Origin of the sequence: Methylocystis sp., from assembly GCF_051061285.1 — a bacterium.
In the GTDB taxonomy this organism is placed as follows: domain Bacteria; phylum Pseudomonadota; class Alphaproteobacteria; order Rhizobiales; family Beijerinckiaceae; genus Methylocystis.
The window spans coordinates 1-81,397 of the sequence record NZ_JBPFEA010000030.1 but is presented as its reverse complement, the minus strand read 5'-3'; the positions used below and the strand labels follow the sequence as shown (position 1 = coordinate 81,397).

Here is an 81,397-nt window from a genome sequence, read left to right as displayed (position 1 = left end):
CCAAATCCGCCCCCTTGAAAGGGCAGACCGCAGACCCAGCTCAGCGTGCCGCAACATTCCAATAACCCCCAATATTCACAATACCCGTTAGTATAGAGGAAAACAATCTATCGAATAGCTAATGCAACCCTAGTGGATGGTGTCATAACCACTCTTACGGGTTGGGTAGGACTACGAATGCGCCTGTGTTCGAATGAGTAATGTCGATTTATATCAGCTGCTTAAGCAGCGTGGCGCCATCAGCAGCATTTTTTTGGCATAACCGTGGCTGTTTGTGGCGGTCTCCTCGCCAGTTGGACAGACCCTCTTGCGGAAATCGACCGGAACTCATGGCGCGACCAGGGCATTGCGCAGATCCGTCGCCCTCGCATCGCGCTCGGAAAGCGGCGCAACGCCGAAGCGGAGCTCGATCGTGCGCAGCACGGAGAGGGTGTCGTAGACAGTCTTGTCGACGAAGCCCTTCTTGGCGAAGGGAGAGATGATGAGCGTCGGCACGCGGATGCCGGGACCGTAGTCGTCTCTTTTGGGCGGCGCGACGTGATCCCAAAACCCGCCGTTTTCATCCGCCGTGACGATGATCAGCATGTCGGCCCAATTGGGGCTCTTGCGCAGCCTTGCGACGACGTCCGCGACATGGGCGTCGCCGGCGGCGAGATCGGAATAGTCGGGGTGGCCGTTGAACACGCCGAGAGGCTTGTAAAAGCTCACCTGCGGCAGATCGCCTTCGTCAATCGCTTTGTAGAATTCGTCGGCGTCCTTGAGGTTGTTGCGGCCGTTCTGGCCCGGCGCGTAATTGGCGAAATAGGCGAACGGCTGATGGTGAGTCTGAAAAAAGTCGGGCTTGCCTTCGCCATAAGGCTTGAGGCGCCCCTCGACGACGTCGCGCCAGCCGCCCGCGTACCAGGCCCAAGTGACGCCTTTCTCGGTCATGCGATCGCCGATCGTCGGCAAATGCGACGGCGGAAGCCGCTCCTGCGCTTCCGTCCTGTCATGCTTCGACACCGGATTTCCTGGCTGAAGCGTTCCAATCGCCTCCAGTTTCTTGGTCAGCGGGGCGAGGTTCATATGGCGCGGCGGGCCGTCAAGCACGCTTCGCGGCGAGTCGGGCTGTCGAGCGCGAATGACGAGCGCCGCCCCCTTGGCGTCCTTGATGGCGTCGAGCTTCGGATCGAATTTCTTTTTCGTTGATTCGACCGGATTGTCGAAGGCCGGCGCGCAACCGCAGATCAGGAAGAAATGGTTGAGCATCGAGCCGCCGAAGGCCGCATGGAAGAAATGGTCGGCGAGTGTGAATTCCTTGGCCAGGGCCCATTGCTTGAGCTCTGAACCGTCGTAATAGCCCATGACCAGCGCGCCGGCGTTTGACGCCTCGACGAAGCGGTCCATTTTTCCGCCGTCGATCTGCTCCTGCTCGAGATAGAAGTCGTGCACCGGATCCATGGTGTGGCCGTCGATGCCGACATAAGGCTCGAGGCGAAACGGCGCGTTGGGCAAACGTCGCGGGAAGCGATCGTCCCATCGGGGACGCGGCAGCGCGGGCAGCGGGCTTCCGTCAAAATCGACTTGTGGCGGGTGCTGAGCCGAGTTGACGCCCTCGGCGCCCGGAAACAGCCCGAACACATGGTCGAAGCTGCGATTTTCAGTGAAAATGACAACGACGTGGCCAATTCGCGCGAAAGGATTTTCTAGGTCCTGCGCCGCGGCGCATGCGCAGGTCGCGGTCGCACAAAAGGCCAGCGAGATTATGAACCGTCCGACGGCTTTCATTGACAGATTTTCTCCGCGCGGCGCTGAGCCGCGCGGAGAATTTAATTGGCGACGCCGCACGATTTGTGACGGCGCCGTCTTCTTTATCATTTTAGCGGGCGTTTCGCTCAAGCCCGCTTACTGTGGGAGCGGCGTGTCCTTGGTGCGTGGCGGCAGCACCGGATAGACCGCCTTAGGCTGGTCGCCATTCAGAGTCCCGAGGAATGCGACGATCGCCTTGATGTCCGGATCGGAGAGATTTTCGCCGAGCTGGTCTTTGGCCATCAGGTCGACCGCCTCTTCCAGCGTCCAGACAGTGCCGGTGTGGAAGTAAGGCGCGCGCAACGCCACGTTGCGCAGCGGCGCAGAGCGGAAGACGAACTCGTCCGCTACGTCATTGGTGACCTTGGAGCGGCCCTTGTCGGCGACGGGCATGATCTCGACGCTCGGCTTCTGAGCGACGCCGAAGGGGAAATAGCCGTTGCCGCCGATGTTGACGCCGCCGTGACAAGCGGCGCAGCCCTTGTCGATGAAAAGACGCAGGCCCTTTTTTTCAACGTCATTGAGTGCGCTGACGTCGCCCTTCAGGAACTTGTCGAATGGCGCATTCGGCGTCGTCAGCGTCGCCTCAAAAGCCTCGATGGCCTTCGCCATATTGTCGAAGCTGACCGGTTTCGGGTCGGCCGGAAAGGCGGTCTTGAACTCCGCGACATAGGCCGGAATGCTATTCAGCATTTTTTCGACCTGCGCCGGCGTGTTGTTCATTTCGACGTCGGCCTGGACCGGGCCTTTCGCTTGCGCCTTAAGGTCGACGGCGCGCCCGTCCCAAAATTGCGCGACGTTGAACACGGCGTTGAGCACTGTCGGCGCGCGGCGCGGTCCTTTCGCCCAGCCGTGGCCGATCGACGTCGGGCCGGCGTCAACGCCGCCGGTTCCGAGATTGTGACAGCTGTTGCAGCTGATGATCTGACTCTTCGAAAGTCGCGGATCGAAAAAAAGCTTGCTGCCGAGGTCGATCTTGACGGGCGTGATCTCGTTATTCTTGACGACGCTCGCGACGCTCGCGGCGTCGATCGGCTTGAAGACCGCGTTGGCGTCGGCGCGCAAATCGCCCGCGACGGCCATGGCCGGCGCCAGCAGAGTCGCTGCGAGCGCGGCGAACCTGGTCAAATACATCCCTTACTCCTGCAGTTGATTTTGCGGAGGCGCTGTTTCGCGCCGCGAGGAAGGCCTCTCTGCGGACGTCAGCTACCACAGCCACGCCGGCGGCGGAAGGGCGCCTGGGGAGTGACCTCTTTAAAAACAGTCCAGTGTAGCATGAACACGACCTGAAGACCGTAGCCTCAGAGCGGAACGCCAAGCACAGGCCAAGCAGGAGATCGTGCGGTTTATTGCGTCACTCTAGTGCAATGCACAATCATTACTCGCCATGACGGAATATTCGCCCGGCGAGTTCTTTGACGGCTGCGCCGAGCGTCACAGGCATGACTTGCCCTGCCGCTAAAAGCAGAGCAAACTTAACGTGAAAACAAAAGCCGGCGAGAAGCCGAGCGGTCGCGGAGGGGCTCATGGCGCGCGTTCCTAGTGTTTGGAAATCCGTTGAGACGGCGCTTATTGCGCTTCCGCTTGCGGCGCTGCTCGCCGCCGGCGGCTGGGCGATGGCCGAGCCGCTCGGCCTGCCAAAAGTTCCGGTTCCGGCGGACAATCCGCAGTCGCCGGAAAAGGTCGCGCTGGGCGACAAGCTGTTCCATGACGCGCGCTTCTCGATCGACGGCACGGTGAGCTGCTCGACCTGTCACAATGACAAAAAAGCTTTCACCGACAGTCCGTTGCGGGTTTCCGAGGGTCACAACAAGCTGACCGGCACGCGCAACGCCCCGTCAGTCATCAACGCGGCCTATTACACCTCGCAGTTCTGGGACGGGCGCTCGATCTCGCTGGAGGATCAGTCGCAGCACCCGATGGTCAACCCCGTGGAAATGGGGCTGCCCGATCACGAGCCGGTGCTCAAGATCGTTCGCGAAGATCCCTCCTATGTCGAGGGCTTCAAGAAGGCGTTCGGCAAGAGCGGTCGCGATGTGACGATGGATGACGTCAAAAAGGCGATCGCGAGCTTCGAGCGCACGGTCATCTCGGGCGATTCGCCCTTCGACAAATGGTATTTCGGCGGCGACCGCAACGCCATCAGCGATCAGGCCAAGCGTGGCTTCGACCTTTATATCGGCCAGGGACGCTGCGTCTCCTGCCATGTCATCGAACAGACGCAGGCGCTCTTCACCGACAATCGGTTCCACAATATCGGCGTCGGCATCAACCGTATCCAAAACGACGTGCCGCGCCTCGCCGCCGAATTCCTCAAGGCGAAAGCCGCGGGCGCGTCCGTCGACAAGACGGTGCTCGCCGATCCGAAGGTCTCCGATCTCGGTCGATTTGCGGTGACGAACTCCTTCGATGAAATCGGGGCCTTCAAGACCACGACCCTGCGCAATATCGCAATGACCGCGCCTTATATGCATGACGGCTCGCTCAAGACGCTCAAAGACGTCGTCAAGCATTACAACGAGGGCGGGAAGAGCCCCGGCGATCCGGTGCCGGTCAACCCTTATCTCTCCGGCGGCATTCGGCCGTTGGATTTGAAGGATCAGCAGATCGACGACCTCGTCGCCTTCCTGGAGACGCTGACGAGTCCTGCCTATGTGACGGCGCAGACAAAATAACAGCGAGAAAAGCGCAGGAGAAAACAAGCGGCGTCGCCACGAAAGCGCGAAGCCGCCAGGGAGGATAGAAATGACCAGACTCATCACCCGACGCAGCGTGATCGCCGCCGGCGCCGCCACCGGAACGCTTACGACCCTGCCGATCTCCATGGTGCGCCTCGCCTTCGGCGGAACGCGCGAGGATTTCAGCTTCACTTATATTTCCGATTCGCACATTCAGCAGATCAAGGGCGCGAGCTTCGTGCGCAACTGGGACATGGGCCTGAAGCGCGCCGTCGCCGAAGCCAATCTCATCCTCCCTGAAGCAGATTTCGTCATGTTCGGCGGCGATCTCGCGCAGCTCGGCAAGAAGGAGGAGCTCGATCACGGCGGCGAGATGCTTTCGCATGTGAAGGGCAAGCTCCACTGCGTCATGGGCGAGCATGACTATTATCTCGACCTCGGCGAGTATTGGTCAAAGCTCTATGGTCCGCAGTGGTACAGCTTCGATCACAAGGGCGTCCATTTCGTCGTGTTGAATTCGATTCTCACGACGGATGAATGGACGTTTCATCGATGGCCGACGGCCGAGCAGCGCATGCTCGAGATGGCCGGCCTCGACAATCCCAACGGTTCGCCGTTCATGGTCGGCGAAAAGCAGCGCGCCTGGCTCAAGGATGATCTCAGCAAAGTGTCCAAGGACACGCCGCTCATTGTCTTCTCGCATTCGCCGCTTCAGAAGATCTACAAGGGCTGGAATTTCTGGACCGACGACGCCGAGCAGGTGCAGGAGCTGTTGCAGCCGTTCAAGACCGTCAATGTGATCTACGGCCATGTGCACCAGATCCAGTACAATCAGATCGGCAACATCGCCTTCAATGCGGTGATGGCGACGGCCTGGCCCTGGCCATATCCGGACACCTATGCGCAAGCCGGCGCGCATGTTCCTGTGCTGACGGTTCCGATGAACCGCGCTGACCCCTTCTTCGAACGCGACGCCACAGGTTGGCAGATGATCGACGTCAACTCCGGCCGCGTCACCGCGCGCTATCAGCTGTGGGACAATCAGGAGCGCGTCGTGGGCTACGATCCGAGGCTCGGGAAGCCCGTCGACAAGAGATATCAAGAGGCGATCGTCCGCAAGGCGCCGCAGCTGCATTACTAGGTCAAGGAGAATGACGATGCGCCGCTACACGATTGCGCTTGTTTTAAGCGCTGTGCTGCTTTCGCCGGCAACGCTCGCCGACGAATTTACGACGACGGACGTCGACCGCTGGCAGGGCGAATTTGATTCCGTCGCGAAGAAAGGCCGCGAGCTTTGGACCAGCGGAGCCGTCGGCACAAACGGCGTCGCCTGCGCGCAGTGCCATCCCAACGCCGCCAACACCCATCCGGAGACTTACCCGAAATTCCAAAAGCAGCTCGGCAAGGTCGCGCAACTTTTTGAAATGGTGAACTGGTGCATCAAAAATCCGCTGCAGGGGGCCGCGCTTCCGGCCGACGATCCGAAGATGACGGCCCTCGTCGCCTATATTCATAAGGAGCGCAAGGGAGTCGCGATCGACGCCGGCAAGCACTGACCCAAATTCGCGGCCGGCTGGAACCATCCGGCCGGCCGCACGTTTGCATACGGTTTATTTCAAAGCGCACGCGCCTTTAGCGCGACCGCCAACAAGAGATTTTGAAGATGGTTCAGGAACTCATCGATCGTATTTACGAATGCTCCTTCGCGCCGGACATGTGGCCCGACGTGCTCGACGAACTTTCACATCTTGCCGAGGCGCAGGGCGGCGTGCTCTTCGCGGCGCGCGAAAAAGTCTCCCGCTGGACGGCGTCTCCGGCGATCTGCGAACATGTCGAGAACTTTATGCGCGGCGACTGGCTGAGCAACTGCACGCGCGGCGGCAGGCTGTTCAGTCGCCGCCATCCGGGATTCCTCACCGACGACGACGTCTATACGGCGGAGGAGCTTGAGCGCGACACCAACTATAGCGACTTCCTGCGGCCACGCGGGCTGGGGTTCAGCGCCGCGACAGCGATATCGCTGCCCACCGGCGACACCGGCATCATCTGCCTCGAACGCTCGCATAACCGCGGACCGGTCGAGCCGTCGGTCATCCGCAAGCTCGATGAATTGCGGCCGCACCTTGCGCGCGCCGCCTTCCTCGCCACCCGTCTGCAACTCGAGCGCGCCCGCGTCGCCGGCGAAACCTTCGCGCTCATCGGCCTTCCGGCGCTCGTGCTTGACGAGGACGGACGCGTCATCTCCGCCAATGATCCGAGCAATGCGCTGAACAAATACGTCCGCTGGCGCGCCAATGACCGCGTGTCGCTCGTTGACGCCTCCGCCGACGGGCTGCTGCGTCAGGCGATGGACACGCTCGACGACGATCTCGTCGGCGCGCCGAAATCCTTCGCCGCCAGGGCTGGCGAAGACGAAAGCCCAATGATCGCCAATCTGGTGCCCATCCGCGGCGCGGCGCGCGACATCTTCGTGCGTTGCGCCGCGGTTCTGGTGATGACTCCGGTCGGCTCGCCGCAGGCGCCGGCGATCGAATTGGTTCAGTCGCTCTATGATCTCACGCCGGCCGAGGCGCGCGTCGCGCGCGGCCTCGTGGCGGGCAAAACGCTCGAGGAAATCGCCACCGAGCAGACCGTGTCGCGAAACACCGTGCGCACGCATCTGCGCGGCGTGATGGAGAAAACCGGATGCAACCGCCAGGCGGAAGTGGTCGCGCTTCTGGGTGGACTCGCCCCCCTCAACCCGCCAAGGGGCGAATAAACGTATACATTTAATTTCAAGCAATTGAGGGGCCGGCCTCATCCGTTTGGATGATGCCGGCCCCTTTCTTTCGTCTTAACGTTTTCTCGAACGTCGGGGGGGGCGGACGAAATTGCCGCGGACGCTTCAGTAACTCGGGGTTCGATACTATGCGCTCAATTTTCAGCCTGCCTTTTGAGCCCGACTCTTTCAGCGGCCCTTTTGAGCTTAAATTTGGAGGGTCTTCGCGAGGCCCTCTGTTCACCCACGTCAGCTTAAGGGCGCAGGTTCGGCGAATACTTGACCCACGCTTCAAAAAAAACGCCGTCATCATCAATTCGCATGACGCGGAAAAGCGACTTTGGTCGTAGTTTTTTTATGAACAGTGAGAGGCGCAAGGAGTTAGACGAGCGCAAATGCTCTCAATGTTCGCTTATCTAACGCTTACTTCTCAGTGATACTTTTACCTGGATGTTTCCTCCTCGACTTTTCTCCCATCTCTTAGGGGCCGTTGCGCGGCCCCATTTTTTTGCCCAGCCTCTCAGACGCCGGTCGGATAGTTCGGGCTCTCACGGGTGATCGCGACGTCATGCACATGGCTCTCGCGCAATCCGGCGTTGGTGATGCGCACGAACTGCGCGCGCTCCTGGAATTCCTTGATCGTCGGCGCGCCCACATAGCCCATCGCCGCGCGTAGGCCGCCCGCGAGCTGATAGAGGATCGGCGCGATCGGGCCACGATAGGGCACCTGTCCTTCGATGCCCTCTGGAACAAGTTTGAGCTGTTCCTTCACGTCGCCCTGGAAATAGCGCGTCGCCGAGCCTGCGGTCATCGCGCCCACTGAACCCATGCCGCGATAGGCCTTGAACGAGCGGCCCTGATACAAAAACACCTCGCCGGGCGACTCCTCGGTTCCCGCGAACAGCGAGCCGATCATGACGACGTCGGCGCCCGCCGCGATCGCCTTGGCGAGGTCGCCGGAATATTTGACGCCGCCGTCGCCGATCACCGGCACGTCGGCTTTGCGCGCTTCGTCCGCAGCCTCCATGATCGCGGTGAGCTGCGGCACGCCGACGCCCGCAACAATGCGCGTCGTGCAGATCGAGCCGGGGCCGATGCCGACTTTGATCGCGTCGGCGCCGGCGCCGATCAGCGCCTTGGCCGCTTCGGCGGTGGCGATGTTGCCGGCGATGATCGAGACCTTGTTCGACGCCTTCTTGACCCGCATCACTTGGTCGATCACCGACTGCGAATGACCATGCGCGGTGTCGATCACCACGCAGTCGACGCCGGCGTCGATGAGCTGAAGCGCGCGCTCGAAGCCGTGGTCACCGACGGTCGAGGCGGCGGCGACGCGCAGCCGACCCTCGTGATCCTTGCAGGCGTAGGGATGCAGCGTCGCCTTCTCGATGTCCTTGACGGTGACGAGGCCGACGCAGCGGTAATCCTCGTCGACGACGAGCAGTTTCTCGATGCGATGTTCGTGAAGCAGCCGCTGCGCCTCCTCCTGCCCCACGCCTTCTTGAACCGTGATGAGCTTTTTCGTCATCAGCTCGGCCACGGACTGGCTGCGGTCCTGGGCGAAGCGCACGTCGCGATTGGTGAGAATGCCCACGAGCTTGCCCCTGCCGCCGTCGCTGGCGCGCTCGACGACCGGAATTCCCGAAATGCCGTGGCCCGCCATCAGAGCGAGCGCGTCGGCGAGGGTTTCGTCGGGGAAAATGGTGATCGGATCGATCACCATGCCGCTTTCGTAGCGCTTGACCTTGCGCACTTCGGCGGCCTGCGCGGCGGGCGACAGGTTCTGGTGGATGACGCCGATGCCGCCCGCCTGCGCCATGGCGATCGCGAGACGCGCCTCGGTGACGGTATCCATCGCCGCCGATACGATCGGCAGATTGAGGGTGATCTCGCGCGTCAGCCGGGTCGTGACGTCGACGGCGGATGGCATTACCCGCGAATGGCCGGGCCGCAGCAACACGTCGTCGAAGGTCAATGCTTCGGTCAACGTGACGGGCGATATGGCCATTGGCGCCAACTCCTCTGAGCGGCGATGCAAACGCGTCAGCCGCAGGATGGAAATTTGACGGCCTGCGCCGTCTGGGGTTGGCGCGTGCTCATAGCATTATTCAGGACGAAGGCAAATGACGCGGCATCTCGCGTTGGGCGCGATCGAGCGCATCCATTCAAGCGAATAAGCCCCATCCGCGCTCAGGCGGCGGCGCCGGCGCGGTCCGTGTCGAACTGCAGTTTCGCCAGCCGCGCATAAAGGCCGCCGGCGGCGGTCAGGCTCGAGTGCGTGCCCTGCTCGACGATGCGGCCTTCATCGATCACGATGATTCGGTCTGCTTCCAACACCGTCGCCAGGCGATGGGCGATAACTAGGCTCGTGCGCCCCTGCATCACGTCATGCAGCGCCGCCTGCACCAAAGCCTCATTCTCGGCGTCGAGCGCCGAGGTGGCTTCGTCCAGGAGCAGCACCGGCGCGTCGGCGAGGATTGCGCGCGCGATGGCGAGGCGCTGGCGCTGCCCGCCAGAAAGCGTGATGCCGCGCTCGCCGAGCAGCGTGTCATAGCCCATCGGCAGCGCCATGATGAAGTCGTGCGCCTGGGCGCGCTTCGCCGCGGCGACGATCTTCCCGCTCGACGCGTCGTCACGGCCGTAGGCGATATTTTCGGCGACGGAGAGTCCGAAGATCACCGGATCCTGCGGAGCGAGCGCGATCGCCCTGCGCAGCGCCACAGGATCAAGATCGCGCAGGTCGACCCCGTCCAGAGTAATGGAGCCGGAGTCGACGTCGTAGAAGCGAAGGAGCAACGCAAAGGTTGTCGATTTGCCCGCGCCGGACGGCCCGACCAGCGCGACGCGCTCGCCGGGCGCGACGACGAGCGAGAAATCCTGCAGCGCCGGCTTCTCCGGCGCCGTCGCATAGGCGAAGCGCACATGATCGAAGGCGATGCGTCCCCGCCAGCGCGCGGGCGGCGGCGTCGGCCGCGCCGGGGCCACGATGCGCGGTTGAATGGCAAGAATTTCGGCAATGCGGCCCGCCGCGCCGGCGGCGGCGGAGAGCTCGCTCCAGGTCTGCGTGAGCTCGCCGAGCGAGCTTGCGCCAAGCACCGCATAGAGGACGAACTGGGACAGAACGCCCGACGTCATGTGTCCGGCGAGCACGTCCTGGGCTCCCAACCAGAGCACGCCGACCACGCTCGTGAAGACGACGAGAATGGCTCCGGCGGTCACGAAGGCGCGAAGCAGCGTCGCCGCCTGCGCCGCGTCATAGGCGGCCACCACCGCGCGCGTGAATCGCGCCGTCGTCGACGCCTGCGCGCCATTCGCCTGCATGGCGCGCACGGCCGAGAGATTTTCCCCGGCATAGGCGGAAGCCTGCGCCAGCGTGTCCTGAGCGGAGCGGGAGCGCCGGCGCACCGCCCGGCCTGAGGCGATGAGCGGCAGAACGATGATCGGGATGGCCGCGAGCGTCATACCGGCAAGCTTGGGGCTCGTCGCCACCATCATGATGATTGCGCCGAAGAACATGAAGAGATTGCGCAGCGCGACGGACGCCGACGAGCCAAAGGCGGATTTCAGTTGCGTCGTGTCGGCGGTCAGCCGGGAGAGAAGCTCGCCCGTTTTCGCGGTGTCGTAGAAGGCGGCGTCGAGAGCTGTGAGATGTTTGAAGAGATCGGCGCGCAGGTCGGCGACCACATGCTCGCCGAGCGTCATGACGAAATAGTAGCGGGTGCCGGACGCGATCGCGAGCGTCGCGGCGACCGCGATCATCGCGCCGAAATAGGCGTTCACCGCGCCGGCGCTGTCGGCCGAAAAGCCGTGGTCGATCATGCCGCGCACGGCGAGCGGCAAGGTGAGAGTCGCGCCCGCCGCCATGAGGAGCGCGACAAAGGCGAACGCGATCGTTCGCTTGTAGCGCAGCGCATAGGGCAGCAAGGGCCGAAGCGGAGAGAGAGTGGCTTTCAAACCGCGATCCGGTTTGCGCGCCACGGGATCGACGGAATCGACGTCAGCGTTCTTTTTTGTCATCGGCTGGGGGTATAGCGTCCGTGTTCGACGAAAACGAATTGAAGCGGGCGCTTCGCGACCGAAACCGACGCAGAAGCGCGTCGAAATCGAAATTTCTTTTTCCCTCTTGAGCGGCTATAATCGTATAAATAGCGAAGCATTATATCTATCATTTGGTTACATGCGCGACATCCTGTCGCACGCGCAATTGACTCAGCGCCAACTTGTGCTAACCTCCCGCCTGCGTCGAAATGACGCGCCCATGGGATGAGAATGCGCCGGCGGACAAGGCGCGACTCAGGGAACGAAAATAAGAGGAGTGAAGAACGATGGCTCAGAAAGAACTCGAAATCACCACGAACACCTACATCTTCGCTGGCATCGGCGCCGTGATCCTCGGCGGTCTCGCCTCTGTCGCGCTTGGCGGCATTCCGAACACGATCGCGGCGGCTGTCGTCGGCGCTCTGGCTGGCGGCTGCCTCGGACTCTTCTTCTAGATTCAAGCGACATAGCGGGGCGCGGAAAGTTTCGGCCTTCCGCCCCCGACGCGAAGCCGGCAGTCGTAAAGACTGCTGGCTTCTCTTTTTGGGCCGTTCCTTCGGCATCTTTTAAAGGGACGCCGTCGTCGCGCTCGCCGGCCAGATTTCTCGAGCGCGTTCGCGCAGAACATATTTGCGAATCTTCCCTGTCGAGGTCTTCGGCAACTCGCAAAAGACGACGTGGCGCGGGCATTTGAAATGGGCCAGATGCTGGCGCGTCCAATCGATCAGCTCCTCCGCGCTCGCCTGTTCGCCATCCTTCAACTCGACAAAGGCGCAAGGCGTTTCGCCCCATTTGTCGTCAGGGGCGGCGACCACTGCGGCGGCGCGCACCTTGGGATGGCGAAACAGCGCGTCTTCGACCTCGATCGAGGAAATATTTTCGCCGCCCGAAATGATGATGTCCTTCGAACGGTCTTTCAGCTGGATGTATCCGTCGGAATGGCGCACGCCCAGATCGCCTGAATGAAACCAGCCGCCGTGGAAGGCTTTCTCCGAGGCGCTCTTGTTCTTCAGGTAGCCCTTCATCACGACGTTGCCGCGGAACATGACCTCGCCCATCGTCGCGCCGTCGCGCGGCACTGGCTGCATGGTGTCCGGGTCGATCACGTCGAGATTTTCAAGAACCAGATAGCGCACGCCTTGACGCGCCTTCATCTGCGCCTGTGCGCCGCTGTCCAGCAAATCCCAGTCGTCGTGCCATTCATTGACGGCGGCAGGGCCGTAGGTTTCAGTCAGTCCATAAAGATGCGTGACTTCGAATCCGGCGGCTTTCATTCCGGCGAGCACCGCCTGCGGCGGCGGCGCGGCGGCGGTAAAGAATCGCGCGGCCCGCGTCAGCGGCTTCTTTTCCGATTCGCTCGCGTTGAGAAGCGTCGACATGACGATGGGCGCGCCGCACAGATGGGTGACGCCGTGCTCCGCCATCAGCTCATAGATATGGCCGGCGCGCACTTGCCTTAGACAGACATGGACGCCGGCGTTGACTGAAATCGACCAGGGGAAGCACCAGCCGTTGCAATGGAACATCGGCAGCGTCCACAGATAGACCGGGTGGCGGCCCATGTCGCCGGTGAGGACATTGCCAAGCGCGGTCAGATAGGCGCCGCGATGATGATAAACGACGCCTTTCGGATCGCCCGTCGTTCCGGACGTGTAATTGAGCGAGATCGCGTCCCATTCGTCCTCCGGCGGCGACCATTGATAATCGGCGTCGCCCGAGTTCAGGAACTCCTCATATTCGACGGAGCCCAACCGCTCCCCGGGCCCGTCATATTCCGGATCGCTGTAGTCGATGATCACGGGCTTCGCCTTCGCGAGCGAGAGCGCTTCGCGAATGACGTCTGAGAACTCCCGATCGACGATCAGCGCCTTCGTCTCGGCATGGTCGAGCGTGAAGGCGAGGATCGAAGCGTCAAGCCGCGTATTCAGCGTGTTGAGCACCGCGCCCATCATCGGAACGGCGTAGTGGCATTCAAGCATCGCCGGCGTGTTCGCGAGCATGACGGAGATTGTGTCGCCGCGACCAAGCCCCGCCTTCTCCAGCGCGCTCGCGAGCCGCAGGCTGCGGGCGTAAAAGTCGCGATAATTGCGCCGCAGCTGGCCGTGCGCGATCGCGATGCGTTCGGGAAAAACGGCTGCGGCGCGTTCCAGAAAGGTGATCGGAGTCAGCGGCTGGAAATTGGCGGGATTTCGTTCGAGGTCGCGATCATAAGGCGAGTTGGTCATCCGGAGAGTCCAAAGGTTCGCCAGCGAGAATGGGATCACGGCGAAAGCGACCTCGCCAGCGCGATATGCGTAACGTCCGCGCGGCTAAGCTCTGTGTGAAAGATACGCGCGAGCTACCGGTTGATCAATCGGCGCTCGCGCGAAGACCAGCGTCGTTACTCGCCGAAATCGACATCCTTGAGCCGTCCGAACACGCGATCGGCGTCGAAATTATCTTCATCGTCCGGCGGCGCCGCCGGCTTGGCCTTGCCGAAGACATCCTCGGTCGTGGACGGCTCGGGCCGCGGACTGGTGGTGACGCTTGCAGGAACCAGCGTCTGGCCATGATCCTCCACGGTCGCCGGCTTGTCCTTCGCCGCGCGATTGACCTCAAAGTCGAGGTCAATCTGCGAGCAAAGCCCGAGCGTCACCGGGTCCATCGGCGTCAGCGCCGCGGAATTCCAGTGGGTGCGCTCGCGGATCGCCTTCAGCGTCGTCTTTGTGGTGCCGACGAGACGCATGACCTGGGCGTCCTTCAGCTCCGGATGATTGCGCACGAGCCACAGAATCGCATTCGGACGGTCCTGACGGCGCGAGAGGGGCGTATAGCGCGGACCGCGCGCCTTCTTGACCTCCGGCACGACGACCTTTGAGACGGAGAGATGGAGGCGATAGGCCGAATTTTTCTCGGCCTTTTCGATCTCCTCGCGCGTGAGCTGCCCGGAGGTGATCGGATCATGGCCACGAATGCCAGCCGCGACCTCGCCGTCGGCGATGCCCTTCACCTCGAGCGGATGCAGTTTGCAGAAATCGGCGATCTGATCGAACGTCAGTGATGTATTTTCGACGAGCCAAACGGCCGTGGCCTTCGGCATCAGCGGGGCGTTGCCCATCTGCAAACTCCTTGATCAGGCATGGGGGCGACGTCTGGCGCCGCGCCGCCCGGCGCCAGCGACCCACAGAACGACCGTCCATGTTGGGATTTTGCCTATATAATCCGCCGCCGCCTAAAGCGCAATCAATCCGGAAACTCCCGCTAAAGCGCCGCCAACTCGGCAAGCGCTCATGCGGAGTCCTGCTCGCGGGCATGCGCCGGACGCAATCCGCGCAAATGCGCCGGCAACAATTCGCCGATCGTTTCGCCGATGGCGGCGCCGTAACGGTGAAACAAGAGGCCGAAGACGATGAGCAGAACGCCGATGCCCGACAGCGCAAAGGGGAAAAGGATCGAATCCTTGAAAACGCTGCTGGCGAGATAGCTCAGATAGGTCGTGACGCCGACGGCGCCGAATACCGCATAGACGCGGCGCATCAGGAACAGCGACAGAAAGATCAGTCCAACGTTGACGGCGCAGTAGACCGCCTTGCCCAATTCGTCGCCGCTGTGCTGGGCCGTCAGCCCACCCCAAAAGGCCAACAGCCCGAAGAGATGCAGCCAGAAGGCGAAATCGCCGTTCCGCCACCGCTTGAGATCGACGAGCCAGGCGACGGCGAGAACGGCGAGTCCAAAATACATGCTCACCGTCGCCCGCTGATCCCATGAAAATTCAGCGACGCCCATCAGCCAGGGCGTCAGATCCATCGACATGAACCAGAGCGCGAAGGCGACGATCATGACGAGGAACGGAAAGGGAAAGGCGAGCAGTGCGACAGACGCCGCGCCGATCGTTCCAAGCTCCATGGGCAGCCAGCTGGATTGGATCCAAACATAGAAGTCCCGGTAGGGGCGCGCCTCCCCCGCCGGACTGACGTCGAACATCGACTGCAGCGCGAAGATCGCGAGCGGCGCCATGCCGACCGCGCAAGCGATGAGCAGCCCGCCCGGCGTATGCAGGTCGCGCTTGCGCCACAGATAGGCGCCGGCGAAGGCGAACATGGCGGCGTAGACGATCGCGGTGACCAGCAGCGCCTTATCGCCCCAAAGGCCAAAGGCCGTCGTCGAAAACATGCCCATGGCGCCGAGCACGATCAGCGCGCCGGCGTACCAAAGCAGGTTGACGACGTCATAGCGCGGCGCTTGGGATGTCGCCTCCGCGGCGGCCGCGCGCCGCGACGCAAGAAACTGTGACAGCCGCTCGAAGGACGCGGCGTCAATCGCGCCGGCGTCGCGGGCGGCCGCGATATCGTCAATGGTGAACCGAATCTTCATGGCGCTGCTCCTTTGCGGCGACAGTCATATGCCGCGCTACGGAAAAAACTTTGTGCAAACGCACAAGAGCGTAGCCGTTCCGAGCGAATTTGACAGCCGCCGCCGCTTGCGCCCATCTAACGCCGGCGCCCACGACGCGAAGGATGAAATGCAACAGAGAAATTCGGGCCTTACCTACGCTGGCGCCGGCGTCGACATCGACGCAGGCAATCGCTTCGTCGACATGATCCGTCCCGCCGTGCGTTCGACGCGGCGCTCCGGCGCCGACGGCGAGATCGGCGGCTTCGGCGGCGTGTTCGATCTCAAGGCGGCCGGATTTTCCGATCCCGTCCTCGTCGCGGCAAACGACGGCGTCGGCACCAAGGTGAAGATCGCGATCGAATCCGGTCTGCATGACACGATCGGAATCGATCTCGTCGCCATGTGCGTCAACGACCTGATCGTTCAGGGCGCCGAACCGCTTTTCTTCCTGGATTATTACGCGGCGGCCAAACTCGACCCGAACGTCGCGACGTCGGTGGTGAAGGGCATCGCCGCCGGTTGCGTCGAGGCGGGGTGCGCCCTGCTTGGCGGCGAGACCGCCGAAATGCCCGGCCTCTATGCGCGCGGCGACTATGACCTCGCCGGATTCGCGGTCGGCGCCGGGGAGCGCGATCGCCTTCTACCCCGCGACGTCCATGTCGGCGACGTGCTTTTCGGACTCCCCTCCTCCGGCGTCCATTCCAATGGCTATTCGCTCGTACGCAGCGTTGTGAAGCGCGCCGGCCTTGCCTGGAGCGCCACCGCGCCTTTCGCGCGAGACCTCAATCTGGCCAAGGCGCTGTTGACGCCAACCCGCATCTACGTGAAGCCCCTGCTCGCCGCCTTGAAGGCGACGCCGCATATCGTCGCCCTCGCCCATATCACTGGCGGCGGCTTTCCCGACAATCTCCCGCGCGTGCTGCCAAGCGGCCTAGGCGTCGCGCTCGATCTATCGACGTTCGCGCCGCCGCCAGTTTTCCGTTGGCTCGCCGAGACAGGAGGGATCGCGGCAAGCGAGATGCTGCGCACCTTCAATTGCGGCATCGGCATGGTGGTGGTGGCCTCCGAGCCCGCCGCCGGCGAGGTGGAGTCGGCCTTGCGCGCCGTCGGCGAGAAGCCCGTGCGCATCGGCGAAGTCATCGAGACCGACGGCGAGCGGGTCGTTACGCACGGGACTCTGACGTTGTGACACGGCTGCGCACCGCGATTCTCATCTCGGGTCGCGGCTCAAACATGGACGCGCTGATCGCTGCGGCCACGGACCCCAGCTTTCCGGCTGAAATCGCCCTTGTGCTTTCCAATCGCCCCGATGCGCCGGGCCTCGCCAAGGCGAAGGCCGCCGGCGTCGCGACGGCCGCGGTCGACCACAAGATTTATGCGGGACGCGAGGAATTCGAGCGTTCGCTGCAATTGGTGCTGGAAACCTATCGCATCGAATTTATTTGCCTCGCAGGCTTTCTCCGCATGTTCACGCCCTGGTTCGTCGGCCTCTGGCGCGGGCGCATGCTCAACATTCACCCTGCCCTGCTGCCCTCCTATCGCGGGCTCGACACGCACGCGCGTGCACTGGCCGACGGCGTAAAGATTCACGGCGCCACCGTGCATTTCGTCGTGCCGGAAATGGACGAAGGTCCGATCGTCGCTCAGGCCGCCGTGCCCGTGCTTGACGACGACACGCCGCAGACGCTCGCCGCGCGCGTCCTCGCCCAGGAGCATGTCATCTATCCGATGGCGCTGCGGCTGGTCGCGTCGGGCGCCGTGCGGATCGAAGGCAATCGCGTGCTCGCAGCGCCGGCGCCCCGCGAGGCAGCCCTTATCGTTCCCGACGCCATCGCGCCGACCAAGGGATTTTCATGACGATCACGCTTTATTGCTTCCGCCCCGTCGCCGGACTGCCGGACGCATCGCCTTTCGTGACGAAAGCGATGGTGCTTTTGAAGATGGCGGGCCTCGACTATGTCGAAGACCGCAGCGGCTTTTCGAAAGCGCCGAAAGGCAAGCAGCCCTACATCAACGACGACGGCGAAATCGTCGCCGATTCAACCTTCATCCGTTTCCATGTCGAGAAGAAATACGGCGCGGACTTCGACGCGCATTTGAGCGCCGAGCAAAAGGCCGTCGGCTGGTGCGTCGAGAAGATGTGCGAAGAACATCTCTATTGGATCATCGTCCATACCCGTTGGATGGACGAGGCCAATTTCGAACGCGGTCCGGCGCGCTTTTTCGCGAGCGTGCCCGCCGTGGCGCGCCCGCTGGCGAAATGGTTCATTCGACGCAGAATCGCCAAATCGCTTTGGGCGCAGGGAATGGGCCGTCACGGCCCAGTGGAAGTCGACGCGCTCGGCGTGCGCGATATCGAGGCGCTCGCGACGCTGATCGGCGACAAGCCCTATCTCTTCGGCGATGCGCCTTGCGGCGCCGACGCTACGGTCTTCGCTTTCGTCGCGTCGGTCCTATCGCCGATGTCGGAGAGCGCCGTTCGAGACGCGGCGCTCTCGAACGCCAACCTTGTCGCCTATCGTGACAGGATGATGCAGGCGTATTTCCCTGAGACTGCAGCGGCCTAATTTCGGCGCCGCAGGCGCCGGGCTTGGCCCGGCCATCACGCCGTCACATCTCATGCTCGCGACAAGCGCGGGCATGACGCCTTGATTAGCCGACGATCTCGTTGCCGGAAAAGAACTGCGCGATTTCCACCGCCGCGGTTTCTGGCGCGTCTGAGCCGTGCACCGAATTCTCGCCGACGCTCAGCGCATGTTCCTTGCGAATTGTGCCCGGCGCGGCGTTCGCGGGATTGGTTGCGCCCATGACTTCGCGGTAGCGCGCAATGGCGTTCTCGCCTTCGAGCACCTGCACGACGACGGGCTCGGAAATCATGAAGTCGACAAGCTCGCCGAAAAAAGGCCGTTCCTTATGCACGGCGTAAAAAGCTTCCGCCTGTTCACGCGACATGCGGATGCGCTTCTGAGCGACGATGCGCAGGCCCGCATCTTCGATCAGCGCGTTGATCTTGCCTGTGAGATTGCGCTTCGTCGCGTCGGGCTTGAGAATGGAAAAAGTGCGTTCGATCGCCATAGGAGCGCGTCGCCTCGTCGTTGGAGCATGGTGTAGGCGTCGCGCTTATATCGGTCGCTTGGCGAGGCGGCAAGCCTACATCGCCTCGGCCTTTTCCGCTTCGCTGCTCGTTGGCGAGGGCCGGAACCTGGTCGCCGGATCGTTGCGATCGATGCGCCAATTGGGATGGTGGAAATGCAGGACGTGATCGCCGTTGTAGGAAACGACGGCGTTGTCGAACGTCAGCGCGCCGATCCGCCGCCAATTGCGAAACGTTCCTTTCTTGAATCCGGTGCGGCCGGTCACTTCGCCATCCTCGGTGACCTCGATGGTGAAAACGATCTCGCGCCTCGGCGTTGGATCGCCCTTGTCGAACATCATCGCCAGCAATTCGTCGCGTGAATCGAGATCATCTCCTTCAATTCGCGGATAACCCGGCGCAAGCTTTAAGCGCATGAAGCGCGGCGCTCGGGTAGGAATGTCGCGCGGCTTGCCGAGCTCGGCGACTTCGTGGAGCTGCCGCTCGGTCGGATCCTTATCGGTGATCGCGAACACGATTCCCGCCGTCATGACAATGGGCGACGTCGCCCAATCGTTTGAGAGCGTGACGTTCGGCGCATTGACGAAATCGACATCGTTGATGTAGCGCGTCGACGCGCCGACGATATCGTCGATCGTGAAGAAGTTCGCCGTCTGCAAAGGCTCTTTATGGTCTGGGTCAGTCGTCGGAAAAAGCTTGCCGGCGATGCCCTGCCCGCGCGGTTTGCCGCGCTTCACCGCCCCGCCGTTGGAATAGCGGGCGACGACAAGCGCCTTGCTGCCCTTTTGGAAATAGCCGGTGTAGCCGCTGTCCTCGGTGATTTCCCAGAACCCCGTCAGAACGACGCCCCACGGATGCACGATGCGCCTGAAGCCTTTCTTGTCAGGTCCCCATCTGAGGTCGCTGCGCGCGTCGACCGATCGCTGGGCGGCCTCAGTCAAAAAGTGCCTGCCCCTCCAGAGCGCGCGCAACATGTCGAAAAAGGTCGGCATCACGAAGGGAAGCGGCGGCTCGCCGGGCGCGCCCCAGACCTTTTGATAGGGATTGGCGAACACCGCGTCGCGCACTTCGCTGAATCGCGAGCCGGGATAGACGCGGTCTTCATCGACCAATTCGATGGCGCCGAAATCATTCTGGCTCATGACGCGCCCCTCTTTCAATCAATAGATGAAAACAAACCCTTCTGAACGGATGACTTTATTCGAGCCCATCCGATTGTCCAGCTTCGCCTGATCAGCGATAGGCGCTCGCGACGCCGATAAAATCCTTGGCCGTCAAACTTGCGCCGCCAACCAGCGCGCCGTCGACATTGGCGACATGCATCAATTCGCGGGCGTTCGACGGCTTGACCGAGCCGCCGTAGAGAATGCGCACATCGCCGCTCTTGCCGCCGCCGAGCCTGACTTCGATCCGCTCGCGCGCGAAGGCGTGCATTTCGGCGACGTCATCGACGGTCGGCGTCAAGCCTGTGCCGATCGCCCAGACCGGCTCATAGGCGACGACGATATGCGCAGGCGCATCGACGGGAAGCGAGCCCTCGATCTGCGCGCCGACGACGCTCAGCGCATCGCCTGCCTCTCGCTCGGCGCGCGTTTCGCCGACGCAAATGATCGGTGTGAGTCCGGCGCGCAGGGCGGCGGCGGCCTTCTTCCGCACGTCGGCGTCGGTCTCGCCATGGTCCGAACGACGTTCACTGTGGCCGACGATGACGTAGGACGCGCCGGCGTCCTTGAGCATCTCGGCGGAAATGTCGCCCGTGTGAGCTCCGCTGGCCGCGGCATGGCAATCCTGCCCGCCAAGGCCCAAGCCGCCCCGCGTCGCAATCTCGCGCGCGAGCGCGATCAGCGTGGCCGGCGGGCAGACGATCAGTTCGGCGCGCGCGCGCAGCGCAGCGTCATAGGCGGCGCCCATCGCCTCGATCTCGGCCAGCGAGGCGCGCAGCCCGTTCATTTTCCAATTTCCGGCGACGAGCGGACGACGGATCATGCGAAATGCTCCTGACAATACGCTTCGGTAACAGAGCTAAGGGCGCGCAACAATGCGGGCGCGCGCCCATAGGAATGTCATTGCGCCGTCATTTATTTCGATATATCTGGATTTATGGAAATAGAAGCGGCTCTCGCCTGTCTTTCCGCGCTTTCGCAGCCGACGCGGCTCGAGACCTTCCGTTTGCTCGTCCGGCACGAGCCCGAGGGTCTGCCGGCCGGCGACGTCGCGCGGGCGCTCAGCGTTCCGCAAAACACGCTTTCCGCCCATCTCAACGTCCTTTCGCAGGCGAAGCTCGTCATCAGCGCCCGCACTGGCCGCAGCATCGTCTATCGGGCGGATCTTTCGCGGCTGAATGCGCTGGCGCGCTTCCTCGCCGAAGATTGTTGCGGCGGCGCGCCATGCGCGTCCGCCGACGCTCTTGTACCCATCAAATGTGAGTCTCGCCAATGACAGACAGGATCTACAACGTGCTGTTCCTCTGCACCGGCAACAGTGCGCGTTCGATCATGGCCGAAGCGCTGCTGCGCGAGCGCGGCGCCGGCCGGTTCAACGTTTTTTCCGCCGGCAGCCATCCCAAGGGCGAGGTGAATCCTTACGCACTCAAAACGCTGGAGACGATGGGCCTTCCTTCCGAAGGCTTTCGTTCCAAAAGCTGGGACGAGTTCGCCCGCCCTGACGCGCCCCGCATGGATTTCGTCTTCACCGTCTGTGACAGCGCAGCGGGCGAAGCCTGTCCGGCCTGGTCCGGTCAGCCGATGACCGCGCATTGGGGCATCGAAGACCCTGCGGCGGTCGAAGGAAGCGACATAGAAAAGCAGCGGGCGTTCGCCACGGCGTTCCGCTATCTGCGCAACCGCGTCGATCAGTTCTGCGCCATTCCACTGCGCCGTCTCGATAAACTCGCCGTCAGCCAGCGCTTGCGCGAGATCGGCGAGATGGAAGGCGCAACATCGCCAAACGCGGTCGCGGAGTAAGCCATGACCATTTTCGAACGTTATCTTTCGCTCTGGGTGGCGCTCTGCATCGTCGCCGGCGTCGCGCTTGGGCATTTTCTGCCGGGCGTCTTTCATGCGATCGGCGCGATGGAGGTCGCAAAGGTCAATTTGCCCGTCGCGGCGCTCATCTGGCTGATGATCACGCCGATGCTGATGAAGATCGACTTCGCCGCGCTCGCCGAAGTCAGACGTCACTGGCGCGGGATCGGCGTTACGCTCGCCGTCAATTGGGCTGTGAAGCCCTTTTCAATGGCGCTGCTCGGTTGGGTTTTCATCGGCTATCTGTTTCGGCCTTATCTGCCGGCGGACCAGATCGACTCCTATATCGCCGGCCTCATCCTGCTCGCGGCCGCGCCCTGCACCGCCATGGTGTTCGTCTGGTCGACTCTGACCAAGGGCGAGCCGCATTTCACGCTGAGCCAGGTCGCGCTCAACGATGCGATCATGATCGTCGCCTTCGCGCCCATTGTCGGTTTGCTGCTCGGACTTTCCTCGATCGTCGTGCCGTGGGACACACTGTTTCTCTCGGTGGTCCTCTACATCGTCGTTCCGGTGATCATCGCCCAGCTCGCCCGCAAACGGCTGCTCGCGGCAAGCGGCGAAAAGGGTCTCGCCAGGACGCTCGCGCAGATCGGCCCGGCATCGCTCATCGCGCTGCTCGCGACGCTCGTTCTGCTCTTTGGTTTTCAGGGGGAACAGATCATCCGGCAACCAGCGATCATCGCCATGCTCGCGGCGCCGATACTGATCCAGGTCTATTTCAACGCCGGGCTCGCCTATCTGCTCAATCGCGCGGCGGGAGAAGCGCATTGCGTCGCCGGCCCTTCGGCGCTGATCGGGGCGAGCAATTTCTTCGAACTGGCGGTCGCGGCGGCCATCAGCCTGTTCGGCTTTGACTCTGGCGCTGCGCTCGCCACCGTCGTTGGCGTCCTGATCGAAGTTCCAGTGATGCTGAGCGTCGTCTGGATCGTCAATCGGAGCAAGGGCTGGTATGAGCGCGGAGCGCTTCGATCGGCTGATCGAATCTCCGCGCCCATCGATCTACCCTAATGATCAGCAGAGGCGATAGCCATACGCCGCGAGCTGGCGGCCGGTAATACGCAGCATGGGCGCCGGAGCTTGATTGCCGTGGCGTCGCACGTGAGCCATGAAGGCCTGGCGCAGCCGGGGCTTATAATGCGCGGCGAAGACCGCGGTCATGCGCGGATCGACGACGCCCCCCTCGGGCCCGCCAAACCAGGGCGCATGGAAGCCGAAAACCGCGCCCTCGGAAACGCAGGACTGGGGATGCGCCAGATAGAGCGTGCATGAGGAATCGCATTCAGTCGGGCCAATCCGGATTGGCTCGCCCCGAGCTCGCGCCCTCGCAAGCCTGGCTTCATATTGCTCCACGCGTCCGCCATAATCCGGGGACATGACATCGAAAGCATTCGCGGGCGCAGTCAAAAGTACAAGCGTCATCGTTCCTGCAAGACCAAGTGATCGCAGCATAGGATTTCCTTTTGGGGCGCTCGTAAGGGGGCGGCCGCGCCGCCCTCAGCTGTTAGGGCTCAGTCGACCGAGCGCATGTCTCGGGCCCCTCGGGAAGGGGAAGGGCAACAACTCGGGCCTCTTCCAGCTTCAGCGTTCCTTTTCTAAACAAGCGATATCTGCAGTGCAAGCAGGGCCTTAACTTTATGGTTAAATTTTTTTGTAGATGACGCTTGGCAAGATGGCAATGCGCCCTAGCGCCTTCAGCCCAACGATACGTCGAGATCCACGGCGCGCGGGAGGTTCGGCGCCTAACAGACACAGCGGATCCATCTCCAGAGCTGCTAAATTTATTTTCCTGCAATTGCAAAGGAGCGAAGGTTGAAACTCCTCCATTTCGCGTCGCGCTCGTCGTTCTTCTTGGACTCACTTTCGCGTGGCTGCAGTTTGCGGAGCCGGCCAGCCCGCCGCCCGCGCAGATCGACTGGCGGCAGGACGGCCAGCTGCATGTATTTTTCTCGCCCGACTGTCCGCATTGCCATGAAGCCATCGAGTTCCTCAAACAGCGGCGCAAAATCGCTTACGCGCTACACGACATTTCAAAGCCGTCGAGCGAGGCGTTCTTTCGTAGAGTCGTGAAGCACTACGGCATAGAAGACCCAGCCGTTCCCCTCTTCGTGCGCGGCTCGCGCTATGTCATGGGCTTTGACTCAGCGCAAACGACCGGGCGCGACATTCTCGCGCTGCTTTCCGGCCAGGAAACTGTCGCGCGACGCGCCGCCGAATCGAAAATTATCATTCCTCTCATCGGCGAGATCGATCCGACGCATCATTCCCTTCTCGCGCTGACAGCGCTCATGGGTATGTCGGACGGGTTCAATCCGTGCGCGATGTGGGTGCTGATCTACCTGATATCTCTCATCGTGAATATTCAGGATCGACGAAAATCTGGTGGCAGGTGGGCACGTTCGTACTCGCTTCAGGAGTCCTGTGCTTCCTGTTCATGACCGCGTGGCTCAACACTTTTCTTTTCATTGCTTATTTGTGCTGGACGATCTCATCATCTTTGGATTGGCCGCCTTCGCCGTGCAGAAAATTGTCAATACTCGCTACGCCGCCATCAGCCGCATGATCGGCGGAGTCGTTCTCATTGGCCTCGGCGGTTGGATGCTGGCGCGTTGAGCGAGGGGCCGCTGTCTCTCTCAATGATCATGTTCAACACGAGCAAATGACTCGAGGCGGGGGCCGTGGCGATAGCGGCAAAGACCCCGTGCAACCGCAATACAAGGATGAGGGCGCTCATACACCGGATCGACGCTCCGCACTGCGACGGAACGCCGGGAGGTGTCGCTGTTGCGAAGCCTGTTGAAGCCGCGTTAAGACGTCGCGAACTCTCGCGTCGCTGACTTGCGCCAAAAGACGCGCATACATCGCGGCGTTCTCGATCTCCGCCTCGACTCCCGCTTTGCACGCTTCGGCAAGACTCGAGGGCGCCGGGACCTGACCCGCCCATCTATCCTTTGGCGGCTCGATGCCGAAGCGTTCAAAAAGACCGAGAAGCGCGTTCGCGTGGCGCTCTTCGGCTTCAATGATATTCACAAAGGGTCTGACTGGCCCGAATCTGTCGATCACGCTTTGATAGGTCGCGCAAGCCTTGTATTCATCGTCGAGCGCCTCGCGCAGCGCTCCGATCGTCTTTTCGTCGACTGACATGCTGCCTTCTCCAACTTAGTGGTTTCAATTCAAATGGCGGCCATGCGTTTCAAATGGTGGCCATGAGTTCAAGACCAAGAAGGCGTGACAACAAGTAGCGACGACCGCACCAGCAGCGGGGCGTCGATTCGCCACGGCGGCGTTCGCCGCAATCGGCCAGCCGCGCGCTTGAAGTTTTGCGATCCGGGCCCTTATCCATCAGATACGGCGCGGTTTGCGCTCGCCGGACAGCCATTTTTCAAGGAGACGCGTTAATGACGATCGAAGAAGAACAGAGTCAGACGCGCGAGGTCGTTGGCGTGTTCAACGACGCTGGCGCGCTCCAAGAGGCCATCGACGATCTGATGTCGTCGGGCTTCGATCGCGCTGAGATCAGTCTGCTCGCAAGCGAGGAGGCCGTCGATGAAAAGCTCGGTCATAAATACAAGAAGGTCACCGAGCTTGAAGACGAAGAGGCCGCGCCGCGGACGCATTACGTCTCAATGGAATCGATCGGCGATGCGGAAGGCGGCGTGATCGGCGGGCTGGCGTATGTCGGCGCAGGCGCGGCGATCAGCGCCATATTCGCGTCGGGCGGCGCCCTGGCCACCGTGATCGCGGGCGCGCTGCTCGCGGGAGGAAGCGCCGGCGTGCTCGGCGCGGCGTTGGCTAGGCTGATCGGCGAACGTCACGCGAAACACCTCGAAGAACAGCTGCGCCACGGCGGCTTGCTCCTCTGGGTGCGGACATGGGACGCCGAGCGCGAACGTAAGGCGAAGGAGATTTTGGCGCGGCATTCCGGGCGCGATGTCCACGCCCATACTGTAAAGCCCTAGCGGGAACGCTTGCGCTTCTTCTCGACGTCCATCGCAAGCGACTTGCCCAGAATGTGCTCGTCGCGGCCGATGACGTGTGCGCTGGCGCCGACGATGAGCGGATCGGGCCCGTGTACGACGCTATGATCTCTATTCGGATAATCGAGGCTCGATAAAAAATGTTGCATGCAATTAAGGCGCGCGCGCTTTTTATCGTCCGATTTGATGACGATCCACGGCGCGTCGGCCGTGTCGGAGAAGAAGAACATCGCCTCCTTCGCCTCGGTGTAATCGTCCCATTTGTCCATCGACGCGCGATCGATCGGCGAGAGTTTCCACTGCTTTAAAGGATCATTCATGCGCGAGCGGAAGCGACGCTGCTGCTCCTCGCGCGTCACCGAGAACCAGTATTTGTAGAGGCGAACGCCGGAATTGACGAACATGCGTTCAAGATCAGGGCATTGGCGCATGAAGTCGAGATATTCGTTCGGGGTGCAGAAATTCATCACGCGCTCGACCCCGGCGCGATTGTACCAAGAGCGGTCGAAGAAAACGATCTCGCCGGCCGCCGGCAGGTGCTGGATGTAGCGCTGGAAATACCACTGGCTGCGCTCGCGCTCGGATGGCTTTTCCAGGGCGACGACTCGCGCGCCGCGCGGATTGAGATGTTCCATAAAGCGCTTGATGGTGCCGCCCTTGCCGGCGGCGTCGCGCCCCTCGAACAGCAAGACGATGCGTTGGCCGGTTTCCTTCGCCCAATTTTGCGCTTTGAGGAGCTCCACCTGCAGGAGCTCCATATGCCGCAGGTAGACCTTCTCGCTCAGGCGCGTCTTGTAAGGAAATTCTCCTGACTCAAACGCCTTGCGGACCGCCTCGGCATCAGCCCGTAGGCGACGCACGTCCTGATGTGGCGCGTGGGGATGCGCCGCGCGCTCGGCCGCTTGAACGTCCCCGGGCTCAGCCTCGACTTTGGGAGCTGGAGCCTCCACGCCGGTCTCAGCGGCGGCGTTGACGGTTTCATCCATTATCGGCTCCGGTTTTCGGCGCGCGCTCCGAATTGGAACTGCTCAGGCGCGGATTCTGGTCGGGGAAGACTGCAAGCATTCGAAACACAGGGCAATAGCGCGTTTTCGGCGCGTCAGCGGTTCTGTGCGGAGCGCATTGCCACGCGCCCGCCCCCTCCCTATAGTCCGCCGCCAAAACCGGGAAGCCGGATCCAACGCACCCAAGGAAGCAATACCCATGCTAGAAGGCCTGCGCGTCGCCTCGCAGAACTGGATCGGCCGCACCATCATGGCGCTTGTCATGGGCGTCATCGTCATCAGTTTTTCGATCTGGGGCGTCGGAGACGTGTTTCGCGGCATGACGGCCCAGCGGCTCGCCCGCGTCGGCAGCGGCGAAGTCACGGTCGAGACCTATCGCAGCGCCTATCAAAACGAACTTCGACGCATTCAGCAGCGGATGCGGCGCGCGATCACCAATGAGGAAGCCCATCAGTCAGGACTGGATCTGCAGATCCTGGAGCGCCTGATCACCGAGGTGGCGCTCGACCAAAAGACGCAGCAGCTCGGATTGGCTGCAAGCGATGAGACCACCCAGCGACTGCTCGCGTCGGAAAAGGTGTTTCAGGGCCCCGACGGCAAATTCGACGCCGCGCGGTTCAAGCAGATCGCGAATGACTCCGGCTTCACCGAGCGCGGCTTCGTCGCGGATCAGAAGAACGCTTACCTGCGCAAGATAATTACCGACATCGCCGTCGCCGGACTCGAGCCGCCGAAGTTGATGGTCGAGGCGATTTATCGCTTCCGCAATGAATCGCGAACGATCGACTACATCGTTCTGCCACCGTCGCTGGTCGGCGCCGCGGCCACGCCATCCGATGAAGAGCTGAAAAAATACTTCGACGAACGCGAGCAGACCTTCCGCGCCAAGGAGTACCGCAAGCTGACAACGCTGGTCGTCAGCCCTTCCACGGTCGGGAAGCCGGAAAGCGTGCCTGCCGAGCAGGCGCGCAAGTTTTACGACGAGGTCAAATCGAAGCGCTATGGAACGCCGGAAAAGCGTGACGTGCGGCAGATCGTGTTCAAGACCGACACGGAAGCTGAAGCCGCGCTCGCCAAGCTCAAAGCCGGCGCGGACATCGACGCGATGGCGGCCGAACTCAAACTCAATCCCAAAGACGTCAACCTCGGCCTCGTCGAGCAGCGCGACTTCGGCGACCCTAAGGTCGGAGCGGCCGTTTTTGCGCTTCCCGAGCCGGGGCTGACCGAGCCGGTTCATACCGCCTTCGGCGCCGTCGTGTCCCAGGTCAGGAGCATCGCCCCGGCGGTCTACAACAAGACTTTCGAGCAGGCCGAGCCGGAGCTGCGCGCGGAAATCGCCGCGCAGGGCGCCATGCCTGAAGTGCGCCGGCTCCATGAGGCCATCGAGGATCAGCGCGCCTCCGGCAAGACGCTCGCCGAATCCGCAAATGCGGTGGGGCTAGAGACGCAGGTCTATGACGGCGTCGACGATGCAGGCAATGACCGCGGCGGCAAGCCGATCGCTGGCCTTCCTGCCGGTCCAGACCTCGTGAAGGCCGCCTTCGCATCGGATATCGGCGTCGACAACGATACTGTCGCAACGCGTGACGGCGGCTATGTCTGGTACGAGATTAACGGCATCGAGCCCGCCCGGCAGAAGACATTCGAAGAGGTGAAGGAAGCCGTCGCCGACGCCATGCGCAGCGACGCGGCGCAAAAGGCGCTCGCCGCCAAGGCCGACGAAATCGTCGCCAAGCTGAACGCGGGCCGGCCGATCGAAGATCTCGCCAAGGAAGTGGGCGTTCAGACCCAACGCGCCAATGAGGTGAAGCGCGAGGCGCGTCCCGACTTCAACACCAACGTCATCGTTCGATTCTTCGATGCGGCGCCGCGCAACGCCGGCTCCGTCGTCGTCGACAATGGCCGGCTGGTGTTTTTCGTCCGCGACTCGACGACTCCCGTATTCGACCCGAACTCGATCGAAGCGAAAACGATCGCCGAGCAACTGAAGCCTGCATTTCACAACGACCTGCTGGAGCAATATGTCGGCGGCCTCGAGAAGGCGCTCGGCGTCGATATCAACCAGAAGGCCTTGGAAGCCGCGACCGGAGCGGAACCCGACAAGTGAGCGGCGCGCTGTTCGAGCCCGACGTCGACGCCTTCGGCGCCGAATACGACGCTGATCGGCCACAGCTGGTCGTGACCCGGTTGGTCGCCGATCTCGAAACGCCGGTCTCCGCCTATCTCAAGCTCACGCGCGATCGGCGCGGCGCTGCTTTTCTGCTCGAATCCGTCGAAGGCGGCGCCGCCCGCGGCCGCTACTCTATGATCGGCCTCGACCCCGACGTGATTTTTCGCGTCGTCGACGACAGAGCTGACATCAATCGCGCCGCGCTCGACGACGCGAGCGTCTTTACGCCTTGCGCGGCGGCGCCGCTCGTCGCCTTGCGTCAGCTCATCGCCGAATCCGCCGTGCCGCAGGCCGTGCGGCTGCCGCCGATGGCGGCGGGAGTCTTCGGCTATCTCGGCTATGACATGGTGCGCCAGATGGAGCGCCTCGCGCCGGCCAAGGAGGACAGGATCGGCGCGCCTGACGCGCTTTTCGTGCGTCCGACGGTCATGATCGTCTTTGACACGGTGCGCGACGAAATCTCCATTGTCACGCCCGCTCGGCCAAAGGCCGGCGTTGCGGCGAAGGCGGCCTATGAAGCGGCGCTCGCGCGCCTCGACAAGGTCGTCGCGACGCTGGAGGCGCCGCTGGAGCATCGCGACGGCGGCGCCGACGTGCAGCTCCTCGCTCAGGAGCCGGTTTCGAATACGCCGCAATCGCGTTTTCTCGAGATGGTCGAGCGCGCCAAGGAATACATTCGCGCCGGCGACATCTTTCAGGTCGTGCTGTCGCAGCGGTTCACCGCGCCTTTCGCTTTGCCCGCCTTTGCGCTCTATCGCGCGTTGCGCCGCGTGAACCCGGCGCCCTTTTTATGCTTTCTCGATTTCGGCGAATTCCAGATTGTCTGTTCGAGTCCCGAGATCCTCGTGCGCGTCGCCGAAGCCAAGGTGACGATTCGCCCGATCGCCGGCACGCGCTGGCGCAGCGAGGAGAAGGTGGAGGACGAGCGTCTGGCGGCGGATCTCCTCGCCGACGAAAAGGAGCGCGCCGAACATCTGATGCTGCTCGACCTCGGCCGTAACGACGTCGGCCGCGTCGCAAAGACGGGCACGGTGCGCGTCACCGACAGTTTCACCATCGAGCGCTACAGTCACGTGATGCACATCGTCTCCAATGTTGAAGGCGAACTCGATTCGCGCCACGATTGCATCGACGCGCTCGCCGCGGGTTTTCCCGCCGGCACCGTCTCCGGCGCGCCGAAAGTGCGCGCCATGGAGATTATCGACGAGCTCGAGACCGACAAGCGCGGAATCTACGGCGGCTGCATCGGCTATTTCGGCGCCGGCGGTCAAATGGACACCTGCATCGTGCTGCGCACGGCGATCGTGAAGGACGGCAAGATGCACGTGCAGGCAGGCGCTGGCGTCGTCTACGACAGCGAACCGGAATATGAGCACCGCGAATGCGTCAACAAGGCGAAGGCGCTTTTCCGCGCCGCCGAGGAAGCGGTTCGCTTCGCAACGCGCGCGCGGCGGGGGCAGTAGCCATTTCCGCCAAAGCGCACGGACAGCGAGACAGGCGGCGGCGCATCTGATGGACGGCCCAACGATTTACGACGACGGCGACGATCCCTACCGTGCAATCCGCGTCGGCGAACCGAACGGCGGCGACGCCGCCAAATGGGGCGTGCTGCTCTCGCGCTTCATGCGGATCGTCGCGTTATTTTGGCTCGTGCAAGGCTTGATGCAGTGGCGGATCATTCTCGCTGCGGAACGCTCGATCTTTGAAACCATGCCGCAGAGCGCAGCCTCCGCCGTTATTTTCTTCGCCGTGCTCGATCTCATCGCCGGCGTCGGCCTGTGGCTGGCGACGCCCTGGGGCGGCGTGTTGTGGCTGCTCGTTGCAAGCGCGCAGATTTTTCTGACGCTCAGCATGCCGGGATTCTTCACCGGCGGCTATTGGCTGATCGGCGTCAACGCCGTGCTGATCGCCATGTATTTCGGGCTGACCTTCGAGGCCGGACGCGACGTCGAGGCGCAGCACATGCGCGAACGCCGCCGTCGCCGCAGATTTGACAGGAAAACGCCAAAAGATTCCTGATCCGCAAGGTTTGTTTGAGGAATCATTAGCGTAAATCGAACCTTTAAGTTCATCCATCATTCACCGCAAACAGCCCTATCGCGGTAAACGTGGGATTCAGGCTGTTGTTTAAACCGCCTTTCACCTGCGTCGATCTAATTTGGTTTCATCGAAGGCCGATCAAGAGATGCCCGACGCATCCGCTGTGATGGAGAAGACGATGAGCGCCATGATGAAGACCGCCCCGCAGGCTCGCGAGGATCGCGCCAGCGAGATCCGACCGGTTTATCTCGAAGCGCTGACGCTCGTCGAACGCCTTCACCGCCGTCTGCTCGACGTCATCAAGGACGAATTCGACCGCCGGGATCTTGGCGACGTCAATTCCGTGCAGGCGCTGCTGCTTTACAATATCGGCGACAAGGAGTTGACCGCGAGCGAATTGCGCACGCGCGGCTATTACCTCGGCTCCAATGTTTCATATAACGTCAAGAAGCTCGTCGACATGGGCTATATGCATCATGCGCGCTCGCGCCTTGATCGCCGTTCGGTGCGCATCAGCCTTACTCCGAAGGGCAAGCAAATTCACGATATCGTTGCGCAGCTTTATGAGAAGCATGCGCTGACGGTCGAGCAGATCGGCGGCGTTTCCTGCGACGAGTTTCGCAACCTCAATACGTCGCTTTCACGGCTGGAGCGCTTCTGGACCGACCAGGTCCGCTATCGCCTCTGACGCGATCTCGCTTTCTACTCGTCTCTCAACTGTTGTCTCTCTATCGCCGGCAAGCGCCCTCGGCCGCTTCGCCGGCGTTTTTCGTGCGTCCCCGCGCTTTGAGCAGGTTCTCATCGAAAAAGTCTGCCAACTTTTTCGATGAGAACCTCCAACATTTTGATTTTGAGCGCTTCCTTATCGATCACATGATCCATGTGAGCGGGAAGCGCTCTAGCGCAAACCGCCGCTCAGTCCTATCTTACCGGCTGTTAACCACGACCGCAGGAGCTCAAATGCGATGGTCCCTCACGATCGGCTCCTTCATGGGAACCGCCGTGCGCATTCACGTCACGTTCCTGCTGCTCTTGGGCTGGATCGGCTTTGCGGCCTACCAGCGCGGCGGCGCCGTCGCAGCGCGTGACAGCGTCCTGTTCATCGTCGCGATCTTTATCTGCGTCGTGTTGCATGAGTTCGGCCACATCTTGACGGCGCGGCGCTATGGCATCGTCTCGCCGGTGATCACGCTGTTGCCGATCGGCGGCGTCGCCGACATGGAAAAAATGCCCGATAAGCCACGCCAGGAGCTGCTGATCGCGCTGGCGGGTCCGGCGGTCAATCTCGTCATTGCAGCTTTGCTGATCCTGTTTCTTGGCGCCGTCGACGTGTCCGACGGGATCCAGATCAGCGACCCATCCGTCAATCTTCTGAAGCGTCTGGCCGCCGTGAATGTCTTTCTTGCGGCGTTCAACTTGATCCCGGCCTTTCCGATGGACGGCGGCCGCGTGCTGCGGGCGGCGCTGTCGATCTGGATAGGCAAGGACCGCGCGACGCGCATCGCCGCGCAGATCGGTCAGGGTTTCGCTTTTCTCTTGGGTTTCCTGGGACTGTTCGGAAATCCGCTGCTGCTGTTCATCGCGATTTTCGTCTATATCGCGGCGGCGGGCGAAGCGCAGATGACGTCGATGTCCGAAGCGGCGCGTGGCCTGAAAGCCGCCGACGCCATGGAGACGCGCATCGCCGTGATCGAGCGCGGCGCAAGCGTGCGCGAAGCGGTGGACACCCTTCTGGCCACGTCTCAGGACGAATTCCCGGTCGTGGACGGCTTGCGCCGGCTTAGCGGCTTCCTGTCCCGCACCAACATCATCGAAGCCTTGCGGGCTTCCGAACCCGGCGCGCCGATCGCGCCTTTCGTTCGCCAGGATCCGGAGACGATCGATGGTCGAGAGAGCATCGACGCCGTCCTGCCTAAGCTTACTGGGGGAGAGACGGTCGGCGTAACCGACGAGGAGGGGCGGTTCTTGGGTCTCCTGACCCGCCAGTCGCTGGCCGAGATCATGATGATCAAAGACGTTCGGCCGGACTGGCGCTTCTCGCCGCGGGACGACAGCCGTCCGACGGTTGCTTAAGCCCGCCGCCCGGCCTATTGCACTCTTAAATCCGGTCAAACCCGCGCCAGGAGGCTGGACAGCAGCCCAATGTCCAACGTCACGCTTATCGACAACTACGACAGCTTCACCTTCAACCTGGTTCACTATTTTGGCCAGTTGGGCGCGAACGTCACCGTGCACCGCAACGACGCCGTTTCTGTCGCCGAAGTGCTGGCCGGCGGACCCGACGCGATCGTGCTGTCGCCCGGCCCCTGCACGCCGCATGAGGCGGGCATCTGCATGGAGCTGATCTCAGCCGCCGCCGAGACCGTGCCGATTTTCGGCGTCTGCCTCGGCCATCAGTCGATCGGCGAGGTGTTTGGCGGCGACGTCATTCGGGCGCCGCTGCCGATCCACGGCAAAATGGCCACCATCCTCCACCACGGCGACGCCGTGTTTCGCGGCATCGAAGGGCCATTCCAGGCGACGCGCTACCACTCGCTGATCGTCAACCGCGACACCCTTCCCGACTGCCTGCGGGTGACCGCCGAGACGCCGGACGGCCTCATCATGGCGCTGTCGCATAAGACGCTCCCAACGCATGGCGTTCAGTTCCATCCCGAGAGCATCACCTCGCAGCACGGTCACAAAATTTTACAAAATTTCCTCGATCTCGCGCTAGAATGGAACAAGGGACCGCGGCGGCGCGAGCAGGCCGCGTGAGGACCGCTTCGAAGGTCGCCCGCAGCGGTCAGCCGGCGGCCCTGCCCTTGCTCAGGGGCGCTGAACGACAGTGAGCGAGGATTTCAAAACCTACATCGCCGCGCTGGTCTCCGGCGCGCCCCTTGCCCGCGACGAGGCGAGAGCGGCGTTTTCTCTGATTTTCCGTGGCGACGCCACGCCGGCGCAGCTTGGGGCCTTTCTCATGGGCCTGCGCCTGCGCGGCGAGACGATCGACGAAATCATCGGGGCCGCGCAGGCGATGCGCGCCGCGATGACGCCGGTCGAAGCGCCGGCCGGCGCAATCGACATCGTCGGGACCGGCGGCGACGGCGCCGGCACTTACAATATTTCCACTCTTGCCGCGATCATCGCCGCAGCCGCCGGCGCGATCGTCGCCAAACATGGCGGCAAGGCGGCCACGTCGCTGTCGGGCGCATCCGACGTGCTCGGCGAACTCGGCGTCAAGGTCGGCGTTTCGCCAGCCGCCGCCGCCGCATCGCTCCAAGACGCCGGAATCTGCTTCATGGCCGCGACGACGCACCATCCGGCCATGCGCCACGCCGCGCCGGTGCGAAGCGAGCTGGGCGTGCGCACGATCTTCAATTTGCTTGGTCCTCTGTGTAACCCCGCGCGGGTCGAGCGGCAGACGATCGGGGTCTTCTCCCGCGACTGGCTCGAACCTTTGGCCCGCGCGCTTCGCGAACTCGGCGCAAAGCGCGTCTGGCTGCTGCATGGCGACGACGGATTGGATGAGGCGACGACGACGGGCGTGACCCATGTGGTTGCGCTCGAAGACGGCGAAATCCGCAGCTTTGATCTCTCGCCGGAGGAGTCCGGATTGCCCCGCGCGACGATTCAGGCGCTTGTCGGCGGCGACGCGGCGCATAACGCAAGAGCCCTGCGCGCCGTTCTGGAGGGCGCGAAGAACCCCTACCGCGACGTCGCCGTCCTCAACGCCGGCGTGGCGCTGGTCGTCGCCGGGCGCGCCGCAAATGTGCGCGAGGGCGCGGCGCTCGCTGAGGCGGCGCTCGATTCCGGCGCGGCGCGGGATAAGCTCGACGCGCTGATCCGCTGCTCCAATCGACACGCCTGATCGGCCTTCTCTCTTCGATCGGGATAGGATTGCGCCCGTTTATCGGTTATTCATGAGCAGCCGGCAGTCGGCGGAACGAATTCGAGCGATGGCGGTTGCGGCCCGCCCGCCGTAGGCGAGAAAATGACCGACATCCTAAGAAAGATCGAAGCTTATAAGCGCACCGAGATTTCCGAGGCCAAGGTGCGCATGCCCTTCGCGACGCTCGAGCGCAACGTGCGCGATCATGATCCGCCGCGCGGCTTCGTCCATGCGATCGAGCAGAAACTGAACGAGCGTCGCATCGCGCTTATCGCCGAGATCAAGAAGGCGAGCCCATCCAAGGGAATCATTCGCCCAGACTTCGATCCGCCGAAATTGGCGCGCGCCTATGAAGCCGCCGGCGCGGCCTGTCTTTCAGTGCTCACCGACACGCCCTCGTTCAAGGGCAGGCTCGAAGATCTCGAAGCCGCGCGAAAGGCGACGCATCTGCCGGCGCTCCGCAAGGATTTCATGTTCGATCCCTATCAGGTCTATGAGGCGCGCGCTTACGGCGCCGATTGCATCCTGATCATAATGGCCGCCGTCGACGACGACGAAGCGAAGGCGCTGAACACGGCCGCGCATGATCTGCGCTTGGACGTGCTCGTCGAAGTGCATGACGAGCGGGAGCTCGATCGCGCATTGGCGCTCGAGACGCGTCTGATTGGGGTGAACAATCGCGATCTCCGCGACTTCAAAGTGTCGCTCGAAGTCAGCGAGAGGCTCGCGGAGAAGATTCCGCGCGACAAGATCATTGTCGCCGAAAGCGGCATCACGATGCATGACGACTGCGTGCGCCTGGAAAAATCGCACATCTTCACCTTCCTCGTCGGCGAGAGCCTGATGCGCAAACATGACGTCGAAGCGGCCGCGCGCGAACTCCTGCAAGGCGCGACGGCCAATCACAACTCGGGCGCGCACAAGTCCCCCGCCGGCGCGTAACATGAGCCCGCTGACTCACCTCGGCGCGACGGGCGAAGCGCATATGGTCGACGTGTCGGCGAAGGCCGAGACGTCGCGCGTCGCGCTTGCCCGCGGCCATGTGGCGATGGCGCGCGAAACTCTGCGTCTCGCCGTCGAAGGACAGGCCAAGAAAGGCGACGTGTTCGGCGTCGCCCGCATTGCGGGCATCATGGCCGCCAAGAAAACGAGCGACCTCATTCCGCTGTGCCACCCGCTGCCCCTGTCGAGCATCTCGGTCGAGATCACGCCCGATGACGCGCTGCCCGGCCTACGCGTCCTGGCCGAAGCCTCTGTCACCAGCAAGACTGGCGTCGAGATGGAGGCGTTGACGGCCGTTTCGGTCGCCTGTCTGACCATCTACGACATGCTGAAGGCCGCCGATCGCGGCATGCGCATCGAAGGCGTCGAACTCGTTGAAAAGCGCGGCGGCAAGTCGGGCGACTGGCGACGCGGCGAATAGTTCGACTGCGGCCGCAAGGCTCTATATCGTAACGATCGATATATTTGATGATTGGTGGAGGCGCCTGTCATGCGGCCTTTCATTTTCGCCATTGCGCTGCTGTTGTTGAGCGCGCCAGCCCTCGCCGACCGCGCGACCGAATGCCGGCGCCAGTGCGGCGACGACACGGCCTGCTACCGGCGCTGCATGGGCTATTCCTACGGTCCTTCGTACTATGGCTACCCCTCGGGCGGGCGCGGCCACCCCCACGCCTATCGGCGCGCCCCGTCGTCGGTCAGTGCGCCAAAAACTGCGCCCGAAGCAGAGGCGCCAGGAGCAGAGCCGCCGACACGCGCTCCCACAGCAGAGCCACAAGCGCCGAAGGCGCAGCGACCGACCGCCTCCCGTAGCAGTGACAGGAGATCGTCGGGGCGGCCAAGCATTCTTGGAACCGCATATGATTTTCTTTACGCCCCCGGCGCCGAGACGGCGGGCTACGGCCTCTATTCCTACGTCATCCTGCCTCGGCCTAGCGGACGCGCTGTCGCCTTTCTCAGCGAACTCGTGGGCCGCTTTCCCGCGGCGTCGGAGGTGGCCGAGTCGAAGGATCGGATCAACATCCTCTACATCCCGACCAAGGCGGGCTCCCGCCGGCAGGCCCCCTTCCCTGCCGATGCCGATCCCGCAACCATCAAAGCCTTTCTCGACAAGAATTATGATTTCGCCATGGCGCAGCGCCTGCTGTTTCATTTGTGCGACAAGCCGGCGCCGGCGGTCGCGCAGCTTTGCGAGAACGATCTTTCCGGCGGTCCCTATCTCCTCACCTACGCGAAAAAGATCAGCGATCTTTCGCCTTTGCCGCCGCCTTTCCTGCTGGTCGATCTGACGAATGTGCGTCCACGCGCCTTTCCGCTGTTCGTCGCCGCCTACGCCGCTCAGGTGAAGCGTCCCGACTTCTCGGACGGCGCGCGGCTCGCCGACTTCAATCTGCGGGTCGCGAATATTCTCTTGACCGCCGCCGACTGGGTGCAGCCGGTGAGCGCCGCGGTCGCGGACATCGCGCATTTCGCTGAGGCCAAGAAGAGCGACGGCGGGGCGCCCAAATGAAATTGTCACTTCCTCGAGTCGTCGCGGTTTTTTTGCTGGCCATAGCTCTTGGCGTAGCTTTCTCCTTCGCTTATCCCGGCGTCGATATTGACGCGGCGCTCGCGACGATCATCGTGCTCGTCGCGCTTGCGGCCGAAAGCCTCGCGGCGTTCATCTTTCGCCGCGTCGCGAACCGGGGATAAGTTTCGCGTGGACAAGCTTCTATCCGTTCCCGACGCGCTTGCGCGGGTGCTCGCTGGGGCTTCACGCCTCGGCGAAGAACTGGCGCCGCTGGCGCGGGCGCGCGGCCGCACGCTGGCCGCCGACCTTGTCGCCCGCCGCAGCCAACCGCCCGTCGCCGTCTCGGCCATGGACGGCTTTGCGCTGCGCGCCGCTGACCTCGCCGCCGGGCCGCTGCGCATCGTCGGCGAAAGCGCCGCAGGCCGCGGCTATGGCGCGGCGCTGCAGCCGGGCGAAGCCATCCGCATCTTCACCGGCGCGCCAGTGCCGGAGGGCGCCGACGCGATATTGCTTCAAGAAGACGCTGTCGTCGCCGACGGCGCGTTGACGGCAGGCGCCCCGCCCGGCCCGCATATTCGCGGAGCTGGACTCGACTTTCGCGAAGGCGCGGTCGCGCTCTTCGCCGGCGTGCGCCTCGGCCCAGCCGAACTCGCGCTCGCGGCGGCGATGAATCACGCTGCAGTGCCAATCGCGCGGCGCCCGCGCGTGGCGATCATCGCTTCGGGCGACGAACTCGTGCCGCCGGGCGCCGAGCCCGGCCCCTCGCAGATCATCTCCTGCAACAATCTGGCTGTCGCCGCCATCGCCGAAAACGCCGGCGCCGAAGTCGTCGACCTCGGAATCTTCCGCGACGATCTCGCCGAACTCGAACGCGGCATCGGCCTCGCCCGCGAGGCGCGCGCCGACGTTCTGGTGACGCTCGGCGGCGCGTCGGTCGGCGACCGCGATCTGCTCCGTCCGGCGCTGGCGCGCCAGGGCATGTCGCTCGACTTCTGGAAAATCGCGATGCGGCCGGGCAAGCCTCTGATCCATGGCGCGCTGGGCGACGCACGCATCCTTGGCCTTCCCGGCAATCCAGTCGCGTCCTTCGTCTGCGCGCTGGTGTTCCTCGCGCCGCTCCTGCGCGCCCTACAGGGCGATCCGGACGCCGGCGCCGATCGGACCGAGACGGCGATTGCTGGCGCCGATCTTCCCGCCAACAAGGGGCGGCGCGACTATATGCGCGCGCGGCTCGCCCTGGACGACAATGGCCGCTTCGTCGCAACGCCGCAGCCGCTGCAGGATTCTTCACTGCTCACCGAGCTGGCGCAATCGCAAGCGCTGCTGATCCGCGAGCCAGGCGCGCCGCCCCTGAAGAAAGGCGACCCGTGCCGCATCCTTCGGCTGCCATGATCCATGCCGCGCGTCCGTGACTTTGGCGCCGCAACATGGCAAAGGAAACGCGCGCGCTGGTCAGCGCGCCACGAAAGCAGGCCAGCATGTCGATCATCGATTCCGTCCGTAAGTCGCTCGTCCCGATCCATCCGGAAGGCTACGTCTTCATCGCCGGTTTCGCCGCCGTTTCCTTCCTGCTTGATTGGCTATCGCCGACGCTAGGCTGGATGGGCTTCATCGCCACCGCCTGGTGCGCTTATTTCTTCCGCAATCCGCCGCGGGTGACGCCGCTGCGGGAAGGGCTCGTCATCTCGCCCGCGGACGGCGTCGTCAGCGCGGTTGGCTTCTTTCTGCCGCCGGCCGAACTCGGGCTCGGGGCCGAGCCGATGCAGCGCATCTCCGTGTTCATGAGCGTCTTTGACGTGCATGTGAACCGTGCGCCGATCACCGGCCGCATCTCTAGAATCGCTTATAAGCCGGGCCTGTTTCTCAACGCCGACCTCGACAAGGCCAGCGACGACAATGAACGCAGCGGCATGGTCATCGAAGCGCCGTCGGGGCGCTTCGGGGTGGTGCAGATCGCAGGTCTCGTCGCGCGGCGCATCGTCGGATTCGTCAAGGAAGGCGAGCAAATCGGCGTCGGCGACCGTTTTGGCCTCATTCGTTTTGGGTCGCGCGTCGACGTCTATATGCCGTCATCGGCCCGGCCCATGGTGGCTATCGGGTCGCGCGCCATCGCCGGCGAAACGATACTCGCCGACATGACCGCCGGCGCCCCTGCGCTGTCATTCAAGGCGGGTTGAACACGCCATGGCCGATCCCTTCTTCTCTGGGCGCGATTCCCAAGAGGGCGTGCTGACGCCCTCCGAACAGCGTCGACTGCGATTTCGCAACATTCCGTTGCGCATCGTTCTTCCCAATCTCGTGACGCTGCTCGCCCTGTGTATGGGGCTGACGGCGATCCGCTATGGAATTGAAGGACGATTTGAGACGGCCGTGACGGCGGTGATGGCGGCGGCGGTGCTCGACGGGCTGGACGGCCGCCTGGCGCGCGCCATCAAGGGCACGTCGCGCTTCGGGGCGGAGCTCGACTCGCTGTCGGATTTCGTCGATTTCGGCGTCGCGCCCGGCCTACTGCTGTATCTGTGGACGCTGCACGAGATCAAAGGCCTCGGCTGGTTCGCCGTGCTCGTCTTCGCCATCGCCGGCGCACTACGGCTTGCCCGCTTCAATGTGACGATGGACGATCCGACGAAGCCCGCCTGGCATGCCGAATTCTTTGTCGGCATGCCGGCGCCCGCCGGCGCCGTGACGGTGTTGCTGCCGCTCTATCTGCATTTCTCCGTCTTGGAGTTGCCGGCGTCGAAGGCGATGACGCCGTTTTACATCGTCTATGTGCTCGGCATCGCCTTCCTGATGGCGAGCCGCATTCCGCATTTCTCCGGCAAGCGCATCGGGCGCATACCGCGCGATCTCGTGATTCCGGTGCTTTTTGGCGTGGGCGTAACGGCGCTACTGCTGGCGATCTATCCGATGGAGCTGCTCGCCGTGCTGAGCGTCGCGTTTCTGGCGGCCATTCCGCTCAGCGTGAGGCGCTATAACAAGCTCGCGAAAGCGGAGGCGGAAAAAGCGGCGGCGCCGAAAGAGGCGTCACAGTAAGCAGTAAGCGCTGACGTCAAAAGCGATCTGCACGGTCACGGTAGTTTTCCCGCCCAGCTCCTTGCGCGATTCCTGCCAGTTGATCGCGCTCAGGCACGGGAACGAGCAGCACGCCAGATCCTTTGGGGATGAAGGCGAACTCTTGGCCGGGCTGCCATTTGTGCGCCTCGCAAACCGCTTTTGGGATCGAGATCTGAAATTTTGCGGAGAGAGTGACGGCGTCGGAGTTTTTCATAAGCAACCATCGTCGATAGTCATCACGTCAGAAATTGACATAGGCCGTTCGAAATCAAGCTCACCGAGCGGCGGCGAGCGGCGCCAGCGGCTGCCTCTCGATCTTCTGATTGACGGGCGCTGAGGCGTGTTCCTGCTCCGCGTCGTTGCCACGCGCATCGATCACCGCCTGCGTCTCTGCCTCGCCAGGGCGCGGCGCCGTCAGTTGCGCGCCGATCTTTCGCACCACGTCGGGCGCTTCGGCGAATGCGCCGTGGCCGACGAAGTCCGTCGAGAACGACGAAATATCGTGCACGGCGACCCCCAATCGATCGAGCTCAGACTTATCTTCAGGATTGGTGGGATTCATCGCGCCCAGGCGCGGACGGTCGCCGGCGATGCGCGACGAGAGCGATAGCGCGCGATCATTGTTGGCGACGAAGATCGACACATGCCGAGGATCGACGCGCGCGAGCTGTTGGCGGAAAACATTGAGATCGATGTCGGGCGCGGCCAGCATGACCTCGCCAAGTTTGCCGTCGAGATCCGGATGGCCGGACTGCGCGACGCCGCGCAGCGTCTCCATCGTCAGCCACGCGCCCATCGAATGGGCGAGCACATGAATCCGTCCGACGCCCGGCGTGCGCGACAGTTCGACGACGAACTTCTCAAGCGCGTCGCGCGAGACTGTCGCCGCCTCCTTGTCGGACTCATAATTGAACAGCCCGCCTCGGGAATTCCAGGTAAAGAGCGCGGGAACGCCGGAGAAGCGTCCGTCGGCGACAATCTGCGCCAGACGAAAGCGCGCCTCCTCGACTCCGGTGTTGAAGCCGTGCACATAAAGCAACACGTCGCGCGAATTGCCGATGCGCCCCGAGACATGCGAGGCGACTTCGCCGTAGAACTCCCGCTCATCCATGTTGCGCTTCGACAGCACCGTGAAATGCCTCCGCCGATCGGCGCCGCCGAAGCTTGGACGCTCGAGGCTTCCCGCACGATGGTTGAGCGGGACGCCAATCGAGGTCAGCGAAAAATGCGCCCGGCCATCGTCTGTCGCGCCTTCGGAACGCCGCGTCGAAGCAACGAAAATGGCGACATTCGACGGCTCCCCCTGGGCTCCAGAGACAAGAGAAACGGCGTTGCCGACGTGGCCGTCGACCATGCGCATGCCGTCCGACACGCAGCCGGCAAGCGACGCCGCGATCAAGAGCGCGCTTAAGCGCGTCAGCGTTTCTTTTCCATGAGTGCGCAAATTGATTGGCTCGATCCAGCGCCTGCTCGGAATTGAATCCTGAGCGGCGCGCTTCGACTGAGGCGCCTCGCCTCTCCACCGTCGTTTCTGACGAAAGAAAGCGACCAAAGCGGGGCGAGACGCCCGCCGCAACAGGGAAAAAATCTCGACATTTCATGGAGGCCGCGCAAATCGGTCGCACTTGCGCGAATGCGGGCCGCCTGCGCATAGTGCCAGGAAAATAACACTCAGGGAGATCCGACGTGGCGGCGCGCCCGCTATGTCGAAAAGCCAATGCGGATCAGAATCTTGGGGTCGGGCGCCGGCGGCGGCTTCCCGCAATGGAACTGCAACTGCGCCAATTGCCGGGCTGTCCGCGCCGGAGCGCCTGGTTTTTTGCCGCGCACACAGTCGTCGTTGGCGGTGAGCATCAATGGCGCCGACTGGCTGCTGCTCAACGCCTCGCCTGATCTGCGCGAGCAAATTGCCGCCGCGCCCGAGCTTGCTCCCGCTCCCGATGACGGTCTGCGCGCGAGCCCGATCAAGGCGGTCGCGCTGACAAATGGCGACGTGGACCATGTCGCGGGGCTTCTCAACATGCGAGAAGCGCAGCCGTTCAGCCTCTACGCCGCAGGACGCGTTCTCGCTGCGCTCGGCGCCAATCCGATTTTCACGATCCTGCAGACGCAGCTCGTGCCTCGCATTGAGCTGCGCATAGACGAAGCCGTGCCTGTCACCGGAGCGGGTATCGATCTTGGGCTCGCGATCCGCGCCTTTCCCGTTCCGGGCAAGATCGCGCTCTATCTCGAGAACGCCAACGCGCCGAATTTTGGCACAAGCGCTGGCGACACGCTGGGGCTTGAGATCATCGAAACCGCGACGGGCGACTCATTCTTTTACATTCCCGGCTGCGCCAAGGTTGACACGGATCTCGCTGAGCGGCTTCGCGCCGCCAAGCTGGTGTTCTTCGACGGCACGCTTTTCCATGAAAACGAGATGATCGAGCAAGGCCTGCTCGGCAAGACCGGTTCGCGCATGGGTCATATCAATGTCAGCGGCGCCGACGGCTCCATCGCCGCGTTCGAGCCGCTCGGCGTGAAGCGCAAAATCTACGTGCACATCAACAATTCGAACCCTCTACTGAACGAGTTCTCGGATGAATATGCGACCGCTCAAGCGGCCGGCTGGGAAATCGGCGAGGATGGCATGGAGGTCGACCTGTGAACGAGATCGTAGCCATTGATTGGCGCGGCGCCGCGCCGCTTGCCCGCGACGAATTCGAAGCCTCGATTCGCGCCGTCGGCGCCGAGCGCTATCACGATAAGCATGAGTTTCATAAGCTGCTGCACGGCGGCAATCTCAAGAAGGAGCAGGTCGCCGCCTGGGCGCTGAACCGCTACTGCTACCAGGAGGCGGTGCCGCGCAAGGACGCCGCCTTTATGAGCCGCGTCCATGATCGCGAGCTGCGCCGCGAGTGGATACATCGCATCCACGATCATGACGGCCTCGGCGAAGAAGGCGGCGGCATCGAGCGCTGGCTCGTGCTGACGGACGCGCTCGGCTTCTCGCGCGATTACGTGACCTCTCGGCGCGGCGCCCTGCCCGCGACGAAATTCGCCGTCGAAGCCTATGTGCGCTTTGTCGTCGAGCAGCCGCTCGTCGTTGCGGTCGCGTCTTCGCTGACCGAACTCTTCGCGCCGTCGATCCATCGCGAACGCATCGTCGGAATGCTGGAAAATTACGATTTCGTTGACGACCAGGTAATGGCCTATTTCAAACGCCGGCTGACGCAGGCGCCGCGCGATTCGGAGTTTGCGCTCGGCTATGTGCTCGATAACGCCAGGACGCGCGCCGAACAGGAAGCCTGCGTCGGCGCCGTGCGGTTCAAATGCGACGTCTTGTGGGCGCAGCTTGACGCATTACATCACGCCTACGTCACGCCCGGGCTGATCCCGCCCGGCGCATGGCGGCCAGGAGAAGCCAATGTCTGAGGCGCAGGCCGCGCGGTTCGTGATCGGCCCGGACTCGCGTCCGGCCTTCACGCGCTACGCGCGGCTGCATGAAGACCGCGCACGGTCTCGAACGGTTATTCTGGCGCCCGAGCGCGCCTATGAGCTCGATCCGATTGGGCTCATCGTGCTGCGCGCGATTGATGGCGCAACGCGGCTCGCCGATCTTTGCGCGCGGCTCGCGCAGCAATATGCCGCGCCCCTCGACGTTATCACGCGCGACGTCACGGCGCTGCTGCAAGGCCTCGCCGACAAGCGGCTGCTGCGCGACGGAACCGACGAATTTGCGGCGCCGCCGCCGTCCGCCTTCGCCGCGTCGATCGCGCCATTCGCGGGCGGACCCGCGGGGCTGCTCGCCGAGCTTACCCATCGCTGCCCGCTGCAATGTCCCTACTGCTCCAATCCGCTCGAACTCGAGCGCTCGAATGTGGAGCTCACCGCCGACGAATGGGGCGAGACCTTCCGTCAGGCGGCGTCGATCGGCGCGCTGCAGCTGCATCTTTCCGGCGGCGAACCGACCGTGCGCCGCGATCTTGAAGAGATACTCGCACACGCGGTTGACGCGGGACTCTACACCAATCTCGTCACCTCCGCCGTGCTGCTTACGCGCGAGCGGTTGCAGCGTCTCGCCGAGATCGGCCTCGATCATGTGCAGGTCTCCATTCAGGACGTCGTTCCCCAGAGCGCCGACCGAATCTCGGGCTTTCAGGGCGGCGTCGCCAAGAAGCGCGACGTCGCGCGATGGACGCGCGAATTCGGCATGGGACTGACGATCAATGCGCCGATGCACCGCCAGAACATCGCGCATCTGCCGCAGATCATCGACTTCGCCGTCGAGGTCGATGCGCAGCGCATCGAGATCGCGCATATTCAATATTACGCCTGGGCGCAGATGAACCGCGCCGCGCTCATCCCGACGCGCGAAGCCTTTATGGAAACGGTCGGCATTGTCGACGCGGCGAAGAAGCGTCTCGCCGGCGTGCTCAATTTCGATTTCGTCATTCACGACCATTACGCGACGCGGCCGAAGGCCTGCACGGGCGGCTGGGGCCGATCAATCTTGGCGGTGACGCCGTCCGGCAAGGCCCTGCCCTGCCACGCCGCGCAGACCTTGCCGGGACTGGCCTTCGACAATGTGCGCGAGAGGCCGCTCGGCGACATCTGGCGACATGGCGCGGCCTTCAACGCCTTCCGCGGGACGGATTGGATGAAGGAGCCCTGCCGTTCCTGCGAGCGCCGCGAAATCGATTTCGGCGGCTGCCGCTGTCAGGCGTTCGCGATCGCCGGCGACGCCGCGGCGACGGACCCCGCCTGCCATCTGTCGCCGGACCATGCGCGCTTCGCCGCTTACGCGGAAGTCGAATCGCACATCACGGCGCCCGACTTTATCTACCGCCGCTATGGCGGCGCCGCGGCGTCGACGGCGCGCGCCAAGGAGCCTGCCTAGCCTTAGCGCTGAGCGGCGCGAGGATCGTCGCGCGGATCAAGATAGGTGATGTTCCCACGGGCCGACGCCGGTCACTTGGATCACCGTATCGTCGTCGAAGCTCAACCAATGGCCGACTTCCGCAGGCGTCGCCGCAAAGCCGCCGGCGGAAAGCGTCTTCTCGGCGCTTGGATCGAGCTTAGCTCCCTGGCCGTAACGGACTGCGCCGGACAGCACGGACATCGTTTCCATCCCGCTGTGCTTGTGCGGCCCGATTTTATATCCTTTGGGCGCGCGCATTCTCAGAATGAAGGGTCCGCCCTGCGACGGATCGCCGAAGAGCATCGCGACTTCAGCGCCGCGCGGCAGTTCCGGCGGACCTGCCCGCCGTTCGAGTTTGTCTTGCGAAAACACGAAGCCTGGAGCTTCCGCCATGACGGCGATGGGAGCTGCGAGGCTTATGGCCGCGCCCGCAAGAACTGCAGCAAGATTTCGCATAGCTTGGGCCTCCAAAGCGCCCCTCGCTTGAGATAGTGTGCCGAAGACACACAGACGCGAAGAATTCAAAAATTCGATTTCGGTAACAAACGAGCAACTTCCACCGGGCATATTAAGCCTTGTCTCGCGGAGTTAAGGATTTGTTTCGCATAAGTTGCGTAATGGAGCTTGTCGCATGAAGTCGCGGGATACGCTTGTCCGTCTCAAACGGTTCCAGGCCGAGGAAAAACGTCGGCGCGTCATCCAATTGAATGCAATGATTGGCGAATTCACGCGCATGGCCAATGAGCTCGAGCGTGAAATCGGTCAGGAAGAGCGGCGCGCCAACATCGACGATCCCAATCATTTCGCTTATCCGACCTATGCGCGGGCGGCGCGCTCGCGACGCGACAACATCGTCGCGTCGATCACGGAACTGCGCGGGCAACTCGAAGAGGCCGAAACGCAGTTCAAGGAAGCCAGCGAAGACTTCGCCAAGGCGCAAAACCAGGAAGCGCGGGATCGCGGCGCCGAGCGCTTGGTTGATGTCGTCGCCGAGCGGCGCCACGCCGAAATGCCGGAAGTTTTGCGCAGGGCTTAAGGCGGAAAGAGCCGCCAGCGCAGCCTGCCTCGAGGCGCGCGCGCCCAAACGCCAAACGTTCTTCGGCGAACGACGCTCTCGCCTCCGCCTTTCGCGAGAGCGTTCGCGATCGATGCGATATCGAAGTCAAACGCTCGGAAATAAAGCGCCGCGCCGGAACGCCCGGCATCGATGAAGGCCAATTCGAAACGCGCGAGGTCGGCGACCCAGGGCGGCTCCAATTCGCACTTTGCGACACGCCGATCGAGAAACGCAGTCAGCGCCGCAGCGTCCGAGCGATTTGTCGCCTCTCGCGCGGCGCCGCCGATCGCCTGCCGGAAAAGCGCATCGAATCGATCGCCCAACGCGCGCGCTGTGAGCGGCAGCGCCCTGCGCGCATAAAGCGCGCGTTTGCCGATCAGGCTCTGCGCAAAGGCTTCGATTTCGCGACGGTCGATTCCGGCGAGGCGCTGCGTGTCATGCATGCTCAGGCCAAAGCGCGTCGCGACGGCGATCGGCGCTTCGAAGAACTCCCGCCGCAGATCATCGTCGGTGAACAGGCGCGCGAGCAGCGCCTGCGTCTGCGCTAACGCCATCGCCCGTTCTCCACGAGCATTCGTCGCGCGCGCGCCACTTCATCGATGAGTTCGCCGAACGGCGGCATTTTCTCGTCGCGCTCGAGAATGACCGCCTTGACCGGCGCACGGGCGACAACGCGCTCATAGAGCCGCCAAACCGCATCGCCCGTCGCGGCGTCATGGCTGTCGATCAGCAGGCCGTCGCGCTGGCATCCGCCGGCGTAGTGGATTTGCACGAGCCTGTCCCATGGCCAGCGCTCGAAGTCGCGCTCGAGATCGACGCCGAAATTCGTCGCATTCACATGCAGGTTGGCGACGTCGCACAGCCAACCGCATCCGGTCGCTTCGAGCGTGCGCGACAAAAATTCAGCTTCGTCCATTTCGCCGCCCGGAATGCGCACCACGCAAGTGATGTTTTCCAAGATCGGCGGCGTCTTGATGCGCCGGCGCACAATTTCGACATTGCGCGCGACGACGTCGATGGCTTCCTGCGTATAGGGCAGCGACGCAAGATGGCCGATGCTGATGCCGCCGGCGCGCGTGAAGCAAAGATGTTCGCTCCACCAGGGCGGATCGATGCCTTCGATCAGCGCGGCGATTTTATCGAGATAGCAAGAGTCGACGCCGTCTGCGCTTCCGATCGAGAGATCAAGACCATGCGCGACGAGCGGAAAATGCGCTCTTAAAAGCTCGAGTTCAGCGAGTTTTTCTTTTGATGCGTCGAGATAATGATCAGCGATGATCTCGATAAAATCGACATCATCCCGTCGGGCGAAGAGATCGGCGCGAAACTGCGGACGATAGCCAAGTCCGGACCCGAGGACCGGCGCGTCAATCGCGGACGCCACCATCGCTCGCTCCGCCGTCGCCGCAACTGCCGCCGCAGCTTGTTCCGCAATCGGAGCCATCGCTTCCCGAGCCGCGACTGAAGGCTTCGGCGAACATTGCTTCCGTCGTGCCTTTGAGCGGCGCGAATCCATAAAGGCCGATGAGAAACAGCGCGGCGCCGTGGAACGCGCGCGCTTCGGGTCCGGGCGATCCGATGTGACCGACGGCCTCCTTCAGACGGCCGCCATAGGCGAGCCGCATCGCATCAAGATAGGCGTGGCCGCGACGGCTGGCATGGGTTCTGGTCAGCACATAGGCAAGCGCGAAAAGCGCCGCGACCGACGCAGCTGCGAGAAAGACCAGATAGGCGACATTCACGGCGCCCGCTGTCCACTCCACATAAATCTTGGCAAGCGCCAGACCGACGATGATCAGCGTTCCGCCGATCTGCGCGCGCCGGCGCCAGATCTTCACGGACTTGGGCTTGATCAGCTCCTCCGCGGCGAGTTTGGCGCGTAGCGGCGCGAGCTGCTCCAGCAGCCAGCGCCGCAAGCCGCGATCTTCGAACAGCGCATGCGCCTTCGGCTTCATCTGCACGGCTTCGAGCAGGCGCGTCTCCATGGCGTTGAGTTCGCCCGGCTCCGGCTGCTTGTCTGTAGGAATCATGTGATCCTCCGCGGCGAGGACGACGAAGCCGCGCTGCGCAAGATCATAGATCAACGTTCGGATGACCTGATTGACGCCGCCCTGCAGGAAGGCGACCTCCATCACGTCGGGGTTCTGCGGCACGGGCGGCGGCGGGCGGCGATCGGTGCGATCCGCGAGCCGAATGCAAAGGTAAGTGGTCGCCAGCACGAGGATGACGACGAGGCCGAAGACATTGAGAAATTCTGGCCCGGGAAGATTAAGGATCGCAATATTCTGCACGCCAACCGCCTCAGTTCGTGATCACATCTTGCGCAAGCCGTCGCGCCTGTAGCGTCGCGACCGCCAGCACCGCCATGCCGATCGCCTGATGCGCGAGCGCCAGCGCCAGATGCGGGTCGCCGGCGAAGGGCGGTTCGACGAGCACCAACGTCGCAACGCCAAGCGCGATCTGCATGAGCACATGGCCGAACAGAATCGCTGCGCCGCGGCGCGCGCGTCCTTCCGCGTTCATCCACGCGTCCAGAAGATGCCCGAGCGCCAGAGCGAAGATCAGATAGGCGATCATCCGGTGGAAGAATTGGACCGTGACAGGGTTGTCGACGAGGTTCTTCCAGACCGGCTCCAATCGCCACAAGACGTCGGCCGGAGGAATGAAGGCGCCGTCCATCAGCGGCCAAGTGTTGTCGACGAGGCCCGCCCGCAATCCAGCGACGAGGCCGCCGACGAAAATCTGCAGAAACACAAAAGCGAGGATCGTCAGCGCGACCGCCTTCAGCCGACCTGCCCCCTCATGCACGAGAGAGACGGCGCGCGGCCCGAGGCCGCCAGCCACCCATAAACAGGCGGAGAAGATCAGCGCGGCGAGCAGCAGGTGGATCGCGAGGCGCTCCTGCGCCACCTCGATGCGGTTGACGAGGCCGGACGCGACCATCCACCAGCCGACGCCGCCTTGGAGCGCCCCGAGCGCGAGAATGCCGACAAGCTTCGGCTTCGCCGAACGCGGCAGGCGGCCGGTCGCCCAAAACCATATGAGCGGGACGGCGAAAACGACGCCGATCAGGCGCCCGAGAAGTCGATGCGCCCATTCCCAGGCGTAAATATATTTGAACCCGGCGACGTCCATGTCCGGGAACAGTTCCCTATATTGCGGAATCTGCTTGTATTCTTCGAACGCCTCCTGCCACTCCTGCTGGGACAGCGGCGGCAGCACGCCGGTGACGGGCTTCCATTGCACGATCGATAGGCCTGATTCGGTCAACCGGGTCGCGCCGCCGACGATGACCATCAGAAAGACCAGACCCGCGACGAGCCACAGCCAGTTGCGCACCGCCCGGGCGTTCGCCTCGGTCGCGTGGTGTCTGATCGCTGGGACCGGTTGGGGAAAATGCAGCCAATCTTCCATGAGACGCCGAGGGTTGGGAGGCGGATGACGGCGGCCAGTTAAGGGATGCGGCCGCCGCTTGTCCACACCCGGCGGCCGTCTCCGGCAGACCGGCCCGATTTTGGCTGAAAACCGCGCCGCTGCGGATGTTAGAATAGCGCGGCTTGAGTCGAGGGATCAGGTGTCGGGCAAGAGCGATGAAGCGATGCGCACGATCGGCGAGGTCGCAGCGAGCCTCGACCTTCCCGCGCATGTGCTGCGCTTCTGGGAAACCCGTTTCAAGCAGATCAATCCTCTTAAGCGCGCCGGCGGGCGGCGCTTTTACCGGGAGCGCGACATCGAGCTCGTGATCGCGATCCGCCGCCTGCTCTACGATGAAGGCTATACGATCAAGGGCGTGCAGCGCATCTTCAAGGAGGCTGGCGTCGAGGCGGTCCTGGCGGGCGCGGGGCGCCGCCAAGGCGACCTGCCCGGGACTCCCTCCCCTTTCCGTCCGGGCGTGAGCGAGGGACGAATCGGGTCAGCGCGAGACGAAGCCGAGACGGACGCCGCCGTCTCGGCCGACGAACGCGCCATTCTGCACGCGCAAAATCCGGATCTTGCGGGAATCGAGGCCCAGGACGCGGCTCCCATCGTCGAAGTTGACGAGCCTTTTGCGCCGCCTTCGGCCCACGGCGAGCCGCGCGCTCTTGCCGCGCCGCAAACGCGCCTCCTGCGGGAGGTTCTGGCCGAGATCGAGGAATGCAAGCGCCTGCTCAGGCTGACCAAACGATAGCGAACCGGGCGTTGCCAGCGCCGCGCCGCCTCACTATAACGGCGCCAGTCGGAGTGTAGCGCAGCCCGGTTAGCGCACTTGTCTGGGGGACAAGGGGTCGTGGGTTCGAATCCCGCCACTCCGACCACTTTCCGAAAATAAATCCGATAATGGACAATTGCGGACGGCAAGGGCTCGGACTCTACATAGCTGGGGATTCACGAGGGATTTCAGCCGCTGTAGCACCCCTTCCCCGTTCCCGCCCCTCCGGCGCGAAAAAAGCCCGGACGTCGCCGGCCGGGCTTCGATTCGCGATTGAAGGTGAACTTAGCGGTTCAGTATTTGGCGACGACTGGAGGGGCGCCCCAGTTGAAATGATAATTAACGCCAGCACGAACGAGATTGCCGGTGTAATTGGCGCGCGCTTGCGTGGCGTTCAGCCATTTCAAGCCTCCGGGAGGTCCGCCGAGACTGCCGTCATAAAACTGAGCGGTCACGCCCGCGGCCATCTGAACCGAACCGAGGTCGTAGTAGAGATACTCAACTTTGGCGCTCCAATTCGGCATGAACATCCATTCCAGGCCGCCGCCCGCCGTCCATCCGACCCGCGTATCCGAATATGCGCCGCCTCCAAAACCACTCGACGGCCAGGAGGCACGCACAGGAATTACTGCCTGCCAGCCGCTGACGTTAAAATTGACGCCGCCGTAGGCCAAACCGCCCGTTCCGTAAACAAGCAGCGTTGGGGTGATCAGATAGCCGAGACGTCCGCGCACGGTGCCCAAGTAATCCAGGTTCTTACGGATGGACCCGGCCGTCAGAACCGAATCGTTCAGGACATTGGCTCCCGTTGCAGGAATATTGGTCCAGGAACTATTGTTGCCGCCGCCGCCGTTCGCGATGCCTTGGATGTCAGCTTCGACGCCGAATACGAAAGAATACCCTCCGAAGCCAGCCTGCCAATTGTAGCCAATTTGGCCGCCTCCTATGAAACCGCTGGAATTGCCCGACGAGACGACGCCTGACGCGCCAAGCGCGGCAGTCAAAGAGTAATCGGCCGGAGCGGACAAATTCGGACCAGGATTATCTTTTGACACCCAGAGCGGAGACGAGCCAAGCCGAATGCTGTTGCTGCTTGACCATGTGCCGCCGGCGTTCAGGCCGGCATAAAAACCCGTCCAGAGCGGCGGCGGCGGGGCTGGCGGCTGCGCCTTGAAGGACGGAAGGTCGGCGGCTATGGCCGATCCGGTCGTCAGCGCCAAGGCCAAAACGGTGACAGCCGCCTTGTTCATTTGTCTTCCCCGAATCGGATTGAGCCTTGCCTCGAACCAAAGCGATGAAAATCCGCCAGCGCTTGGGCAGTCAAACCGAATGAAGGTTATTCAGTCCACCATCCTCCACTTGCGGCGTTACTGTGGCAGAGGCGCCACACAACGGCGCCCTGCCGTCACATCGACGGTCGGGGCCTGCGGCTGCCTTCCCATCGCCGATCTTCGCTCCAAGGGCGTCGCTGACGCGTGGGACTGGCGCAGCGCGCTGGTATTTGCCCGCATCACGGCAAGAATTCCTTCGACGCCATGTGCGCGCCGACCGAGACGCCGTTCATCGCTTTGGTGCGCGCCGATTCATCTGCTTACAATACGGCTCGCGCGACTTGCATCTGATGCCCGACTGGCCGCCTTATGTCGGGCGGGCGACGTAGGCTCAGCCGCATTCCTTACGCCAGCGCTTTCAATTCCGGCAAGGCTCTATAGCTAGCATCGTGTGCGCTCTCAAGGAGCCGGACGATGACGCATTTCATGTTCAGCACAGGCATAGAAAACAGCAGTCCGACCATTGATAACGGCCGCAAGCGTGTCGACGAGATGGAGGCGTGCAGGCATTACCAATGTTGGCGTGAGGATTTTGCTCTTGTTCAGGACGAGCTTCGTATCGGGTGCCTGCGATACGGTCCGCCGCTCTACAAGGTCTTTTTGGGCCCCAATCGCTTCGATTGGGAGTTCGCCGACCTGAGCTTTGGCGAACTCGACACGCGCGGAATTATCCCCATCGCCGATCTCTGTCATTTCGGGGTGCCGGATTGGATCGGGGACTTTCAAAATCCCGATTTTCCCGAACTCTTCGCACGTTACGCGAGAGCCTTTGCCGAGCGCTACCCGTGGGTGCAGCTCTATACGCCCGTCAATGAAATGTTCGTCTGCGCCACCTTCTCCGCCGCCTATGGCTGGTGGAACGAGCAATTGCAAAGCGACAGGAGTTTCGTGACGGCGCTCAAACATATCGTCAAAGCCAACGTCCTCGCCATGCATGCCATCCTTGCGGTGCGACCGGACGCGATTTTCGTGCAAAGCGAGTCAACGGAATATTTTCATGCCGCCAACCCCAAAGCCATAGGGCCCGCGGAGATCTTGAACGAACGCCGCTTTCTTTCGCTCGATCTCAATTATGGGCACAGAGTGAATTCCGAAATGTATCGATTCCTGGCGGACAACGGACTGACCGACCAGGAGTACGATTTCTTCATGAACGAACATCTCAAGAGTCACTGCATCATGGGCAATGACTATTACAGCAGGAACGAGCACATGGTCGACGCTAAAGGCAAGACCGAGTCCTGCGGTGAAATCTTCGGATACAATGAACTCACGCGCCAGTATTATGATCGGTATGGACTGCCGGTCATGCACACGGAGACAAACACCTGCGAAGGGCCGGAAGGAAACGAAGCGGTTTATTGGCTTCGCAAGGAATGGGCGAACGTTCTACGCGTGCGCAATAGCGGCGTGCCGATCGTCGGATTCACCTGGTATTCGCTGACAGATCAAGTGGACTGGGACGTCGCGCTGCGCGAGAAGCTGGGACATGTGAATCCTCTGGGTCTTTACGATCTCGACCGAAACCTGCGTCCGGTTGGGAAGGCGTACAAGCAGTTAATCGAGGATTGGCGCGAGGTCTTGCCGGCGCAGAGCGTGTGCCTCACTGTGCCCTTGGCGCGGCGTCCACGCGTTCATCCCCCCAAAACGCCCATCCAAGCGGAGCAGTCGGAGCACGCTTGATCCTTCAAGCAGGGGTCTCACGGGGTGACTGATTCTGGCGCCGCCCTAACTTCTAAGCCTGCACGACAATAATCGGGCTCGAGTTAGATCATGACGTCGCGCTTTGAACATTTTGCGCAGGTGGAGCTCGTGCATGACGCGGGCGCGATCACCGGCGAATGCCCGACATGGTCCGAGCGCGAGCAGCGCCTCTATTGGATCGACATCGAAGAGCCTGCTTTACACAGATTTGATCCCAGCACCGGCGAGGACCAGCGGTGGGTCATGCCGTGCCAAATCGGCGCCTTTGCGCTTTGCCGCAGCGGCGACATTCTCGCCGCCTTGCGGCTGGGACTTGCAAGGATTTCACTGTTTGAAGGCGGTTTCGCCTCGCTCAATGCGCTTCCCTACAATCCGCTCACGCACCGATTCAATGAAGGCAAATGCGACGCTCGCGGCCGCTTTTGGATTGGCGCGAAATATGATCCGTTGCCGAGCGCGACCGGCGAACGCAGCGCAAGCGCCGCCGGCCCCGTCGGCGGCGCCACGCCGATTCATTTTCTTACTCATGGACAGGCGCTGACTCCGACGGCCGCGAGTGCGGTGATCGCCAATGGCATGGCGTGGAGTCCGGACAATCGCATCATGTATTTTGCGGATACGCCCACGCGCACGGTGACGGCTTTCGATTTCGACATTGAAAGCGGCGCCGTCTCGTCTCCGCGGGTCTTTGCGCATTTCGAGCCATCGGACGGAAAGCCCGACGGCGCCGCGGTTGACAGGGACGGCTTCTACTGGTGCGCGATCTATGGCGGCGGGCGCATCGTGCGCATCGCGCCAGATGGCGCCATAAACCGCGAAATTCGTCTGCCCGTCAGTCAACCGACGATGTGCGCGTTCGGAGACGCAGATTATCGCTCGCTCTATGTCACCTCCGCGTCGCAAGGCGTTTCAAAGCAGCAGGAGCCACATGCAGGCGGCATATTTCGCTGTCGGCCCGGCGTAGAAGGACATGCGCCAAACCTCTTCGCGGACGAGGCGCCGTCATGAGGCCGTTGCTGCGCGCTCTGCGCCGTGAGAATGGCGCATCATCTCAAGTGGAAGCGGGCGCTGCGGCGGCGCGGCTCGACGCAAGCCCTGCAACGGTGAAGGCGACGCCAAGACGCAAGCTCTACGCTGGCCACGCTCTCGAGCACGCGCGCACCATCGACGATCTCAGGGCGATGGCCCATCGCCGCTTGCCGGAATTTGCCCTCGAGTATCTCGAAGGCGGCGCCGAAGAAGAAGCGACTCTCTCGCGAAATCTTGCGGCGCTCGCCAGCTACCGCCTGTTGCCTCGGGCTTTGGTGGATGTGTCGCATCGCGATCTGAGCGTATCCTTGCTGAACCGCTCCTTGCCGCTTCCGTTTGCAATCGCGCCGACCGGCCTGAACGGACTATTTTGGAGCAAGGCGGATGTGCGCTTGGCCTCCGCCGCGGCAAAGGCCGGCATTCCCTTCATACAAAGCAGCATGTCGAACGACCCGATGGAAGACGTCTCCGCGATTCCGGGACTGCGGCATTGGTGGCAGCTCTATGTCTTTGGCGACCGCTGGATTCGCGACGCCTTGATCGCCCGCGCGGATAAGGCCGGCTGCGAAGCGCTCGTCGTAACGATCGACGCGCAGTTTTACGGCGATCGAGAATGGGAAGAACGCCGTTTCGCGCATCCTGGACGGCTCTCGCTGGCTTCGCTCGTCGAGACCGCGCTGCATCCGCAATGGATCGCGACCACTTTGCGGCGAGGGATGCCCTCTTTCGCCAACCTGATCGATTACGTTCCCAAGGATCATAGGGGCTTCTTCGAGAGCGCCTTCTGGATTCGCGCGAATATGGATCGTGCGCTTGACTGGAACGAGATGGCGCGGATTCGCGCCCTCTGGCCACGCAAGCTGCTGATCAAGGGCTTGCTCAATGTCGATGACGTGGAGCGCGCCATGGCGATCGGCGCCGATGGCGTCATTCTCTCCAATCACGGCGGACGGCAATTGGATTGGACGATCTCCGGATTGGACGCGCTGCCTGCCGCGCGCGGCGTTATTCGCAACGGCAAGACGCTGATCGTGGACGGCGGCATTCGCCGTGGAACGGACGTGGTGAAGGCGCTGGCGCTCGGAGCCGACGCCGTGCTGCTCGGCCGCGCGACGCTTTACGGCCTGTCGGCGGCGGGCGAACCCGGCGTCGAACGCGCGATCGACATTTTGCGCGAGGAGATCGATCGCGATCTTGGCCTCTTGGGGGCTCCTTCCATAAGCGCGCTCGGGCCGGAGTTTCTGACCCGCTGAGCCAAGCGCGAACAAAGCCAAGGAAAATCCGATGGAAAACGCCGCGGACCAGACCGAACGAGATACATCAAGCAATGACGCCCCCGTCGCCGTCGTCACCGGCGGGTCTGCGGGCGTTGGACGCGCGATCGCCGCGGCTTTCGCTCAGCGAGGATTCCGAGTCGCCCTTCTTGCGCGGGGTCAAGCCGGTCTTGACGGCGCGCGCGAGGATGTCGAGCGGCTTGGCGGCGAGCCACTCGCGATAACGACCGACGTCGCCAATCCTAAGCAGGTTGACGCCGCTGCGCGACATGTCGCCGATCGATGGGGCCGGATCGACGTTTGGGTGAACGCCGCCATGGAGACCGTGGTCGGGCCCGTCGACACCATATCCGCCGAAGAGTTCAAGCGGGTGACGGAAGTCACCTATCTAGGATATGTGCATGGGACGCTGGCGGCGCTTCGCCATATGCGCCCACGCGGCGCGGGAACCATCATTCAGATTGGCTCCGCCCTCGCGTATCGCGCGATACCGCTGCAGTCCGCGTATTGCGCGTCGAAATTCGCCATTCGTGGATTTACGGATTCGCTGCGCACCGAATTGATCCATGATCGTAGTCCCATTCGACTGACGATGGTTCAGCTGCCAGGCGTCAATACGCCGCAATTCGACTGGTCGCATATGCACTTCGCGCATCGCCACCAGCCGATCGGCGCCTGCTACGAGCCGGAGGCCGTGGCGCAAGCGGTCGTCGACATTGCGCTGTCGTCCCACATCCCGCGTGAGCTGTGGCTCGGCTTGCCGACTCTGCAGGCGATTGCGGGAGCAATGGCCGCGCCGGGATTCACCGATCGCTATCTCGCGCGTCACTCATACGAACAGCAGATTTCCGACGATCCTGTCCTGCCCGGCGACCCCGACGAGTTGCTCGGGCCGGACAGCAAGGATCATGGGGCGCGCGGCCGCTTCACCAAGAACGCCAAGAATGACCTCATCGCCGTCGATCCCTTCCATCTGCGCAGCGGCGCCGTGCTCGCGGGGTTGGGCTTGCTTGCGGGCGCATTCCTTTTGGGCCGCTCAAGCGGTGGCGCTCAAGCGCGCGGCGCGCGCCGGCCAAATGGCGTTAGAGCTGTCCCGACGCCGCGAGGCTAGCGATACGGTCAGATATCCTGCAGGCGAGCGCCTGAATCGTCAAAGATGGATTGACGCCGCCGCAGGTTGGAAAAAGCGAGCCGTCGCAGATCCACAGATTGGGGATATCCCAGCTGCGGCCGTCCGCGTCCACGACGCTCGTTCGCGGATCGTCGCCCATGCGGCATGTGCCGAGGATATGGCTGGTGTCGCTATTGGTCCAGATGTCATAGCCGCCCGCAGCCTCAAGCATCTCGCTCATGAAGCGAACCGCATGGCGCTGCAAGCGGAGATCATTTTCCGAATATGAGAATGTGACGCGCGGGATCCTAAGGCCGAACTGATCCGTGTCCTCCGCAAGCTCGACCCGGTTCTCTTGCCGCGGCTCGGTCTCGGCGACGGGAACGAATCCGGCTGTGTGATTGTATTTCTGCATCTCGCGCCGCAGTTCGTCGCCCCACAGGCCGCGCGACGTCGCAAGGACTTGCGCCCAGGCCATGGGCAAGGGTCCCTGGCTCATGAAAGCGTAGGCGCCGTGGAAGTCCTTGCCCTCATCCGTGTAGTTCCAATGTTCGGTGACCGCCATGTTGGGCGGTCCCTTGTACCAGCGAATCTCGTCGTCGAATGTCGCCCAGGCGCCCGGCCCCGCGTGCGTGAGAAGATGCGTGCCGACCATGCCGGAGCTGTTCGCAAGACCTCGCGGGAATTGCGGACACGCCGAGTTGAGCAGCAGCCGCGGCGTTTCGATCGCATAGCCGGCGACGACGACGTTGCGCGCCTTCTGAAAACGCCAATCGCCCTCGCGAAAATATTCGACGCCGGACACCCGCCCCTGCTGATCGAGTTCGATGCGCCCCGCCATCGCAAGATCGCGCACCTCGGCGCCGGCGTGAAGCGCACGCGGGATCCAGACGATGAGCGCGCTCTGTTTGGCGTTCGTCGAGCAACCGAAGTTACAAAAGCCACGGTAGACGCATGGGGGAGATTTGCCGCGCGGCGCCGAGACCGTCGCAAGCGGCGTCGCAGCCCATTTCACCCCGAGCTTCTCTGCGCCCCGAGCCAGAACGAGCCCCGCCGCGTTCACCTCATGCGGCCTATAGGGATAGCGTCTGCGCGGCGGACCCCAAGGATAGTTCACCGGGCCCGCGACCTTCAACGCCTCCTCCACTTCTTCGTAATAAGGCGCGATCTCCTCGTACGAGATCGGCCAGTCGAAGCCGTAGCCGAGTTCGCTCTTCGACTTGAACCATTCCGGTCGGAACCGAAGCGAAATCATGCTGAAGTGGATCGTCGAGCCGCCGACGCCGCGACCGGAGTTGTTGCCGCCCAATGCGATTGGGTCTTCTCCGCCGGTGATGCGGTCGTCGGTCCAATAGAGCGTCTGCTGCGCCAGCTCGTCGGAGGCGAAATCGTCGAGAGGTCGCCAGAACGGTCCGGCGTCGAGCACGACAACCGAGAAGCCTTTTTCAGCGAGCTTGCACGCGAGCGTCGCGCCACCTGCGCCGGCCCCGACGATCAGAAAATCGACCGGCTCGCGTTCGGCGTATTGCCGCATCGGCGTCCAGCCGCCCGGCGTGAAGACGTCTGGCGCGCGTCCATCCTTTGCGCGCGGACGCTCGAAGCTCATCGAGATTCTTCCGCTTCCCATGGATCGCGCTGGTTGAAGCCAAGACGCACATAGCCGCGCGGACTGGCCGGACCGCCAAAGCCGATGTCGCTCCACGCCGACGGATGCGCGTAAGCAAGCCCCACGATGGTTTTCAGCAGCGTATGGGAGAAGAACAGAGATGGGCGTAGTAGACCGCGCCAGAACGCTTCGTCGACGACGCCCTTCTGAATGGCGCGCAATATCGTATCCTTTCGCGAGACGTCAAGCATGGTAAAGCTGACGGCGAACAAGCGGCGCGCCTCTCCGTCAATCGCCGCGAGGCCTTTGCGCCAACTCTCGCGCATCGGCGGCTCGCCCGCATATCGAAAACCTTCGCCAAGGTTGTGGAACAGGCGATCGTCGATCCAGTGCGCAATGGCCTGGCGTTCGCTCTCGCAAAAGACGGGCGCCAGCCGCTCGACGATCGCGGCGAGAAGCTCAAACTCCTCTTTTGTCAGGAAACGCCGCTGGGGCACGTCGCGCAGTCGCCGGGTCAGCTCCTCGCGGGTTCGATCGTCGAACGACACCGTGTCCCATTTGGCGAGGACGTCATAGCCTCGATAGGGCGTATCCATGCTTCGGCCTCTGCGGCGCTTGCCTCAGCCGCCGCTCTCTTCCAAAAGCGATAACGCTGTGAGTGCGGAAAGCGCGAGCGCGGAAAAAGCGGGCGGCGCCGGCAGGGGCGGTCCGTCGACGACGTTCTGGCTCCAGTTGCGCCAGCCGCCCATCGCGCGCGAAACGCCATAGGCGTGAAACCCGACGCCAACGAAGCCGGCGATCGCGGTGACCCACAGCCAGGCGCGTGTTAGCGGATGGCGCGGTTTGGACGGTCGTTGAAGGGCAGCCTTGGCCATCAGCCCCGACGCCACCGGCGGCAGCGTCACCGGAATCCACATGAAGGGATTATGGAAGGCGCCCCTGAAATGCAGGAGCGCCGCCTCCGCGACCGTTCCGGCAAGCGCGAAGCTGCTGAGCGCCGCCAGCGCGCGACCCGCGGGAAGACCAAAAAGCCGCGTCGCGCCAACGCCGATGCGCTCCGCGCAAAGGCCGATGACGCCCGCGACGGAAAGCGCCGCCGGCGCGCCGAGCGGCGCGCCATAGAAGAGATTCAACCAGCGCAGCCCGCCCGGTCGGCGAAAGACGTCATAGACGTGAAACCCGGCGCCAATCGCGCCAACCGCAACGGCCATGGCGAAGGAGCTTTTTCGATAGGCGCGCGCCCGCGCCGCGCCGAACGTCGCGCCTTCCCCGCCGGCAAGTAGCGTCAGCGCCGAGCTGATCAGAGGCGCGAACATTCCCGCATTTTTGAACGACCCTCGATAGTGCTCGACGGCGCTGTCAGCGAGAACCGAGGCGGCGAGCAGCGCCGCCGCGCCTTCCAGCGCACGCGCGCTCCTGGGCAGTCTACGCGCTCGCGAAGGTCCCACCGCAAGCGCACGCTGGCGTGGAAGAACGCCGGCGAGGCGCGCCGCTTCGGCGCAAACGACTCCTAGAACGAATGCGCCGGCCAGTTTCGGCGCCGCCCTGCGCAGCTGCGGAATCATTCTTCCCGGCCAGGAAGGACGGAGGCGAGAACCTGCCTCGCCGTTCCCTTTATGAGACGGCTCTGCTCGGGATCTCCCTTGAAAAGCGTCGTCGCAAAATTTCGCGCCTGTTCGAGCGAGATATGAGCCGGCAGCGGCGGCACTTCAGGATCTGTCTTGACCTCCAGCACGACGGGACGGTCGCAGGACAACGCTTCGTCCCACGCCGCCGCAAGCCGGTTCGGATCGTCGACGAAAATGCCCTTCAACCCGATCAATTCCGCAAAGCGGTGGTATGGGACGTCAGGGATATTCTGGGTCGCCTCGAACTTGGGGTTGCCTTCCATGACGCGCTGTTCCCACGTGACCTGATTGAGATCCTCGTTGTTGAATACGCAGCAGATCCACTTCGGGCTCCTCCATTCCCGCCAATATTTGGCGACGGTGATCAGCTCGGCCATGTTGTTCATCTGCATCGCGCCGTCGCCGACCAGCGCAATCACAGGCCGCCCCGGATGGGCGAATTTTGCGGCGATCGCGTAAGGCACGGCCGCGCCCATGGACGCCAGTCCGCCAGAAAGCGAGCACATCATGCCGGGCCTGATCTTGAGATCGCGCGCATACCAATTGGCGCAAGAGCCTGAGTCGGACGTGATGATGGCGTCGTCTGGAAGCCGCGGGGATAAGTCCCAAGCGACGAGCTGCGGATTGATCGGGTGCGCAGGCGCCATCGCCCGCTGCTCCATCAGTTCCCACCAATCGCGCACGTCTCTCTCGATGCGGTCGCGCCAGCCGAGATGACTCTTTTCTTCGATGAGCGGCAGGAGCGCATCGAGCGTCGCCGCGGCGTCCCCGTGGAGATTGACCTCCATCGGGAAGCGAATGCTGAGCATCGATGGATCGATGTCGATCTGTACGCCCCGCGCCTGGCCCTCGTGCGGAAGAAACTCCGAATAGGGAAAGCCGGAGCCGATCATGAGCAATGTGTCGCCCTCCATCATCAGATCGTAGCTTGGCTTTGTGCCAAGCAGGCCGATGGAGCCGGTGACCCATGGCAAAGTGTCCGGCAAAGCGGCTTTGCCGAGCAGCGCCTTCGCCACGCCCGCCTTCAGCTTCTCGGCGACTTCGACGACTTGCTTCGATGCGCCGAGCGCTCCCGCGCCGATGAGAACAGCAACCTTGCGGCCCGCGTTCAAGACCTCGGCGGCGCGCCGCAGATCCTTGTGCCGCGGCACAATCACCGGACGCGAATAGCCCACGCCGGTTCGCACGGATCCATGCTCGCGCGGCGGCTCCTCATATTCGAGGTCTTGCAGGTCCGCGGGGAAGATGATGACGGAAACCGCATGTTGGGATTTGGCGATGCGAATGGCGCGGTCGGTCAGCATCCTGACTTGCGAAGGCGTCTCCGCTTCCTGCACGAAGGCGGCGACATCGGAAAACATGCGATCGAGGTTGAGCTCCTGCTGGTAGTGAGAACCGCGCGCCGTTCGCGGCGCTTGGCCGGAGATCGCGAGAACGGGCATGTGATCGCATTTGGCGTCATAGAGTCCGGTGATGAGATGAGCGGCGCCGGGTCCGCCGGTCGAAAGGCACACGCCCAATTCTCCAGTGAATTTGGCGTGCGCGCTGGCCATGAAAGCGGCCATCTCTTCGTGCCGCACCTGAATGAACTCGATCTTGCCTTTGGCGCGCTGCAATGCCCCGAGCACGCCATTGATGCCATCGCCCGGATAGCCGAAAATGCGCCGCACGCCCCATTCGTGCAGCCGGCGGACAAAGAAATCGCCAACGGTGCCGCTCATGGCCGACTCGCTCTCTTTTGAAGCTGAAGGACGCTCCGACGCCCGCCTATGGCGATAACCAGCCGCCCGTCCGCATGTTCCGATCGGCATAGGTGTTGCGCCTGCGATACAAGCGCCCAGCGACGCGGGAGAGCGCGCTCCGACGCGTGCGGCGCCCTCATAACCGCAGCGTGCGATATCCCGGCGAGCAGGACGGCGCGGCGTTCCAAACTTTCCCGTGCGAGACAATCCGCATGCGCATTGTCGCTGCGCGCAGCCGCGCTAGGTAGCCTGCGGTTCGCAATGTATACGTGAGGCGCGCCAATGCCTCGAATAGCTGAGACGGCGTTGATCTTGTTCCTTTTGGCGACAGTCAACGCCAGCCTGTTTGGCATCATCTATCGAATGCTGCGCTAAAGGCGGCGCATGGCGCTGGTTCGGCGTCGGCTTACGCGCCTCGCTTTGCCGCGAGCTTTTCTCGCCGTTTGTCGCCCGATCGCGAGCGGCGGTTGCGCTGCGCCCTTCGCAGGCACCTTGTTCGGGAGCCGCCCTATATGAAACTCTACCATGGCTTGCGCCGCAGTGACGGCCGTTCGTCTCACGCGCATCGCACGATCAACATGATGATAGTCCAGCCAAGGCGGCCCAATGAAAGTTCTTCTGATTGGCGCGACGGGCCTCATCGGATCGAGCATCCTTGCCAAGCTCCTGTCAGCCGGTCATTCGGTAGTCGCCATTACGCGACGCGCCAATGTCCGACGGCAATTTCCTCAGGCGCAATGGGTGTCGCTGGATTTGAGAGTTGTAGACTCGCCACAACAATGGCTTTCGCATCTTGAAGGCGTTGATGCGGTCATCAATTGCGCCGGCGTTCTTGGCGGAAGCGGGTCCGATTCCACCGACGCGGCGCATCACAGAGGCCCGGCGACGCTGTTCGCCGCTTGCGAACAGGCTGGCGTCAAGCGCGTCATTCATTTCTCCGCCGTCGGCGTCGACCGGCAGACGCCGAGCGAATTCTCGAGGAGCAAGGCGGAGGGCGACGCCGCCTTAAAAACGACGGCTCTCGATTGGGTCATTCTTCGACCCTCGGTCGTCGTCGGACGCCGCGCTTACGGCGGAAGCGCGTTATTTCGCGGGCTGGCGGCGTTGCCGATGCTTCCACGCTTCAAGGACGCGGGAGAACTGCAGATCGTCCAACTCGACGACGTCGTGGCGACCGCGCTTTTTTTCCTCGCGCCCTCGGCGCCCGCGCGTGTGGAGCTGGAGATCGTCGGACCGCGGCGCCTGACCTTCAACGAGGTCGTCGCGATCTATCGCAGATGGCTCGGATGGCGTCCTGCCCAGCTCATCGACCTCCCCGACTGGCTGATCGACGGGATGTACCGCCTCGGAGATTTTCTCGCCTGGCTGGGCTGGCGCACGCCGATCCGCAGCATCGCAAAACAGGAAATGGTCCGCGGCGCCATCGGCGATCCCACGCCTTGGGCAAACATGACGGCCATCAAGCCGCAAGCTCTTGAAGCGGCGCTGATGGCCGAGCCCGCCGACGTGCGCGAAAAATGGTTCGCGCGCCTCTATGCGCTCAAGCCGCTCATTTTCGCCGTTACGGCGCTGTTCTGGATTTCGACCGCCTTGGTTTCATTCGGGCCGGGATGGGAGATTGGGCTCGGGCTTTTGCACGAGAGCGGACTGTCGGGCCCAATCGTGCCGCTGGCCGTGATCGCCGGCGCGGCTTCCGATCTCATCATCGGGATCGCTATCGCCTTTCGCCGCACATCGAAAATTGCGCTTGTCGCGGCGCTTGTCCTATCCTTCATTTACCTGATCCTCGGCACCATCCTCGTGCCGCGCCTCTGGATGGAGCCGCTGGGGCCGATGCTGAAGATCTGGTCTGTGATGGTGCTGAACGTCGTTTCTCTGGCGATCGTCGACGACCGGTGATTTATCTCCTCCTCAAATACATTCACATCATCGGCGCCGCGGTTTTGCTTGGCGCCGGCGCCGGAATCGCGTTCTTCATGCTGATGGCGCATTTCTCCCGCTCCGTACCGGTCATCGCCGGGGTAGCGCGCATTGTTGTGATCGCGGACTTCGTCTTTACCGCTTCCGCCGTGGTGGTTCAGCCCATTACCGGCGTCGCGCTCGCCTGGCTGGCCGGCTATTCGCTCACCGAAGGCTGGATCGCGCTCTCAATCGCGCTGTATCTTTTGACCGGCGCCTTCTGGTTGCCTGTCGTGTGGATGCAGATGCGCCTCCGCGATATCGCGCAAGCCGCGGTAGCGGCGAACCAGCCGCTGCCGCAGATCTATCATCGATTTTTCTGGTGGTGGTTCGCTTTCGGCTTTCCGGCGTTCGGCGCCGTTATGACGATCATATGGCTGATGATCGCCAAGCCGCAGATATTCTGACGCCGCACGACCGTCCCCAAGCGTGCGACGGTTCCCCTATCGCGTGTACCAGACGTAGATGATGGAAAAGGCCAAAGCCAGCGCAAAGCCGATCATGACGTTGCGTATAAAGCCCCCGCCGAACTCATCCATATTGCGTCTCCAATGGTCGCGCGCCGCAGCGGACAATTTGGCGTAACCCTGCGAATGACGCAACAGCAGTCTCCCCGCGGCGTCTGCATTTTGTCTCGCCGCATTCTTCAGTATAGTCGCGCTCCTCAGGCGCTATTTTGATGCTCGCCGCGCCCGCCTATGCTAGACCCGCTGGAAGGAAGGATGCCGCGATGAAGGACGATCTCGGCGCGCTGTCCGTCGTTCTCAACCGGAGCACGGAAACGCCGGGACGCCTGTCCGGCGCGAGCTTCGTCGTCAAGGAGAACATCGACGTCGCGGGACACGTCTCGACCAACGGCCATCCGAAATGGGCGGCGACCCACGCCCCTGCCGAACGCGATGCGCCCGTCGTCGACCGATTGCTCGATGCTGGCGCGCGGCTCGTCGGCAAGACGCAAATGGACGAGATGGCCTATAGCCTGCTCGGCGCCAATCCGCATTACGGCACGCCGATCAATCCGGCCGCGCAAAATCGCCACCCCGGCGGCTCGTCTTCAGGCTCGGCGGTCGCTGTCGCCGCCGGCCTCGTCAATTTCGCCATCGGCACCGACACCGCCGGTTCCTGCCGCGCGCCGGCGGCGTTTTGCGGGGTTTTTGGCTTCCGCGCGTCGCATGGCGCAGTTGCGATGGATGAAATCATTCCGCTTGCGCCGTCCTTCGACTCCATCGGCTGGTTCGCCCGCGACATCAGCGTCATGGCTTCTGTCGGTGAGGCTTTGTTGCCGCTAAAGGCGGAGAACGCCGAGCTCAAAGAAGCGGTGCTGCTCACCGACGCCTTCTCGGGAGTCGGAATGCATTTCGCTTCGGCGGCGGCGGATCCCGTCGACGCCCTGAAGGCGTTCGGCCCTTGGCGCGAGGCGACGCTCGGCGACGACTTCTTTAAGACCGCGCTCGGACATTTCCGCAACATGCAGGCCTTCGAGGCCTGGGCCTCGCATGGCGCCTGGATTTCGGCGAACAGCCCAACTTTCGGCAAGGGCGTCGAGCAGCGCTTCGCCTATGCGGCGAAAGTCACGGCCGACCAAAAGAACGCCGCTGAAAGCTTCCGCAAGGACGCGCGCAAGAGAATCGACGCGCTCCTCGGTTCGCAAGGCTTCCTCGTGTCGCCGACGACGCCGTTTCGCGCGCCGCTCCTCACCGAGAGCGAAGAGACGCTCGACGCCAAGCGCTATCAGATGATGCGCCTGTTTCTCATCGCGAGCTTTTTTGGCCTACCGCAGATCAGCATTCCCCTTCCAACCGGCGATGCGCCGGTTGCGCTCTCTTTCATCGGCCGACGCGGTTCGGACCACGCGCTGATCGCCCTTGCGCAGCGCTTCTGCGCGCAGATGAAGAAGTCTCTTTAAGAGTCATCCGGGTGCGCCGTTCGGCAACCGCGCGTCGGGAACGGCTTGCGGGCAGTCAATAAGACGCGGCTTTACTCATCCGCTCAGCGGCGGCCCGTGTCCGAGCAGATCCTTGATCCGCCCCGTCAGCCGCTCGCGCACGTCGCGATAGGCGTCGAGAATGGCCTCACGCGAGCCTTGCGCGGCGGTCGCGTCGGGCGTCGGCCAGTAGACGACGTCGACGGCCATCGTGCGCGTAAACTCCAGCGCCTTGTGATGCGCCTCGGGGGACAGCGTCACGATCAGATCGAAATTCGAATCTTCGAGATCTTCGAACGTGTGCGGCTTATGTGCTGAAATGTCGACGCCAATCTCGTCCATTGCCGCTATGGCGAAAGGGTCAGCGGCCCCGCGCTTCAGACCAGCGGAAGCGAAATAGGTTTCGCGGCCGAAATAATACCGCGCGATCGCCTCCGCCATCGGCGATCGGACAGTGTTCAGCGTGCAGGCGAAGAGAATGGATTGGGGGCGCGCCACGTTGCTCACGCGACCTCATCGCTGGCTCTGCGCCGACTGACGGTCTCGTTCAATAAACGCCGCAAGCTCCTTCGTCTGTTCCGTGAACAGTTGCAGTTCATTGATGTCGAGCGGCTCGCTTACTTGCTGCATCAGCAGCAGATCTCGGCCTTCGGAGAAGGCCGGCGCCAGCCCGCAATAGAAAAATCCCTGGCGGCGCGCGCTCTCAACCAGGAGCGGCAGGCCCGGGTCGTCGACATGCGCGGAAAGCTGCACGGCGCGCGCGCCGAGCCCGCTGACGTCGCTCACCGCCTGGCTCAATTCGATGCTGGCGTTCGATCCGATCATCTCGAAGCGAATTCTGCCATAGCCCCATGGGTTGACCATGACGCTCGTCATTGACCGAGTCTCTTTCGGCGTTCCGCTCTCGCGTAGAGAAACGCCGACTCCGAGACGGCCGTATGTCGCCGTCATGACGTCGCGATACGCCGGAGGCGCGACGATCTCGCATGGCCGCGCGGTCGCCAGGAAGCGAAACGTCAGCAGAAAACTCTGGCGCTGTCCGGCCGTCGGCACAGGCAAATCCTTCGAATGCGAGGTTTCGGGCGCCGCGCCGAGCAGGATCGCGCATGTCGGCATGCCGGCCCGCTCGTCGTTGCGCTGCGAAAAGGTATGAGTCGTAACCGGCTCGGCGTAGATCCCGACCAGCCCGAGTTTCGCCGCTTCGTCAGTCAGCCGCTCGGTCATGCGCTCGAGGAGATGACGTCCCCGGTAGGACGGAAGCACGACCGCTTCGCCGCGTTCGGCGATCGCCGCGCCTGGCTCGCGCTCGAGCGCGACATGCCCAACGACCTCGCCGCGCGCGTCGCGGGTCACGACCGGAATGAGCTCTCCGCTTTCGACCTTCCGCCAATAGCGATGCGGGGAGAAGACTTCCCGGTGAACGTAATTGTGTCCGTAGACCGCCAGGAAACAGCGCGCGATCGCCGCCGAATCGCTCTGCTGAGGCACGTCGATCCGCACCGTTTCCGTCGTCTCTGCGGCGACGGCGATCGGCTCTTGGTTATGTTCCGCCGCTTCGCGATAGGGATCGAAACCGCGATGGATCGTGATCTCCCATCCATCGACGCCGCGTTCCCGGTACGACAATCCCGCATCTCGCCGCAGCTGCGCGCTGAGCGAACCAACGACCGCGGAAAACCGGGAATGGCCGTTGAGCAGAATCCGTGCGCGCGCCTCGCCTTTGGAAGAGGACAGAAGAACCGCCGCGCGCTCGGCGTTCGTGCGCGACTCGCAAAGAATCTGCCATGTTTGCGCGGCGTCGGCGGCGATTAGGCTCGCGGTCATCGGCGGAACCCCTTCGACCAGCGACGCTTCGCGAACGAAAGCGCGGAGCAGCTCGCCCCCTTCCGCTTCCATCGACAGCCGCAGCTCGGCGAAATGATCCGAATTACTTTTGCCCATGCGGATTAGTCCATGATGACAATGTGACAGCGCCGAGCGCTGCGTCGCGCAGCGCTCTCATCGTCGGCGACCGAGCGCGGCGCTCAGCCCTTCCAGTGCAGCGCCGTGATCAGCGTGAAGATACGGCGCGCCGTATCCTGATCCGTGTCGATCTTGCCTTTCAAGCGTTCGAGGAGAAGCTGCGCGCCTTCGTTATGGAGGCCGCGACGCCCCATGTCGATCGCCTCGATCCTGCTCGGGGTCGCATGGCGGATCGCCGCGTAATAGCTTTCGCAGATCATGAAATAATCTTTGAGAATGCGCCTGAAGGGCGTCAGCGAGAGAATGTGCGTGACGAGACAGACGCCCTCCGCGTCGCAAATCTTGAAAACCAGTTTGGCGTCGACGAGCGAAATCAGCAGCTCATAAGGTCCGCCATGATGGCCAATCAACGCGAAACTGTTTTCCTCGATAAGATCATAGATCGCGATGGCGCGCTCATGCTCCTGATCCGCCGAGCCGCGGCCGATCGAGTTTTCGTCGAGCGTGACGGAGATCAGCCGCTTCGACTCGTTTGACTCCACCCTCACGCCTCGAGCTGATTGAGGCGGATCGACACCGAACGCGCATGGGCCTGCAAGCCTTCGGCGTCGCCGAGCGTCACCGCGGCGGCGCCGATGGCGCGCAGCGAGTCCGCGTCGCATTTCAGGATCGACGTGCGCTTGACGAAGTCGAGCACGCTCAGACCCGACGAGAAGCGCGCCGAGCGCGCCGTCGGCAGCACATGGTTCGAGCCGCCGACATAATCGCCGACGGCTTCCGGCGTATAGGCGCCGATGAAGATGGCGCCGGCGTTGGAAACGCGCGCGGCAAGGTCCTCGGCGTCTTCGCTGATGATCTCAAGATGTTCCGCGGCGATGCGGTCGGCGAGCGGCAGCGCGTCGGACAGCGTCTTCACGACGATCGTCGCGCCATAGTCGCGCCAGGAGGCGCTAGCGATCTCCTTGCGCGAGAGCGTCGAGAGATGCCGTTCGACGGCGGCGACGACCGCGTCGGCCAGCGAGGCGTCGTCGGTGATGAGAATCGACTGCGCGGATTCGTCATGCTCGGCCTGCGCAAGCAGGTCGGCCGCGATCCAGTCGGGATTGGCGGTCGCGTCGGCGAGGATCAGCACTTCAGAAGGGCCGGCGATCATGTCGATGCCGACCTGGCCAAAGACCCGGCGCTTTGCCGCCGCCACCCAGGCGTTGCCCGGCCCGACGATCTTGACGACGGGCGCAATCGTCTTCGTGCCATAGGCCAGCGCCGCCACGGCCTGCGCGCCGCCGACGCGGTAGATCTCGTCGATGCCGGATCGCTTGGCGGCGGCGAGCACCAGCGGCTCCACATGGCCGCCGGGCGTCGGGACCACCATGACGATACGCTTCACGCCGGCGACCTTCGCCGGCACGACGTTCATCAGCACGGAAGACGGATAGGCGGCGGTGCCGCCGGGCACATAGAGGCCCACCGAGTCGAGCGGGGTCCAGCGCCAGCCCAGCTCGACGCCGGCGGCGTCGCGAAAGCGCAGATTCTGCGGCTTCTGCCGCTCGTGGAAGACGGTGATGCGCTCGAGCGCCAGATCGAGCGCCGCGAGCTGCTCCGCCGAACATTTGGCTTCCGCCGCCGCGACCTCCTCGCGGGAGACGGCGATGCCGGTCGCCTCAAGGTCGACTCGGTCGAAGCGCTTGGAATAGTCGACAAGCGCCGCGTCGCCGCGGGCGACGACGTCCTCGATGATGCCGCGCACTGTGTCGTCGACATCCTGCGACGCCTCACGCTTCATGGCGAGCAGCGACGCGAAACGCTGTTCGAAATCGGGCGCCGCGGCGTCCAAACGCAAGGTCATGATCCTCTCCAGCCGGGAAGTCCGGCTGTCATGGCCCTCGGGGAGCGTGCTCGTCAAGTTCGCCGCTGAAATCATGGCTCGGCCGGGCGGCGACCTTCCAGCGCGGTCCCACGTCGCAAAGTTGCGCCTCGACGCATTCGACGTCGAGCGCGATCGACGCTCCCCCGGCGAAATAGAGCCGGATGACTCCCGACGGCGGTTCGGGGTCGGGCTCGAAGGTGACCGCCAGGAGTTCGAGGATAGCGTCGGGCTGGTCGCGGCAGATACGCTGGCAGCGCACGCGCTGCACGCCCTCGAAATGCAGGCCGCAGCGGCAGCGCTCCAGCCGGCCGTCAAGTTCTGCGGCCCAGTCGAAACGCGATCCAACCAGGGCGAACCGGCGCTTGTCGGCAAGAAAGGCGATGTCGCCGACGCGCACCAGGGCGTCCTGCACATGCGCCGAGAGCAGCGATAGATCTTCGCTATCGAGCGCGTGCAGGCGCAGGGCGAACTCACAAGGCCGATTGGGTGGTTCCATGTCCTCTCCTCCTTCGCCCGATATGGCGAAGGAGGGGAAGGCCCGCAACCCTATGGGCGACGCCAAGCTAAGTTAATGGGATTTTCTCGTTTCCACGCTCCTCTTGGCCACGTCATCCACCTCGCCGGGCGGGGAAACGCGAAGCGTTTCCGGGTGGCGTGCGTAGAGAACGTCAAGGTGGATCGAACGGCGATTGGACGGCGCGGCTTGAGGTCTCGGCCGACCGCTTCCGCGGGGAGGTCCCCCAGGCTGCGCCAAAGCTCGTCTGGATATCAGTGAGGCAAAATTGCGCGCCGCCTGAGCGGGCGCGCCGCAGGATCATCTCACCGGAGTCAGTTTGTGCGCCCCGAAGGGCGCCCAACCTCGACGCCATCCGCAAGCGCAGGTCGTGGATCAAGCATCTGTTCGCCGACGGCCCCTACGACCGCACGACACTCGGCCCATCGCTAGACGCGCGCCGGGGGCATTTCCGAACCCAATAAGATCTCAGGAAGCAATCACAGCTTGCGCTGCGGCGACCTCCAATTAGACAGGAAGCTGGGTGCGGATCGCGTCCATGATTCTTTGAATAGCAGCATCGGCGTTCTCCGCACGACATTCGGCATCTTTCGCGCGATGTTCGGATGCCGCCAACTCTGCTTCCTTGGCGGCAGTTTGTGATTGCAGCATCTCAAGATCCCTGCGCGTCTGCACAATGGCGGCGGCGAGGTCTTCGACTTCGGCCTCGGCTTGGCGGAGCGCCGCGTCGGCGCGCTCGGAGCGGGTCTCAGCGCGTTCCAACTTTTCCTTCAGCGCAGTGGCGACGGCGTGAGCGCGCGCCACCGCTTGAGCCGATTGCTTCTCGAGTTCTCTGATCGCCGCCGCTGTTTACGACACCAGCTCCAGCGCGGCGGTGGCGTCATCGCTGCCGCGCGCAAACTGGCGCGCCGGCGTTAACGCCTGTGCTCCTGAATCGCCCCTGGGAATGATTTCGTCCATGACGTGATTCAGATCGACCGAGCCCATCGATGCCTCCAGCCATTGCGCGGCCGAGCGCGCACGGTCATCCCTCGACGATACTTGGCCGCACGAACGTCCGACTCCGTCTCTGACGCCATCACTCCAGGGAATGAGCATTCGGCCGCAAAGACCTCACTTCGCGACAGTACGCTACGTCAACCAAGTCGCTTAGACGCTCATAAACAGCGCGCGCGGCATGTCGTGCGTCGTCGCGTTCATAGGCCTCGGCCAGTTCCAGCAGGCTCTCTTGCGCCTCCAACGCTTGCGCCGTCTCGGAATGGTCTTCCGACAACAGCCAATACATCTCCATCGCTTGCCACAGACTTCCTTCGCTGCGGTAGCGGTGCGCCATAGCCAATAGATGATCGAGGCTTTGGCGAACGGTGTCCAATCGGCGTTCTTGCCAAAGGGCTCCATACGATACGGATTGTTCAGATTGCATATCGTTCTCCTTTGTCAGGACTTCGGTCGAGCCGCCGAAGTCACACGGCGCTACATAACAACTGCCTTTGGCTGCGACGGCCGTTCCGAAGCGCCGGCCTGCGCTGCGAGCGCGTCATCGAAGTCGCGTTGTTCGATGAGCAGCGAGCCAATGTCGACCACTCCTCCGTGCGTTGCGGGAAAGATGCGGCGGATCGCGTTCAAGGCGGCGCGATCGCAAAGGAAGCGAATCTCGGCGGCGGACATTCCCTCCGTCAGCTCGGCTAAGGCCGCGAGATCGATCCGCTCGTCCACGGGTCTCTTGCGCAGATGGACCCGCAGAATCGCGGCGCGCGCATCGCGATCCGGCCGCGTCACCTCAAGGTGAAAGTCGAGCCGACCTGGACGTAGGAGCGCATCGTCGATCATATCCAGCCGGTTCGTGGCGGCGATCACCCAGACGTTCCCCAGCGCTTCAACGCCGTCGAGCTCAGTCAACAATTGGCTCACGACCCGATCGGTTACCGGCGAGCGGCCGTCGAAGCCCCGCTTCGGCGCCAGGGCGTCGACTTCGTCCAGGAAGATGATGCATGGCGCCGCATGGCGCGCCCGCGCGAAGAGCTCGCGCACGCCCTGCTCGGATTCGCCGACATATTTCGACAGGAGTTCTGGGCCCTTTACCGAAATGAAGTTGAGATTGCTCTGGGAGGACAATGCCTTCACCAGAAGCGTCTTGCCGTTTCCTGGCGGGCCATAGAGCAAGATCCCGCGCGGCGGCTGCAGCCCGATTTTTTCAAACAACAGCGGTTGGCTCAATGGCCAAGCGATCGCTTCCCGCAGAGTGGCCTTGATAGGCTCGAGGCCGCCCACGTCCTCCCATCGCACGTTTGGCACTTCGACGGAGACTTCGCGTAGCCCCGACGGCGTCACCTCGCTGAGCCCCTCTGTGAAGTCCGACATTTTGACGTCCATAGCCATCAGCGCCTCATAGGGAACCGGCCCCGAGTCGAGCGACAGCTCTGGAAGTTGGCGACGCAGCGCCGCCATGGCGGCCTCGCGGCAAAGAGCGTTCAGATCAGCGCCGGTGAATCCATGTGTCGTCTCCGCCAGGTCAGCGAGGTCAATGCCTTCGGCGAGCGGCATGCCGCGCGCATAGATCTCCAATATTTCCCGCCGAGCATGCTCGTTGGGGATGCCGATGGCGATCTCGCGGTCGAAACGACCGGGGCGCCGCAAGGCCGGATCGATGCTGTTTAAACGGTTGGTCGCCGCCATCACGATCACGTCGCCACGGCTCTTGAGGCCGTCCATCGAGGCGAGAAGCTGCGCGACGACGCGCTTTTCGACCTCGCCTTCGACGCGTTCGCGCTTGGGAGCGAGCGAGTCGATCTCGTCGAAGAAGATGATGCAGGGCGCGCGCCGCCGCGCATCGTCGAAAATCTTGCGCAATTGCGCTTCGCTCTCGCCATAGAATTTCTGAATGATCTCGGGTCCGCTGACGTAGATGAACGCAGCATTGGACTCATGCGCCACCGCGCGCGCGAGCAGCGTCTTGCCGCAGCCGGGCAGCCCATGCAGCAGGACCCCTTTCGGCGGCGTCATGCCCAGACGCTCGAAAATCTCCGGATGCGACAGCGGCAGCTCGATCATTTCGCGAACCTTCGCGACTTCACGCTCCATTCCGCCGAGATCGTCATAGGTGACGATGTCCTCGGCCTCGGACGCCGCTCGTTTCTGCTCGCCGCCACGGGCGCCTTCGACCGCGAGCAGGGTGTCGGGATGGATCATCACCGGCCCGTCGGGTTCTGTCCTCGTCACATTGAAATCTCGATGATTTCCTCCGAACAAGGCGATTCGCACACGGTCGCCGGTTCTGACGGCGAGCCCGTCGAGGCGGCGCGCCGTGTGTTCGATTTCGTCCTCATGCAAGGCGCCGGCGCCCAACGGAGCCACGACCACGCGCCGAGCGACGGCATGAGAAACCTTTTTGATCAGAGCCTTCTGGCCAAGCGCCACGCCTGCATTGGTGCGGCCGACGCCGTCGAGCTGAATGATCTGTTGCCCCCTTTGATCCTTAAAGGTCGGCATCGCCTTCGCGACGGTCTTCGCGCGACCTTCGATCTCCAGCACGTCGCCAGGCGAAGCGCCGATCTTCCGCAGAGTTTCGGGATCGATCCGGACGATCCCGCGTCCTATGTCGTCGCGCCGAGCCTCGACGACCGTCAACCGCAACTTCTCGCCATTGTCGGGTGCTTCGTCGGACATCGATCTCTCCACTTGTGGTCATCGACCGTCGCTACTGGCCTCGCACCGCCAAATATTCGACCTTGATGCGCTGAGGTAGAAACTTCGTGACTTTATGCAGAGCGCCTATGAACAGTATGGCGTCCTCGTCATCGCGAAGCGTCGCGTCGATTTTCTCGGCGATGAATCGGTCGCGCGCCTCCAGGAGAGCCGCGGCCTGCGCCTCCGTACGCTCGGGCGACTGCAACAGCTTATATTCATCGAGAAGCAGAGCCGGCGACTCGGTGCCGACGAGTGTGGCGCCTTCGCGCACGAGACTCTCGAGGAGCTGGTGATTGCGACTACCCTGGGACGCCAAGTCCCGCACCAAATCATTCTCTCGGCCGCAGACCGGCAGACTGTCCTGATAGAGTTTGACGTGCTTGAGATCGAACCCGAGCGTCTTGATCGCGTCGGCGATGGCGCCCCAAATGGCGTCGAATTCAGCCGATCGCTCCACCCATTTGCTCTCGCCATAGCGAGCGACGAACGCCGCCTTGTAACCTGGCGCGGCGGAGCCCATCTCCGCCGCGCTGTGAACCACCGGAACATATATCAATCGCGCCATCTCGCAGGTTGCTCCGTTCCCAGCCACACCGCGACTGGGGGATGCTACGTTTGCTTGTTCAGCCGAACCTCGAGAACGCCGTTGCGCAGATTGAGATGTGGCGAACCCGCGGCGAGTTTTTCTTCAATGAGCGTTTCCTTGCGGTAAAGTCTTTCGCCCGCCTTCGCCTCGAGCAGCAGGATATCGCCATCGAGGACACAGCGAACATCTTTGCGTTCGACGCCAGGCAATTCAAAGAGCAGCACCATTTCGCCTGGTTCGTCGAATATGTCCGTGACGGGCTCGAGGACCTCGAGCGAGCTTCGCTTGGCCGCTCTTTGCGGCGGCGTTTCCGAGCGCGTCGGCCTCTCCTCAGAGGTCCGCTTCTCCGCCGCCGCTTCGCCTAGCGTGCGCGTTCCGAACGAATATTCCATCACCCGCCCATCCTTCTCGTGCCGGCCGCGGCGCGGAAGCTGGTCGAAATCGGCGAGCACATTGAAAAGGTCGGAAAGGCCGCGCGCTATCTTTTCGAAGCCTGCGACGCCCGTGACGTCATCCTTATCACTCGGGTCTTTCTTACTCATGAGCCGTACTCCCGCGTTCGAATGGCGCCGCGACGACGGCGCCTAGCGCCTGCTCGATCCGCCCCAGTCGTTCATCCATCGCCTCCAGCGCCGCATTGCGCTCGGACGCCAGACGGTCTGGACGTCCAGTATGGTTCCACCAATCGAGGCCGAGTTCGCGCGCCTTATCGACCGAGCAGATCACCAGGCGCAGTTGAATCGTCAACAGTTCGACCTCGACGAGCTTGATCGATATATCGCCGGCGACGACGACCCCTTTGTCGAGGATGCGCTCGAGCAAATCGGCGAGGTTCGTGCTCTCGACAGAATGCGTCATGGACTTGGCGGGGGGCATAGCGATACCTTTCATAGCGCGCCGTCGGGAACGCCGAGATCGAGGGAGATATCCCGGTCGGAAAAGCCGAACTGCCGCTGCAAGCGCAAGATTTCCTCGGCTTGAGCGATGAGCGCCATTCCGACATTGTCGATTTGCGCGTCCGTGAGCCGCCCTGCCTCCATACGCCGCACGGCCTGCCGTTCGAGCACCTCATGAAGCAATTTCACGAGGGTGAGCACGAGTCGGACGAGGCCTTGCGCCGGCGATGACCCGTCCGCGCTTCGGCGGTCATTCAGGGCGATCGGCGGGCCGCCATCGACTCTCCCGAGCGCGACGTCGCGCGATCCGATCTCGGGCCGAGCAGCGGGTGTCTCCGACGACGGAGGCGACGGGGGCGACGGCGATGGGGGCGATGGGGGCGATGGGGGCGACGAAGGCGTCCGCGGACAGACCGCAGGGACGGGCGGAGCGCCATCTGGCCAGATCGCGTCAACCGAACCCAACAGCAGTCGCAGATCGAGAAACAACAGGTCGACGTCCGCCAGCCCGATGGTCAGGTTGCCTTGCACCGACACGCCGCGTTGGAGGATTCGATCGAGCGCATCCGCCAACGACAAATGATCGCGATATGGCGGCGCCGCGGTGGACGGGCCAGAGTCAGGAACTGGCATCGCCGTGGGCATCGCTTCCACCCTCCGAATGCAGACGATCGAGCCGGTCCAGCAATTTCTGTTCGCGCACGTCGAATTCCGCTTCTGTCATTGCTCCGCTGTCGAGCGCGCGGTGGAGCGCCGATAGATCCGCCATGACCGCCTGCTCCTCCGCCTCGATCTCCTTCTGGACAGCCTCATCGATCTTCTCGAGAACGAACATTAGACCGCGTAGCGGCGCCGCCAACAGGCTGTCGATGATGATCATGATCTTGTCCTCCGCCGATCGATGGCGCCGATGTATGCTTTCTCAGTCGTGCTTTTCGAACCGCGCTGCCGTGTCTGACGGTCAGAATTGTCCGCAGAATGGAGACCACAACATTCGACGTCGCCGCTAACAGATCATCGAGGATGAACATTGCCTCGTTCTCCCAGATAGGCCGCGACGATGCGCGATCTATCGGTCGCTTGGATCGAACTGCACGAAATTATGCGGCAGCCATGGACCACCGATGTTGAAGGCGATGTCTTCGTCAGTCTGCGCCGCCGATTCATGGACAGCGGCTTCGAACCGATCGAGATCGGAGCGAGACACGAGCGCCGCAAGGTTCGCGATCTCCTTCTCGCCGCGAACTGGCAATGCGATGAGTTCGGCGCAGGACGCTCCGACCACCGCCATGACCTGCGAGGTTCGCGCATCGCGGTACTGACGCAGCGCCTCGTCGACCATCTGGCCAAGGCGGATTCTGTCGTCGTACGAGGGCGCTCGGCGGCTGTGAAACGTTCGTTCCCGCGCCGCCTTCAGCGCCGGCGTGCGTTCGACGACGTAGGCGATCGGATCGGGAACCTCAAGGCTCAAACGCAGACTCATTTCAATTGCGCCAGAGATGCGTTGCAGCTGCGCTGTAAGAGTCTCGCGATGCTCCTCGAGGAAAAGGCGGAGATCGTTTTTCGATTTCGTTATGGTGCCAAACGCCATCGGCAAGAGATCGAAATTCGCGTTGAGAGCGGCGAGCACACGTTGCGTCGCGGCGATGTTACGGCGTTCGGCGCGCACCGCGCCGACGGGGCACTCGCTCACGACTGCGTAGAGGGAGCCCACATCGAGCCGGTAGGCGGGCAGGTCGAAGACGCCGCGCAGCGGCGGCAATTCGCCATCGTCGGATCTGCCGACCGCATAGACGTAAAGGCCCATGAACCACCCTCCCGCGGGCCGGACCCGCCTGTTGGCTTTCTAAGACCATGACCTTCGAAAGGTTGCGGACCGTTCAACCAGGATCATGCTGGATATGAACGGATCGATTGTGTGTTCGATTCGACTGGAGATGGTCATGCGTTAGCCGTCCTCCGGCTTGAGGTTCTCGTATGACCAGACAGTCAAATCCGCGTCGAGTTCGAGCGCGTAGTGCTCCCGTTCGAGAACTTCTTGGGTCAGCGGGAGGCCGAGCATCTTGACCTCTAGATTCGGCACGAGGATTTCGGCTTCAGCGGACCATCCCTCCGAGCCGCGGTCGAGGGGGACGATCTTGGTGATGCGGACTTCCTGCGCGCCCAGTTCGGTCGAAAGAAACCGCTGCACCGCGGCGCGAGCCGCCGACAGCCTGCCAATGGGCGCGACCGCCGACTCCGGCGTTAAAGGCGGCGGCGTCTTGACGATCGGCGTCTTTTGATGAGGCGCCGCATGTTCGGCTTTTTCACTTTTCTGCACCATTTGTCTCGTCCCCGGCATTCAGGTCGTTCGGCTCGCCAAAATTCGCCTGGCGTAAGCGGGATCACGGTAAACGTCTGTTGCAAATACGCGGATGCTCCGGTGGATTTTGTCCACTGAGTCGCCGTTCAGGCGTCTCAGTAGTTGATTTGAAAATGTCGCGTCGCCGGCCGACGTCCGACGGGCGACCGATGCGGCGCCTGGATTGCCTGGGCTCGAGGAGCAGTCCCGTCGAGACTCGCGTGAATGCTGGCGATTTCAGCGTCGATCTCACGAAACCGGTCGCGGATCATGTCGGAGCGATCTCTGCAAGTCCGCAATTCTTGCGCTCGCCGCGCGCGCTCGAGCTCGAGAAAGCTGATACGGAGATAAGCTTTGTGAGCGGGAATCTGCGTATCCGAACGCCCCGTCAGCGTTCGTAGCTCGGCAAGTCCCCGAGATGGCCGTCTTTCAAGCGCCATTGTCATCGTCCCCTAATTGAGCGGCTCAGCGTCGCCAACGCTCTCCAACCGCCGGAGCAGAAAATCGACGAAAGCCGACGAGATCGCGCCTTCGCTCTTTCCAGGCTTCGACGTCTGGCTGAGGATGTCCCGGCTCGACCAAACAAAGACGGCGTTGCGCAAGCTCGCTTCGCCGCCACGCGCGGCGAGCACCCGTGCAATGGCGATCGAGGCCCGCAGAGTTGGATGATGAGGATCCTCACACTCCGAGCGGCACAGCCTCACCAAATCGACCACCCGCGCGGCGCGAGCCATATCAAGGCCGGATTTACTCGCCGCGATGGCGATCTCTGTCTCGCGGTCATAATGGTCGAGAGGAAGCGTGATCATACGATCCAACAGCGCGTCTTGAGTACGGTAAACGCCCGCATACTCGGCCGGGTTCGAGGTAAATATAGCTCGAAACCGGGGATGGACGTTGACGTAACCTTCGCCTCGACCATGTAAGCCAGGAACATTGAGGACGCCTTCCGACAAGATGCTCAGGAAGGGGTTGTTGGCCTCCGGCTTGCTGCGGTTGAATTCATCGTAAATGATCGAATGGCCGAGCCGGCAAGCCGTCGTGATGCGGTTGTCGATCCAGAGTGCGCGCCCTTCCTCTTCGAGCTTGACGACGGACGCGATGTAGTTATCCACGACGCGCGACTTATGATAGCCGCTCTCGCGCCCGATCAGGTCGGAGCTGCCAAACTCGTGATCGCCATGAAGCAAGATGGCCGGTCGACCAAGCTGCGCGGCGACATGGAAGGCGAGAGTCGTCTTCCCTGTGCCGGCCGGCCCAGAGAAATGAACGGCATAGCCCGCTTCGAGATAAGCGAGGGCCCGTTCCGTGATCTCCTGGACAGCCGGAGAGGTCACGAATGCATTGCTCGGGCCCAGAGCGATGGAGCCCTGATCGCCATCAGAAAATTCATCGGCGATCGGATCACGGCTTGGAAAGGCGGCGACAGCGCTCATTTCTCATCCTTCCCATGACGATCGCTCGAGCCTTTATGGCCCCAACCGCCGAACGGACGCTTTCCTGACCGAGGAGTCGTGTCCGGCGCTTGCGCAGCGGCGGTATCATGCGCCGGAGCGGATGGACTCTGCGGAACAGACGATTCTGTTTGAGCAGGGGGGGACTCGGGCGCCGACCGATGGGCGGCTTGGGCGACGTCGTGTCGCCGGCTTCCACGCCAGATGGCGACCGCTTCACGACGATCCAACGCGTAAGCTGCGAGACGTTCGCGGATCGCCGCGGCGCGATCGCGATCATCTTTGGCGAAATTGTCGAGAAGAGCGGCGACGCTATTGGTCAGATCACGCATGAAGACCGCCGCCTTGTCACGCTGCGCCACCGCGAGTTCCTGGAAGCGCTGCCGACGGGCGACCCGCACGCGCCGGAATTGCCCCATAAGCGCCTTCACCTCGCTGCGCCGTCCGTTGATTACGACAATCGCGTCTCTTCGATATTCGCGAGCGGCTCTGCCCCGCGCCGTCTTCAATCCTTGCATCGACGACTGGACTTCGCCGCGGCGCGCACGCGTTGCCTGCTTGAGTTCCGCCGCCTGCTCGCGGCTCGCGCTGACGCGCGACGCATTCAAGCGCTGCAGCAATGAGCGGACTTCTCTCCGACGATTGCTCGTCGCATTCTTAATCTCTATCGCCAGTTTCTTGCGCTGCTGCCGACCCGACGTGATGCCGTCCGCCACGCGCGCCATGCCTTCCGCCACTTTCGCCATGTCGAATCCTCCGTTTCAGGCCTGTCGCCGCCGGAAGCGTGAGCCAAGGACTGCTCACCCTCCCGGCAAGCATTGGCTGTAAGGTTACGCGGGCGCTGCGGCGGAGGCCGTGAGGCCGACCGCTTCGGCGTATTTGAGGTAGGTCTCGACCGAGGCCACCACGACGCGAGCTTCGATCGTGATCAGCTCAATTCCCACAAGCGAAACCTTGACCCACGCATCAATGACGATGCCTTTGTCGAGGATCCGATCGACGACTTCGGCGAGGCTCGACGAGTCAGTGGATTTTTGAACGCGTGCCATGAAGTTACTCCTTGATGACGTCTTTGAGCTCTTCGCGAACTTGCCGGAATGAATCGATATTCCGACCGCTATGTGCAGAGCAAACGCAATGCCATTCGGACGCACTTCCGCAATTCATAAAGTAGCTGTGCGAAATCAGATGATTGAGAACTCAACGCCAATGCCGGCTCGCAGCGGCGTGTGCGGAATGCGGGCGAGCGCGCCCGGTATCATGGGCGATGTTTCCCGTTGCTCTTTCCCGTGAGCGCCGCCACGATCGCATCGATCTGAAACGGCTTGGCGAGGAAACCGTCGATCGCAGACGCTTGCACCGCTTCCAATATGCGTATGTCGTCTTCGAAATAATAACCGGAGATCATGATTATTCGCATTGCCGGCCGCAAACTATGCAGCTCCTCGATTAGACGCAGGCCATCCATATCCGGCAGCCGGGCGTCGACAAAGGCGATCGGAAAGGCATGGACTGCAACCGACGCGATAGCCTCTTGCGCCGAACAGACGGTTGTCACAGCGCAACCCAAACCGGTTAGCGCGACCTCGAGAATCCAGCACATGTCTTGGTCGTCATCGACGACGAGGACCGTTTCAGGCACGGTTGGAGTCGCGAACGCCGTCAAATCAGGATCACTCCTCGGCGTGCGTATCCCGGTCGCGCGCGACCGGGATACGCACGATGAATGTCGTGCCCTCGTGCGGCGAGCTGCGGACGGTCACACTGCCACCGTGCTGGCGCACGATCGAATGAGACACGGAAAGGCCGAGCCCGGATCGGCGGCTGTCAGACCGCGTCGTGAAGAAAGGATCGAAAATTTTCGAAACATGAGCCTCTGGTATCCCCGGGCCCGTATCACTGATTTCGATGATGATCTCGGCCCCTTCGCGCCGAACGGCGATGGTCAACCTGCCGCCGCTGGGCATCGCTTGGAAGGCGTTCAGAACGAAATTGATAATGACGAGTTCGAGAAGGTTCTGCACGCCCTCGGCATAAAGAGAGTCCGTTATGAAAGGCAGCTTCCACTCTATTGCGGTTCCCGCCGCGGCCTCGCCGGAAGCGAACATCAACGCGTTCTTTAGCCCATCTTATTCAGCGAGGCGGTAATTTTGGGCTGGCGGATGTGGCGTAAGGCATTGATTTAGCGTATGGATTAGTTGCTTACGCTGATCCCTCACGCCATCGCATCACAGCCACACCCGCCATGATTGAAGATA

General features: G+C 62.8%; 88 protein-coding genes and 1 tRNA gene. 42 read left to right on the top strand and 47 right to left on the bottom strand.

Features of this window, described 5'->3' with window-relative positions; translation table 11 throughout:
• Nucleotides 1-327: 327 nt before the first annotated feature.
• Both acpA and ACR65T_RS10640 read right to left on the bottom strand, forming a co-directional pair.
• The gene (gene acpA, locus ACR65T_RS10645) at nt 328-1,767 is read right to left on the bottom strand and encodes an acid phosphatase (RefSeq protein ID WP_434496456.1); all 1,440 of its coding nucleotides are present in this window, start codon (nt 1,765-1,767) and stop codon (nt 328-330) included.
• Nucleotides 1,768-1,884: 117 nt separating this feature from the next.
• Nucleotides 1,885-2,922, bottom strand: a complete 1,038-nt coding sequence (locus ACR65T_RS10640) for a cytochrome-c peroxidase (protein ID WP_434496455.1) — start codon at nt 2,920-2,922, stop codon at nt 1,885-1,887.
• A gap of 392 nt (nt 2,923-3,314) precedes the next feature.
• On the opposite strand from ACR65T_RS10640, the gene ACR65T_RS10635 reads away from it, so the two are divergent.
• The 4 genes from ACR65T_RS10635 (at nt 3,315) to ACR65T_RS10620 (ending at nt 7,224) form a co-directional block, all read left to right on the top strand.
• On the top strand, nt 3,315-4,463 hold the full coding sequence (locus ACR65T_RS10635; RefSeq protein ID WP_434496454.1) for a cytochrome-c peroxidase: 1,149 nt from the start codon (nt 3,315-3,317) through the stop codon (nt 4,461-4,463).
• 70 nt (nt 4,464-4,533) lie between these two features.
• The gene (locus ACR65T_RS10630; protein ID WP_434496453.1) at nt 4,534-5,607 is read left to right on the top strand and encodes a metallophosphoesterase family protein; all 1,074 of its coding nucleotides are present in this window, start codon (nt 4,534-4,536) and stop codon (nt 5,605-5,607) included.
• A 16-nt stretch (nt 5,608-5,623) separates the two neighbouring features.
• A complete protein-coding gene (locus ACR65T_RS10625; protein ID WP_434496452.1) occupies nt 5,624-6,022 on the top strand; it encodes a c-type cytochrome in 399 nt (132 codons plus the stop codon).
• A 107-nt stretch (nt 6,023-6,129) separates the two neighbouring features.
• Nucleotides 6,130-7,224: a helix-turn-helix transcriptional regulator gene (locus tag ACR65T_RS10620; protein ID WP_434496451.1), complete on the top strand. Its 1,095-nt coding sequence runs from the start codon at nt 6,130-6,132 to the stop codon at nt 7,222-7,224.
• Nucleotides 7,225-7,744: 520 nt separating this feature from the next.
• Here the strand turns inward: ACR65T_RS10620 and guaB are convergent.
• Together guaB and ACR65T_RS10610 are read right to left on the bottom strand one after the other, a co-directional pair.
• Nucleotides 7,745-9,232, bottom strand: coding sequence for an IMP dehydrogenase (gene guaB, locus ACR65T_RS10615; RefSeq protein ID WP_434496450.1), 1,488 nt, complete (start codon nt 9,230-9,232; stop codon nt 7,745-7,747).
• A 182-nt stretch (nt 9,233-9,414) separates the two neighbouring features.
• Nucleotides 9,415-11,241 (bottom strand): ABC transporter transmembrane domain-containing protein, encoded by a 1,827-nt coding sequence (locus ACR65T_RS10610; protein ID WP_434496449.1) that lies wholly within the window; start codon nt 11,239-11,241, stop codon nt 9,415-9,417.
• A gap of 308 nt (nt 11,242-11,549) precedes the next feature.
• On the opposite strand from ACR65T_RS10610, the gene ACR65T_RS10605 reads away from it, so the two are divergent.
• Entirely contained in the window at nt 11,550-11,717 is a 168-nt protein-coding gene (locus ACR65T_RS10605; protein WP_018408675.1) for a hypothetical protein, read from the top strand.
• Nucleotides 11,718-11,828: 111 nt separating this feature from the next.
• Here ACR65T_RS10605 and ACR65T_RS10600 read toward each other — a convergent pair whose 3' ends face one another.
• The 3 genes from ACR65T_RS10600 to ACR65T_RS10590 all read right to left on the bottom strand — a co-directional run bounded on the left by ACR65T_RS10600 (nt 11,829) and on the right by ACR65T_RS10590 (nt 15,615).
• On the bottom strand, nt 11,829-13,487 hold the full coding sequence (locus tag ACR65T_RS10600; RefSeq protein ID WP_434496448.1) for an acyl-CoA synthetase: 1,659 nt from the start codon (nt 13,485-13,487) through the stop codon (nt 11,829-11,831).
• Nucleotides 13,488-13,642: 155 nt separating this feature from the next.
• The gene (locus tag ACR65T_RS10595; RefSeq protein WP_434496447.1) at nt 13,643-14,359 is read right to left on the bottom strand and encodes a DUF1013 domain-containing protein; all 717 of its coding nucleotides are present in this window, start codon (nt 14,357-14,359) and stop codon (nt 13,643-13,645) included.
• Nucleotides 14,360-14,529: 170 nt separating this feature from the next.
• Complete coding sequence (locus ACR65T_RS10590) at nt 14,530-15,615, bottom strand: hypothetical protein (protein WP_434496446.1); 1,086 nt, start codon at nt 15,613-15,615, stop codon at nt 14,530-14,532.
• A gap of 148 nt (nt 15,616-15,763) precedes the next feature.
• On the opposite strand from ACR65T_RS10590, the gene purM reads away from it, so the two are divergent.
• Genes purM through ACR65T_RS10575 form a run of 3 tightly spaced genes read left to right on the top strand, consistent with a single transcriptional unit; the run spans nt 15,764 to nt 18,203 of the window.
• A complete protein-coding gene (gene purM / locus ACR65T_RS10585; RefSeq protein ID WP_434496445.1) occupies nt 15,764-16,825 on the top strand; it encodes a phosphoribosylformylglycinamidine cyclo-ligase in 1,062 nt (353 codons plus the stop codon).
• The gene (gene purN, locus ACR65T_RS10580) at nt 16,822-17,493 is read left to right on the top strand and encodes a phosphoribosylglycinamide formyltransferase (protein WP_434496444.1); all 672 of its coding nucleotides are present in this window, start codon (nt 16,822-16,824) and stop codon (nt 17,491-17,493) included. Before purM ends, purN begins: the two co-directional genes overlap by 4 nt.
• Nucleotides 17,490-18,203 carry a glutathione S-transferase family protein gene (locus ACR65T_RS10575; protein ID WP_434496443.1) on the top strand — a complete coding sequence of 238 codons (714 nt, stop codon included), beginning with the start codon at nt 17,490-17,492 and terminating at the stop codon, nt 18,201-18,203. Before purN ends, ACR65T_RS10575 begins: the two co-directional genes overlap by 4 nt.
• Before the next feature lie 85 nt (nt 18,204-18,288).
• Here ACR65T_RS10575 and ndk read toward each other — a convergent pair whose 3' ends face one another.
• The 3 genes from ndk to tpiA all read right to left on the bottom strand — a co-directional run bounded on the left by ndk (nt 18,289) and on the right by tpiA (nt 20,716).
• On the bottom strand, nt 18,289-18,711 hold the full coding sequence (ndk, locus tag ACR65T_RS10570) for a nucleoside-diphosphate kinase (RefSeq protein WP_175095090.1): 423 nt from the start codon (nt 18,709-18,711) through the stop codon (nt 18,289-18,291).
• Nucleotides 18,712-18,786: 75 nt separating this feature from the next.
• Nucleotides 18,787-19,872 (bottom strand): hypothetical protein, encoded by a 1,086-nt coding sequence (locus tag ACR65T_RS10565; protein ID WP_434496442.1) that lies wholly within the window; start codon nt 19,870-19,872, stop codon nt 18,787-18,789.
• A 91-nt stretch (nt 19,873-19,963) separates the two neighbouring features.
• Entirely contained in the window at nt 19,964-20,716 is a 753-nt protein-coding gene (tpiA, locus tag ACR65T_RS10560; RefSeq protein ID WP_434496441.1) for a triose-phosphate isomerase, read from the bottom strand.
• Between the two features lie 114 nt (nt 20,717-20,830).
• Here tpiA and ACR65T_RS10555 point away from each other — a divergent pair, with 114 nt between their 5' ends.
• The 3 genes from ACR65T_RS10555 to arsB are packed head-to-tail and all read left to right on the top strand — an operon-like array spanning nt 20,831 to nt 22,764.
• Nucleotides 20,831-21,169, top strand: a complete 339-nt coding sequence (locus tag ACR65T_RS10555; RefSeq protein WP_434496440.1) for an ArsR/SmtB family transcription factor — start codon at nt 20,831-20,833, stop codon at nt 21,167-21,169.
• Entirely contained in the window at nt 21,166-21,693 is a 528-nt protein-coding gene (locus ACR65T_RS10550) for an arsenate reductase ArsC (RefSeq protein ID WP_434496439.1), read from the top strand. Before ACR65T_RS10555 ends, ACR65T_RS10550 begins: the two co-directional genes overlap by 4 nt.
• Before the next feature lie 3 nt (nt 21,694-21,696).
• The gene (gene arsB, locus ACR65T_RS10545; protein ID WP_434496438.1) at nt 21,697-22,764 is read left to right on the top strand and encodes an ACR3 family arsenite efflux transporter; all 1,068 of its coding nucleotides are present in this window, start codon (nt 21,697-21,699) and stop codon (nt 22,762-22,764) included.
• A 3-nt stretch (nt 22,765-22,767) separates the two neighbouring features.
• Here the strand turns inward: arsB and ACR65T_RS10540 are convergent, their stop codons facing one another.
• Both ACR65T_RS10540 and ACR65T_RS10535 read right to left on the bottom strand, forming a co-directional pair.
• Nucleotides 22,768-23,130 carry a hypothetical protein gene (locus ACR65T_RS10540; RefSeq protein WP_434496437.1) on the bottom strand — a complete coding sequence of 121 codons (363 nt, stop codon included), beginning with the start codon at nt 23,128-23,130 and terminating at the stop codon, nt 22,768-22,770.
• 404 nt (nt 23,131-23,534) lie between these two features.
• Nucleotides 23,535-23,693, bottom strand: a complete 159-nt coding sequence (locus tag ACR65T_RS10535) for a hypothetical protein (RefSeq protein ID WP_434496436.1) — start codon at nt 23,691-23,693, stop codon at nt 23,535-23,537.
• Nucleotides 23,694-23,819: 126 nt separating this feature from the next.
• Between ACR65T_RS10535 and ACR65T_RS10530 the strand changes: the two genes are divergently transcribed.
• On the top strand, nt 23,820-24,191 hold the full coding sequence (locus ACR65T_RS10530) for a hypothetical protein (protein ID WP_434496435.1): 372 nt from the start codon (nt 23,820-23,822) through the stop codon (nt 24,189-24,191).
• Nucleotides 24,175-24,366: a hypothetical protein gene (locus ACR65T_RS10525; RefSeq protein ID WP_434496434.1), complete on the top strand. Its 192-nt coding sequence runs from the start codon at nt 24,175-24,177 to the stop codon at nt 24,364-24,366. The genes ACR65T_RS10530 and ACR65T_RS10525 overlap by 17 nt, the downstream gene beginning before the upstream one ends.
• 117 nt (nt 24,367-24,483) lie before the next feature.
• Here ACR65T_RS10525 and ACR65T_RS10520 read toward each other — a convergent pair whose 3' ends face one another.
• Entirely contained in the window at nt 24,484-24,897 is a 414-nt protein-coding gene (locus ACR65T_RS10520) for a ferritin-like domain-containing protein (protein ID WP_434496433.1), read from the bottom strand.
• Nucleotides 24,898-25,151: 254 nt separating this feature from the next.
• On the opposite strand from ACR65T_RS10520, the gene ACR65T_RS10515 reads away from it, so the two are divergent.
• Nucleotides 25,152-25,712: a hypothetical protein gene (locus ACR65T_RS10515; RefSeq protein ID WP_434496432.1), complete on the top strand. Its 561-nt coding sequence runs from the start codon at nt 25,152-25,154 to the stop codon at nt 25,710-25,712.
• Here the strand turns inward: ACR65T_RS10515 and ppk2 are convergent.
• Nucleotides 25,709-26,716, bottom strand: a complete 1,008-nt coding sequence (ppk2, locus tag ACR65T_RS10510) for a polyphosphate kinase 2 (RefSeq protein ID WP_434496431.1) — start codon at nt 26,714-26,716, stop codon at nt 25,709-25,711. The genes ACR65T_RS10515 and ppk2 overlap by 4 nt on opposite strands.
• Nucleotides 26,717-26,933: 217 nt before the next feature.
• Here ppk2 and ACR65T_RS10505 point away from each other — a divergent pair, with 217 nt between their 5' ends.
• From ACR65T_RS10505 to pssA, 14 genes are all read left to right on the top strand, one after another.
• Nucleotides 26,934-28,841 carry a SurA N-terminal domain-containing protein gene (locus ACR65T_RS10505; RefSeq protein ID WP_434496430.1) on the top strand — a complete coding sequence of 636 codons (1,908 nt, stop codon included), beginning with the start codon at nt 26,934-26,936 and terminating at the stop codon, nt 28,839-28,841.
• On the top strand, nt 28,838-30,367 hold the full coding sequence (gene trpE, locus ACR65T_RS10500; RefSeq protein WP_434496429.1) for an anthranilate synthase component I: 1,530 nt from the start codon (nt 28,838-28,840) through the stop codon (nt 30,365-30,367). Before ACR65T_RS10505 ends, trpE begins: the two co-directional genes overlap by 4 nt.
• 49 nt (nt 30,368-30,416) lie before the next feature.
• Entirely contained in the window at nt 30,417-30,923 is a 507-nt protein-coding gene (locus tag ACR65T_RS10495) for a DUF6163 family protein (protein WP_196399096.1), read from the top strand.
• 199 nt (nt 30,924-31,122) lie between these two features.
• On the top strand, nt 31,123-31,632 hold the full coding sequence (ldtR, locus tag ACR65T_RS10490; RefSeq protein WP_434496428.1) for a transcriptional regulator LdtR: 510 nt from the start codon (nt 31,123-31,125) through the stop codon (nt 31,630-31,632).
• Between the two features lie 272 nt (nt 31,633-31,904).
• Nucleotides 31,905-33,017: a site-2 protease family protein gene (locus ACR65T_RS10485; protein ID WP_434496427.1), complete on the top strand. Its 1,113-nt coding sequence runs from the start codon at nt 31,905-31,907 to the stop codon at nt 33,015-33,017.
• Nucleotides 33,018-33,086: 69 nt separating this feature from the next.
• Nucleotides 33,087-33,701: an anthranilate synthase component II gene (locus tag ACR65T_RS10480; RefSeq protein ID WP_434496426.1), complete on the top strand. Its 615-nt coding sequence runs from the start codon at nt 33,087-33,089 to the stop codon at nt 33,699-33,701.
• Between the two features lie 70 nt (nt 33,702-33,771).
• Nucleotides 33,772-34,794, top strand: a complete 1,023-nt coding sequence (gene trpD / locus ACR65T_RS10475) for an anthranilate phosphoribosyltransferase (protein ID WP_434496425.1) — start codon at nt 33,772-33,774, stop codon at nt 34,792-34,794.
• A gap of 123 nt (nt 34,795-34,917) precedes the next feature.
• The gene (trpC, locus tag ACR65T_RS10470) at nt 34,918-35,757 is read left to right on the top strand and encodes an indole-3-glycerol phosphate synthase TrpC (RefSeq protein ID WP_434496424.1); all 840 of its coding nucleotides are present in this window, start codon (nt 34,918-34,920) and stop codon (nt 35,755-35,757) included.
• Nucleotide 35,758: 1 nt separating this feature from the next.
• Nucleotides 35,759-36,238, top strand: coding sequence for a cyclic pyranopterin monophosphate synthase MoaC (gene moaC / locus ACR65T_RS10465; RefSeq protein WP_434496423.1), 480 nt, complete (start codon nt 35,759-35,761; stop codon nt 36,236-36,238).
• Between the two features lie 69 nt (nt 36,239-36,307).
• On the top strand, nt 36,308-37,324 hold the full coding sequence (locus tag ACR65T_RS10460; protein WP_434496422.1) for a hypothetical protein: 1,017 nt from the start codon (nt 36,308-36,310) through the stop codon (nt 37,322-37,324).
• Nucleotides 37,321-37,506, top strand: a complete 186-nt coding sequence (locus tag ACR65T_RS10455) for a hypothetical protein (RefSeq protein ID WP_434496421.1) — start codon at nt 37,321-37,323, stop codon at nt 37,504-37,506. Before ACR65T_RS10460 ends, ACR65T_RS10455 begins: the two co-directional genes overlap by 4 nt.
• A gap of 7 nt (nt 37,507-37,513) precedes the next feature.
• Nucleotides 37,514-38,716: a molybdopterin molybdotransferase MoeA gene (locus ACR65T_RS10450; RefSeq protein ID WP_434496420.1), complete on the top strand. Its 1,203-nt coding sequence runs from the start codon at nt 37,514-37,516 to the stop codon at nt 38,714-38,716.
• Between the two features lie 35 nt (nt 38,717-38,751).
• Nucleotides 38,752-39,501, top strand: coding sequence for a phosphatidylserine decarboxylase (locus tag ACR65T_RS10445; RefSeq protein ID WP_434496419.1), 750 nt, complete (start codon nt 38,752-38,754; stop codon nt 39,499-39,501).
• A 7-nt stretch (nt 39,502-39,508) separates the two neighbouring features.
• A complete protein-coding gene (pssA, locus tag ACR65T_RS10440; protein ID WP_434496418.1) occupies nt 39,509-40,357 on the top strand; it encodes a CDP-diacylglycerol--serine O-phosphatidyltransferase in 849 nt (282 codons plus the stop codon).
• A 16-nt stretch (nt 40,358-40,373) separates the two neighbouring features.
• On the opposite strand, the gene ACR65T_RS10435 is transcribed toward pssA, so the two are convergent.
• Together ACR65T_RS10435 and ACR65T_RS10430 are read right to left on the bottom strand one after the other, a co-directional pair.
• The gene (locus ACR65T_RS10435; RefSeq protein ID WP_434496417.1) at nt 40,374-40,592 is read right to left on the bottom strand and encodes an AbrB/MazE/SpoVT family DNA-binding domain-containing protein; all 219 of its coding nucleotides are present in this window, start codon (nt 40,590-40,592) and stop codon (nt 40,374-40,376) included.
• A gap of 60 nt (nt 40,593-40,652) precedes the next feature.
• Entirely contained in the window at nt 40,653-41,777 is a 1,125-nt protein-coding gene (locus tag ACR65T_RS10430; protein WP_434496416.1) for an alpha/beta hydrolase, read from the bottom strand.
• Nucleotides 41,778-42,095: 318 nt separating this feature from the next.
• Between ACR65T_RS10430 and pqqB the strand changes: the two genes are divergently transcribed.
• The 3 genes from pqqB to pqqE are packed head-to-tail and all read left to right on the top strand — an operon-like array spanning nt 42,096 to nt 45,257.
• A complete protein-coding gene (gene pqqB / locus ACR65T_RS10425; RefSeq protein ID WP_434496415.1) occupies nt 42,096-43,025 on the top strand; it encodes a pyrroloquinoline quinone biosynthesis protein PqqB in 930 nt (309 codons plus the stop codon).
• Entirely contained in the window at nt 43,022-43,792 is a 771-nt protein-coding gene (gene pqqC, locus ACR65T_RS10420) for a pyrroloquinoline-quinone synthase PqqC (RefSeq protein ID WP_434496414.1), read from the top strand. The genes pqqB and pqqC overlap by 4 nt, the downstream gene beginning before the upstream one ends.
• Entirely contained in the window at nt 43,785-45,257 is a 1,473-nt protein-coding gene (pqqE, locus tag ACR65T_RS10415) for a pyrroloquinoline quinone biosynthesis protein PqqE (RefSeq protein ID WP_434496413.1), read from the top strand. The genes pqqC and pqqE overlap by 8 nt, the downstream gene beginning before the upstream one ends.
• 36 nt (nt 45,258-45,293) lie before the next feature.
• Here the strand turns inward: pqqE and ACR65T_RS10410 are convergent, their stop codons facing one another.
• The gene (locus ACR65T_RS10410) at nt 45,294-45,734 is read right to left on the bottom strand and encodes a cupin domain-containing protein (protein ID WP_434496412.1); all 441 of its coding nucleotides are present in this window, start codon (nt 45,732-45,734) and stop codon (nt 45,294-45,296) included.
• A gap of 175 nt (nt 45,735-45,909) precedes the next feature.
• Here ACR65T_RS10410 and ACR65T_RS10405 point away from each other — a divergent pair, with 175 nt between their 5' ends.
• Nucleotides 45,910-46,314, top strand: a complete 405-nt coding sequence (locus tag ACR65T_RS10405) for a flagellar export protein FliJ (protein WP_434496411.1) — start codon at nt 45,910-45,912, stop codon at nt 46,312-46,314.
• Here ACR65T_RS10405 and ACR65T_RS10400 read toward each other — a convergent pair.
• From ACR65T_RS10400 to ACR65T_RS10385, 4 genes are read right to left on the bottom strand one after another with little or no spacing between them, the layout of a single operon-like run.
• A complete protein-coding gene (locus ACR65T_RS10400) occupies nt 46,311-46,889 on the bottom strand; it encodes a hypothetical protein (protein WP_434496410.1) in 579 nt (192 codons plus the stop codon). The genes ACR65T_RS10405 and ACR65T_RS10400 overlap by 4 nt on opposite strands.
• Nucleotides 46,880-47,722, bottom strand: a complete 843-nt coding sequence (locus ACR65T_RS10395) for a DUF692 domain-containing protein (protein WP_434496409.1) — start codon at nt 47,720-47,722, stop codon at nt 46,880-46,882. Before ACR65T_RS10395 ends, ACR65T_RS10400 begins: the two co-directional genes overlap by 10 nt.
• Nucleotides 47,703-48,626 (bottom strand): TIGR04222 domain-containing membrane protein, encoded by a 924-nt coding sequence (locus ACR65T_RS10390; RefSeq protein WP_434496408.1) that lies wholly within the window; start codon nt 48,624-48,626, stop codon nt 47,703-47,705. The genes ACR65T_RS10395 and ACR65T_RS10390 overlap by 20 nt, the downstream gene beginning before the upstream one ends.
• A 10-nt stretch (nt 48,627-48,636) precedes the next feature.
• Nucleotides 48,637-49,749: a COX15/CtaA family protein gene (locus tag ACR65T_RS10385; RefSeq protein ID WP_434496407.1), complete on the bottom strand. Its 1,113-nt coding sequence runs from the start codon at nt 49,747-49,749 to the stop codon at nt 48,637-48,639.
• A gap of 160 nt (nt 49,750-49,909) precedes the next feature.
• On the opposite strand from ACR65T_RS10385, the gene ACR65T_RS10380 reads away from it, so the two are divergent.
• Both ACR65T_RS10380 and ACR65T_RS10375 read left to right on the top strand, forming a co-directional pair.
• Nucleotides 49,910-50,503, top strand: a complete 594-nt coding sequence (locus ACR65T_RS10380; protein WP_434496406.1) for a MerR family transcriptional regulator — start codon at nt 49,910-49,912, stop codon at nt 50,501-50,503.
• Between the two features lie 49 nt (nt 50,504-50,552).
• A tRNA-Pro gene (locus tag ACR65T_RS10375) sits at nt 50,553-50,630 on the top strand.
• Nucleotides 50,631-50,817: 187 nt separating this feature from the next.
• Here the strand turns inward: ACR65T_RS10375 and ACR65T_RS10370 are convergent.
• Nucleotides 50,818-51,774 carry an outer membrane protein gene (locus tag ACR65T_RS10370; protein WP_434496405.1) on the bottom strand — a complete coding sequence of 319 codons (957 nt, stop codon included), beginning with the start codon at nt 51,772-51,774 and terminating at the stop codon, nt 50,818-50,820.
• A gap of 495 nt (nt 51,775-52,269) precedes the next feature.
• Between ACR65T_RS10370 and ACR65T_RS10365 the strand changes: the two genes are divergently transcribed.
• From ACR65T_RS10365 to ACR65T_RS10350, 4 genes are all read left to right on the top strand, one after another.
• The gene (locus ACR65T_RS10365) at nt 52,270-53,538 is read left to right on the top strand and encodes a family 1 glycosylhydrolase (RefSeq protein ID WP_434496404.1); all 1,269 of its coding nucleotides are present in this window, start codon (nt 52,270-52,272) and stop codon (nt 53,536-53,538) included.
• 90 nt (nt 53,539-53,628) lie between these two features.
• Nucleotides 53,629-54,567, top strand: coding sequence for an SMP-30/gluconolactonase/LRE family protein (locus tag ACR65T_RS10360; RefSeq protein ID WP_434496403.1), 939 nt, complete (start codon nt 53,629-53,631; stop codon nt 54,565-54,567).
• On the top strand, nt 54,564-55,841 hold the full coding sequence (locus ACR65T_RS10355; RefSeq protein ID WP_434496402.1) for an alpha-hydroxy acid oxidase: 1,278 nt from the start codon (nt 54,564-54,566) through the stop codon (nt 55,839-55,841). Before ACR65T_RS10360 ends, ACR65T_RS10355 begins: the two co-directional genes overlap by 4 nt.
• Before the next feature lie 31 nt (nt 55,842-55,872).
• Nucleotides 55,873-56,973, top strand: coding sequence for an SDR family oxidoreductase (locus ACR65T_RS10350; RefSeq protein ID WP_434496401.1), 1,101 nt, complete (start codon nt 55,873-55,875; stop codon nt 56,971-56,973).
• On the opposite strand, the gene ACR65T_RS10345 is transcribed toward ACR65T_RS10350, so the two are convergent.
• Genes ACR65T_RS10345 through ACR65T_RS10330 form a run of 4 tightly spaced genes read right to left on the bottom strand, consistent with a single transcriptional unit; the run spans nt 56,945 to nt 61,928 of the window.
• On the bottom strand, nt 56,945-58,579 hold the full coding sequence (locus ACR65T_RS10345) for a GMC family oxidoreductase (protein WP_434496400.1): 1,635 nt from the start codon (nt 58,577-58,579) through the stop codon (nt 56,945-56,947). The genes ACR65T_RS10350 and ACR65T_RS10345 overlap by 29 nt on opposite strands.
• Entirely contained in the window at nt 58,576-59,175 is a 600-nt protein-coding gene (locus tag ACR65T_RS10340; RefSeq protein WP_434496399.1) for a gluconate 2-dehydrogenase subunit 3 family protein, read from the bottom strand. Before ACR65T_RS10340 ends, ACR65T_RS10345 begins: the two co-directional genes overlap by 4 nt.
• A gap of 24 nt (nt 59,176-59,199) precedes the next feature.
• Nucleotides 59,200-60,144: a hypothetical protein gene (locus ACR65T_RS10335; RefSeq protein WP_434496398.1), complete on the bottom strand. Its 945-nt coding sequence runs from the start codon at nt 60,142-60,144 to the stop codon at nt 59,200-59,202.
• Nucleotides 60,141-61,928, bottom strand: a complete 1,788-nt coding sequence (locus ACR65T_RS10330) for a thiamine pyrophosphate-requiring protein (RefSeq protein WP_434496397.1) — start codon at nt 61,926-61,928, stop codon at nt 60,141-60,143. The genes ACR65T_RS10335 and ACR65T_RS10330 overlap by 4 nt, the downstream gene beginning before the upstream one ends.
• A gap of 627 nt (nt 61,929-62,555) precedes the next feature.
• Here ACR65T_RS10330 and ACR65T_RS10325 point away from each other — a divergent pair.
• On the top strand, nt 62,556-63,848 hold the full coding sequence (locus tag ACR65T_RS10325; protein WP_434496396.1) for an SDR family oxidoreductase: 1,293 nt from the start codon (nt 62,556-62,558) through the stop codon (nt 63,846-63,848).
• Nucleotides 63,845-64,315 (top strand): DUF2269 family protein, encoded by a 471-nt coding sequence (locus ACR65T_RS10320; protein ID WP_434496395.1) that lies wholly within the window; start codon nt 63,845-63,847, stop codon nt 64,313-64,315. Before ACR65T_RS10325 ends, ACR65T_RS10320 begins: the two co-directional genes overlap by 4 nt.
• A 36-nt stretch (nt 64,316-64,351) precedes the next feature.
• Here ACR65T_RS10320 and ACR65T_RS10315 read toward each other — a convergent pair whose 3' ends face one another.
• Nucleotides 64,352-64,510 carry a hypothetical protein gene (locus ACR65T_RS10315; RefSeq protein WP_158491330.1) on the bottom strand — a complete coding sequence of 53 codons (159 nt, stop codon included), beginning with the start codon at nt 64,508-64,510 and terminating at the stop codon, nt 64,352-64,354.
• Between the two features lie 128 nt (nt 64,511-64,638).
• Between ACR65T_RS10315 and ACR65T_RS10310 the strand changes: the two genes are divergently transcribed.
• Nucleotides 64,639-65,814: an amidase gene (locus ACR65T_RS10310; RefSeq protein ID WP_434496394.1), complete on the top strand. Its 1,176-nt coding sequence runs from the start codon at nt 64,639-64,641 to the stop codon at nt 65,812-65,814.
• A 75-nt stretch (nt 65,815-65,889) separates the two neighbouring features.
• Here ACR65T_RS10310 and ACR65T_RS10305 read toward each other — a convergent pair whose 3' ends face one another.
• The 17 genes from ACR65T_RS10305 to gvpN all read right to left on the bottom strand — a co-directional run bounded on the left by ACR65T_RS10305 (nt 65,890) and on the right by gvpN (nt 79,121).
• Nucleotides 65,890-66,339 (bottom strand): low molecular weight phosphatase family protein, encoded by a 450-nt coding sequence (locus ACR65T_RS10305; RefSeq protein WP_434496393.1) that lies wholly within the window; start codon nt 66,337-66,339, stop codon nt 65,890-65,892.
• A gap of 6 nt (nt 66,340-66,345) precedes the next feature.
• Nucleotides 66,346-67,773 carry a hypothetical protein gene (locus ACR65T_RS10300; protein ID WP_434496392.1) on the bottom strand — a complete coding sequence of 476 codons (1,428 nt, stop codon included), beginning with the start codon at nt 67,771-67,773 and terminating at the stop codon, nt 66,346-66,348.
• A gap of 83 nt (nt 67,774-67,856) precedes the next feature.
• Nucleotides 67,857-68,336, bottom strand: coding sequence for a UPF0262 family protein (locus ACR65T_RS10295; protein ID WP_018408731.1), 480 nt, complete (start codon nt 68,334-68,336; stop codon nt 67,857-67,859).
• Between the two features lie 2 nt (nt 68,337-68,338).
• On the bottom strand, nt 68,339-69,640 hold the full coding sequence (gene hisD / locus ACR65T_RS10290) for a histidinol dehydrogenase (protein ID WP_434496391.1): 1,302 nt from the start codon (nt 69,638-69,640) through the stop codon (nt 68,339-68,341).
• 28 nt (nt 69,641-69,668) lie between these two features.
• On the bottom strand, nt 69,669-70,157 hold the full coding sequence (locus ACR65T_RS10285) for a DUF2948 family protein (RefSeq protein WP_434496390.1): 489 nt from the start codon (nt 70,155-70,157) through the stop codon (nt 69,669-69,671).
• A gap of 525 nt (nt 70,158-70,682) precedes the next feature.
• Nucleotides 70,683-70,979 (bottom strand): hypothetical protein, encoded by a 297-nt coding sequence (locus ACR65T_RS10280; RefSeq protein WP_434496389.1) that lies wholly within the window; start codon nt 70,977-70,979, stop codon nt 70,683-70,685.
• A 45-nt stretch (nt 70,980-71,024) separates the two neighbouring features.
• Nucleotides 71,025-71,162 (bottom strand): hypothetical protein, encoded by a 138-nt coding sequence (locus ACR65T_RS10275; protein WP_434496388.1) that lies wholly within the window; start codon nt 71,160-71,162, stop codon nt 71,025-71,027.
• 91 nt (nt 71,163-71,253) lie between these two features.
• Nucleotides 71,254-71,598 (bottom strand): hypothetical protein, encoded by a 345-nt coding sequence (locus ACR65T_RS10270; protein ID WP_434496387.1) that lies wholly within the window; start codon nt 71,596-71,598, stop codon nt 71,254-71,256.
• A gap of 50 nt (nt 71,599-71,648) precedes the next feature.
• Entirely contained in the window at nt 71,649-73,841 is a 2,193-nt protein-coding gene (locus ACR65T_RS10265; RefSeq protein ID WP_434496386.1) for a CDC48 family AAA ATPase, read from the bottom strand.
• Between the two features lie 31 nt (nt 73,842-73,872).
• Nucleotides 73,873-74,427: a hypothetical protein gene (locus ACR65T_RS10260; RefSeq protein WP_123176506.1), complete on the bottom strand. Its 555-nt coding sequence runs from the start codon at nt 74,425-74,427 to the stop codon at nt 73,873-73,875.
• A 44-nt stretch (nt 74,428-74,471) separates the two neighbouring features.
• On the bottom strand, nt 74,472-74,990 hold the full coding sequence (locus tag ACR65T_RS10255) for an Hsp20/alpha crystallin family protein (protein WP_434496385.1): 519 nt from the start codon (nt 74,988-74,990) through the stop codon (nt 74,472-74,474).
• The gene (locus ACR65T_RS10250; RefSeq protein ID WP_245433711.1) at nt 74,983-75,306 is read right to left on the bottom strand and encodes a gas vesicle protein; all 324 of its coding nucleotides are present in this window, start codon (nt 75,304-75,306) and stop codon (nt 74,983-74,985) included. The genes ACR65T_RS10255 and ACR65T_RS10250 overlap by 8 nt, the downstream gene beginning before the upstream one ends.
• 29 nt (nt 75,307-75,335) lie before the next feature.
• A complete protein-coding gene (locus ACR65T_RS10245) occupies nt 75,336-75,977 on the bottom strand; it encodes a gas vesicle protein K (protein ID WP_434496384.1) in 642 nt (213 codons plus the stop codon).
• Nucleotides 75,964-76,224 (bottom strand): gas vesicle protein GvpG, encoded by a 261-nt coding sequence (locus tag ACR65T_RS10240; protein WP_196399055.1) that lies wholly within the window; start codon nt 76,222-76,224, stop codon nt 75,964-75,966. Before ACR65T_RS10240 ends, ACR65T_RS10245 begins: the two co-directional genes overlap by 14 nt.
• A 189-nt stretch (nt 76,225-76,413) precedes the next feature.
• Nucleotides 76,414-77,151 (bottom strand): GvpL/GvpF family gas vesicle protein, encoded by a 738-nt coding sequence (locus ACR65T_RS10235; protein ID WP_434496383.1) that lies wholly within the window; start codon nt 77,149-77,151, stop codon nt 76,414-76,416.
• Nucleotides 77,152-77,292: 141 nt separating this feature from the next.
• The gene (locus ACR65T_RS10230; protein ID WP_434496382.1) at nt 77,293-77,667 is read right to left on the bottom strand and encodes a hypothetical protein; all 375 of its coding nucleotides are present in this window, start codon (nt 77,665-77,667) and stop codon (nt 77,293-77,295) included.
• A gap of 470 nt (nt 77,668-78,137) precedes the next feature.
• A complete protein-coding gene (gene gvpN, locus ACR65T_RS10225) occupies nt 78,138-79,121 on the bottom strand; it encodes a gas vesicle protein GvpN (protein ID WP_434496381.1) in 984 nt (327 codons plus the stop codon).
• Nucleotides 79,122-79,300: 179 nt separating this feature from the next.
• Between gvpN and ACR65T_RS10220 the strand changes: the two genes are divergently transcribed.
• Nucleotides 79,301-79,762 carry a hypothetical protein gene (locus ACR65T_RS10220; RefSeq protein ID WP_434496380.1) on the top strand — a complete coding sequence of 154 codons (462 nt, stop codon included), beginning with the start codon at nt 79,301-79,303 and terminating at the stop codon, nt 79,760-79,762.
• A gap of 207 nt (nt 79,763-79,969) precedes the next feature.
• Here ACR65T_RS10220 and gvpA read toward each other — a convergent pair whose 3' ends face one another.
• The 3 genes from gvpA to ACR65T_RS10205 all read right to left on the bottom strand — a co-directional run bounded on the left by gvpA (nt 79,970) and on the right by ACR65T_RS10205 (nt 81,247).
• Complete coding sequence (gene gvpA / locus ACR65T_RS10215; protein ID WP_123176516.1) at nt 79,970-80,188, bottom strand: gas vesicle structural protein GvpA; 219 nt, start codon at nt 80,186-80,188, stop codon at nt 79,970-79,972.
• A 209-nt stretch (nt 80,189-80,397) separates the two neighbouring features.
• Entirely contained in the window at nt 80,398-80,781 is a 384-nt protein-coding gene (locus ACR65T_RS10210) for a response regulator (RefSeq protein WP_434496379.1), read from the bottom strand.
• 31 nt (nt 80,782-80,812) lie between these two features.
• On the bottom strand, nt 80,813-81,247 hold the full coding sequence (locus ACR65T_RS10205) for a sensor histidine kinase (RefSeq protein ID WP_434496378.1): 435 nt from the start codon (nt 81,245-81,247) through the stop codon (nt 80,813-80,815).
• Between the last annotated feature and the right edge of the window lie 150 nt (nt 81,248-81,397).

Excerpts from the sequence above, each read along its gene's own strand:
- ACR65T_RS10345 (WP_434496400.1), bottom strand. The coding sequence starts at position 58,579 with ATGAGCTTCGAGCGTCCGCGCGCAAAGGATGGACGCGCGCCAGACGTC.
- ACR65T_RS10260 (WP_123176506.1), bottom strand. The coding sequence starts at position 74,427 with ATGGCGCGATTGATATATGTTCCGGTGGTTCACAGCGCGGCGGAGATG.
- hisD (WP_434496391.1), bottom strand. The coding sequence starts at position 69,640 with ATGACCTTGCGTTTGGACGCCGCGGCGCCCGATTTCGAACAGCGTTTC.
- ACR65T_RS10270 (WP_434496387.1), bottom strand. The coding sequence starts at position 71,598 with ATGCAATCTGAACAATCCGTATCGTATGGAGCCCTTTGGCAAGAACGC.
- ACR65T_RS10610 (WP_434496449.1), bottom strand. The coding sequence starts at position 11,241 with ATGACAAAAAAGAACGCTGACGTCGATTCCGTCGATCCCGTGGCGCGC.
- ACR65T_RS10595 (WP_434496447.1), bottom strand. The coding sequence starts at position 14,359 with ATGGGCAACGCCCCGCTGATGCCGAAGGCCACGGCCGTTTGGCTCGTC.
- purM (WP_434496445.1), top strand. The coding sequence starts at position 15,764 with ATGCAACAGAGAAATTCGGGCCTTACCTACGCTGGCGCCGGCGTCGAC.
- ACR65T_RS10310 (WP_434496394.1), top strand. The coding sequence starts at position 64,639 with ATGAAGGACGATCTCGGCGCGCTGTCCGTCGTTCTCAACCGGAGCACG.
- ACR65T_RS10205 (WP_434496378.1), bottom strand. The coding sequence starts at position 81,247 with ATGTTCGCTTCCGGCGAGGCCGCGGCGGGAACCGCAATAGAGTGGAAG.
- gvpN (WP_434496381.1), bottom strand. The coding sequence starts at position 79,121 with ATGAGCGCTGTCGCCGCCTTTCCAAGCCGTGATCCGATCGCCGATGAA.
- ACR65T_RS10590 (WP_434496446.1), bottom strand. The coding sequence starts at position 15,615 with ATGAAGATTCGGTTCACCATTGACGATATCGCGGCCGCCCGCGACGCC.
- ACR65T_RS10400 (WP_434496410.1), bottom strand. The coding sequence starts at position 46,889 with ATGGCGTTAGCGCAGACGCAGGCGCTGCTCGCGCGCCTGTTCACCGAC.
- guaB (WP_434496450.1), bottom strand. The coding sequence starts at position 9,232 with ATGGCCATATCGCCCGTCACGTTGACCGAAGCATTGACCTTCGACGAC.
- tpiA (WP_434496441.1), bottom strand. The coding sequence starts at position 20,716 with ATGATCCGTCGTCCGCTCGTCGCCGGAAATTGGAAAATGAACGGGCTG.
- ACR65T_RS10460 (WP_434496422.1), top strand. The coding sequence starts at position 36,308 with ATGCGGCCTTTCATTTTCGCCATTGCGCTGCTGTTGTTGAGCGCGCCA.
- ACR65T_RS10245 (WP_434496384.1), bottom strand. The coding sequence starts at position 75,977 with ATGCCAGTTCCTGACTCTGGCCCGTCCACCGCGGCGCCGCCATATCGC.
- pqqB (WP_434496415.1), top strand. The coding sequence starts at position 42,096 with ATGCGGATCAGAATCTTGGGGTCGGGCGCCGGCGGCGGCTTCCCGCAA.
- ACR65T_RS10355 (WP_434496402.1), top strand. The coding sequence starts at position 54,564 with ATGAGGCCGTTGCTGCGCGCTCTGCGCCGTGAGAATGGCGCATCATCT.
- trpC (WP_434496424.1), top strand. The coding sequence starts at position 34,918 with ATGACCGACATCCTAAGAAAGATCGAAGCTTATAAGCGCACCGAGATT.
- ACR65T_RS10550 (WP_434496439.1), top strand. The coding sequence starts at position 21,166 with ATGACAGACAGGATCTACAACGTGCTGTTCCTCTGCACCGGCAACAGT.
- ACR65T_RS10605 (WP_018408675.1), top strand. The coding sequence starts at position 11,550 with ATGGCTCAGAAAGAACTCGAAATCACCACGAACACCTACATCTTCGCT.
- ACR65T_RS10370 (WP_434496405.1), bottom strand. The coding sequence starts at position 51,774 with ATGAACAAGGCGGCTGTCACCGTTTTGGCCTTGGCGCTGACGACCGGA.
- ACR65T_RS10625 (WP_434496452.1), top strand. The coding sequence starts at position 5,624 with ATGCGCCGCTACACGATTGCGCTTGTTTTAAGCGCTGTGCTGCTTTCG.
- ACR65T_RS10350 (WP_434496401.1), top strand. The coding sequence starts at position 55,873 with ATGGAAAACGCCGCGGACCAGACCGAACGAGATACATCAAGCAATGAC.
- ACR65T_RS10250 (WP_245433711.1), bottom strand. The coding sequence starts at position 75,306 with ATGACGCATTCTGTCGAGAGCACGAACCTCGCCGATTTGCTCGAGCGC.
- ACR65T_RS10435 (WP_434496417.1), bottom strand. The coding sequence starts at position 40,592 with ATGAAAAACTCCGACGCCGTCACTCTCTCCGCAAAATTTCAGATCTCG.
- ACR65T_RS10385 (WP_434496407.1), bottom strand. The coding sequence starts at position 49,749 with ATGGAAGATTGGCTGCATTTTCCCCAACCGGTCCCAGCGATCAGACAC.
- ACR65T_RS10275 (WP_434496388.1), bottom strand. The coding sequence starts at position 71,162 with ATGGGCTCGGTCGATCTGAATCACGTCATGGACGAAATCATTCCCAGG.
- pssA (WP_434496418.1), top strand. The coding sequence starts at position 39,509 with ATGGCCGATCCCTTCTTCTCTGGGCGCGATTCCCAAGAGGGCGTGCTG.
- ACR65T_RS10285 (WP_434496390.1), bottom strand. The coding sequence starts at position 70,157 with ATGGAACCACCCAATCGGCCTTGTGAGTTCGCCCTGCGCCTGCACGCG.
- ACR65T_RS10325 (WP_434496396.1), top strand. The coding sequence starts at position 62,556 with ATGAAAGTTCTTCTGATTGGCGCGACGGGCCTCATCGGATCGAGCATC.
- pqqE (WP_434496413.1), top strand. The coding sequence starts at position 43,785 with ATGTCTGAGGCGCAGGCCGCGCGGTTCGTGATCGGCCCGGACTCGCGT.
- ACR65T_RS10240 (WP_196399055.1), bottom strand. The coding sequence starts at position 76,224 with ATGATCATCATCGACAGCCTGTTGGCGGCGCCGCTACGCGGTCTAATG.
- ACR65T_RS10485 (WP_434496427.1), top strand. The coding sequence starts at position 31,905 with ATGCGATGGTCCCTCACGATCGGCTCCTTCATGGGAACCGCCGTGCGC.
- ACR65T_RS10480 (WP_434496426.1), top strand. The coding sequence starts at position 33,087 with ATGTCCAACGTCACGCTTATCGACAACTACGACAGCTTCACCTTCAAC.
- ACR65T_RS10640 (WP_434496455.1), bottom strand. The coding sequence starts at position 2,922 with ATGTATTTGACCAGGTTCGCCGCGCTCGCAGCGACTCTGCTGGCGCCG.
- ACR65T_RS10520 (WP_434496433.1), bottom strand. The coding sequence starts at position 24,897 with ATGTCAGTCGACGAAAAGACGATCGGAGCGCTGCGCGAGGCGCTCGAC.
- ACR65T_RS10515 (WP_434496432.1), top strand. The coding sequence starts at position 25,152 with ATGACGATCGAAGAAGAACAGAGTCAGACGCGCGAGGTCGTTGGCGTG.
- ACR65T_RS10235 (WP_434496383.1), bottom strand. The coding sequence starts at position 77,151 with ATGGGCCTTTACGTCTATGCGGTCGGCAGATCCGACGATGGCGAATTG.
- ldtR (WP_434496428.1), top strand. The coding sequence starts at position 31,123 with ATGAGCGCCATGATGAAGACCGCCCCGCAGGCTCGCGAGGATCGCGCC.
- ACR65T_RS10405 (WP_434496411.1), top strand. The coding sequence starts at position 45,910 with ATGAAGTCGCGGGATACGCTTGTCCGTCTCAAACGGTTCCAGGCCGAG.
- ACR65T_RS10635 (WP_434496454.1), top strand. The coding sequence starts at position 3,315 with ATGGCGCGCGTTCCTAGTGTTTGGAAATCCGTTGAGACGGCGCTTATT.
- ACR65T_RS10265 (WP_434496386.1), bottom strand. The coding sequence starts at position 73,841 with ATGTCCGACGAAGCACCCGACAATGGCGAGAAGTTGCGGTTGACGGTC.
- ACR65T_RS10630 (WP_434496453.1), top strand. The coding sequence starts at position 4,534 with ATGACCAGACTCATCACCCGACGCAGCGTGATCGCCGCCGGCGCCGCC.
- ACR65T_RS10410 (WP_434496412.1), bottom strand. The coding sequence starts at position 45,734 with ATGCGAAATCTTGCTGCAGTTCTTGCGGGCGCGGCCATAAGCCTCGCA.
- ACR65T_RS10365 (WP_434496404.1), top strand. The coding sequence starts at position 52,270 with ATGACGCATTTCATGTTCAGCACAGGCATAGAAAACAGCAGTCCGACC.
- ACR65T_RS10575 (WP_434496443.1), top strand. The coding sequence starts at position 17,490 with ATGACGATCACGCTTTATTGCTTCCGCCCCGTCGCCGGACTGCCGGAC.
- ACR65T_RS10495 (WP_196399096.1), top strand. The coding sequence starts at position 30,417 with ATGGACGGCCCAACGATTTACGACGACGGCGACGATCCCTACCGTGCA.
- ACR65T_RS10220 (WP_434496380.1), top strand. The coding sequence starts at position 79,301 with ATGGGCGGCTTGGGCGACGTCGTGTCGCCGGCTTCCACGCCAGATGGC.
- ACR65T_RS10565 (WP_434496442.1), bottom strand. The coding sequence starts at position 19,872 with ATGAGCCAGAATGATTTCGGCGCCATCGAATTGGTCGATGAAGACCGC.
- ACR65T_RS10445 (WP_434496419.1), top strand. The coding sequence starts at position 38,752 with ATGGCAAAGGAAACGCGCGCGCTGGTCAGCGCGCCACGAAAGCAGGCC.
- ACR65T_RS10230 (WP_434496382.1), bottom strand. The coding sequence starts at position 77,667 with ATGGTGCAGAAAAGTGAAAAAGCCGAACATGCGGCGCCTCATCAAAAG.
- ACR65T_RS10600 (WP_434496448.1), bottom strand. The coding sequence starts at position 13,487 with ATGACCAACTCGCCTTATGATCGCGACCTCGAACGAAATCCCGCCAAT.
- ACR65T_RS10360 (WP_434496403.1), top strand. The coding sequence starts at position 53,629 with ATGACGTCGCGCTTTGAACATTTTGCGCAGGTGGAGCTCGTGCATGAC.
- ACR65T_RS10455 (WP_434496421.1), top strand. The coding sequence starts at position 37,321 with ATGAAATTGTCACTTCCTCGAGTCGTCGCGGTTTTTTTGCTGGCCATA.
- ACR65T_RS10330 (WP_434496397.1), bottom strand. The coding sequence starts at position 61,928 with ATGAGCGGCACCGTTGGCGATTTCTTTGTCCGCCGGCTGCACGAATGG.
- ACR65T_RS10340 (WP_434496399.1), bottom strand. The coding sequence starts at position 59,175 with ATGGATACGCCCTATCGAGGCTATGACGTCCTCGCCAAATGGGACACG.
- ACR65T_RS10540 (WP_434496437.1), bottom strand. The coding sequence starts at position 23,130 with ATGTCCCCGGATTATGGCGGACGCGTGGAGCAATATGAAGCCAGGCTT.
- ACR65T_RS10335 (WP_434496398.1), bottom strand. The coding sequence starts at position 60,144 with ATGATTCCGCAGCTGCGCAGGGCGGCGCCGAAACTGGCCGGCGCATTC.
- ACR65T_RS10620 (WP_434496451.1), top strand. The coding sequence starts at position 6,130 with ATGGTTCAGGAACTCATCGATCGTATTTACGAATGCTCCTTCGCGCCG.
- acpA (WP_434496456.1), bottom strand. The coding sequence starts at position 1,767 with ATGAAAGCCGTCGGACGGTTCATAATCTCGCTGGCCTTTTGTGCGACC.
- ppk2 (WP_434496431.1), bottom strand. The coding sequence starts at position 26,716 with ATGGATGAAACCGTCAACGCCGCCGCTGAGACCGGCGTGGAGGCTCCA.
- ACR65T_RS10395 (WP_434496409.1), bottom strand. The coding sequence starts at position 47,722 with ATGGTGGCGTCCGCGATTGACGCGCCGGTCCTCGGGTCCGGACTTGGC.
- gvpA (WP_123176516.1), bottom strand. The coding sequence starts at position 80,188 with ATGGCACGCGTTCAAAAATCCACTGACTCGTCGAGCCTCGCCGAAGTC.
- moaC (WP_434496423.1), top strand. The coding sequence starts at position 35,759 with ATGAGCCCGCTGACTCACCTCGGCGCGACGGGCGAAGCGCATATGGTC.
- ACR65T_RS10555 (WP_434496440.1), top strand. The coding sequence starts at position 20,831 with ATGGAAATAGAAGCGGCTCTCGCCTGTCTTTCCGCGCTTTCGCAGCCG.
- arsB (WP_434496438.1), top strand. The coding sequence starts at position 21,697 with ATGACCATTTTCGAACGTTATCTTTCGCTCTGGGTGGCGCTCTGCATC.
- ACR65T_RS10505 (WP_434496430.1), top strand. The coding sequence starts at position 26,934 with ATGCTAGAAGGCCTGCGCGTCGCCTCGCAGAACTGGATCGGCCGCACC.
- ACR65T_RS10535 (WP_434496436.1), bottom strand. The coding sequence starts at position 23,693 with ATGCAGCTGGCCGTCCTGCCGCCAGTCGATCTGCGCGGGCGGCGGGCT.
- ndk (WP_175095090.1), bottom strand. The coding sequence starts at position 18,711 with ATGGCGATCGAACGCACTTTTTCCATTCTCAAGCCCGACGCGACGAAG.
- ACR65T_RS10300 (WP_434496392.1), bottom strand. The coding sequence starts at position 67,773 with ATGGGCAAAAGTAATTCGGATCATTTCGCCGAGCTGCGGCTGTCGATG.
- ACR65T_RS10255 (WP_434496385.1), bottom strand. The coding sequence starts at position 74,990 with ATGAGTAAGAAAGACCCGAGTGATAAGGATGACGTCACGGGCGTCGCA.